The organism is Pseudoduganella violaceinigra DSM 15887 (genome assembly GCF_000425385.1).
Lineage (GTDB): Bacteria > Pseudomonadota > Gammaproteobacteria > Burkholderiales > Burkholderiaceae_D > Rugamonas > Rugamonas violaceinigra.
The window spans coordinates 55,907-167,584 of sequence record NZ_AUDI01000015.1; the positions used below are offsets into that span (position 1 = coordinate 55,907).

113 protein-coding genes, 1 tRNA gene and 1 pseudogene (2 of these 115 only partly in view) are annotated in these 111,678 nt (G+C 64.0%); 64 read left to right on the forward strand and 51 right to left on the reverse strand.

The window, feature by feature from the left end; all coding sequences use genetic code 11:
• On the forward strand, positions 1-1,031 hold the 3' portion of the coding sequence (locus H597_RS0109610) for a CocE/NonD family hydrolase (protein ID WP_028101958.1). It extends 886 nt beyond the left edge of the window; the window shows 1,031 of its 1,917 coding nt (coding positions 887-1,917); the start codon falls outside the window, past its left edge; its stop codon occupies positions 1,029-1,031.
• Positions 1,032-1,037: 6 nt separating this feature from the next.
• On the opposite strand, the gene H597_RS0109615 is transcribed toward H597_RS0109610, so the two are convergent.
• Positions 1,038-1,637 carry a YdeI/OmpD-associated family protein gene (locus H597_RS0109615; protein ID WP_028101959.1) on the reverse strand — a complete coding sequence of 200 codons (600 nt, stop codon included), beginning with the start codon at positions 1,635-1,637 and terminating at the stop codon, positions 1,038-1,040.
• An 87-nt stretch (positions 1,638-1,724) separates the two neighbouring features.
• Between H597_RS0109615 and H597_RS0109620 the strand changes: the two genes are divergently transcribed.
• A complete protein-coding gene (locus H597_RS0109620; RefSeq protein ID WP_028101960.1) occupies positions 1,725-2,561 on the forward strand; it encodes an alpha/beta hydrolase in 837 nt (278 codons plus the stop codon).
• Here H597_RS0109620 and H597_RS0109625 read toward each other — a convergent pair.
• On the reverse strand, positions 2,545-3,381 hold the full coding sequence (locus tag H597_RS0109625) for an alpha/beta hydrolase (protein ID WP_035373713.1): 837 nt from the start codon (positions 3,379-3,381) through the stop codon (positions 2,545-2,547). The genes H597_RS0109620 and H597_RS0109625 overlap by 17 nt on opposite strands.
• Before the next feature lie 10 nt (positions 3,382-3,391).
• On the reverse strand, positions 3,392-4,048 hold the full coding sequence (locus tag H597_RS0109630; RefSeq protein WP_051293654.1) for a TetR/AcrR family transcriptional regulator: 657 nt from the start codon (positions 4,046-4,048) through the stop codon (positions 3,392-3,394).
• Between the two features lie 74 nt (positions 4,049-4,122).
• On the opposite strand from H597_RS0109630, the gene H597_RS0109635 reads away from it, so the two are divergent.
• Positions 4,123-5,724: an acyl-CoA dehydrogenase family protein gene (locus tag H597_RS0109635; RefSeq protein WP_028101963.1), complete on the forward strand. Its 1,602-nt coding sequence runs from the start codon at positions 4,123-4,125 to the stop codon at positions 5,722-5,724.
• Between the two features lie 36 nt (positions 5,725-5,760).
• On the forward strand, positions 5,761-6,006 hold the full coding sequence (locus H597_RS0109640) for a DUF3297 family protein (protein WP_028101964.1): 246 nt from the start codon (positions 5,761-5,763) through the stop codon (positions 6,004-6,006).
• Between the two features lie 141 nt (positions 6,007-6,147).
• Here the strand turns inward: H597_RS0109640 and H597_RS0109645 are convergent, their stop codons facing one another.
• The 3 genes and pseudogenes from H597_RS0109645 to H597_RS35875 form a co-directional block, all read right to left on the reverse strand.
• Positions 6,148-7,434, reverse strand: coding sequence for a glycosyltransferase (locus tag H597_RS0109645; protein ID WP_028101965.1), 1,287 nt, complete (start codon positions 7,432-7,434; stop codon positions 6,148-6,150).
• Positions 7,431-8,063: a GNAT family N-acetyltransferase gene (locus tag H597_RS0109650; protein ID WP_028101966.1), complete on the reverse strand. Its 633-nt coding sequence runs from the start codon at positions 8,061-8,063 to the stop codon at positions 7,431-7,433. The genes H597_RS0109645 and H597_RS0109650 overlap by 4 nt, the downstream gene beginning before the upstream one ends.
• A 365-nt stretch (positions 8,064-8,428) precedes the next feature.
• Positions 8,429-8,995, reverse strand: a pseudogene (locus H597_RS35875) (NUDIX domain-containing protein); the annotation flags it as partial.
• A gap of 188 nt (positions 8,996-9,183) precedes the next feature.
• On the opposite strand from H597_RS35875, the gene H597_RS0109660 reads away from it, so the two are divergent.
• Positions 9,184-9,870 (forward strand): YebB family permuted papain-like enzyme, encoded by a 687-nt coding sequence (locus H597_RS0109660; protein ID WP_083941027.1) that lies wholly within the window; start codon positions 9,184-9,186, stop codon positions 9,868-9,870.
• Between the two features lie 10 nt (positions 9,871-9,880).
• Here H597_RS0109660 and H597_RS0109665 read toward each other — a convergent pair whose 3' ends face one another.
• The gene (locus tag H597_RS0109665) at positions 9,881-10,321 is read right to left on the reverse strand and encodes an Lrp/AsnC family transcriptional regulator (RefSeq protein WP_028101969.1); all 441 of its coding nucleotides are present in this window, start codon (positions 10,319-10,321) and stop codon (positions 9,881-9,883) included.
• 221 nt (positions 10,322-10,542) lie between these two features.
• Between H597_RS0109665 and H597_RS30335 the strand changes: the two genes are divergently transcribed.
• Positions 10,543-11,523: a S41 family peptidase gene (locus tag H597_RS30335; protein ID WP_051293656.1), complete on the forward strand. Its 981-nt coding sequence runs from the start codon at positions 10,543-10,545 to the stop codon at positions 11,521-11,523.
• Positions 11,524-11,674: 151 nt separating this feature from the next.
• Here H597_RS30335 and H597_RS30340 read toward each other — a convergent pair whose 3' ends face one another.
• The 7 genes from H597_RS30340 to H597_RS35680 all read right to left on the reverse strand — a co-directional run bounded on the left by H597_RS30340 (position 11,675) and on the right by H597_RS35680 (position 17,072).
• Positions 11,675-12,418 carry a substrate-binding periplasmic protein gene (locus H597_RS30340; RefSeq protein WP_051293657.1) on the reverse strand — a complete coding sequence of 248 codons (744 nt, stop codon included), beginning with the start codon at positions 12,416-12,418 and terminating at the stop codon, positions 11,675-11,677.
• A gap of 392 nt (positions 12,419-12,810) precedes the next feature.
• Complete coding sequence (locus tag H597_RS36215) at positions 12,811-13,293, reverse strand: RidA family protein (protein WP_371850723.1); 483 nt, start codon at positions 13,291-13,293, stop codon at positions 12,811-12,813.
• Positions 13,294-13,820: 527 nt separating this feature from the next.
• Positions 13,821-14,447, reverse strand: coding sequence for a hypothetical protein (locus H597_RS0109690; protein WP_028101970.1), 627 nt, complete (start codon positions 14,445-14,447; stop codon positions 13,821-13,823).
• Between the two features lie 143 nt (positions 14,448-14,590).
• The gene (locus tag H597_RS0109695; protein ID WP_028101971.1) at positions 14,591-14,977 is read right to left on the reverse strand and encodes a hypothetical protein; all 387 of its coding nucleotides are present in this window, start codon (positions 14,975-14,977) and stop codon (positions 14,591-14,593) included.
• A gap of 333 nt (positions 14,978-15,310) precedes the next feature.
• Entirely contained in the window at positions 15,311-15,805 is a 495-nt protein-coding gene (locus H597_RS0109700) for a hypothetical protein (RefSeq protein ID WP_028101972.1), read from the reverse strand.
• 145 nt (positions 15,806-15,950) lie between these two features.
• Positions 15,951-16,475 (reverse strand): DNA-deoxyinosine glycosylase, encoded by a 525-nt coding sequence (locus H597_RS0109705; protein ID WP_028101973.1) that lies wholly within the window; start codon positions 16,473-16,475, stop codon positions 15,951-15,953.
• A 42-nt stretch (positions 16,476-16,517) separates the two neighbouring features.
• Complete coding sequence (locus H597_RS35680; RefSeq protein ID WP_028101974.1) at positions 16,518-17,072, reverse strand: PEP-CTERM sorting domain-containing protein; 555 nt, start codon at positions 17,070-17,072, stop codon at positions 16,518-16,520.
• Between the two features lie 215 nt (positions 17,073-17,287).
• Here H597_RS35680 and H597_RS0109715 point away from each other — a divergent pair, with 215 nt between their 5' ends.
• The 4 genes from H597_RS0109715 (at position 17,288) to H597_RS35475 (ending at position 19,656) form a co-directional block, all read left to right on the forward strand.
• Positions 17,288-17,725 (forward strand): Mpo1 family 2-hydroxy fatty acid dioxygenase, encoded by a 438-nt coding sequence (locus H597_RS0109715; RefSeq protein ID WP_028101975.1) that lies wholly within the window; start codon positions 17,288-17,290, stop codon positions 17,723-17,725.
• A gap of 60 nt (positions 17,726-17,785) precedes the next feature.
• Positions 17,786-18,727 (forward strand): DMT family transporter, encoded by a 942-nt coding sequence (locus H597_RS0109720; protein ID WP_028101976.1) that lies wholly within the window; start codon positions 17,786-17,788, stop codon positions 18,725-18,727.
• On the forward strand, positions 18,724-19,206 hold the full coding sequence (locus H597_RS0109725; protein ID WP_028101977.1) for a GNAT family N-acetyltransferase: 483 nt from the start codon (positions 18,724-18,726) through the stop codon (positions 19,204-19,206). The genes H597_RS0109720 and H597_RS0109725 overlap by 4 nt, the downstream gene beginning before the upstream one ends.
• A 291-nt stretch (positions 19,207-19,497) precedes the next feature.
• On the forward strand, positions 19,498-19,656 hold the full coding sequence (locus tag H597_RS35475) for a hypothetical protein (RefSeq protein ID WP_169433288.1): 159 nt from the start codon (positions 19,498-19,500) through the stop codon (positions 19,654-19,656).
• Here H597_RS35475 and H597_RS0109735 read toward each other — a convergent pair.
• From H597_RS0109735 to hutU, 7 genes are all read right to left on the reverse strand, one after another.
• Entirely contained in the window at positions 19,610-21,172 is a 1,563-nt protein-coding gene (locus tag H597_RS0109735) for a glycine betaine ABC transporter substrate-binding protein (RefSeq protein ID WP_371850724.1), read from the reverse strand. The two genes, H597_RS35475 and H597_RS0109735, sit on opposite strands and share 47 nt — an antisense overlap.
• 1 nt (position 21,173) lies before the next feature.
• A complete protein-coding gene (hutI, locus tag H597_RS30350; RefSeq protein WP_083941029.1) occupies positions 21,174-22,472 on the reverse strand; it encodes an imidazolonepropionase in 1,299 nt (432 codons plus the stop codon).
• A gap of 3 nt (positions 22,473-22,475) precedes the next feature.
• Positions 22,476-23,060 carry a HutD/Ves family protein gene (locus tag H597_RS0109745; RefSeq protein WP_028101979.1) on the reverse strand — a complete coding sequence of 195 codons (585 nt, stop codon included), beginning with the start codon at positions 23,058-23,060 and terminating at the stop codon, positions 22,476-22,478.
• Positions 23,057-24,424 carry a formimidoylglutamate deiminase gene (locus tag H597_RS0109750; protein WP_028101980.1) on the reverse strand — a complete coding sequence of 456 codons (1,368 nt, stop codon included), beginning with the start codon at positions 24,422-24,424 and terminating at the stop codon, positions 23,057-23,059. The genes H597_RS0109745 and H597_RS0109750 overlap by 4 nt, the downstream gene beginning before the upstream one ends.
• Entirely contained in the window at positions 24,421-25,209 is a 789-nt protein-coding gene (gene hutG / locus H597_RS0109755; RefSeq protein WP_028101981.1) for an N-formylglutamate deformylase, read from the reverse strand. Before hutG ends, H597_RS0109750 begins: the two co-directional genes overlap by 4 nt.
• Before the next feature lie 10 nt (positions 25,210-25,219).
• Positions 25,220-26,764: a histidine ammonia-lyase gene (gene hutH / locus H597_RS0109760; protein ID WP_028101982.1), complete on the reverse strand. Its 1,545-nt coding sequence runs from the start codon at positions 26,762-26,764 to the stop codon at positions 25,220-25,222.
• Between the two features lie 146 nt (positions 26,765-26,910).
• Complete coding sequence (gene hutU, locus H597_RS0109765) at positions 26,911-28,617, reverse strand: urocanate hydratase (protein WP_028101983.1); 1,707 nt, start codon at positions 28,615-28,617, stop codon at positions 26,911-26,913.
• A gap of 338 nt (positions 28,618-28,955) precedes the next feature.
• On the opposite strand from hutU, the gene H597_RS30355 reads away from it, so the two are divergent.
• From H597_RS30355 to H597_RS0109800, 6 genes are read left to right on the forward strand one after another with little or no spacing between them, the layout of a single operon-like run.
• The gene (locus H597_RS30355) at positions 28,956-29,750 is read left to right on the forward strand and encodes a thiamine pyrophosphate-binding protein (RefSeq protein WP_035373717.1); all 795 of its coding nucleotides are present in this window, start codon (positions 28,956-28,958) and stop codon (positions 29,748-29,750) included.
• Entirely contained in the window at positions 29,747-30,631 is an 885-nt protein-coding gene (locus H597_RS0109775; protein ID WP_028101984.1) for a transketolase family protein, read from the forward strand. The genes H597_RS30355 and H597_RS0109775 overlap by 4 nt, the downstream gene beginning before the upstream one ends.
• 4 nt (positions 30,632-30,635) lie before the next feature.
• Positions 30,636-32,600 (forward strand): NAD-dependent epimerase/dehydratase family protein, encoded by a 1,965-nt coding sequence (locus tag H597_RS0109780; protein ID WP_028101985.1) that lies wholly within the window; start codon positions 30,636-30,638, stop codon positions 32,598-32,600.
• Positions 32,597-33,496 (forward strand): class I SAM-dependent methyltransferase, encoded by a 900-nt coding sequence (locus H597_RS0109785; RefSeq protein WP_035373719.1) that lies wholly within the window; start codon positions 32,597-32,599, stop codon positions 33,494-33,496. Before H597_RS0109780 ends, H597_RS0109785 begins: the two co-directional genes overlap by 4 nt.
• Before the next feature lie 11 nt (positions 33,497-33,507).
• Positions 33,508-33,873, forward strand: coding sequence for a DMT family transporter (locus H597_RS30360; protein WP_051293659.1), 366 nt, complete (start codon positions 33,508-33,510; stop codon positions 33,871-33,873).
• Positions 33,870-34,196 (forward strand): DMT family transporter, encoded by a 327-nt coding sequence (locus H597_RS0109800; protein ID WP_028101987.1) that lies wholly within the window; start codon positions 33,870-33,872, stop codon positions 34,194-34,196. Before H597_RS30360 ends, H597_RS0109800 begins: the two co-directional genes overlap by 4 nt.
• Here H597_RS0109800 and H597_RS0109805 read toward each other — a convergent pair whose 3' ends face one another.
• Positions 34,197-35,855: an amidohydrolase gene (locus tag H597_RS0109805; protein ID WP_028101988.1), complete on the reverse strand. Its 1,659-nt coding sequence runs from the start codon at positions 35,853-35,855 to the stop codon at positions 34,197-34,199. It abuts the gene before it with no gap.
• Positions 35,856-35,946: 91 nt separating this feature from the next.
• Between H597_RS0109805 and H597_RS0109810 the strand changes: the two genes are divergently transcribed.
• The 3 genes from H597_RS0109810 (at position 35,947) to H597_RS33195 (ending at position 38,181) form a co-directional block, all read left to right on the forward strand.
• Positions 35,947-36,585 carry a glutathione S-transferase family protein gene (locus H597_RS0109810; protein WP_028101989.1) on the forward strand — a complete coding sequence of 213 codons (639 nt, stop codon included), beginning with the start codon at positions 35,947-35,949 and terminating at the stop codon, positions 36,583-36,585.
• Between the two features lie 65 nt (positions 36,586-36,650).
• The gene (locus tag H597_RS0109815) at positions 36,651-37,022 is read left to right on the forward strand and encodes a BlaI/MecI/CopY family transcriptional regulator (RefSeq protein ID WP_211232028.1); all 372 of its coding nucleotides are present in this window, start codon (positions 36,651-36,653) and stop codon (positions 37,020-37,022) included.
• Positions 37,012-38,181, forward strand: a complete 1,170-nt coding sequence (locus tag H597_RS33195) for a M56 family metallopeptidase (RefSeq protein ID WP_051293660.1) — start codon at positions 37,012-37,014, stop codon at positions 38,179-38,181. The genes H597_RS0109815 and H597_RS33195 overlap by 11 nt, the downstream gene beginning before the upstream one ends.
• Before the next feature lie 164 nt (positions 38,182-38,345).
• Here the strand turns inward: H597_RS33195 and H597_RS0109825 are convergent, their stop codons facing one another.
• Together H597_RS0109825 and ada are read right to left on the reverse strand one after the other, a co-directional pair.
• On the reverse strand, positions 38,346-39,083 hold the full coding sequence (locus H597_RS0109825) for a 2OG-Fe(II) oxygenase (RefSeq protein WP_083941030.1): 738 nt from the start codon (positions 39,081-39,083) through the stop codon (positions 38,346-38,348).
• Positions 39,083-40,159 carry a bifunctional DNA-binding transcriptional regulator/O6-methylguanine-DNA methyltransferase Ada gene (gene ada / locus H597_RS0109830; RefSeq protein ID WP_028101992.1) on the reverse strand — a complete coding sequence of 359 codons (1,077 nt, stop codon included), beginning with the start codon at positions 40,157-40,159 and terminating at the stop codon, positions 39,083-39,085. The genes H597_RS0109825 and ada overlap by 1 nt, the downstream gene beginning before the upstream one ends.
• A gap of 122 nt (positions 40,160-40,281) precedes the next feature.
• Here ada and hutC point away from each other — a divergent pair, with 122 nt between their 5' ends.
• From hutC to H597_RS0109875, 9 genes are all read left to right on the forward strand, one after another.
• Positions 40,282-41,013 (forward strand): histidine utilization transcriptional repressor HutC, encoded by a 732-nt coding sequence (hutC, locus tag H597_RS0109835; RefSeq protein WP_028101993.1) that lies wholly within the window; start codon positions 40,282-40,284, stop codon positions 41,011-41,013.
• Positions 41,014-41,065: 52 nt separating this feature from the next.
• Complete coding sequence (locus H597_RS30370; RefSeq protein WP_154668033.1) at positions 41,066-45,736, forward strand: PAS domain S-box protein; 4,671 nt, start codon at positions 41,066-41,068, stop codon at positions 45,734-45,736.
• On the forward strand, positions 45,729-46,136 hold the full coding sequence (locus H597_RS30375; protein WP_051293662.1) for a response regulator: 408 nt from the start codon (positions 45,729-45,731) through the stop codon (positions 46,134-46,136). The genes H597_RS30370 and H597_RS30375 overlap by 8 nt, the downstream gene beginning before the upstream one ends.
• 174 nt (positions 46,137-46,310) lie before the next feature.
• On the forward strand, positions 46,311-46,637 hold the full coding sequence (gene trxA / locus H597_RS0109850) for a thioredoxin TrxA (RefSeq protein WP_028101994.1): 327 nt from the start codon (positions 46,311-46,313) through the stop codon (positions 46,635-46,637).
• A gap of 135 nt (positions 46,638-46,772) precedes the next feature.
• Positions 46,773-48,035, forward strand: coding sequence for a transcription termination factor Rho (gene rho, locus H597_RS0109855; RefSeq protein ID WP_028101995.1), 1,263 nt, complete (start codon positions 46,773-46,775; stop codon positions 48,033-48,035).
• Between the two features lie 160 nt (positions 48,036-48,195).
• Positions 48,196-48,465: a type B 50S ribosomal protein L31 gene (locus H597_RS0109860; RefSeq protein ID WP_028101996.1), complete on the forward strand. Its 270-nt coding sequence runs from the start codon at positions 48,196-48,198 to the stop codon at positions 48,463-48,465.
• 90 nt (positions 48,466-48,555) lie between these two features.
• A complete protein-coding gene (locus H597_RS0109865) occupies positions 48,556-50,280 on the forward strand; it encodes an ArnT family glycosyltransferase (protein WP_028101997.1) in 1,725 nt (574 codons plus the stop codon).
• A gap of 55 nt (positions 50,281-50,335) precedes the next feature.
• Entirely contained in the window at positions 50,336-51,073 is a 738-nt protein-coding gene (locus H597_RS0109870) for a substrate-binding periplasmic protein (protein WP_028101998.1), read from the forward strand.
• A 182-nt stretch (positions 51,074-51,255) separates the two neighbouring features.
• The gene (locus H597_RS0109875; RefSeq protein WP_028101999.1) at positions 51,256-53,169 is read left to right on the forward strand and encodes an AAA family ATPase; all 1,914 of its coding nucleotides are present in this window, start codon (positions 51,256-51,258) and stop codon (positions 53,167-53,169) included.
• 55 nt (positions 53,170-53,224) lie between these two features.
• Here the strand turns inward: H597_RS0109875 and H597_RS0109880 are convergent, their stop codons facing one another.
• Positions 53,225-53,596 carry a hypothetical protein gene (locus H597_RS0109880; RefSeq protein ID WP_154668034.1) on the reverse strand — a complete coding sequence of 124 codons (372 nt, stop codon included), beginning with the start codon at positions 53,594-53,596 and terminating at the stop codon, positions 53,225-53,227.
• A 561-nt stretch (positions 53,597-54,157) separates the two neighbouring features.
• Here H597_RS0109880 and H597_RS0109885 point away from each other — a divergent pair.
• Positions 54,158-54,242, forward strand: a tRNA-Leu gene (locus tag H597_RS0109885).
• A gap of 130 nt (positions 54,243-54,372) precedes the next feature.
• Complete coding sequence (locus H597_RS0109890) at positions 54,373-55,881, forward strand: hypothetical protein (protein ID WP_028102001.1); 1,509 nt, start codon at positions 54,373-54,375, stop codon at positions 55,879-55,881.
• Here H597_RS0109890 and H597_RS0109895 read toward each other — a convergent pair.
• From H597_RS0109895 to H597_RS0109920, 6 genes are all read right to left on the reverse strand, one after another.
• Complete coding sequence (locus H597_RS0109895; protein ID WP_028102002.1) at positions 55,878-57,791, reverse strand: hypothetical protein; 1,914 nt, start codon at positions 57,789-57,791, stop codon at positions 55,878-55,880. The two genes, H597_RS0109890 and H597_RS0109895, sit on opposite strands and share 4 nt — an antisense overlap.
• A complete protein-coding gene (locus tag H597_RS0109900) occupies positions 57,788-58,219 on the reverse strand; it encodes a GtrA family protein (RefSeq protein ID WP_051293663.1) in 432 nt (143 codons plus the stop codon). The genes H597_RS0109895 and H597_RS0109900 overlap by 4 nt, the downstream gene beginning before the upstream one ends.
• An 11-nt stretch (positions 58,220-58,230) precedes the next feature.
• Positions 58,231-60,213 carry a hypothetical protein gene (locus tag H597_RS0109905; protein ID WP_028102004.1) on the reverse strand — a complete coding sequence of 661 codons (1,983 nt, stop codon included), beginning with the start codon at positions 60,211-60,213 and terminating at the stop codon, positions 58,231-58,233.
• Entirely contained in the window at positions 60,210-61,781 is a 1,572-nt protein-coding gene (locus H597_RS0109910) for an NAD(P)/FAD-dependent oxidoreductase (protein ID WP_028102005.1), read from the reverse strand. The genes H597_RS0109905 and H597_RS0109910 overlap by 4 nt, the downstream gene beginning before the upstream one ends.
• 207 nt (positions 61,782-61,988) lie before the next feature.
• The gene (locus tag H597_RS0109915) at positions 61,989-62,444 is read right to left on the reverse strand and encodes a DUF2214 family protein (RefSeq protein WP_028102006.1); all 456 of its coding nucleotides are present in this window, start codon (positions 62,442-62,444) and stop codon (positions 61,989-61,991) included.
• Positions 62,445-62,455: 11 nt separating this feature from the next.
• Positions 62,456-64,771, reverse strand: coding sequence for an NADP-dependent malic enzyme (locus tag H597_RS0109920; RefSeq protein WP_028102007.1), 2,316 nt, complete (start codon positions 64,769-64,771; stop codon positions 62,456-62,458).
• 355 nt (positions 64,772-65,126) lie between these two features.
• On the opposite strand from H597_RS0109920, the gene H597_RS34755 reads away from it, so the two are divergent.
• From H597_RS34755 to H597_RS33200, 3 genes are read left to right on the forward strand one after another with little or no spacing between them, the layout of a single operon-like run.
• A complete protein-coding gene (locus tag H597_RS34755; RefSeq protein ID WP_154668035.1) occupies positions 65,127-65,297 on the forward strand; it encodes a hypothetical protein in 171 nt (56 codons plus the stop codon).
• A 34-nt stretch (positions 65,298-65,331) separates the two neighbouring features.
• Positions 65,332-66,297 carry a thiamine-phosphate kinase gene (gene thiL / locus H597_RS0109930; protein WP_028102008.1) on the forward strand — a complete coding sequence of 322 codons (966 nt, stop codon included), beginning with the start codon at positions 65,332-65,334 and terminating at the stop codon, positions 66,295-66,297.
• Between the two features lie 4 nt (positions 66,298-66,301).
• Positions 66,302-66,913, forward strand: coding sequence for an RDD family protein (locus H597_RS33200; RefSeq protein WP_051293664.1), 612 nt, complete (start codon positions 66,302-66,304; stop codon positions 66,911-66,913).
• Here H597_RS33200 and H597_RS0109940 read toward each other — a convergent pair.
• Positions 66,846-67,673 (reverse strand): helix-turn-helix domain-containing protein, encoded by an 828-nt coding sequence (locus tag H597_RS0109940; RefSeq protein ID WP_051293688.1) that lies wholly within the window; start codon positions 67,671-67,673, stop codon positions 66,846-66,848. The genes H597_RS33200 and H597_RS0109940 overlap by 68 nt on opposite strands.
• Positions 67,674-67,768: 95 nt before the next feature.
• On the opposite strand from H597_RS0109940, the gene H597_RS0109945 reads away from it, so the two are divergent.
• Positions 67,769-68,155: a DUF3224 domain-containing protein gene (locus H597_RS0109945; RefSeq protein ID WP_028102010.1), complete on the forward strand. Its 387-nt coding sequence runs from the start codon at positions 67,769-67,771 to the stop codon at positions 68,153-68,155.
• A gap of 299 nt (positions 68,156-68,454) precedes the next feature.
• On the opposite strand, the gene H597_RS0109950 is transcribed toward H597_RS0109945, so the two are convergent.
• Genes H597_RS0109950 through H597_RS30385 form a run of 3 tightly spaced genes read right to left on the reverse strand, consistent with a single transcriptional unit; the run spans position 68,455 to position 73,633 of the window.
• Positions 68,455-71,049: an EAL domain-containing protein gene (locus H597_RS0109950; protein ID WP_028102011.1), complete on the reverse strand. Its 2,595-nt coding sequence runs from the start codon at positions 71,047-71,049 to the stop codon at positions 68,455-68,457.
• Entirely contained in the window at positions 71,046-73,073 is a 2,028-nt protein-coding gene (locus tag H597_RS0109955) for a sensor histidine kinase, YfiR-like protein-associated (RefSeq protein WP_028102012.1), read from the reverse strand. The genes H597_RS0109950 and H597_RS0109955 overlap by 4 nt, the downstream gene beginning before the upstream one ends.
• Entirely contained in the window at positions 73,070-73,633 is a 564-nt protein-coding gene (locus H597_RS30385) for a TOL_0243 family YfiR-like periplasmic protein (RefSeq protein WP_161630590.1), read from the reverse strand. Before H597_RS30385 ends, H597_RS0109955 begins: the two co-directional genes overlap by 4 nt.
• 205 nt (positions 73,634-73,838) lie before the next feature.
• On the opposite strand from H597_RS30385, the gene H597_RS0109965 reads away from it, so the two are divergent.
• Complete coding sequence (locus H597_RS0109965; RefSeq protein ID WP_028102013.1) at positions 73,839-74,321, forward strand: CinA family protein; 483 nt, start codon at positions 73,839-73,841, stop codon at positions 74,319-74,321.
• On the opposite strand, the gene H597_RS0109970 is transcribed toward H597_RS0109965, so the two are convergent.
• Positions 74,318-76,282, reverse strand: coding sequence for a 3'-5' exonuclease (locus H597_RS0109970; RefSeq protein WP_035373722.1), 1,965 nt, complete (start codon positions 76,280-76,282; stop codon positions 74,318-74,320). The two genes, H597_RS0109965 and H597_RS0109970, sit on opposite strands and share 4 nt — an antisense overlap.
• A 19-nt stretch (positions 76,283-76,301) precedes the next feature.
• Here H597_RS0109970 and H597_RS30390 point away from each other — a divergent pair, with 19 nt between their 5' ends.
• The 3 genes from H597_RS30390 to H597_RS0109985 are packed head-to-tail and all read left to right on the forward strand — an operon-like array spanning position 76,302 to position 78,400.
• The gene (locus H597_RS30390; protein WP_051293666.1) at positions 76,302-77,222 is read left to right on the forward strand and encodes a metallophosphoesterase family protein; all 921 of its coding nucleotides are present in this window, start codon (positions 76,302-76,304) and stop codon (positions 77,220-77,222) included.
• Between the two features lie 14 nt (positions 77,223-77,236).
• On the forward strand, positions 77,237-77,965 hold the full coding sequence (locus H597_RS0109980; protein WP_028102015.1) for a P-loop NTPase family protein: 729 nt from the start codon (positions 77,237-77,239) through the stop codon (positions 77,963-77,965).
• Between the two features lie 3 nt (positions 77,966-77,968).
• Positions 77,969-78,400, forward strand: coding sequence for a hypothetical protein (locus tag H597_RS0109985; protein ID WP_028102016.1), 432 nt, complete (start codon positions 77,969-77,971; stop codon positions 78,398-78,400).
• 330 nt (positions 78,401-78,730) lie between these two features.
• Here the strand turns inward: H597_RS0109985 and H597_RS0109990 are convergent, their stop codons facing one another.
• Positions 78,731-80,128, reverse strand: coding sequence for a type II toxin-antitoxin system HipA family toxin (locus tag H597_RS0109990; protein WP_035373725.1), 1,398 nt, complete (start codon positions 80,126-80,128; stop codon positions 78,731-78,733).
• The gene (locus tag H597_RS36220) at positions 80,125-80,520 is read right to left on the reverse strand and encodes a helix-turn-helix domain-containing protein (RefSeq protein ID WP_083941034.1); all 396 of its coding nucleotides are present in this window, start codon (positions 80,518-80,520) and stop codon (positions 80,125-80,127) included. The genes H597_RS0109990 and H597_RS36220 overlap by 4 nt, the downstream gene beginning before the upstream one ends.
• Positions 80,521-81,064: 544 nt before the next feature.
• On the opposite strand from H597_RS36220, the gene H597_RS0109995 reads away from it, so the two are divergent.
• Complete coding sequence (locus tag H597_RS0109995; RefSeq protein WP_028102018.1) at positions 81,065-81,382, forward strand: ArsR/SmtB family transcription factor; 318 nt, start codon at positions 81,065-81,067, stop codon at positions 81,380-81,382.
• Positions 81,379-82,428: a cation diffusion facilitator family transporter gene (locus tag H597_RS30395; RefSeq protein WP_083941035.1), complete on the forward strand. Its 1,050-nt coding sequence runs from the start codon at positions 81,379-81,381 to the stop codon at positions 82,426-82,428. The genes H597_RS0109995 and H597_RS30395 overlap by 4 nt, the downstream gene beginning before the upstream one ends.
• A gap of 2 nt (positions 82,429-82,430) precedes the next feature.
• On the opposite strand, the gene H597_RS0110005 is transcribed toward H597_RS30395, so the two are convergent.
• Complete coding sequence (locus H597_RS0110005) at positions 82,431-82,934, reverse strand: FKBP-type peptidyl-prolyl cis-trans isomerase (RefSeq protein ID WP_035373727.1); 504 nt, start codon at positions 82,932-82,934, stop codon at positions 82,431-82,433.
• A gap of 33 nt (positions 82,935-82,967) precedes the next feature.
• Here H597_RS0110005 and thpR point away from each other — a divergent pair, with 33 nt between their 5' ends.
• Positions 82,968-83,501, forward strand: a complete 534-nt coding sequence (thpR, locus tag H597_RS33205; RefSeq protein ID WP_051293667.1) for an RNA 2',3'-cyclic phosphodiesterase — start codon at positions 82,968-82,970, stop codon at positions 83,499-83,501.
• 29 nt (positions 83,502-83,530) lie between these two features.
• On the opposite strand, the gene tcdA is transcribed toward thpR, so the two are convergent.
• Positions 83,531-84,388 carry a tRNA cyclic N6-threonylcarbamoyladenosine(37) synthase TcdA gene (gene tcdA / locus H597_RS0110015; protein WP_028102020.1) on the reverse strand — a complete coding sequence of 286 codons (858 nt, stop codon included), beginning with the start codon at positions 84,386-84,388 and terminating at the stop codon, positions 83,531-83,533.
• A gap of 63 nt (positions 84,389-84,451) precedes the next feature.
• On the opposite strand from tcdA, the gene pdxH reads away from it, so the two are divergent.
• The 7 genes from pdxH to H597_RS0110050 all read left to right on the forward strand — a co-directional run bounded on the left by pdxH (position 84,452) and on the right by H597_RS0110050 (position 89,283).
• The gene (gene pdxH, locus H597_RS0110020) at positions 84,452-85,639 is read left to right on the forward strand and encodes a pyridoxamine 5'-phosphate oxidase (RefSeq protein ID WP_028102021.1); all 1,188 of its coding nucleotides are present in this window, start codon (positions 84,452-84,454) and stop codon (positions 85,637-85,639) included.
• 29 nt (positions 85,640-85,668) lie between these two features.
• Positions 85,669-86,877: a class I SAM-dependent methyltransferase gene (locus tag H597_RS0110025; RefSeq protein WP_028102022.1), complete on the forward strand. Its 1,209-nt coding sequence runs from the start codon at positions 85,669-85,671 to the stop codon at positions 86,875-86,877.
• A 99-nt stretch (positions 86,878-86,976) separates the two neighbouring features.
• Positions 86,977-87,483, forward strand: coding sequence for an endonuclease V (locus H597_RS0110030; RefSeq protein WP_028102023.1), 507 nt, complete (start codon positions 86,977-86,979; stop codon positions 87,481-87,483).
• Between the two features lie 26 nt (positions 87,484-87,509).
• Positions 87,510-87,899, forward strand: a complete 390-nt coding sequence (locus H597_RS0110035) for a cupin domain-containing protein (protein ID WP_035373728.1) — start codon at positions 87,510-87,512, stop codon at positions 87,897-87,899.
• Between the two features lie 10 nt (positions 87,900-87,909).
• Positions 87,910-88,434: a GNAT family N-acetyltransferase gene (locus tag H597_RS0110040; RefSeq protein WP_035373731.1), complete on the forward strand. Its 525-nt coding sequence runs from the start codon at positions 87,910-87,912 to the stop codon at positions 88,432-88,434.
• A 15-nt stretch (positions 88,435-88,449) separates the two neighbouring features.
• The gene (locus H597_RS0110045; RefSeq protein WP_028102026.1) at positions 88,450-88,845 is read left to right on the forward strand and encodes a hypothetical protein; all 396 of its coding nucleotides are present in this window, start codon (positions 88,450-88,452) and stop codon (positions 88,843-88,845) included.
• A gap of 15 nt (positions 88,846-88,860) precedes the next feature.
• Positions 88,861-89,283, forward strand: coding sequence for a hypothetical protein (locus tag H597_RS0110050; RefSeq protein WP_028102027.1), 423 nt, complete (start codon positions 88,861-88,863; stop codon positions 89,281-89,283).
• Positions 89,284-89,704: 421 nt separating this feature from the next.
• On the opposite strand, the gene H597_RS34760 is transcribed toward H597_RS0110050, so the two are convergent.
• Complete coding sequence (locus H597_RS34760) at positions 89,705-89,995, reverse strand: hypothetical protein (RefSeq protein WP_154668037.1); 291 nt, start codon at positions 89,993-89,995, stop codon at positions 89,705-89,707.
• A gap of 296 nt (positions 89,996-90,291) precedes the next feature.
• Between H597_RS34760 and H597_RS0110065 the strand changes: the two genes are divergently transcribed.
• The 7 genes from H597_RS0110065 (at position 90,292) to H597_RS0110100 (ending at position 95,047) form a co-directional block, all read left to right on the forward strand.
• The gene (locus tag H597_RS0110065; RefSeq protein WP_083941036.1) at positions 90,292-90,726 is read left to right on the forward strand and encodes an Hsp70 family protein; all 435 of its coding nucleotides are present in this window, start codon (positions 90,292-90,294) and stop codon (positions 90,724-90,726) included.
• Positions 90,727-90,834: 108 nt separating this feature from the next.
• Entirely contained in the window at positions 90,835-92,163 is a 1,329-nt protein-coding gene (locus H597_RS30410; protein ID WP_035373733.1) for a tetratricopeptide repeat protein, read from the forward strand.
• A 106-nt stretch (positions 92,164-92,269) separates the two neighbouring features.
• Complete coding sequence (locus tag H597_RS0110075) at positions 92,270-92,668, forward strand: hypothetical protein (protein ID WP_028102029.1); 399 nt, start codon at positions 92,270-92,272, stop codon at positions 92,666-92,668.
• Positions 92,669-92,688: 20 nt separating this feature from the next.
• Positions 92,689-93,150 (forward strand): type II toxin-antitoxin system RatA family toxin, encoded by a 462-nt coding sequence (locus H597_RS0110080; protein WP_028102030.1) that lies wholly within the window; start codon positions 92,689-92,691, stop codon positions 93,148-93,150.
• 315 nt (positions 93,151-93,465) lie between these two features.
• The gene (locus H597_RS0110090) at positions 93,466-93,891 is read left to right on the forward strand and encodes a hypothetical protein (protein ID WP_028102032.1); all 426 of its coding nucleotides are present in this window, start codon (positions 93,466-93,468) and stop codon (positions 93,889-93,891) included.
• A gap of 160 nt (positions 93,892-94,051) precedes the next feature.
• Entirely contained in the window at positions 94,052-94,549 is a 498-nt protein-coding gene (locus tag H597_RS0110095) for a YfbM family protein (protein ID WP_028102033.1), read from the forward strand.
• 51 nt (positions 94,550-94,600) lie between these two features.
• Entirely contained in the window at positions 94,601-95,047 is a 447-nt protein-coding gene (locus tag H597_RS0110100) for a VOC family protein (protein WP_028102034.1), read from the forward strand.
• 119 nt (positions 95,048-95,166) lie between these two features.
• On the opposite strand, the gene H597_RS30415 is transcribed toward H597_RS0110100, so the two are convergent.
• The gene (locus H597_RS30415) at positions 95,167-97,935 is read right to left on the reverse strand and encodes a M12 family metallo-peptidase (RefSeq protein WP_083941037.1); all 2,769 of its coding nucleotides are present in this window, start codon (positions 97,933-97,935) and stop codon (positions 95,167-95,169) included.
• 252 nt (positions 97,936-98,187) lie between these two features.
• On the opposite strand from H597_RS30415, the gene H597_RS0110110 reads away from it, so the two are divergent.
• From H597_RS0110110 to H597_RS0110135, 6 genes are all read left to right on the forward strand, one after another.
• Positions 98,188-98,631 carry a tautomerase family protein gene (locus H597_RS0110110; protein WP_229632138.1) on the forward strand — a complete coding sequence of 148 codons (444 nt, stop codon included), beginning with the start codon at positions 98,188-98,190 and terminating at the stop codon, positions 98,629-98,631.
• 22 nt (positions 98,632-98,653) lie between these two features.
• Positions 98,654-99,190 (forward strand): hypothetical protein, encoded by a 537-nt coding sequence (locus H597_RS0110115; RefSeq protein ID WP_028102036.1) that lies wholly within the window; start codon positions 98,654-98,656, stop codon positions 99,188-99,190.
• Positions 99,191-99,208: 18 nt separating this feature from the next.
• On the forward strand, positions 99,209-99,553 hold the full coding sequence (locus H597_RS0110120) for a hypothetical protein (RefSeq protein ID WP_154668038.1): 345 nt from the start codon (positions 99,209-99,211) through the stop codon (positions 99,551-99,553).
• Between the two features lie 91 nt (positions 99,554-99,644).
• Positions 99,645-99,890: a hypothetical protein gene (locus H597_RS34765; protein ID WP_154668039.1), complete on the forward strand. Its 246-nt coding sequence runs from the start codon at positions 99,645-99,647 to the stop codon at positions 99,888-99,890.
• Positions 99,856-100,293, forward strand: a complete 438-nt coding sequence (locus H597_RS34770; protein ID WP_154668040.1) for a hypothetical protein — start codon at positions 99,856-99,858, stop codon at positions 100,291-100,293. Before H597_RS34765 ends, H597_RS34770 begins: the two co-directional genes overlap by 35 nt.
• 159 nt (positions 100,294-100,452) lie before the next feature.
• Positions 100,453-100,860: a cupin domain-containing protein gene (locus H597_RS0110135; protein WP_028102038.1), complete on the forward strand. Its 408-nt coding sequence runs from the start codon at positions 100,453-100,455 to the stop codon at positions 100,858-100,860.
• Here the strand turns inward: H597_RS0110135 and msrA are convergent.
• The gene (msrA, locus tag H597_RS0110140) at positions 100,853-101,377 is read right to left on the reverse strand and encodes a peptide-methionine (S)-S-oxide reductase MsrA (RefSeq protein WP_035373735.1); all 525 of its coding nucleotides are present in this window, start codon (positions 101,375-101,377) and stop codon (positions 100,853-100,855) included. The two genes, H597_RS0110135 and msrA, sit on opposite strands and share 8 nt — an antisense overlap.
• 151 nt (positions 101,378-101,528) lie before the next feature.
• Here msrA and H597_RS0110145 point away from each other — a divergent pair, with 151 nt between their 5' ends.
• The 3 genes from H597_RS0110145 to H597_RS0110155 all read left to right on the forward strand — a co-directional run bounded on the left by H597_RS0110145 (position 101,529) and on the right by H597_RS0110155 (position 103,875).
• A complete protein-coding gene (locus H597_RS0110145; protein WP_028102040.1) occupies positions 101,529-102,035 on the forward strand; it encodes a flavin reductase family protein in 507 nt (168 codons plus the stop codon).
• Between the two features lie 36 nt (positions 102,036-102,071).
• Positions 102,072-103,250 carry an acyl-CoA dehydrogenase gene (locus H597_RS0110150; RefSeq protein ID WP_028102041.1) on the forward strand — a complete coding sequence of 393 codons (1,179 nt, stop codon included), beginning with the start codon at positions 102,072-102,074 and terminating at the stop codon, positions 103,248-103,250.
• 151 nt (positions 103,251-103,401) lie between these two features.
• Positions 103,402-103,875, forward strand: a complete 474-nt coding sequence (locus tag H597_RS0110155) for a group II truncated hemoglobin (RefSeq protein WP_028102042.1) — start codon at positions 103,402-103,404, stop codon at positions 103,873-103,875.
• 59 nt (positions 103,876-103,934) lie between these two features.
• Here the strand turns inward: H597_RS0110155 and H597_RS0110160 are convergent, their stop codons facing one another.
• From H597_RS0110160 to fba, 8 genes are all read right to left on the reverse strand, one after another.
• Positions 103,935-104,615, reverse strand: a complete 681-nt coding sequence (locus H597_RS0110160; RefSeq protein WP_028102043.1) for an OmpW/AlkL family protein — start codon at positions 104,613-104,615, stop codon at positions 103,935-103,937.
• Positions 104,616-104,635: 20 nt separating this feature from the next.
• Positions 104,636-105,997 (reverse strand): SGNH/GDSL hydrolase family protein, encoded by a 1,362-nt coding sequence (locus H597_RS0110165; RefSeq protein WP_028102044.1) that lies wholly within the window; start codon positions 105,995-105,997, stop codon positions 104,636-104,638.
• A gap of 212 nt (positions 105,998-106,209) precedes the next feature.
• A complete protein-coding gene (locus tag H597_RS30425; RefSeq protein WP_051293673.1) occupies positions 106,210-107,751 on the reverse strand; it encodes an alpha/beta hydrolase family protein in 1,542 nt (513 codons plus the stop codon).
• Positions 107,752-107,795: 44 nt separating this feature from the next.
• Complete coding sequence (locus H597_RS0110175) at positions 107,796-108,851, reverse strand: L-threonylcarbamoyladenylate synthase (protein WP_051293674.1); 1,056 nt, start codon at positions 108,849-108,851, stop codon at positions 107,796-107,798.
• On the reverse strand, positions 108,848-110,032 hold the full coding sequence (locus H597_RS0110180; protein WP_028102046.1) for a 5-(carboxyamino)imidazole ribonucleotide synthase: 1,185 nt from the start codon (positions 110,030-110,032) through the stop codon (positions 108,848-108,850). The genes H597_RS0110175 and H597_RS0110180 overlap by 4 nt, the downstream gene beginning before the upstream one ends.
• Before the next feature lie 4 nt (positions 110,033-110,036).
• Positions 110,037-110,531, reverse strand: a complete 495-nt coding sequence (gene purE, locus H597_RS0110185) for a 5-(carboxyamino)imidazole ribonucleotide mutase (protein ID WP_028102047.1) — start codon at positions 110,529-110,531, stop codon at positions 110,037-110,039.
• 3 nt (positions 110,532-110,534) lie between these two features.
• Positions 110,535-111,431, reverse strand: a complete 897-nt coding sequence (locus H597_RS0110190) for a phosphoribosylaminoimidazolesuccinocarboxamide synthase (RefSeq protein WP_028102048.1) — start codon at positions 111,429-111,431, stop codon at positions 110,535-110,537.
• A gap of 119 nt (positions 111,432-111,550) precedes the next feature.
• A protein-coding gene (gene fba / locus H597_RS0110195; RefSeq protein ID WP_028102049.1) for a class II fructose-bisphosphate aldolase crosses the window boundary here: on the reverse strand, positions 111,551-111,678 show its final stretch. The gene runs 937 nt beyond the window's last position; the window shows 128 of its 1,065 coding nt (coding positions 938-1,065); the start codon falls outside the window, past its right edge; the stop codon is at positions 111,551-111,553.

Consider the following 111,678-nt stretch of genomic DNA (forward strand, 5'->3'; position numbering starts at 1 on the left):
CGGTGCTGACCGTGGGCGGCTGGTTCGATTCGGAAGACCCGCAAGGCCCGTTCACCGTCTACAAGGCGATCGGCAGCCAGAACCCGGGCATCTTCAACGGTCTGGTGGTCGGGCCCTGGGTGCACGGCGGCTGGGCCGGCGGCGAGGGCAAACGCCTGGGCCATGTGAAATTCGACAGCAAGACCAGCGAATACTTCAACAAGAAGCTGCTGTTCCCCTTCTTCGAGGAACAGCTGAAAGGGGTGAAGCCGGCGCAGCCGATCGCCGCCGTCAACACCTTCGAAACCGGCACCAACGTCTGGCGCCAGTACAGCGCCTGGCCGCCGCAGCAGGCCCGGGCGAAAATGCTGTACCTGGGCCCGAACGGCACTCTGGTGTGGCAGCAGCCCGCCGCCGCGGACGCCTTCGACGAGTACGTCAGCGATCCGCGCAAGCCGGTGCCCTATATCGGCTACCCGGCCACCGGCGTGCCGCGCGAATACATGGTGTCCGACCAGCGCTTCGCCGCCTCGCGGCCGGACGTGCTGACCTATCAGAGCGACGTGCTGGAGGAGGATGTGACCATCGCCGGTCCGGTGACGCCCAAGCTGTTCGTCTCCACCACCGGCACCGACAGCGACTTCGTGGTCAAGCTGATCGACGTCTATCCGCAGGACTACCCGCAGGACAAGGAGGAAGGCAAGCAGTCCGACACACCGCCGCCTTCGCTGAAGATGGGCGGCTACCAGCAGCTGGTGCGCGGCAATCCCCTGCGCGGCAAGTTCCGCCACTCCTTCGAGAAGCCGGAGCCCTTCGTACCGGGCAAGGTTGAGCCGCTCAGCTACCAGCTGGGCGACGTGCAGCATACCTTCCGCCGCGGCCACCGCATCATGGTGCAGGTGCAAAGTTCTTGGTTCCCGCTGGTCGACCTCAACCCGCAAACCTTCACCAACATCCCCGCCGCCAAGCCGGAAGATTTCGTGAAGGCCACCCAACGCGTCTACCATGCGCCGGGCACGGCATCGGGCCTGCAGCTGATGGTGATGCCTTAAGGCGGCTTAGCAGTTCTCGTATTTCCAGTTCCGCTTCTTGCCTTCGGCAATCCATTCGACCGCCTGGGCCATGCGCTTGTCGCGCGTGGCCGCGGTCTTGGCCTCGGTCAGCCAATCGCAGTAATCGCGCTTGGCGCTGGCTGAGAATTCCTTGAACACGTCATAGGCGGCAGGATTGGCTTCCAGCGCCGCGATGAAGTAATCCGGCACCAGCAGTTCGCGCGGCGCCGTCTTGGGCCGCGCCACCTTCACGCCCGCTTCATTCAGCTTCATGGCCTTCCTGACGTAGGCCGTCAGCACTTTCTTCGGCGGCAAATCCTTGATCGAGGTGATGCGGCCGAACTGGCCCATGGCCTCCTTGCCCTTGTCGTCTTCCGCCGCCAGCAGCAATTCCGCCTTCCAGAAACCGAATGCGCAATGCTGCTTGAAAGCGGCGAAATTGCACATGATGCCGTGATAGTCGAAGTTCGGCATGCTCCACTTGATGGTTTCCTTCACCTCCGGGCAGGCGGCGTGGATCACTTCGCGCAGATGGTTCAGGATGGGCTGGGCGAAGTCGGCCGACTTGGCGATGTAGGCGTCGACGCGCGGATCGGTGGTGGGCATGGATATCCTTTCAACTGTGTTGCCGCAATCTGACATCGGTGCGTTGCTTAACGCAGTTTGCTCAGCATTAGGAGCATACTAAACCTCATGAGCAATTCACGCAAAATGGCGGCCGCCGCCGGCGCCGTGGGCTTTGTCTGGGCCGGAATGACGGCCCTACTCATGGCCGGCCAGCGCAAGCTGCTGTTCAATCCCACCGTCAAGCGCGAGGTGCAAAGTCCGCGCAGCAGCGGCCACCGCACGCGCGCCATCGTGCTGCGCGGCGCCGACGGCACGCGCCTGGCGGGCTGGCTGATGACGCCGCGCGAACCGGGCGTGCGCCCTGCCGTGGTGTATTTCGGCGGGCGTTCGGAAGAAGTGTCCTGGCTGGTGCGCGACGCCGGCAACCTGTTCCCCGGCATGACGGTGCTGACCATGAATTACCGCGGCTACGGCGATTCGCACGGCGAGCCAGGCGAGCACTTACTGGTCGCCGACGCCTGCATGCAGCTGGACTGGCTGTGCAAGCACCACAAGGTCGACCCGACCCGCATCGCGGTGGTCGGACGCAGCCTGGGCTCCGGCGTGGCGGTGCAGGCCGCGCTGCAGCGCCGGGTGCAGGCCACGGTGCTGATCACGCCTTACGATTCCATCCTGGCGCTGGCGCAGCGCAAATTCCCCGCCCTGCCGGTGTCGATGCTGCTGCAGCACCGCTTCGAATCGGTCAAGCATGCCACGCAGCTGGCCGCACCGACTTATGTGCTGCGCGCCGCCAGCGACGATATCGTGCCGCACTCGCATACCAATGAACTGGTCAGCAAGCTGGCCTGCCTGCACCACGACGAGACCATTCCCGACTCGGACCACCTGAACATCCCCTACCTGCCGGCCACGCAGCAGAAGATCGCCAGCTTCCTGCAGGCGCAGTTCACGCAGCCGGCTTGAACACGGCGCGGAATGCACGCATGGCCGCCGGGTGGCCGATCGTCATATGCGTTTCATCGAGCATCGGCAGCATCTGCCAGCGCAAGCCTGCCACCGGCGCGCCCGATAGTGCGCCTTCCAGCTGCCTGGCCAGTTCCGGCTGGCCAGGCTCGCCGCTGGTGGCGATGAACAGCGTCTTGTCGAGGCGCTTGCGGGTACGCAGCGTGCCTGCCGCCGTTTTCAGGATTTCGCGGTCGTTCCACCACAGCGTGGGATCGATGGCGATGTAGGTATCGAACATTTCCGGCGCCTGCAGGAAAGTCTCCAGCACGAACATGCCGGCCAGCGATTCGCCGATCAGGGCGGTCTCGCCGGTGGTGTGGTAGCGTGCTGTCACCAGCGGCATCAGCTCCTCACGGATGAAGCGGCGGAATGCGGCCGAGCCGCCGACCACCGGCGCGATCTTCCGGTCCTCGGCATTCGCGGTCGGCGAGGTCATGTCGCGGCGCCGCTGCGTGTTCTCGATCCCCACCAGCATAAAGGAACGCATGGCCAGGCTGGCGACCGAAACCTGCAGCAGGCCCGCCGTGTGGACAAAGTCTTCCGCCACGCCGCCGTCCAGCATGAAAAGCACCGGCAGCGGCGCGTCGGGCTTGACGTCCCAGGCCCGCGCGGCATAGATGTTGATGCGGCGGGTCTCGCCCAGGATCTTCGATTCCATGGTGAAGGTTTCGCCGATCGCCAGCGGCCCCGGGGGCGACGCCGCCGGCTCAGCCGCGCGGGCCGCGGCGGCCACCAGTGCCCCTGCTGCCAGGCCCAGTACCTGCCTCCTGCTTGCCATGCTCGTCTCCTTAAAAGTCCAGGCAGCCGCGATAGGCACGCGGCGCCACAACGGAAAGATAGCCATGCACCGCCTGCCGCACCAGCGCACGCAGCGCCACGGCATCCGGATGCTCGCTGCGCGCCATCAGCGTTTGCGACACCAGGCTGTAGGCAATCGCATGCGCGGCAAACGCCGCGTCGGCCAGTGCGGCTGCTTCCGGCCAATCCGGCCCGGCGCCCAGCCCTGTCTCCCACAGCGCAACGAACTCCCGATAAAGCTCGCGAAACGCCTGCGGCCGCGAAACCTGGCGCTCCAGATGGAACAGGGCCGCCCACTGTTCGGGTTCCGCCAGCGGTGCGCGCAACTGGGTATCCAGCAGCGCATCGACGCGTTCCGGCAGCGGCAAGGTGGCGGCATCCCGCACCGCCACCGCCAACGCTTCTGCAATCGCCCGCACCCGCTGGCGGATGCAGACCGCAGCCAGTGCCTCCTTGCTGGCGAAGTATTCATAGAAGCTGCCCGCACCGACGCCGGCCAGCGCCAGCACCTGGCGGATCGCCACCTGCGCGTAGCCCTTCTCGACCAGCAGCTGGACGAAAGCCTGCTCGATCGCCTGCGCCGTGGCGCGGGCGCGCGACTGTGTCGGTTTTCGCCGCTTGGCTGCGGCGGGAAGGGGTGCCTGCATGGTCAAAATCCGAACACCGGGGAAAGCGGCGAGCATTACACTTTCTTGCACATTAATCAAGGAGCTGCAGCGCGATGGACAACCTGACCCGTGAATTAACCGGCTATAACCTGTACACCACCGACCTCGCCCTGCGGGAAGGCATCCGCCGCGCCGGCGCCCACGATGAAGAGCTGGAGACCTTCGGCGCCCTGCTCGGCAGCGAGGCGGTCATGCGCATGGCGGAAGAAGCCAACCACTTCAAACCCGAACTGCACACCTTCGACCGCCAGGGCCGCCGTATCGACCGCGTGGAATTCCATCCGTCCTGGCACGGCATGATGCGCCTGGCGCGCGAGCAGGGCATGATCACCCAGCCCTTCTCCGACACGCGCCCCGGCGCCTGGTCCGCCTATGCCGCGGCCTTCTCCATGGCGCACCAGATCGAGTCCGGCAGCCAGTGCCCGCATTCGATGACGCTGGCCTGCGTGCCCGTGTTGCGGCAGGATCCGGAATTGTTCGAGGCGCTGGCGCCCAAGCTGTTCTCGCGCACCTACGATCCGCGCGACATTCCGCTGGAGCAAAAAGACTCCATCCTGGTCGGCATGGGCATGACCGAAAAACAGGGCGGCTCCGACCTGCGCACCAATACCACGCGCGCCGAACCGGTGGCGGACGGCTACCAGTTGACCGGGCACAAATGGTTCTTCTCCGCGCCGATGTGCGATGCCCACCTGGTGCTGGCGCGCACCGATGGGGGCCTGTCCTGCTTCTTCGTGCCGCGCTACCGCCCGGATGGCAGCAAGAACGCGGTGCAGATCCAGCGCCTGAAGGACAAAGTCGGCAACCGCTCCAACGCCAGCAGCGAAGTCGAGTTCCATGGCGCCTGGGGCCGCATGGTCGGCAAGGAGGGGCGGGGCATTCCGACCATTATCGAGATGGCCAATATCACGCGGCTCAATTGCGTGATGGGGGCGGCCAGCCTGATGCGCCAATGCGTGGTGCAGGCGATCCAGCATGCCCGTCAGCGACACGCCTTCGGCAGGCGCCTGGCCGACCAGCCCCTGATGCAGAACGTGCTGGCCGATATGGCGCTGGAAAGCGAGGCGGCCACCCAGCTGATGATGCGCATGACCGAGGCTTTCGAGCAGGGCCACAGCCCGCTGGAACGGGCTTACCAGCGCATCGTCACGCCGGCCGGTAAATTGTGGACCACCAAGCGCTCGATCGAGCTGTCGGCCGAAGCGATGGAAGTGTTCGGCGGCAACGGCTATATGGACGAAGGCCCGATGGGACGCCTGTACCGGGAAACGCCGGTGCTGTCGATCTGGGAAGGCTCGGGCAACGTGATGGCGCTCGACCTGCTGCGCGCCATCGCCCGCGAACCGGAAGCGATGGCGGCCTTGCGCGACGACCTGCGCCAAGGCTGCGCCGGTGACGCCGTGCTGGCGCCGCAGCTTGCCGTGCTCGACGCCCTGCTCGATGGCGCGGCCGCCCCGCAGGAAGCCGTGGCCCGCCGCAGCGCCCAGGCGCTGGTGCTGCTGATCCAGGCGCGCCTGCTGCGCGAGCGCTCCCCGGCCGCGGTAGCCGACGCCTTTATCGCCAGCCGTTTCGACGCCGCCCATGGCCGCATCTTCGGCAGCCTTCCCGCGGGCACCGGCCTTACGGACATCATCGACCGCGCATGGCCGGTTTAGCGGAACGTGGCCGGGCTTCCGGTATAATCTTGCCCCATGAACGATACTACCCGCCCAGAACTCCCGGACCATCTGTCGATCGACCCGCGCAGCCCGCACCACGTAGCTGCCGTGTTCGAGCACGAGATTGGCATCAAATTCAACGACAAAGAGCGCTTTGACGTTGAGGAATACTGCGTCAGCGAAGGCTGGATCAAGGTCCAGCACGCCACGGCCAAAGACCGCCGCGGCCAGCCGATGCTGATCAAGCTGAAAGGCAAGGTAGACGCCTTCTACCGCTGATCGCTCAAAGGGCCGGCTTTCGCCGGCCTTTTTCTTTTCTACAGCGCGGCGGCGCTATCGGTCGCGTCAGCGCCTGTTCCAGCGCCCCGGGTCGACGAGATCGTGGCCGCCCCACGCGCCTGATTGAATGATGCAATTTTATCAATCAATCGCGGCCGGCCCGAAACGCAAGCCGATTTGCCGCACTGCCTGCGCCACACCATTTTCCTGCCGCATCGCCAGCCCGATCTGAAGGGCGCGTTCGCCCATGGCAGGCGAAGCACGCACATGGCGGATCTGTGCGGCCAGCGCCGCGGCCGTGGCATTGCGCCGCCTGGCCGGTTTGCCGGCGATGCCGATGCGCTGCAGTTCGCGTCCCCAGTGTTCCTGTTCGCTGATATTGGCCACCACGATCGAAGGCTTGCCCGCCAGCGAGGCCGATTGCGTCGTTCCCGCACCGCCGTGATGCAGGATCGCCAGGCAATGGGGGAAGATCAGGTGATGCGGCGCCGCCGCGACATACAGGATTTGGCCGTTCGACTGAAAGCCGCACGCTTGCCAGTCATGGCATTGGATGATCGCGCGGCAATTCGCCGTGCGCGCAGTATCGGTCAGCAACCGCAGCGCCTCCGTCTGGCCCTTGATATCCCTCGGCATCCAGCTGCCGAAGGTCATGTAGACCGGCGCTTCGCCGGCCGCAAGGAAGGCCGTCAGCGATGGCGGAAGGTCGCCCTCCAGCTCGCAGTTAGGCCGGTCGAGGAAACCGCAGACCTGGATCGAATCGGGCCAGTCCGGTGCCCGGCCGCAGATCTGGGGGCTGACCGCCACCAGGGCCAGCCGGGGCGAAATCCACACTTCCGAAACAATGTCGCGCACTGGCGGCATGCCGAGCTGGCGGCGCAGGCGGTCCGGATAATGCCTGACCGTGCGGTTCAACAGGGTGCGGGTCAGCCACCACAGCAAGCGGTTTCCGGGCTTGCCGAACATTGCCAGGCCAAGCGGATTGACGTAATCACTCGGGACGCCGGCATGCGTCAACAGGACGCTGACGTAAGGCAGCCCAGCATGTTCCGCCGCGATCTGCAGCGGATGCATAAAGTAATGGCCGACCAGCAGGTCCGATTCTTCGCACAGGCGCTGCGCCGCCGCGAACATCGCGTCTTCGGCCGGCGCAAATGCCAGCCGCAATATCGCCGCCATCTGCTTCATGGGGTCACGGGTGCTGTATGCCGCCTGGCCGACCGCCTGCGCTTGCTCAGCGCTGAAGGTATGCGGCGTCAGGATGGTGATTCTGGCACCGGCCGCGGAACGCACCTTGTCGTAGGTCCCGGCTTCCAGGCTGGTGATCACCAGGTGGACCTGATGGCCGGCGGCCTGCAAGCCATCGGCAAGGGCGAGGAAGGGACGGATGTCGCCGTGGCTGCCCCATGTCAGCATACCGATCTTCATGCGCCGGGCAAGCTCCCCGTCGAATACGCCGAGAGCGTGCGCCAACCCAGCGACTCGTACAGCGCGCGTCCCTGGTCTGTGGCAACCAGCAATTCGGGCTTGGCAACGCCCACCTTCGCCTGGCGCAGGGTCGCCATCACAAGGCGGGCCAGCCCGCGCCGCCGATGTGCCGGCGCGGTGGCAATGCGATCGTAGATGAAGGCGTCATCCGTTTCCGCCGCATAGCCGCCGGCAGCCAGCTCGCCCGATTCGGACGTCACCCGCACGTGGGTCACCCAGCCCGCCTGCGCAACCTCAACGAGGTATGCGGGAGGACAAAGCGGCACTGCAAAGAGTGCATCCGGGCCAGCCATGAAATAGCCGGGTGCATGGATTTGCCAGCCGGCCGGCAACGCTACGCGCAATTGCTCGGGCGCCGCGCACGCCTTGACCAGGTAGCCCGGCAAATCGATGCCGCGCGCCAGCTCGGCCAGATCCGCCGTCACTGCCGGGTAGACCCAACGCTGGACTTCGCCTGCTGCAAAGGTATCCACGCGCAGGCCGCCATGGTCGGCGACCGGCAGCGGCAGGCCGCGTGCGATGGAGCGCGCCTTGAGCCAGGCGGCGACTGGCAGCGACTGGTCCGTCATGCGGCGGGCACCTGCTCGATATCGTGATAAACCAGCAGGCCGCGCGCGCGCGCAACTGCCACCATCGCATCGGCCCCTGCCGACGGACCACCCACGCGCAGCACTGCGTCGCAATGCCCGAGCAGGCGTTCGCAGTGAGGGTGGAAGATTTCGTTGTACACCTCATCCCCTACCATTTTGGAGCCGGCGGCATGCACAACGGGCAGCGCCAGCCACTCGCCCAGCACCGGCGTGTGGCCGCGCTGGTAGAGCGGCAGGACATAAGCTTCCATGGCGGCCACATTGGCAGCCATGCGCGCCGGATCGTCCCCGGTGCCCGAGCGGTATGGCCCGGCGATCAGGATCATCATGCTGCGCGGCGGCAGCAAATGCAGGTGCAGGTACTGCAGCAGCATGACGGTCTTACCGTCCATGATCTCGCCGCTTGCAGTCATTTCCAGCGCCTTGTCGGCATCAAGTTCGATCACTTCAATGTCTTCGCCCTCGTGCTCCAACCCGCCCCCGCTGCCGACCTGCGACGTGGCGTCGTATTCGCCGACGAAGAAGTGCAGGCGCTCAGTGACCGACCCCGGACTCATGAAGACATTGAACACTTGCTGCAGCTTTGCCACCATATGGCCGGTTTCTTCTTCCAGCTCGGCGTGCATGCGCTCCTCCGGATGGGCGTCATCCAGCATGCCTGCGGGGGCCTCGATCAGGAAGCCGTGGTGTTCATTGACGTAAGCGGGAAAGCGGAACTGGCGCGTCAGCAGCACGGTGCGCCGGGCGCGGTTATACAATAGGGCGACAGCGCCGTTACCGCGGTCATACGTTTCCCGCGTCATGGTTTGCCAACGGCCATCGCGGCGCTTCAAATCGAAGGTGGTTTTCTTCAGGACGTACCAATCATCAGACAGCAGTTGCACGTCTTTGATGCGGACATTTTCATGCATGGCTTCCCTCCTAAACCAGCATGATGCCACGGTCCGCGCCGTCTTGCCGCCGCCAGGTTTGCGGGACAAGTATCGCTTATCGATACTCCCCCGCATTCAATCCAACCTTTCCGAGATAAAGCTTCAGTTTGCGCCGCGCCTTGGCCACACTGGCGCGCTGTCATTCCCCATCCAGAAAGGACAAGATCATGCGGTTCATCAAGGCATCGCGAAGCCTCCTCTTCGCACTCATTTCCGGCCTGTGTGCGCAAGGCGCGTTGGCCGAATCCGCGCTACCGGCAATATCGCAGGAAGCGTTGGCTAGCCAGCTCCAAGTGGGCGACCTGGTATTCATCCGGGTGTCGGCGCTGCCCTTCCGCGAAGTGGCGGCAACCACGGGCAGCTGGACCAACCATGTCGGCATCGTCGTTGCGACCGATGGCGGGGAACCTGTCGTTGCCGAAAGTACGTTCCCGCTCTCCAAACGCGGCGGGCTGGCGCGATTCATTGCACGCTCCGAAGACGGTCGCGTCGAAATCAGCCGCCTGAATTCCCCGCTCTCCGCCGAGCAGCAGAATGCGCTCGTGGCGGCGGCCGAAAAACGTATCGGGGTCTTCTACGACACCGGTTTCGACCTGCATTCGCGCCGCCAGTTCTGCTCCCGCTATGTGCACGAAGTCGTGCAGGAAGCAACCGGAGTACAAGTTGGGCAGGTTCAAACCTTCGGAAATATGCTGGCGCAAAACCCGGATACCAAGCTGAACTTCTGGCGCCTCTGGTACTTTGGCCGCATTCCATGGGAACGCGAGACAGTGACACCAGCCAGCGTACTCAAAAGCGCGCAGCTGCACGCAGTATTCGACGGTTACGTTACAGCCGCCACACCCGCCGCCTGAAACGCCTGGTTCAGATCAGCGGCGCGGCAATCTGGCGCGTGCGCAGCATCAGCCGCGTGTTGGTGTCCTGCACGCCGCCACGCGCCCGGAGATTCTCATTGAGCCGCACCAGCGCCTCCTGGTCGGCACAGGCAACCCGCACCATATAGTCGAAGTTGCCGGTCATCAGAATCGCTTCAATCACGCCCGGTATCGTTTGCAGCGTCGCCTCAAACGCGTCCGCGGTCGCGCCGGGCAGCAATTTCACGTCAATGACGGCCTGCAGGGACAAATCGAGCACACGCGGGTCGAGCCGCGCGTGATAGCCGAGGATTGCGCCGGCTGCCTCCAGGCGCCGCATCCGCTCGGCCACCGCATTGGGGGATAGATGGACCCGTTCGGCAAGTTCCTTATAACTGATTCGAGCGTCGCTTCGCAGAATGGCGGCGATTTTCGCATCTATTTGATCCATAACTGAGCTTATCTCTGCAAAGACGCCATATTACACAGAATATCCGCGAAAAAAAATCTTAAAGGATTGATATGATCAACAGTGCGGCGACGATGCCGCATAACAATTTTAATTACCGAAGAAGACACAGAGGAAGTCATATGCCCCGCATGCTTTTCACGCTATTGCTCGCCACTGCCGCACAAGTTGCCGCACAAGAAGGAGCCTCCACAGCCGGGCCCATGGCAGCGCCGGCCCGCCACGCCGTTGTGCGGGAACTGGCGCGGTCGGTTGAGGAGAATTATGTATTTCCGGATGTGGCGAAGAAGGTAGCGGCGCATTTGCGCGAGCGGGATGCGAAAAATGCCTATGCCGGCGCCGATACGGTGTCGACCCTGGCGGAGATGTTGACCGACGATATGCGAACCTCCGGCAAGGATTTGCACTTTAGCGTGCATTTCGATCCCCAGTTCAAACCGGCACCGGCAAACGCGGCCCCTAGCGCCGAAGCGCTCGACCAGCAGCGCCAGGAATCGGAACGGCTTGCGGGCGGAATCTTCCGCGCCGAGCGCCTGCCAGGCAATATCGGCTACCTGGATGTGCGCGGCTTCGAGCCCACGATGTTTTCCGCCGCATCCATCGAGGCGGCCATGACGCTGCTGAAAAATACCGAGGCAATCATCCTGGATTTGCGCAAGAACGGCGGTGGAGAGGGCGAAACCGTTGCTTACCTGATGAGCCACTTTTTCGCCCAGGGCGATCGGCGGCATTTGAATGACATGATCTTCCGTAAGGATCAGCGAAGCGAACAGTATTGGACCAGCACTGCGGTCGGCGTGCACTACACGCGTCCGGTATATGTGCTGACCTCCAAAAGAACCGCCTCCGCGGCCGAAGAATGCGCCTACGATTTCCAGACCCAGAAACGGGCCACCCTGGTCGGTGAAGTCACGGCCGGCGCCGCCAATCCGGGCGACTTCTTCCCGCTAAGCAGCGGCCTGGTCGCCTTCATTTCTACCGGCCAATCCATCAACCCCGTAACGCGCACGAATTGGGAAGGCGTGGGCGTCAAGCCGGACCTGGCCGTGCCGGCAGACCGCGCCCTCGACGTGGCCAACGCCAAAATCCTGCGCGAAGTCATCATTCCAAAGACTGGTGACGAGCGGGCCCGGACGCAACTGGCGGCGGAAGCGGAGCGCCTGGAAAAAGCAAGCGCCTGGTAAACGCCTTAGAGGCTGTTTCAAAATGGGCGTGGCTAGGCGCAGCGACGAAGGCAGTGCGCCTGCACCGCAAGGAGCTGCAACAACGCCATGGCCATTTTGAAACGGCCTCTTAGTCCGGGCCGCCCAGCCCCTCCATAAGAAGGGCACGTTCTTACCTGGATTTGCCCCCGACGTCTTGGTACTTGCGCTGGATCGCGGCGGCGCTACCATCGCGCTGGAGCTCGGCCAGCGCGGCATTGATGGCACTGGTGGTCGCATCGGGAACGCCCTTATTGCATGCGAGGTAGAGCTGGCTCGAGTTGAAAGTGAGGAGGGGGACGATCTTGCCGGTCCAGCCGTTGCGTGCAATTTCCCGGCGCGCGTTCTGCATGCCGGTGGCCCACAGGTCAATACGACCGGCCAGCAGCTTCTTCGGATTGGCCAAGTCCTCTTGCGTCGAATCGACGATGAAACCGCGTGCTTCGAGATAGCTATGGCGTACGTCGCCGTGATAGGTGCCGATGCGCAGGGGGCGCGCGTCTTCAAGGGCAGTCAGCTTGAAGGGAGCATCGGCCATGCCGAAGAAGGTCCAGTCCACCTCGCGCAGCGGTCCTACCCACTTGAACAGGTCCTCGCGATCGGGCGTGCGCCCGGTCGAGAAGACGCAGGTGTCGGGCTTTTGCAGTGCCAACACATAGGCACGCCGCCAGGCCATGATTTCCATGGAATAGGGCAGGCCGGTTTTGGCCATCGCCAGTCGCAGCAGGTCGGGCGAGATGCCGTAGATGCGTTCACCGTCGCGCATGATGTCCGGGGGGGAGTACTCGGTGAGGAGACGCAGATCCCCCGCCAATGCTGCCGCAGGAATCGACAGCACCAGTGCCAGGCCAAGCTTGCGCAGGATATCGGCATCCATCTGACTAGGATGCGAGTCCTGTAACCACATGTCAACCCGCTACCGGCCGGGAACGCAAGTTCCGGCCTAATCCGCCCACGGGGGCGCTTCATGGAAAAAACTCATCGTTCTCATGAAGATGCAACCGTTGAGATGTTTCATAAGAATCCATCGCTTGCCGCCGACTACCTCAACGACGTACTTGCTACTGGCGATGCAGTGGATCTCATGATGGCACTGCGTTATTTAGGCAATGCATTCGAAGGCGTCCAAGAAATCGCACGCAAGGCAGAGGCCAATCCAAACACCATGTACCGCTCCGAACGAGGTAACCCTTCATTGAAAACCTTACGATGCGACAGGCCGCTGCTGGCCGACCTCGGCCGCCTCATCGCTCGCAGACGAGACGTCATCTATTCAGACTTAACTTCTACGGTTGCCTTAACTGTTAGGGGGACCCCATTGCGAAGTGAGCTCACCCCTATGACTGAACGAGCATGGACTCCGGCTGGACCAAAAATTTCTGCGAGAAGGTCTGAGGCACCGTCCAAGACCATTGCGTGATCCTCGAACTCAGGAACAGCATTGATGGAGCCATGAAGTTCAACCACCTGGGCGACTCGATCTAGAGAACCTAGCTTTTCCCTGATGACGGCTATAAGGTCCATGCACGCAGAGCGAGCAAGGGCATATCCTTCAGCGGTTGAATACTCTTTCCCAAGTCGTCCTTTCGACGGGCGACCGTCGATCGGTAGTGGTGCTTTGCCAGAAATAAACAAGAGATTTCCAGACCGAACTGCAGTCGCATAATTACCCGCTGGCGCGCTGACGTGAGGAAGCTCAAGGCCCAGGTCTTTGAATCGCTGTTCTGCACTCATTTTGCTATCCACAGTCATTTATCTTCATAGGGTCAATAAGCTTGCGTTAATGGGCGCGCGCCTGAGCGTCCCAGTTTAGCCGGATTCCGACTGCGGCATCAACGTACTAGCTCAGCAGGCTCCGAAGGCGGTCCGCTGGAGCGTCTCGCTGGGAAAACAATGCTTTCTGAACTTCGTCGTAGAGGATAGCGCCTGGAATCGCTGCTAAGAACTCTTCAACCCCAATGATATGGTTTGTATACTCTAGGCTTTCGTCGTCGCCGAAAACGATCCTAATGCGGCTGATTGGGACTGCATCGGAAAAGACACCACCTACAGTGTCGCTGATGAAATTGGCGTCGGCAAGGACTGATGGTCCATGTTCAACGTGGACAGTAAGAGACCACGGCGTGGTGAAGCGCACGCGCCTGGACCTTCCGGCAGACCTGCCATCTGTGCCCCCTGAACTTTGACAGTCGACGCGGTCGATTCTGGCCGCCGTCCGCATCCGCGACCATCGAACGCTATCGCCATAAGCTTAACCAGCAATAGGTCAAGCGCGCATCCTATGGTGGCCACTTCAACCCTTCCGTCCTGAAGCTCATGGTGGGGCTTCCCTCTTGAAAAAATGTAGCCTGGATGCGCACGAGCTTTGCTGACTTGGTAAATTTGATGAAGCGGCTGCTGTTTAAAATGAATAGAGTTTTGGAGTCGTGATCGTCAGGCTCTGCGGCTGAGAAATCCATGGCCTTACCCTCATCAAAGCGCACGCGCACTGTGCAGCTAGAAACTCCGCAAACGAACTGACCTTTGTCGATTTGCAGATAGACGTCGGCTCGTCCAGGCTTTTGGCGTAAAGTTAGCTTCGGGACATTTTTTCCATTATATGGAAATCCAAAGCTCAGCCAATCATCCGAATCGATGGAGGCAAATCGGATGGACTTGCTTGTCATCGGGTCCACTTCCTGACTGTATCTCCACTTGTCAACTGGGGCGGACGATGTTGGATTAGGTCCAGTAAGTATTTTTATCGCCCGCTCAACATCATCCTCTTGCCGTGCAGCGGCTGCGGCTGCGGCTGAGGGCCGCTGCCTTTCATTCTCAGCACGTAACAAACTCGATGCGGTCAGAAATACCGGCAATCCCACGAAGATCATGATGCCACCCACCGCAATGTTCCTGATAATCCCCATCTCCGTCTCCTTCGTGCATATTCCAAACCGACCTTTCAGGTAAGCAACGATCAAGGTCAGAAGCGATTTATCAAGAAGGGAAAAGCAGAGAACATGGCGTAGTTCTGAATGTTTCAGTCGAGCGCCCCAGCTTCATAACTTGGCTAAAGCGTTAGCATTTCTTCAAGCGCAATGAATGTCAGGTAGGCGCGTTCAGTGCGTGCAGTGCTTACCTCTAGCCACGCCCCAGCCAGCCAAAGGCCATAGCTTCTCGCTTCTTCTGCCGAATTGCTGACCTGATGCCGACTTAGTCGCTCCGCCTCTTTTCGGATGCTGCGGCCTAATTCGAGGCGCAATGCTTCGCTTTCGCTCCTATGCACCTTAATCTTTGCATGTTCGTCGATGAATGATTGTGCAATCCGAACTCGCAAATTCTCATCTGCGGCGGCAACGTTTCGCATCCAGACCTCGATTTCGTCTGCCAGGCGTTCTTCCCTGGCATTGCTAGTCCCGACTGCAAAAGAATTCTTTACTAGAGAAATCAGTCCCATTTCATAGCCTCTGCTTCAGATAGAGGTTAGCCACATTAATCGCCTTAGATTTCCAGCAATGACTGCACCGGTTGCATAAGCACGTGTGGGCGCCACCTGGATTTCTAGTGACAGTGATATCTTGAAACGCGTCAGTTGACGCCTTGCATCTGGCAATCGTGTGCGCTAACTCGGAGTGGCATTTTGTACAGAAAACTGGATGCGCATTCGTTGTCATGGCTAAAATAATGCGCCTCATACGCCAAGCCAGCAATGACGGCCTCATCGTTCGTTGCGCGTATGCCAGAAATCAAAAGCCGCTAGGTGGTGCCCTTTACCTTTTCTCGGCGTCTGCTAACGGCCGGATCTAGACTTTTCAGTTTCATATTGGGCTTCAACGCCACGCCAGCCACAAGCATCGAGTACAGCACCGGCACAAGCCATCACTTCGATCCACGCTGGAGTAATGAGGAGCCTCTCCAGTGAGTCAGGCAACGCCGCAACTCGCTCGTCATAGTAAGCATCAAATTTGGCCAACTGTACGATTTCATCGGCTGAGAACTCACCTAAAAACTTCGTGTCGCTTGGATGATAGAAATCATCGAACCATTGATTGACCAACTCGTTTGCCACGTTGACTGGAGCGGCCAGTTGGTACTCAATCTGATCGCTACTGGAAGCGATCAAGTTCAGCAAGTTGATGATATTGACGCGATGTGGTCCCAAGAGGGCATCGAGGTTTTGCGCCTGAACGACCAGGTCGACGAGGCGCTGAGCCTCCTGAGAGTTCAACTTGTTGTCAGTCCGGGTAACACCAAGGAATCGTTTGAAAAAGGAGAATGCCGACATACCTGTAATGAAATTGTGGCAGACCGCCGGCCCGCTCCTGGCCGATTGTACTCGGTCATCTCGGGCAAATTCCCAGTCCCAGCCGCCACCACGCAATGCGATGGCAAACGACAGCAGACGTCAAAGTACAATCATCTCTTGCCAGCTACATCGCGAGCAAGAGAGCGCGCAAAGTCTGCCAGCGAACGGCCTTTTCTGCATAGCCCAAAGTATATGCCGGGCTACTCGAAGGCAGTTCCTTGATCTGGTAGTTGGCGGCATGCGAACCGAGCACCTTGATCCCCAACTTCGCAGCGGTGCCGCCATTAAAGGCGATTGCCTTGATGTTCGGATGGCGTGCAAGCAAAGCGCACAAGTCATTGTCATTGCGCGCCCTGATTTGGCTGTCCAGACTTCCTGGGCGATGGGCCTCAGCCACCACATCCCACAGTCCCACCCCGTGTTCCAGCAAGGCTTTCAGTCTGGATGAATAGTCGAGCGGAACGAGCTCCACGCCGATTACCTCGGACATCAGAAGCCAGAATTTGTTCTGTGGGTTGCCATAATACTGCTGCAGGACCAGCGACTTTTCGCCCGGTAAGCTTCCCAGCACCAGCAAGCGGGTGCGATGGTCAACTACCGGGTCGAAGCAGCGCTTCCTTGTGGTTTGGCATGAGCTTGAAATGGTCATGCCGGGAATTCTACCAAGCGGGCAGGAGCCCGCTTCTTCCACTTAGGACTTGCGGCGGCGCGCCAGGGCGAAACCGGCCAGGCCCAGACCGAGCAGGGCCAGCGAGGTTGGCTCCGGCACGGCAGTCGCGGCGTTGCGGCTTTCAATGGTGAAAGACACGAAATCGGCGCCGCCGAGGTCAGCGTAGGGGTTGACCATCGAAGTATTCTGCCAGTGCACGTTGAGCACCTTGTCCGCCGAGAACTGCGCCCATTGGGCGGCGCTCAAGGCGATGCTGCCGGACAGGGTGTAATCGTAGTCGGCATAGTTGGTGATCACAGTGGTCGGGCCGCCATTGGTGCTGCTCCAGTGGGCCAGCTTCACGCCATCGATGAAGAAGTCCAGATATTCGTCGAAGCCGGCATAGTTGGTGCCGAAGTCGCCCTTGGCGGTAATCGACAGGACCACACCGCTCTGCGCCTGGTTGCCCAGGTTGAATGCCTGGCTATAGCCTTGTGCGGTGGAGGTGATTGCGGTGGTGTTGCTAGCGAGGACGCCAGCGGAAGCGCTAGTGCTGGCGGCGGCGATCAGGGCGGCGGCAAACAGTTTCTTGGACATCAAGTTACTCCATGGAAATTGTGGATCGATAATACTTTTACCCTGTAAGCAATATCAATGCCAGAACGCACTTTTTGTTTCCAATCACTTAGATTTTCAGTTAGAAACACGGTGTAAAGTTTTCCGACAGTTAGAACCAGGCGGCGATGACCTGGAAGCGTTGTAGAATCGAACGGCAGTGCTATATAAATCATCACAAAACGGAGACCGCAACCATGCCCGATGAGCGCGCCATCGTCACCCTGCTCTCGCAATACAGCGAAAGCCACCTCAATCCCACCAACGAAGCGATCCATTGCGTTTGCGTGCCACTGATCGTATTCAGCCTGCTCGGCCTGATCTGGGCCATCCATCCGCTGCTGGCCGTCGGTGGCGCGGCGGCAGCCATGGTTTATTACTTCAAGCTATCGCGTAATTTCGCGCTGGGCATGCTGCTCATGGCGGGCTTCATGCTGGTGGTATTGCGCGCCCTGCCGCCAGCGGCGGTGCTGCCGCTGAGTATTGTGATCTTCGTGCTGGCCTGGATCGGCCAGTTCATCGGCCATAAGATCGAGGGCAAGAAGCCATCCTTCTTCGACGACCTGCGCTTCCTGCTGATCGGGCCACTCTTCGTGCTGGGCGTGCTGTACCGTCGCTTGAAGCTCGCCTATTGAGCCCTTCCCCGCCGGTCGCAGCCTCCTGCGCTGCAAGTAAGAAACACTTATACTGGCGGGATGCCTTCTTCGATTCTCTTCATTGCCGCCTGCCTGATCTGGGGTTCCACCTTCTTCGCGATCACGCTGCAGCTGGGCGATATCGCACCGGCCGTCTCCATTGTTTATCGTTTTGCCCTGGCCTCGAGCGTGCTGTTCGGCTGGTGCCTGCTGCGCGGCGACAAGCTGCGCCTGTCGTGGAAGGCGCAGCGCTGGACCATTCTGCAGGGCTGCTGCAGCTTTGGACTGAGCTATATCGGCACATATAACGCCGAGCTGTATGTGGTATCGGCACTGGTGGCGGTGCTGTTCGCGCTGATGGTGTTCTGGAATCCGATCCTCAACCGCATCGCCTTCGGCACGCCGCTGACCTGGCGTACCTGGGCGGCGGGCTGCGCCGCGGTGGGCGGCGTGGTCCTGCTGTTCTACCACGCCATCGCCGCCTCCTTGCGCGACGTGATCGGTGGCGGCCAAGGGCACTTCATCCTCGGCCTCGCCCTCGCGCTGGGCGCGACCATCGCCAGTTCGGTCGGCAACACCCTGGTGGTCAAAGTGCGCCAGAGCGAATCGAATGTGCTGCTGACCATGGCCTGGGGCATGCTGTGGGGCACCTTGCTGGTGGCGCTGTGGGCGCTGGCGCGCGGCGATGCCTTTGTCATGCCGTCGACGCTCGCCTATTGGGGCGGCCTGCTATACCTGTCCTTGTTCGGTTCGGTGATTGCGTTTGCCTGCTATTTCACCCTGATCGACCGAATCGGCACGCAAAAAGCGGTGTACATCGGCGTGGTGACGCCTGTTATCTCCGTGCTGTTGAGTATTCGCCTGGAAAATTACCGTCCCGGCTGGATGGAAATCGTGGGCATGGTAGTGTGCCTGGCCAGTGTGGCCTGGGCACTCAGGGCCCCATCGGTGCCCGCCCGCCTTACTCCTGTTGACCTTAAACCTTTACAGAAAGCTTCATGAGCAATTTGCATATCCGCCCTGCCCGTCCGGACGACGTGGCGTCCATCATGGCCATGATTCGTGAACTGGCCGTTTTTGAGAAGCTGGAACACCTGGTGGTGGCGGACGAAGCCATGCTTCACGCAGAACTGTTCGGCGCCAAGCCGGGTGTGGAAGGCATCGTCGGAGAAGAAGCCGGCGAAGTGGTGAGCTATGCCCTGTTCTTCCACAATTTCTCGACTTTCCTGTGCAAAAAGGGACTCTACCTTGAGGATTTGTATGTGAAGCAGAATCGCCGGGGCGCGGGCTATGGGAAGCTGATGCTGGCGGCGCTGGCGAAGATCGCCGTTGAGCGCCAGTGCGGACGCTTCGAATGGTCGGTGCTGGACTGGAATGTGAACGCGATCAAGTTCTATGAGCAGATGGGTGCGGATGTGCTGCCCGACTGGCGTGTGTGCCGTGTGACGGGTCCCGCGCTGCAATCTTTGGCCGGCGTCTGATCATTACCTCATGAACACAGCAGGGCATTGTTTCCATGGCGCCCTCAGTTTCTGCCTGAGCAAAAAAAATCCCTCGCGGCTCGTGTGTGGTCGGGCGAGGGATAGTAAACCCAGGTGTCAGTTGGGAGGGGAGATGAATCGACGATTTCAATATAGTCCCCCTACCTCGACCTTGCCCAGTCACTTACAAATTATTACCGAACAGGCGTTCTTGCTTACATTTGATATAACGCAAAGCATGCCAACAGGAAATTTGCCAAATTGGTGATCCCGTCTTGCTGGAGACTGACGATGTTCAAAGCCCTGTATCGCGCCTATTGGCTTTTCCGGCTGCGCCGCTGCACGCGGCAACTGGAGGTGCTGGCAGCGCAGCGCGCCAATGATGCGCTGGCCGAATTGGTGCTTACGCGCGAAGCCGAGCTGGTGCGCGCGCAGCTGCAGATGCTTTAAATCCCCTTTCCAGCCATTCGAACAAGCCTTGCGTGAGCAGGGCCAGGGCGGCGGCCGGCAGCGCGCCGGCCAGCATCAGGGTGTTGTCGTTCAAAGCCAGGCCGGTCGTGATGCGTTCGCCGTAGCCGCCGGCGCCGATGAAGGCGGCGATGGTGGCAGTGCCGACACTCATCACGGCGGCGGTTTTCACGCCCGCCAGGATCACGGGCGCGGCCAGGGGCAGCTCGATATGCCGCAGGCTTTGCACCGGCCGCAGGCCCAGCGCCTGCGCCGCCTGCTTCAAGCCGGGCGGGACGCCGTTGATCGCGGTGCAGGTGTTCCGAATGACCGGCAGCAGCGCATAGACAAACAGCGCGCACAGGGCCGGCATGGCGCCGATGGTACCGAGCAGGGGAATCAGCATGGCCAGCAGGGCCAGCGAAGGGATGGTTTGCAGGATGCCGGCAATGGCCATCACCGGTTCGCGCAGCTTCGGGCGACATGCGGCGAGAATACCAAGCGGGATGCCGACCAGGCTGGCCAGGGCGACCGAGAGTGCGACCAGCAGAATGTGCTGGCGGGTCAGGCGCCAGAAGTCGCCTGCAAAAAGACGCTGCCAAAGCGTCGGCGCCGAAGCGGTAGGCGCGATGGAATTGGTGGCGGCAGGAGCGATACCGGTAGCCGTCTTTTGCCGCCGCGCCAGCCAGCCGTGCGCAATGTCGGCGAACGACTGCCCGCGCAGTTCGGCGGCGGCGTTCATGGCAATCATGTCCGGCGCGCTGATGCTGCCTTCGAGTGCGCGCAAGGCCTGCCAGGCTGCGGGAAAGCGCTGCGCCGCGTCGAGGCGGTACAGCAGCACCGCGTCGTAGCGCGGGAAGTAGGCCAGATCGTCCTCCAGCACGTGCAGGCCGTATTGGCTAATCTTGGCGTCGGTGGAATAAATGTCGATCACGTCGACCTGCTTTTGCGCCAGGGCCTCGTAGGCGATGCCATGATCAAGACCGCGCGGAACGATGCCGATGCCATAGCGTTGGGCAAGGCCCGGCCAGCCGTCGGCGCGGCCGATGAATTCATGCGACAGCCCGTAGCGCAACTCGCGCCGGGCGGCCAGCTCGCTCAATTTGCTGGCGCCGCCCGCATCGCCGCGCACGGCCAGCGCATAGGTGTTATTGAAGCCCAGCCGCACGGCAACGCCAAGTCCTTGCGCCGCCAGTTCGCGCTGCATCTGCTCCAGCGGGACGGCTTCGGCGTGCTTCAGGATCTCCAGTCCGATGGTGCCGGTATATTCAGGATAGACGTCGATGCTGCCCGACTTCAGGGCTGCCAGCACGATGGCCGTATTGCCCAGCCCCTGCTTGTGCTCCACGCGGGCATGCGGCGCAGCGGCCTGCGCCAGCAGCTCGCCGAGAATGTAGGATTCCGTGAAGCGTTTGGAGCCGACGCGCAGCACGCCGCCGGGCGCGGCGCTCGCAAGCCCTGGCGCGACAACGGCGGCAAAGGCCGCCAGCGCCAAGAATACCGCTATACGGCGCAGCAAGTCAGGCGCCCGCGACGGGTACGCCGACCACGGTGACAGGAAGCGCCGGGGCAAGGGTGGCGTGCAGCGCCGGGATGCCGACCACCGGATCGCGCCAGACGCCGCGGTTGACCACCGCCACGCAAGGGTTGAAGCCGAAGGCGTACGACAGATCCGCCGGGCGGGCGATATGCCACAGCGCGAAATCGGCGCGCTTGCCCACTTCCAGCGTGCCGACTTCGCCGTCCAGCCCCAGGGCGCGGGCGGCATGGATGGTGCAGCCGGCCAGCGCCTCCAGCGGCGTCAGGCGCCACAGCGTGCACACCATATTCATCGCCAGCAGCAGGGACGTCATCGGCGAGGTGCCCGGATTATTGTCGGTGGCAACCGCCATCGGCACGCCGGCCGCGCGCAGTTCGGCCACCGGCGGCGGCGTGGTGTCGCGCAGGAAGTAGTAGGCGCCCGGCAGCAGCACGGCGACCGTACCGGCGGCGGCCATGGCGGCAATGCCTTCGGCCGACAAGTGCTCCAGGTGGTCGGCGGACAGGCCGCCATAGCGCGCCACCAGGGCAGCGCCGCCCTGGTCGGACAGCTGTTCCGCGTGCAGCTTGACCGGCAGGCCGTTCTCGCGCGCGGCGGCGAAGATGCGCTCGGTCTGCGCGGCGCTGAAACCGATGCGCTCGCAGAAGGCGTCCACCGCATCGGCCAGGCCTTCCGAGGCCAGGGTGGGAATCATGCCGATCACCGCGTCGACATAGTCGTCCGCGCGCTCTTTGAATTCGGGCGGCAGCGCATGGGCGCCGAGGAAGGTGGTGCGCACCGAAACCGGCAACAGCTGCGCCACGCGGCGCGCCGCGCGCAGCATCTTGGTTTCGGACTCCAGCGACAGGCCGTAGCCGGACTTGATCTCCAGCGTGGTCACGCCTTCGGCCAGCAGCGCGGCGACGCGCGGCAGCGACTGGCGCAGCAGCTCGTCGACGCTGGCTTCGCGGGTGGCGCGCACGGTCGACATGATGCCGCCGCCGGCGCGGGCGATGTCCTCGTAGGTGGCGCCATTCAGGCGCGCCTCGAATTCATCGCTGCGGTTGCCGGCGTGGACGATATGGGTGTGGCAATCGATCAGGCCCGGCGTCAGCCAGCAGCCGCCGCCGTCGTGCTCCAGCTCCGCGCGGCCCGCCGCGGCGGCGTCCTCGCGGCGCCCGATCCAGGCGATACGGCCGTTGTCGACCGCGATGGCCACGTCGCGCATTTCACCATAGCCCACGCCGGCCATGGTGGCCAGGTGGACGTTCGTGATCAGCAAATCCCACTCTACTGCCATGTTTTACTCTTCGTTTGGAAAGATATCGACAATGAACACGGTGGCGTAGCCCGCTTCCAGCGTCCACACATCATCCTTGTCCAGCACCACGGCATCATAGCGCACCAGCGAGATGCGCTCGCTGGCGCTGGCCAGGTTCAGGCTTTCGCCCTCGGCCAGGAAGACCACGGTGGTCGGGCTGCGCCGCTCCAAGGTGGAGAAGTCGCGCACCGTGCGCCGCTCCAGCTGGTGGTTGCAGATGGAACGGCGCGTCATCACATTGAAATCGGTGGTGGGCGCGCCTTCCACCGTGGCGCTGACGGCGTTCTCGCCCGGGAAGGCGATCACCGGCTCGCGCTCGCTCAATGCAACACGGCGTTCGTTGCCGACATCGAGCACCACGCCGCCGCCCTCGACCAGGGTCAGGGTGCGGTCGATGCCGGGAAAGACGGAAAACGGGCCGCTCTGCGCGATGGTGGCCAGCGACAGGCGCCATTCGAACTCGTCGAACCCCGCGCCCGGCGGCATCACGCACAGCTCCGTGGTGCTGCCGCCGCCGTTTTTCCATGGCGTGGCGTGCAGGCTTGCATATTGGATGATTTGAGTCATGCTCGCAGCTCGCGCAGTTCGGCCAGCGTTTTTTTGAAGCGCGCGGTGATGGCCGGTTGCGCCACGTGCTTCTGGCCGCGCACCACCCAGTGGCCGCCGACCATCACATCCCTGACTAGATTATCATTTCCGCTGAAAACGAAGCATCCCAAAACGTCGGCGGCATCGATTCCATCGAGGTTCGGGTGGTCGTCATCCAACACTATCAGATCGGCGCGCTTGCCGACCGACAGCGCGCCCACCGGACGCCCGGCCGCCTGCGCCCCGCCCTGCAACGCGGCTTGCCAGAGGAAATCCCCTACGCGGCGCTCGGCGCCCGAAACGGCGATATTGCGGCGCTGCTGCAACAGGCGCTGGCCGTATTCCAGCCAGCGCAGCTCCTCGACCGCGCTTTGCGAGACGTGGCTGTCGCTGCCCACGCCGAAGCGGCCGCCCTGCTCCAGGAAGCTTTCAAGCGGGAACAATCCGTCGCCCAGATTGGCCTCGGTGGTCGGGCACAGGCCGGCCACGGCGCCGCTCGCGGCGATGGCGCTGACTTCGTCCGGCGTCAGGTGGGTGGCGTGCACCAGGCACCAGCGCGCGTCGACCGCCAGCTTGTCATACAGGTATTGCACCGGCCGCCGGCCCGAATAATCGAGCGACTGCTGCACTTCGCCCTGCTGCTCGGCGATGTGGATGTGCACCGGGCGCGCCTTGGGCAGGTGGTCCAGCACTTCGCGGATCTGCGCCACCGAGGCCGCGCGCAGCGAATGCGGCGCCACGCCCACTTCCACCTGGGCGTCGCGCAAGGGTTCCAGTTCGCCGATGATCTTCAGCACATCGCGCGCATCGGTGCGGAACCGCGCCTGCTCCGGCTTCAAAGGCTGCTCGCCGAAACCGGCATAGGAGTACAGCACCGGCAGCATGGTGATGCCGATGCCGGCATGGCGCGCGGCGGCGATCACGCGCTGCGCCGTTTCCGATGCCTGCGGATACAGACTGCCGTCCGGCGCCCGCTGCACATAATGAAATTCGCACATCGAGGTGTAGCCGTGGCGCAGGCACTCGGAATACAGCTGGGCCGCGATGGCTTCCATCTGCTCCGGTGTGATGTTGCGCGCAAAGCGGTACATCAGGTCGCGCCAGGTCCAGAAGCTGTCCTTGGCGTCGCCCGCCACCTCGGTCAGGCCGCCCAGGGCGCGCTGGAAGGCGTGCGAGTGCAGGTTGACCATGCCCGGCATGACCAAGCGTGCGCTCGGGATGCCCGACGCCGCCACGGCATCGGCCTGCACGGCGCTGAAGTTGCCGCGCTCGTCCCATTGCAGCAGGACGTCCTTGCGCCAGCCTTCCGGCAGCAGCGCGTGCCGCGCAAACAGGGCCTTCATTGGCGCACCCAATCGGCGGCCGACTGCACCAGCTGGCGCAGCAGGGGCTGAATGTCGGCCGCGAGGTCTTCGCGGTAGCCGAACGGCGCCGTTTCGTCCATATAGGTGGACTGGCACATCTCCAGCTGGATGGCGTGTACGCCCTGCTCCGGCTTGCCGTAGAAGCGCGTGATGTGGCCGCCCTTGAAGCGGCCGTTGACGGCCACGGTATAGCGTTCGTCGCTGCGCGCCACCGCGGCGATGGTATCGCTCATGGCGCGCTCGCAGCTGGCGCCGTCCGCCGTGCCGAAATTCAGGTCGGGCAGCTTGCCCTCGAAGAAGCGCGGCACCACGGAGGCGATCGAGTGGGCATCCCACAGCACCACCTTGCCGTGGAGGGACAGCAAACGGTCCAGTTCCCCGCGCAGCTGGGCGTGGTAGGGCTGCCAGTAGGCGGCCAGGCGCCGCTCGACTTCCGCCTGCGAAGGCTGGCGGCCTTCCAGGTAGAGCGGTTCGCGGTGGAAGGTGTCGAGCGGGCACAGGCCGGTGGTGTCCTGGCCCGGGTACAGGTTGGTGTTTTCCGGCGGGCGGTTCAGGTCGATCACATAGCGCGACCAGCGCGCCGAGAGTGTGGACGCGCCCATCTCTTGCAGGAAGCCGTACAGCCTGGCCAGGTGCCAGTCGGTATCGGCCTTCTCGACGGCGGCCGGCGCCATGCCGGCCGCGATATCGTCCGGGATGTCGGTGCCCACGTGGGGCATCGACACCAGCAAGGGAATACTGCCTGCGTTGAAGCGGTAATCCATATAACCCTCCTTACGGATGCAGGGCGCTGAACAGGGACTTGCAGGTTGCGCTCAGCTCGCCTTTCACCACCATCTGCTTGGCGGCCTCGATGTCCGGCGCGAAGAAGCGGTCGGCGTCGAAGAATGGTACCTTGGAACGCAGCTGGGCGTGTACATGTTCCAGCTGCGCCGAGGTTTTCAGCGGACGGTGGAAGTCGATGCCCTGCGCCGCCGCCAGCAGCTCGATGCCGAGGATGGTGGCGGTATTGTGCGCCATATCGTGCAGGCGGCGCGCCCCGTAGGTGGCCATCGACACGTGGTCTTCCTGGTTGGCCGACGTCGGAATGGTGTCGACCGAGGCCGGATGGGCGATCGACTTGTTCTCCGACGCCAGGGCGGCGGCGGTGACGTGGGCGATCATGAAGCCCGAGTTCACGCCCGGGTCGCGCACCAGGAAAGGCGGCAGGCCGCCGGACAGGGTGGCGTCGATCAGGAGCGAAATGCGGCGCTCGGAAATGGAGCCGATTTCCGCGATCGCCAGCGCCAGGGTGTCGGCGGCAAACGCCACCGGCTCGGCGTGGAAATTGCCGCCCGAAACCACCACCGGGCCGTCGTCGTTCTGGAAGATCAGCGGATTGTCGGTCACGGCATTGGCTTCGATCAAGAGGGTGCGGCCGGCGTTGGCGATGATGTCCCAGCAGGCGCCCATCACTTGCGGCTGGCAGCGCAGGCAGTACGGGTCCTGCACGCGCTCGTCGCCCACCAGGTGCGAGGCGCGGATCGCGCTGCCCGACACCAGTTCGCGGTAGATGCCGGCGGTGGCGATCTGGCCCGGCTGGCCGCGCACGGCGTGGATGCGGGCGTCGAACGGCGAATCGGAACCTTTGGCGGCGTCCAGCGACATGGAACCGGTCACCATGCCGGCTTCCAGCAGGCGCTCGGCCATGAACAGGCCGTGCAGCGCCAGCGCGGTGGAAGCCTGGGTGCCGTTGATCAGGGCCAGGCCTTCTTTCGCGGCCAGCACCACAGGGGCGATGCCGGCGGCTTTCAGCGCCTCGGCCGCTGGCACCAGCTCACCCTTCACGCGCACGTCGCCTACGCCCAGGATGGCCAGGGTCATATGCGACAGCGGCGCCAGGTCGCCGGACGCGCCGACCGAGCCCTTGGCCGGGATGGCGGGCACGATGCCCTTGTTGTACAAGGCGATCAGGGTGTCGATCACCACCGGGCGGATGCCGGAGAAGCCGCGCGACAGGCTGCTGATCTTGGTCAGCATCAGGAGGCGCACCACTTCGTCGGACATCAGTTCGCCCGTGCCCACCGAATGCGACAGGATCAGGTTGCGCTGCAGCTGTTCCAGCTTGTCGTCCGGGATGCGGGTCTTGGCCAGCAGGCCGAAGCCGGTGTTGATGCCGTAGGCGGCGTCGCCTTTGGCAACGATGTCCTGCACGGCTTTGCAGGAGGCGTCGATGGCGGCGTAGGCTTCGCTTGCCAGGGCGATCGGGGTGTGGGCGCTCCAGACGGCGCGCAGGTCGGCCAGGGTCAGTTTGCCGGGGGTAAGGGTCAGTTGGGTCATGTGTTGGTTCTCGTATTCGTTTGCGTTCAACCGGTAAGGCGGTGTCCGATCCGCTGGGTCAGGCACCTCAGTACGCGGCCGTCGCGTAATTTGCAGTGAGGGACGGGCGCTGGACCTGGGGCCAGTTCCCGCCGCTTTACCGGGTTTTACTTGAGCATCGGCAGATTCAGTTTATTCCGCTTGGCGCATGCAATGGCGGCCTCATAGCCGGCGTCCGCGTGGCGCATCACGCCCGAACCGCAGTCATTGACCAGCACGCGCGCCAGACGCTTGGCTGCAGCCTCGGTACCGTCGGCCACGATCACCACGCCGGAGTGCTGCGAATAGCCCATGCCCACGCCGCCGCCGTGGTGCAGCGAGACCCAGGTCGCGCCGCCGGCGGTGTTCAGCATGGCGTTCAGCAGCGGCCAGTCGGAGACCGCGTCGGTGCCGTCGCGCATGCCTTCGGTCTCGCGGTTGGGCGAGGCCACCGAGCCGGTATCGAGGTGATCGCGGCCAATCACGATCGGCGCTTTCAGTTCGCCGTTCTTCACCATTTCATTGAAGGCCAGGCCGGCGATGTGGCGCTCGCCCAGGCCCAGCCAGCAGATGCGCGCCGGCAGGCCCTGGAAGGCGATGCGCTCGCGCGCCATGTCCAGCCAGCGGTGCACGTTGGCATGATGCGGGAACAGTTCCTTGATCTTGGCGTCGGTCTTGTAGATGTCTTCCGGATCGCCCGACAGGGCCACCCAGCGGAACGGGCCGCGCCCTTCGCAGAACTGCGGGCGGATATAGGCCGGCACGAAGCCCGGGAAGTCGAAGGCGTTCTTGACGCCCTTGTCCAGGGCCACCTGGCGGATGTTGTTGCCGTAGTCGACCACCTTGGCGCCCAGCGCCTGGAAGTCCAGCATGGCTTGCACGTGCACGGCGCAGGATGCGGCGGCGGCATCGGTCAGCTTGGCGTGCTGTGCGGCGTCGGCCTGGGCCGCCTTCCACTGCGCCACGCTCCAGCCCTGCGGCAGGTAGCCGTTCACCAGGTCGTGCGCCGAGGTCTGGTCGGTCACCAGGTCCGGCACCAGGCCGCCGGCCTTGGCGCGCTTGACCAGTTCCGGCAGCACGTCGGCCGCGTTGCCCAGCAGGCCGATCGAGATGGCGTCGCCGTTGGCCTTGTGTTGCTCGATCATCGCGAGCGCTTCGTCGATGCTGGCGGCCTGTTTGTCCAGGTAGCGGGTGCGCAGGCGGAAATCGATCGACGATTGCTGGCATTCGATGTTCAGCGACACTGCGCCGGCAAAGGTGGCGGCCAGCGGCTGCGCGCCGCCCATGCCGCCCAGGCCGGCGGTCAGCACCCAGCGCCCTTTCAGGTCGCCGCCGAAGTGCTGGCGGCCCGCTTCGGCGAAGGTTTCATACGTGCCCTGCACGATGCCCTGGGTGCCGATATAGATCCAGGAGCCGGCCGTCATCTGGCCGTACATGAACAGGCCCTGGCGGTCCAGCTCGTTGAAATGCTCCCAGTTGCCCCATTTCGGCACCAGGTTGGAGTTGGCCAGCAGCACGCGCGGCGCGTCTTCGTGGGTTTGGAACACGCCGACCGGCTTGCCGGACTGGATCAGCAGGGTTTCATTGGCTTCCAGCTTTTTCAGCGAGACGAGGATCTGGTCGAAGCATTCCCAGTTGCGGGCCGCGCGGCCGATGCCGCCGTACACCACCAGGTGTTTCGGGTTCTCCGCCACTTCCTTGTCCAGGTTGTTCTGCAGCATGCGGTAGGCCGCCTCGGCGCCCCAGGTCTTGCAGACCATTTCCGGGCCGCGCGGGGCGCGGATGTCGCGGGTGGCGTCGTAGCGGGGATCGTTTTCCAGGTGCTGGGTGCTCATGTCATCTCCTCAAGTTGGTGAGAACGGGCCTGCACCGGCCCGTGCATGCACACAGAATAAGTTGTATAGACAACCAAGTCAAACAGATTTTTCAGGCGCGGGGAAAGTTGGTGTCCGTGATGGCTTTTCTTGAAACTGTGCACGTTTTGGCCGATTGCCAGAGCTGACCCCGGCTTTCATCACGCTACAAACGGGGCAAAATGTATGACGCTCCATCCTCTTCGGATTAGAATGTCATTTTCCCCAAAAGTTGCCGAGATGAAACGCGCCGCAAACGAGCAGAACTTTGCTGGGCGCTTGGCGGTGCCGGGTCGTTTGAATCGAAACCTACTCATATCATGGAAAAGTTCGACCAGGATTTCCGCGCTCTGCTGCGCACCGTGAAACTGCGCTTGCTGCAGCTCCACCGGGATGCCAACTGTGGCCATATCGGCGGCAATTTCTCGTGCATCGACGCCTTGATGACGCTGCACCACCAGGTGTTGGGCGAACACGACCGCTTTGTGCTCTCCAAGGGCCATTCGGCCGGCGCGCTCTACGTCACGCTGTGGAGCCTTGGCAAAGTCTCCGATACGGACCTGGAAAGTTTCGCGCGCGACGATACCTTGTTCCCCGGCCATCCCAGCGGCGCCGGCATTCCCGGCCTGATGTTTTCCACCGGTTCGCTTGGCCATGGCCCGTCGCTGGCGGCCGGCCTGGCGCTGGCGGCGCGCCACAAGGGCCTGGGACAGCAGGTGTATTGCCTGTGCTCGGACGGCGAGTGGCAGGAGGGCAGTTGCTGGGAGGCGCTCAATTTCGCCATCCACCAGCGCCTGGACAACCTCACCATCCTGGTCGACCAGAACGGCTTGCAGGGCTTTGGCAGCACCACCGAGGTCATGTCCTGCGACGACTTGACGCCGCGCTTTGCCGCCTTTGGCGCCGCTGTGCAGCACGTCGACGGCCACGACCCGGACGCGATCCGCGCCGCGCTGGCGGCGCCGGCGGCCGGCGCGCCGCGCGTGATCACGCTCAAGACGGTGAAAGGGCGCGGCCTGCATTTTGAAGGGCTGCTCGAATCGCACTACCTGCCCTTGTCGGCGGCCCATTACGCAAGCGCCCGGCAGGCCATCGAGCAGGAGGGACAGCCATGAGAAAGGCGTTCGCCGATGCCGTGCTGGCGCAATGCAACCGCGAGGACTGGTTTTTCCTGACCGGCGACCTGGGCTTCATGGCCCTGGAAGAAGTGCAGGCCGCCTTCGGTTCACGCTTTGTCAATGCCGGGGTGGCCGAGCAGAATATGGTCGGCGTGGCGGCCGGCCTGGCGCGCGAGGGGCTGCGCGCGATTGTCTACAGCATTGCGCCGTTCTGCTATGCGCGGCCGTTCGAGCAGATCCGCAATGACCTGTGCCTGGGCGGCCTGCCGGTTTGCCTGGTCGGCAATGGCGGCGGTTATGCCTACGGCCATATGGGGCCGACCCACCACGCCCTGGAAGACTGCGCGGCCATGAATGCCCTGGGCGTGCGCGTGCTGGTGCCGGCCTTCGACGACGACCTGCCCGCCCTGCTGGCCCGGCTTGACAAGCCGACCTACCTGCGTCTGGGCTACGACGCCCGGCCGGCCGGCCTCAGCGTGCCGGCCTACGCGCCCTGGCGCGAAGTCCTGCCGGGCAAGGCCGGCGCCATCGCGGCCTTGGGGCCCTTGGCGGGCGTGGCTTGGCAAGCCCTGGCCGGGCTCGACGTCGATGCCCGCCCGGCGGTGTGGGCGGTGTGCGAGTTCGACGCGGCCGCCATCCCGGCGGCCTTCCTGCAGCAGATCGCCGGCCGCCCCCTGTACGTGCTGGAAGAACACGTGGCCCAGGGCGGACTGGGCATGCACCTGGCCTTAGCCCTGGCGGCGCGCGGCCTGGCGGCGGGGCGTTTCGTGCACCGGCCGGCGCTGGGCTACCCGAGCGGGCGCTACGGCTCCCAGGCCTTCCATCGCGCCCAGTGCGGGCTCGATGCGCCATCCATCCGCACTATGCTCACCGATTGAGAACATGAATTTAGAAGACAAGCTTAGGAACCTGGCGGGCCCGGTCCTGGTGCTGGGCGCCAGCGGTTTCATCGGCGCCAACCTGCTGCGCCGCCTGCTGGCGGTGCGCAGCGACGTCACCGGCACGGTATTTTCCGGCGACACCTGGCGCCTGGATGAGGTGCCGTCGGCGCATATCGCCTTCCTCAACCTGCAGGACCCGGTCAGCGTGCGCTCGGTGCTGCACCGCGTGGCGCCCAAGACCATTTTTGACTGCTCCTCGTTCGGCGCCTATTCCTTCGAGCAGGACTACGAGCGCGTGCACGCCACCAACTACCTCAGCTTCATCCGCCTGATGGAGGAAGTCGCGGACATGCAGCTGGCCGCCTTCGTACACGCCGGCAGCTCCTCGGAATACGGCCTGAATGCGACGGCGCCCGCGGAAGACGCGGCGCTGCTGCCCAACAGCCATTACGCGGTAAGCAAGGTCGCCGCCAGTGCCGCCATCGCCTATTTCGGCAAGGTGCGCGGCGTTCCCGTGGCCAACCTGCGCCTGTACGCGGTCTACGGTCCGTACGAAGACAGTTCGCGCCTGATCCCGGCCCTGTGCGAAGCGAGCCTGCGCGGCGCGCTGCCGGTGCTGGCGCGCGCCGAGGTGAGCCGCGACTTCGTGCACGTGGACGACGTGGTGCAAGCCTTTGCCGACGCGGCGCAGAGGATGGGGCCGGAACTGGCCGGCGAATCGATCAACATCGGCAGCGGCCAGCCCACCACGCTGGCGGCGCTGGCCGAGGTCGCGATCCAGACCTTCGGCCTGGCGGCGCAACCGCGTTTCAATCCCGCCGCAGGGCGCGCCTGGGACACCGACAACTGGTATGCCGACGCCGGCAAAGCCCGGCGCCTGCTGGGATGGTCCGCCAAGGTCGATCTGGCCGAGGGCCTGCGGCGCACGCGCGACTGGTGGCGGGGCCACCTGGCGCACGCGGACTTCGGCCGCCTGACCAAGCGCACCCAGTCGCGCCAGGAAAAGAATTCGATCTCCGCCGTGATCGCCTGCTACCGCGACGGCCAGGCCATCCCCATCATGCATGAACGCCTGGTGGCGGTGTGCCAGCGCCTGGGCCTCGATTACGAAATCATATTCGTCAACGACAACTCGCCGGACGATTCGGCCGAGGTGATCCGGGACATCAGCGCGCGCGATCCGCACGTGATCGGCATCACCCATTCGCGCAATTTCGGCTCGCAGGCGGCTTTCCGCAGCGGCATGGGCATTGCCAGCAAGGAGGCCGTGGTCCTGATGGACGGCGACCTGCAGGATCCGCCCGAGCTGATCGAAGCCTTCGTCGAGCGCTGGCGCGCCGGCGCCGACGTGGTCTACGGCCGGCGCGTCAAGCGCGAGATGCCGGTGCTGCTGGAAGCCTGCTACCGCGCCTTCTACCGCCTGTTCGCCATGATGAGCGAAGTGCCGGTGCCGAAGGATGCCGGCGACTTTTCCCTGATCGACCGCAGCGTGGTGTACTGGCTGCTGCAGTGCCAGGAGCGCGACTCCTTCCTGCGCGGGCTGCGCGCCTATGTCGGCTTCCGCCAGGAAGGGGTGGACTACGTGCGCCCCGAGCGCATGTTCGGCGTCAGCACCAACAACTGGATCAAGAATATCGGCTGGGCCAAGAAAGGCATCTTCTCCTTCTCGCGCATGCCGCTGCACCTGCTCACCGCGGCCGGCGGGCTGGCCACCGTGGGCACCGTCGTGCTGGCGATTTTCACGGTGCTGGTGCGCATTTTCGAAGCCGACAGCGTGCCGCGCGGGGTCACCTTCCTGTCGCTGCTGGTGATGTTCTTCGGCTCGGCCACCCTGCTCGGCATCGGCTTGCTGGGCGAGTACATCGGCAAGATCTTCGAGGAGACCAAGGCCCGCCCGGCCTTCATCCGCCGCAGCCTGATCGTGCGCGGCACCATCCGGCCGGCCGACCCGCGGGGGCAGCGATGAGCCAGGAACGCGCCTGCCCGGTCTGCCACAGCCGCAGCTACGCCCGCTTCGCCGACGAACGCATCGATCCGGCCCGGGTCGGGGCCTTGACCTATGCCTCGCGCAAGCCGCCGGAATTCATGTGCCTGCGCCTGGTGCGCTGCCTGGGCTGCGACCTGGTGTACGCCCCCACCCCGCCGGCCGAGGACTTCCTGCAGGCCGCCTACAGCGAGGCCGACTTCGATTCCGGTCCGGAAGCCCTGGCCGCCGCGCACACCTATGCCGCCGCCCTGGGACCCCACGTGCAGGCGCTGGCCGGGCGCAACGCCGCGGTCGATGTGGGCGCCGGCAGCGGCCCGCTGCTGCCCTATCTGCAAGCGCAGGGCTTCGCGCCCGTGATCGGCATCGAGCCGTCGCGGGCGGCGATCGAGGCCGCCCCGCCGGCCACGCGCGCCATGCTGAGGGAAGGCATGTTCTCGGCGGCGCTGCTGGACGGCGAGCAGGTATCGCTGATCACCTCCTTCATGACGCTGGAACACATGCGCGATCCGGGCACCTTCGTCGCCACCGCGCACGGCCTGCTGGAAGCGGGCGGCGCCATCGCGGTGGTGGTGCACGATTGGCGCGCACCGCTGAACCGCCTGCTCGGCCTGCGCTCGCCGATCATCGACGTCGAGCATATGCAGCTGTTCAGCCCGCGCGCCTTGCGCGAGTTGCTGCAGCGGGCCGGCTTCGAGCGCATCGCCCTGCAGCCGATCCGCAATGCCTACCCGCTGCGCTACTGGCTGCGCCTGACGCCGCTGCCGGCCGGCGCCAAAGGCTTGCTGCTGCGCCTGCTGGAGCGGCTCGGCCTGGCCGACCGCCAGGTCGCGCTCAAGGTCGGCAATATGCTGGCGGTCGGCGTCAAGCCGCGCTGACGGGAGGCCGGATGGGCAAGTGGCGCAGCGTGGTTTTCCTGGCGGGCATGATCCTGTGCACCAGCGCCAGCCAGGTCTTGCTCAAGTTCGCCGGACTGCACGCGGCGGCGCAGGGCGGCGCGCTGGCCGGCCTGGCTGCCAACCCCTGGCTGCTGGCGGCGATCGGCGCTTCGGTGGGCGGCATCGGCTGCTGGCTGCTGACCTTGCGCCGCCTGCCACTGTCGGTGGCCTATCCCTGGACCGCCCTGATCTACGTCATCACGCCGCTGGCCGGCGTCTACTTCTTCGCCGAAGCGCTGCATGGGCCGTACGCCATCGGCATCGCCCTGATCCTGGCCGGCGTGCTGCTCACCAGCCGCGGCGTGGCGCCCCGATGAGTCCGCTAGAACTGGGCCTGTGCCTGGCCTCGGTGTGCAGCGGCAGCGTGTCCCAGCTGTGCATGAAGGCGGCCGCGCTGCCGGGCCGGCCGCGGCGCCGGCTGCTGCATCTGGGCGCAGCCGGCGGCCTGCAGCTGGTTTCGTTCGCCCTCGTCACACTGGCGCTGCGCACCCTGCCGATCTCCCAGCTGATCCCCTTCGCCGGCGGCGCTTACCTGCTGGTGCCACTCGGCAGCCGGCACCTGTTCGGCGAACGCCTGCACGCCCGCTTCTGGCTGGGCGCACTGCTGATCGTCAGCGGCATCGTGTTGACCCAGCTCTGACTAGCGGCGGTACACGCGTCTGCCGCCGACCCAGGTTTCCAGCACGCCGATCTTGCCGATGTCTGCGGCCGGCACCTGGAACAAGTCGCGGTCGGTGATGATGAAGTCAGCCCACTTGCCTCGTTCCAGCGTGCCCAGCGCGCGCTCCTGGTGCGCCGCCCAAGCCGCGTCCAGGGTGAAGCAGCGCAGGGCTTCGGTGCGCGTCATGGCCTGCTCCGGGTGCCAGCCGCCGGCCGGCACCTGCCGCATGTCCTGGCGCGTGACGGCGGCATGGATGCCCTGCAGCGGGTTGGGCGACTCAATCGGGAAGTCCGAGCCGCAGGCGATGCGGCTGCCTTGCCTCAGGAAGCTGCGCCAGGCGTAGGCGCCCCGCAGGCGCTGGGCGCCTACGCGCTGCTCCGCCATGTTCTGGTCGGACGTGGCGTGGGTCGGCTGCATCGACGGCACGATGGCCAGCTGCCTGAAGCGCGGGATGTCGGACAGCTGCACCACCTGGGCATGCTCGATGCGGTGGCGCCGGCCGGCCAGCGGATACAGTTTGCCGAGCTGCGCGAAGCTGTCCAGGATCTGCTGGTTGCCGGCGTCGCCGATGGCATGCACATTGACCTGGTAGCCCGCCTTCATGGCCTTTTCCATCCTGGCGCGGATGGCGGCGTCGCTGTGGAACAGCAGGCCGCGCGTGTGCGGCGCGTCGCTGTAGGGCTGGAGCAGGGCGGCGCCGCGGCTGCCCAGGGCGCCGTCCGCGTACAGCTTGACGGCGGCCAGCGCATAGTGGTCGGCGGCATACGAGGCCAGCGGGCCGTTCTGCGACAGCTGCTCGAAGTCGGGGCCGACGTCGCCGATCATGGCGTACACACGGGTGGTCAGCTTGCCCTGGTCGGCGTAGGCGCGGAACAGGCGGTCGGCGCCGGCGTCGATGCCGGCGTCGTGCACGCTGGTCAGGCCGACGCTGGCCAGCATGCCCAGCGCGCCGTCCAGCATGGCGCGCGCTTCGGCCTCGGTCGGCTTGGGCAAGATCGTGTAGACATAGTCCATCGCCGTGTCGACCAGGATGCCGGTGGCGTTGCCGTCGGCATCGCGTTCGATCTTGCCGCCTTGCGGGTCGGGCGTGGCGCGCGTGATGCCGGCCGCTTGCAGCGCCTTGCTATTGACCCAGAGAGCGTGGCCGTCGATGCGCTCCATGGCCGCCGGGCGTTCGCCGACCGCGGCATCCAGCTCGGCCGCATTGGGGAAGCGGCCCAGCTTCCACATTTCCTGGTTCCAGCCCTTGCCGATCACCCATGCGCGTTGCGGGTTGGCCAGGGCGAAGGCGGCCACCGCCTGCTGCGCCGCCGCCAGCGACGCGGGGCTGTACAAGTCGGCGCTGGTGGCCACCGCGCCCAGGCCGAACACGTGGCCGTGGGCGTCGATCAGGCCGGGCAGCACGGTCCTGCCCTGCACGTCGATGCGCTGGAAACCGCGCGCCCTGGCGGCGACCTGGCGCGTGCTGCCGACGGCGACCAGCCGGCCCTGGTCGTCGAAGGCCAGGGCCTGGAAGCGCAGCAGCTTGCCGCCGGCATTGAGCGTGTAGCCGTTGGCGTTCTCGATCATGGTGCCGGCGCTGGCGGCAGCGGCGACGGCCAGCGCGGCGGTGGCCAGCAGGGTGCGGCAAAAGTGCATGGAAGCGGTCCTTTCAAGTTTGAAAGCAAGATCCAGAGTGTAGCCCGGTTCGCGCCCTGCTCCAATGGCGCTTTGCCCACGGAGCCCGACCATGCTGACCCTGTTTGACTACCTGCCGTCCCAGAACGCCTACAAAGTCCGCCTGCTGCTGTCGCACCTCGGCCTGCCCTACCGCACCGAAATGGTCAGCATCTTCGAAGGCGCGGGGCAGCGGCCGGAATACCTGGCGATCAATCCGACCGGCGCGGTGCCGGCGCTGCGGCTGGACGACGGGCGCGTGCTGGCGGAATCGAACGCCATCCTGACTTACCTGGCCAGCGGCACGCCCTACCTGCCGGCCGAGCCGTTCGCGGCGGCCAAGGTGCAGCAATGGCTGTCGTTCGAGCAGGACTACGTGCTGCACATCGCCGCGCTGCGGCACTGGGCGATGACGGGCAAGCTGGCGCGGCGCCCGGCGGCGCTGGTGGCCATGCGCCGCGCCGGCGGCCTGCGCGCGCTGCAGATCCTCGAGCGCGAACTGGCGGCGCGGCCGTTCATCGCCGGCCAGGACTACAGCATTGCCGACATGGCGCTGTTCGCCTACACGCACCGGGCCGATGAAGCGGGCCTGCCGCTGCACGCATTCGCCCAGGTGAGCGCCTGGATCGAACGGGTGCGGGCGCAGCCTGGCTTTCTCGACCAGCACCATCCCTACGCCGTCGACCCGCATTCGGGACGGGAATTGCCGTGACAGCGGGCTTGACTTAATCGTTTACATGCGTAATCATTGACCATCGATTACACGCGTAAATTATTATGGCCATCCAGATCAGCGAAGCCGAAGCCCTCGTCATGGAAGTGCTGTGGCAGCGCCACCCGCAGGGCGCCGACGACATCTGCGCGGCGCTGGCGGCGCAGCAATGGCAGGACGCCACCGTCAAGACCCTGCTCAACCGCCTGCTGAATAAAGGCGCCATCGGCGCCGAAAAGGATGGCCGGCGCTACCTGTACACGCCGCTGCTCAAGCGCGAGCAGTGGCTGGCCGCCGAAAGCAAGGGCTTCCTCGACCGCATGTTCGATGGCAAGGTGGCGCCCCTGGTGGCCCATTTCAGCCGCCACCGCAAGCTGGGTAAAGCCGACATCGCCGAGCTGAAACGCCTGATCGAGGAGCTCGACAATGGCAAGTGAGCCGCTGCTGCGCGCCCTGCTGGCCAGCCTGTGCGCCAGCGCGCTGATGCTGTTGCTGCGCGGCCCGCTGCGCCGATACTTCGGCGCCGGCGCTGCCTATGCCGCCTGGGCCATCGTCCCGGCCAGCATGCTGGCCGCCCTGCTGCCGCGCGCCAGCGCCACGGTGCAGTGGGCCATCAGCGTGCCGGCCGCACCAGGGGCCTGGCAGGCGGTGCAGGCCAGCGCCAGCGACGCCGGCCTGCCATGGAGCGCCTTACTGGCCGGCGCCTGGCTGGCCGGCGCCGGCACGCTGGCCGCGCGCCTCGCCTGGCAGCAGCTGCGCTACCAGCGCCGCCTGCCGCCGCCCGCCGCTGCGCGCGTGCTGCGCAGCGGCGCGGCCGGCAGCGGGCCGGTGCTGCTGGGGCTGTGGCGCCCGCGCCTGATCCTGCCGGCCGGCTTCCGCCGCGACTACGCGCACGCCGAGCGGCGCCTGGTGCTGGCCCATGAACGCATCCACGCCGAACGGGGCGACCTGTGGGCCAATGCCGGCTGCGCGCTGCTGCAATGCCTGGCCTGGTGCAACCCGCTGATCCATCTTGCGGCGGCGCGTTTCCGACTGGACCAGGAACTCGCTTGCGACGCCGCCGTCCTGCGCCGCCATGGCCAGGCCGCCACCTATGCCCGCGCCCTGCTCAAGACACAGCTGTCGGCGCAAGGCATTCCCCTGGCTTGCCAATGGCAGGCCGCCCACCCACTGAAGGAGAGAATCGTGCATTTGAAGTCGACTGTTTCCCCCGCCCGCCGCCGGGCCGGCCAGTTCGCTGCCGGCCTGCTGCTGGCAGCCTGCAGCGTGGCCGCCTGGGCCGCGCATGCCGGCGCCAGCGCCAATACACAATACCTGGTCAAGATGGCCATGGCCGACAGCAGCCCGGCGGTGCGGGTCCAGGCCGGCGTGCCTGCCGAAATCGCGCTGGGCCAAGGCGCCGCCCAGTGGCGCACGCGCCTGGTCGTCACGCCGTTCGAAGGCCAGGTCAGGCTGCAGGCGCAGATCAGCCACGGCGGCAAGCTGGTGGGCGATTACACGCTGACCGGCCCGCTCGAGCAGGACATGCTGGTCGTCGCCAGCGACGGCCAGGAATTCCGCGCCCGGCTGCGGGTGAGCGAACAGGCCGGCGGCTAGGCCGGGCGCGGCTTCCTGCTTGGCTGCGCCGCCCGTCCTCCCGCAACAGGCGCCGCAGCCACGGGTTGAGCCCTTCGTCCATCGATTCGGCACACGGCGCCTGCGCTCCAATATTTCAGGCACTTTGTTTGGGGCATCGGATCGCAATCCCCTTCCCCGCCTCCTCACACTGCATCGTGGAAAATGATGCCCAAGGTATGGCGCTGGCCGGCGCGCAGGCGGCTCACGCCGTGGCGCAGATTCACGCGATAGCTGCCGCGCGCGCCCGCCACGGGCCGCTGGAAGACCGGGAAAATCACGCAATCGCCCTGCTGCAGCGGCACCACTTCCACGCGCGACTGCAGGCGCGGACGCTGCTCGGTCAAGACAAACTCGCCGCCCTCGAAATCCCGTCCCGGGCGCGACAACAGGAAGGCCGCCTGCAAGGGAAACACATGCTCGCCATAGAGGTCCTGGTGCAGGCAGTTGTAATCGCCCACCCCATATTGCAGCAACAAAGGCGTCGGCCGCGTCTGGCCCGCCGCATGGCAGCGCGCGAGGAAATCCGCATGCGCTGCGGGAAAGCGCGGCGCCATGCCCATGGCCGCGTACCAGCGGTTGGCGATGTTCGCCAGCGGTGGATACATTGCACCGCGCAGCTGCGCCACCAGATCCGGCAAAGGATAGCGGAAATACTGGTACTCCCCCCTGCCAAAGCCATGGCGCTGCATGCGCACCCGGCTGCGGTACAGCTCTTGGCGCCCATAGTCTGCCGCCAGCTGCGCGCACGCCTGCGCGGAAAGCACACCGCGCACCCGGGCGCAGCCAAACGCATCGAGGTCGGCGGCGATGCCGCGCCAGTCGCACCGCGCCATGTGCGGCGCCGCCTCCGCCACAGCCGGCGGCGCAAACAGATCGCCCATCATGCCGCCTCGCTGGCCGCCTCGGCCTCGCGCTCGAGCAATGCGGCCTTGCGCTCGACGCCCCAGCGATAGCCGGAGAGCGAACCATCGTTGCGCACCACGCGGTGGCAGGGAATGGCCACGGCGATGGCATTGGCGGCGCAGGCGCCGGCCACGGCCCGGGCGCCGTTGGGGGCGCCGACCCGCTCGGCCAGGGCGGCGTAGCTGAGCGTCTCCCCGGCGGGAATCTCGCGCAAGGCCTGCCACACACGCTGCTGGAACGCCGTGCCGCGCACGTCGAGCGGCAGGTCGAGCCCGATCTGCGGCGCCTCGACGAAGGCGATCACGCGCGCCACCACCTGTTCATACTCGGTTTCCGCTCCGCGCAGCTCGGCCTGCGGGAAGCGGTCCTGCAGGTCCTGCGCCAGGGCCTGCGCATCATCGCCCAGCAGAATGCAGCAGATGCCGCGCGCCGTGCTGGCCACCAGGATCGCGCCCAGCGAGCACTGGGCGATGGCGAACCGGATCACCGCCCCGCGCCCGCCTGCGCGCCAGGCCGACGGCGTCATGCCCAGGGCGCCAGGCGTCGCGGCGTAAAAGCGCCCGCTGGAATTGAAGCCGGCCGCGTAGATCGCCGCCGTCACCGAGGCCTCGCCGGCCAGGCCCTGCTGCATGCGCCGCGCGCGCGCCGCCGCCGCATAGGCCTTGGGCGTGAGCCCGGTCTGGGCCTTGAACACGCGGTGGAAATGGAAGCGGCTCATGCCGCCGGCCGCGGCCAGCGCGTCCAGGTCGGGCGCCGCCTCGGCCGCATCGATCAGGCGGCACACCTGGGCCACCATGGCTGCATGGCGTGCGGCCAGCGGCGGCTGGTCCGGCTTGCAGCGCTTGCAGGGGCGGAAGCCGGCCGCCGCCGCCTCGGCCATGCTGGCGTGGAAGGCCACGTTCTCGCGCCGGGCCGGGCGGGCGCCGCAGGAGGGGCGGCAGAACACGCCGGTGCTGCGCACGGAATAATAAAACTGGCCGTCGGCCGCGCTGTCGCGCGCCTGCACGGCGGCCCAGCGTTCATTGTCGGTCAGGTAAGGCTTCTTGGGGGTCATGGCAGGCTCCAGTCGCTAGTATGCCACCATGCTAGGCAGGACGGCGGCGGCCGGCACTCCGCCGCTTGCTATTGAATTGCCCGGTGCTACAATCGGCCCACCCATACGCCCGGAGCCCAGGATTGGACGAGCCAGCACAACACGACACCCCGATCTTTCAACGCATCAAAGACTTCCTGCTGGCGCAGATCGGCGCCGGCGCCTGGCAGGAGGGCGACGTGATCCCGTCCGAGCAAGCCCTGGTCAAGCAGTTCGGCGTCTCGCGCATGACGGTCAACCGCGCCGTGCGCGAGCTGACCGCGGCCGGCGTGCTGACGCGGCGCCAGGGCGCCGGCACCTATGTGGCGCCGCAAAAATACCAGGCCACCCTGCTGGAAATCAAAAGCATCGCCGACGAGGTGCGGGCGCGCGGCCACGCCCACCGCAGCGCCCTGCAGCTGCTCGAGCGGGCCAAGGCCGGCGAGCTGCTGGGCAAGGCGTTCGACTTGCCGCCCGGCCATGAGCTGTTCCACTCGGTCATCGTGCACTTCGAGAACGGGGTGCCGATCCAGGTCGAGGACCGCTGGGTCAACCCGCTCTGCGCGCCGGCCTATATGGAGCAAGATTTCAGCCACAGCACGCCCAACGAATACCTGATGCGCGCCGCTCCCTTGCAGGCTGCGACCTACAGCATCGAAGCGCTGGTGCCGCCGCGCGAGGTGGCCGACATGCTGGCCATGGACGCGCGCCAGCCCTGCCTGGTGCTGAAACGCCAGACCCAGTCGGCCGGCCGCGTGGCCTCGCTGGCCACCATGTGGCACCCCGGCCATCGCTACCAATTTGGCGGCAGCGTCCCGGCCGGAGCAATGCTATAGTTGTCCGCACGCCGGCGCCCCGCGCCGGCCCGAAAGGGAAGCCTTGCCGTCCGTGAGCCCGACCGCCGCCCTGTCCCCCCGCTCGCCCCCGCGCCTGCGCCGGCGGCGCGCGCTCGTCCGGGCCCTGGTCTGCTGCTGGGCCTGCTGGGCCGCCCTGCCGGCGGCGCAGGCGGCCGACGCCGTGACCCTCCAGCTCAAGTGGCAGCACCAGTTCCAGTTCGCCGGCTATTACGCGGCCCAGGCGCAGGGCTATTACCGCGACGCCGGCCTCGAGGTCACCTTGCGCGAAGCGCTGCCCGGCGAAGACACGCTGCAGGCGGTACTGGACGGCCAGGCGCAGTACGGGGTCGGCAACAACAGCCTGCTGCTGCGGCGCGCCCAGGGCGCGCCCGTGGTGGTGCTGGCGTCGGTGTTCCAGCATTCCTCGGCGGCCCTGGCGCTGCGCCTGGACGGCGCCGGGCGGCGCCCGCCCTGGCGCGAGGCGCGCGTGGCGCTGGCGCCGGACGACGCCGAACTGCGCCTGCTGCTGCTGCGCGAGCGCGTGCCGCTGGCCGCGCTGACTCTGCTGCCGCGCAGCGCCGGCCTGGACGACCTGGTGGCCGGCCGCCTGGACGCGCTCTCGGTCTATAGCAGCGGCGCGCCCTTCGTCCTGCAGCGCACCAACCTGCGCTATGAATTGCTGCAGCCGCGCAGCGCCGGCATCGATTTCTACGGCGACCTGCTGTACACCACCGAGGCCGAGCTGCGCGAGCATCCGGCCCGCGCCCACGCCCTGCGCGCGGCCACCCTGCGCGGCTGGCGCTACGCCCTGGCCCACCCGCAGGAAATCGTCGACCTGCTGCGCGCGCGCTATCCGGAGCGGCGCTCGCGCGAACAGCTGCTGTGGGAGGCGCAGCAGGTGCTGCCCCTGCTGGAACAGCATTTGATCGAACTGGGCTACAGCAACCCGCAGCGCTGGCAAGCCATCGCCGACAGCTATGCCGCGGCCGGCATGCTGCCCAAGGGCTACAAGGTGGACGGCTTCCTGTACCAGGACAGCGGCGCCGCCCCCACCTGGCATCTGGCGCTGGGCGTGGTGCTGGCCCTGCTGGCCGGTGCCGCCCTGTGGCGCCTGCTGCGCGTCACGCGCGCCCTCGCCGGCGCCCAGGCGCGCGCCGGCGAGGCCGAGCGCATGGCCAGTTTCGCCCTGGAAGGGGCCGGCGAAGGAACCTGGGACTGGCAGCCGCAGCGCCCGGCCCTGCAGCTGTCGGCGCGCTACTGCGAAATCCTCGGCTACCCGCCCGGCGCCCTGCACCCGGCCAACCTGGAGCAGTGGCTGGCGCTGGTGCATCCGGACGACCGCGCCCGCGTGGCCGCCGAGATCGCGGCCCTGGACGACCCGGCCGTCGGGCGCACCCCGTTCACCATGGAATGCCGCATGGCCTGCCGCGACGGCAGCTGGCGCTGGGTGCTCGGGCGCGGCATGGTGCTGGCGCGCGACGCGGCCGGGCGGCCGCTGCGCATGGCGGGCACCCTGGGCGATATCTCCGACCGCAGCGCGGCCGAGCTGGCGCGCATGGAGGCCATGCTGGCGGCGCTGCCGGGCGCGCTGCTGGTGGCCGACCGCGGCGGGCGCGTGCGCCAGGCCAACGAGGCGGCCGAGGCCGTGTTCGCCGCCGACGCCGGCAAGCTGGCCGGCGCCTCGATGGAAATCCTGATCCCGGACGCCATGCGCGACACGCCGGGCCGCCCGCGCGAACTGTTCGCGCGCGCCCGCCTGCCGGGCCGGGTGCTCACCGCGCGCCGCCTGGACGGCGCCCACTTCCCGGCCATGGTGCACCTGGCGCCGATCCAGCTGGCCGGCCAGGGCCTGGTGGTGGTCTCGCTGCGCGACATGACCCAGCGCCAGCGCGCCGAGGAAGCGCTGCAGGCATCCTCCGAGCGCTACCGCCTGATCGTGCAGACCGCCGCCGAGGGCATCTGGATGTGCGACGCGGCCGACCAGACCAGCTTCGTCAACCCGACCATGGCGCGCATGCTCGGCTACGAGATCGAGCACATGCTGGGGCGCCCCATGGCCGCCTTCATGGATCCCGAATGCGCCGCCGTGCGCCAGCGCCAGCAGCAGGGGGCGGCCGCCGCCCCGCCCGAGCCGGCCGAGGGCCGCTTCTACCGCCAGGACGGCTCCTCGCTGTGGGCCCTGCTCTCCACCACCACCGTCAACGCCGACAACGGCAGTTATGCCGGCACCCTGACCATGGTCACCGACATCAGCGACCGCCGCCTGGCCGAGCTGGCGCTGCGCCACTCCAACCAGCGCCTGGCCTCGGTCTTCAACGCCGTCACCAATGGCCTGGTGGTGTTCGACGCGGCCGGCAATATCGTCGAATGCAATGCCGCCGCCAGCCGCATGCTGGGGCGCGCCGCCGCGCGCGGCGCCGGCCAGTGGGACGGGGTGCACGAGGACGGCCGCCGTTTCAGCGCGCCCGAGCATCCGGTGGCCCAGGCCTTGGCCGCGGGCCAGCCGGTGCGCGACGTGGTGATGGGCGTGGCGCCCGCCGCCGCGGGCGGCGAGCCCTGCTGGCTCTCGGTCAATGTCGAGCCCCTGCGCGACGAGCACGGCCCGGGCAGCATGGTGGTGGCCAGCCTGACCGACATCTCTTACCGCAAGCGCAGCGAGGATGCGCTGCGCCAGGGCGAGCAGCGGCTGCAGGAAATCATCCAGATGATGCCGATCGGCCTGTTCATCAAGGACAAGGACAGCCATATGATCCTGATGAACCGCGCCAGCGAACAGCAGTTCGGCTACACCTTCGACGAATTGAACAATGGCGACTACGCGCCCTTCCACGCGCCGGAGGACGTGGCCGCTTTCCGCGCCAAGGACCTGGAAGCGTTCGCGGGGCGCAGCCTGATCGACTACGAGGAAACCATCTGGAACCCGGTCCTGAACGCCCAGCGCCAGCTGCGCACCTTCAAGAAGCCGGTGTACGACGCCCATGGCGCGCCGGCCTACCTGATCGGCATGGCCATCGATATCTCGGACAGCAAGGCCAACGAACGCGCGCTGCGCGAACTCAACGAGCACCTGGAAGAGCGCGTGGCGCAGCGCACCGTGCAGCTGGAAGAGGCGCGCCAGCAGGCCGAGGAGGCGTCGGCCGCGAAAGGCCAGTTCCTGGCCAAGATGAGCCACGAGATCCGCACCCCGATGAACGGCGTGATCGGCATGGCCTACCTGGCGCTGAAGACGGACCTGGCGCCGCGCCAGCGCGACTACCTGGAAAAGATCCGCTTCGCCGGCGAGCACCTGCTGCGCATCATCGACGACATCCTCGACATCTCCAAGATCGAGGCCGGCAAGCTGGAAATCGAGGATGTCGACTTCTCGCTCGACCATGTGATCCAGACCCTGACCACGGTGGTGGCGCCGAAAGCGGCCAGCCGCGGCCTGCGCCTGGCGTTCGAGCTCGACCCGGCCCTGCCGCCGGTCTTGCGCGGCGACCCGCTGCGCCTGGGCCAGGTCCTGATCAACTACGTCAACAACGCGATCAAGTTTTCCGAACAGGGCAGCATCGAGGTCTCCGTGCGCCAGCTGCTGGCCGACGACATCGCCTGCCTGCTGCGCTTTGAGGTGCGCGACCATGGCATCGGCCTGTCGGAAGCCGAGCAGGGCAAGCTGTTCCAGGCCTTCCAGCAGGCCGACACGGCCATCACGCGCGAATACGGCGGCACCGGCCTGGGCCTGGCCATCTGCAAGCAGCTGGCCCAGCTGATGGGCGGCGAAGTGGGCGTGCACAGCGCGCCGGGCCAGGGCGCCACCTTCTGGTTCACGGCGCGTCTGGGCGTGTCGCCGCGCGGCGTGCCGGACGTGATCAACGAAGTCAACGCCGCCGCCGCCGCCCTGCTCGACAGCGCACGCAGCACGGCCGCCATGCAAGCCCTGAAGGATGCGCGCATCCTGTTGGTGGAAGACAACACCTTCAACCAGCAAATCGCGCTGGAAATGCTGGAGGAAGCCGGCTCCTCGGTGTGCCTGGCCAACAACGGCGCCGAAGCGCTCGACCTGCTGCACCAGGCCGACTTCGACTGCGTGCTGATGGACGTGCAGATGCCCCTGATGGACGGCCTGGAAGCGACGCGCCGCATCCGCGCCGACCCGGCCCTGGCCACCACGCGCGTGCTGGCCATGACGGCCACCGCCACCAAGGACGACCGCGAGCGCTGCCTGCAGGCGGGCATGGACGACTTCATCGCCAAGCCGATCCAGCCGGCCCTGATGTACCAGAAGATCGCCAGCTGGCTGCCCGAACGCGAAGCGGGCAGCGCCGGCGCCGGCCCGGCGCGCCCGGCCGGGCGCCCCGCCTTCCGTCCCACCCTGGCCGGCGACCCGGCCATCATCGACCTGTCGGTGCTGGCCCAGCTGCTGGGCTACCAGCCGCACAAGATCCGCAAATTCGCCTTCAAGTTCCTGCAAACCACCGAAGCGGGCTTCAGCGAAATGGAAGCGGCGCTGGCGGCCGGCGAACTGCAGAAGGTGCGCGAGCTGGGCCACCGCATCAAGAGCAGCGCGCGCGCCGTGGGCGCGCTCGGCATGGCCGAGCTGTGCGCCGAACTGGAACTGCTGGCCCCGGCCGCCGCCGACGCCGCGGCCGCCGCGCGCCGCCTGCTCGACCGGCTGTGGCCCCTGCTGCACGCGGTGAGCGAGCACATCATGACCAACACCACTTTTGCCGACGATGACTGAGACCCCCTCCACCCCGCTGCGCATCCTCCTGGTCGACGACGACCCCTTCATGCTGAGCATGTTGGCCGACATGCTGGAAGACCTGGGCCAGCTCAATGTGCGCAGCGAAAGCGACGCCCGCCAAGCCTTGCTGGCGCTGCCGCAATTCCGCCCCGACCTGCTGGTGTGCGACCTGTCGATGCCGGAGATGGACGGCATCGAATTCCTGCGCCTGGCCGCCGACAGCCACTTCGGCGGCGCCGTGGCCCTGCTGTCGGGCATGGACGCCGGCATCCGCCAGGCCGCCGACACGCTGGCGCGGGCGCACGGCTTGGCGCTGCTGGGCACGCTGGCCAAACCGGCCACCCCGGCCGCCCTGGCCGAGCTGCTCAGCCAAGCCGCCAGCCACCGTGCGGGCTGAAAGCTGCCCCCGACTTTCAATGCCATACACGCGCCGAAAAAATCGGTTATTATTTGGGCCATTCCCGCCCTGATTCCCTGTTGACTCCCAGTATTGAATTAGTGCAGTTCGTCGCCAGATGGGCGATAACGGCAAGGGGTTTCCCCGGGCGAACTAATCAATTAAGGACAAACAATGAGCGACCTGATCAAACACATTACCGACGCCTCCTTCGACAGCGACGTGCTGAAGGCCGACCGCCCTGTGCTGGTGGACTTCTGGGCCGAATGGTGCGGTCCTTGCAAGAGCATCGCCCCGATCCTGGAAGAAGTGGCCAAGGAATACGATGGCAAGATCACCATCGCCAAGATGGACGTCGACAGCAACCAGCAAGTGCCGGGCAAGTTCGGCATCCGCGGCATCCCGACCCTGATCCTGTTCAAAAATGGCGTGCCGGCGGCACAAAAAGTTGGCGCGATGGCAAAAGGTCAACTCACCTCTTTCATCGACAGCAATATTTGAGGTAAGATAGGCGGTGCTGCGCCCGCAGCCCGCCTGAACGGCAGGGAAAGCGCCCACACCCCTTTCCCTTAACACCAGACCAACGCAGTTCCCTCCCCTACCCTTACTTTCCCGTCACGGGACACTCAAACAGCTATGCACCTTTCTGAACTTAAGGCTATGCACGTTTCAGCTTTGCTGGAAATGGCCATCAGCCTCGATATCGACAATGCGGCCCGCCTGCGCAAGCAGGAACTGATGTTCGCGATCCTGAAAAAGCGCGCCAAGGCCGGCGAACAGATTTTCGGCGACGGCGCCCTGGAAGTGCTGCCGGACGGCTTCGGCTTCCTGCGCTCGCCGGACGCCTCGTACATGGCCTCGACCGACGACATCTACATTTCGCCGTCGCAGATCCGCCGCTTCAACCTGCACACCGGCGATTCGATCGAAGGCGAAGTGCGCACCCCGAAGGATGGCGAGCGCTATTTCGCCCTGGTGAAGGTGGACAAGGTCAACGGCGAATCGCCGGAAGCGTCCAAGCACCGCATCCTGTTTGAGAACCTGACACCGCTGCACCCGACCGTGCCGCTGCGCCTCGAGCGCGACATGGCCGGCACCGAAAACATCACCGGCCGTATCATCGACCTGGTGGCGCCGATCGGCAAAGGCCAGCGCGGCCTGCTGGTGGCGTCGCCGAAGTCCGGTAAATCCGTGATGCTGCAGCATATCGCGCACGCCATCACCACCAACCACCCGGATGTGACCCTGATCGTGCTGCTGATCGACGAACGTCCGGAGGAAGTGACCGAGATGCAGCGCTCCGTGCGCGGAGAAGTGGTGGCCTCGACCTTCGACGAACCGGCCACGCGCCACGTGCAAGTGGCCGAGATGGTGCTGGAAAAAGCCAAGCGCCTGGTCGAAATGAAAAAAGACGTGGTGATCCTGCTCGACTCGATCACCCGCCTGGCGCGCGCCTACAACACCGTGATCCCGGCCTCGGGCAAGGTGCTGACCGGTGGTGTCGACGCCAACGCGCTGCAGCGTCCGAAGCGCTTCTTCGGCGCCGCGCGCAATGTGGAAGAGGGCGGCTCGCTGACCATCGTCGCCACCGCGCTGATCGAAACCGGTTCGCGCATGGACGATGTGATTTACGAAGAATTCAAGGGTACCGGCAATATGGAGGTGCACCTGGAGCGCCGCCTGGCCGAGAAGCGCGTCTATCCGTCGATCAACCTGAACAAGTCCGGCACGCGCCGCGAGGAACTGCTGATCAAGGCCGACCAGCTGCAGAAGATCTGGATCCTGCGCAAGCTCTTGTACTCGATGGACGAGATCGAGGCGATGGAATTCATCCTCGACAAGATGCGCGCCACCAAGAACAACGGTGAGTTCTTCGAGATGATGCGCCGCGGCGGCTAACGGCCGCCCAACCGGTAGCGCGGGGGCCGACCCTGCCCTACCGGTTTTTTTTCGGGTATAATCGCGAGTTCATTTAAACCTGGCAAGTGAGCGGCAATCGGGTCGAGAAGCAAGAAGGACCGACGAAGTGCAGTTTGGCTACCAATATTGAGAGAAAAGCATGAAAGCTGATATCCATCCAAATTACCGCGAAGTCCTGTTCCACGACGTGTCCTGCGACTTCAAGTTCATCACCCGCTCGACCATCCAGACCCGCGACAGCGCGACCCACGAAGGTAAAGAGTACCCACTGGTGAAGATCGAGGTGTCCTCGGAATCGCACCCGTTCTTCACCGGCCAGCACAAGATCGTCGACACCGCCGGTCGCGTGGAAAAGTTCCGCCAGAAGTTCGGCAAAGTCGGTTCCAAGACCGCAGTGGCAAACGGCTAATCCCCGTCGCTTCGAAAAAAAAGGCAGCCGCGGCTGCCTTTTTTGTTGTTTGCCCGTCATACTCCTGCTTTCCAAAGAATTAGCCGACCGATGAAGCCAGTCCGTCTTCCCGCCGCCGCCACCCGTACCCTGCCCCGCTGGGCCTTTTTCGCCCTGGGCTTGCTGTACATCCTGCCGGGCCTGATCGGACGCGAACCGTGGAAGAACGACGACGCCGCCAGCTTCGGCGTGATGTGGACCATGGCGCACGGCGCCTGGCAGGACTGGCTGTGGCCGAATATCGCCGGCCTCTCGGTCACCGACGAGGGCCCGCTGGCCTTCTGGCTGGGGGCGCTGGGGATCAAGCTGTCCGGCTGGGCCCTGGGCGACGTGCTGGGCGCGCGGGTGGCCACCCTGGCCATCTTCCTGCTGGGCGTGATGTCGCTCTGGTACGCCACCTTCAACCTGGGCCGCCGCCCGGAAGCCCAGCCGCTACGCCTGGCCTTCGGCGGCCAGCCCGAGCCCGACGATTTCGGCCGCACCCTGGCCGATGCCGCCGTGCTGATCTACCTGGGCTGCCTGGGCCTGCTGGTCCATAGCCATGAAACCACGGCCGAACCGCTGCAGGCTTCGCTGCTGGCGCTCAGCTTGTACCGCAGCGTGCGCTATATGGAGCTGCCGTCGCTGCGCAATGCCGCCCTCACCGGCCTGGCGCTGGGCCTGCTGACCCTGACGCGCGGCTGGGTGGTCCCGGCCGCCCTGGTGCTGGCCCTGTTCGCCTGCACCCGCTTCCTGGCCATGCCGGCCACCCGGTCGCTGCGCGACCTGGGCTTCGCGGTGGCGCTGGCCGCCGCCGTGACGGCGGTGTGGGCGCTGCCGGCCCTGCTGACCCGACCCTACGGCCAGGCGCCGCTGGCGGCCTGGCTGGCCTGGAACCAGGCCCAGCTCGGCCTGGGCAGCCTGGACGGCGTGCGCACCTTCTTCCGCGTCGGCGTCTGGTTCTTTTGGCCGGCCTGGCCCTTCGCTGCCTGGGCCGTGTGGGCCTGGCGCCGCCAGAGCAACCTGCTGCACATCGTGGTGCCGGCCACCTTTGTCAGCGCCGCCACCCTGCTGGTGCTGCTGAACCCGGCGCCCGACCAGGGCCACCTGCTGATGCTGCTGCCGCCGCTGGCCATCATGGCCGCCTTTGGCCTGCTGACCATGAAACGCGGCGCCATCAACGCCATCGACTGGTTCAGCGTGATGGTGCTGACACTGTGCGCCGCCGTGGTGTGGCTCTTCTACTATGCCCAGCTGACCGGCTGGCCGGCCAAGCCGGCCCACAATGTGCTCAAGCTGATCCCCGGCTTCGCGCCGCAGGTGAACTGGCTGTCGCTGCTGGTGGGCCTGTGCGCCACCGCCGGCTGGTTCGTGCTCGTGCATTGGCGCCTGTCGCGCCGCCCGGCCGTGCTGTGGCGCGCCGTGGTGCTCTCGTCCGGCGGCCTGATCCTGATCTGGATCCTCTTGATGACCCTGTTCCTGCCGAACGTGAACTACAGCAAGAGCTACGCCACCGTCGCGCGCCAGGCCGCCGCCGCCCTGCCGCCCGGCATCGATTGCGTGCAAAGCAATGCCACCCCGGCCCAGCGCGCCTCCTTCGCTTTTTTCGGCGGCATCCCCTTCAACGGGGTCGACAACCGCGACTGCCAGGTCATGCTGTTGCAAGATAGCATCAAGGTCCGCGCCCGCCAGCAACAGCCCGGCCCCGATTGGCAGCTCCTATGGGAAGGCCAGCGCGCCTCCGACCGCAGCGAGCGTTTTCGCCTGTTCCAGCGGCGCCCACCCGCCCGCCACTGATTGCCGGGCCGCCGCCCATGCTATCCTGTAAGGCGACAATCGCACTGGGGCAGGCATGGCAGCGGATGTATGGTTTCTGGCAATCTTGCTGGCCAGCGGCGCCCCGGCGCCGGCGGCCCCGCCCCTCATCATCACCTCCGAACATTCGCCGCCGGCCAGCATGAAGGTCGATGGGCAGGTGGTCGGGCGCGAAGGCGAAAAGATCCGCGAAATGCTGGCCCGCGCCGGCTACGCCTACAGCATCGACGTCCTGCCGTGGAAGCGCGCCTTCACCATGGCCCAGCGCGATCGCTACACCTGCGTCTACTCCACCTCGCGCACGCCCGAGCGCGAAGGGCAATTCAAATGGGTCGGCCCGACCGACGAGGCGGAGTGGATACTGATGGGCCGCGCCGGCCGCCAATACCATGTGCAGACCCTGGAGGACGCGCGCAAGCTGCGCATCGGCACCTATCACGGCGATGCGCGCGACGAATTCCTGCGCGCGCGCGGCTTCGACGTGGACGGCGCGCCCGACAATGCCGCCAACCCGAAGAAGCTCATGCTCGACCGCATCGACCTGTGGGCGGTCGGGGTCCGCAACAACGACCGCAGCGCCCTGGCCCAGTACGCCGCCCCGGAACAGATCGTGCCGGTGCTGACCTTCCACCACGTCAAGGTCTACCTGGCCTGCAACCCCTCCGTGCCCGACGCCATGATCGAACGCATGAATGCCGCCCTCGACAGCATGCGCAAGGATGGCAGTTTCACCAGATTGGAAAAGAAATACGAACAGTGGCAAGCCAATAAATAACTTGTCATTTCTTCCTGTTGCGCAACGAAAGTTTTTTTGATGTGCGGCGGCACAAGGCGGGCCTGGCCCGGTATAGTCCTCCTAAGCGGAAAGTTGCCGTACGGCACATCCGAGAAACGGGCCAGCCGGGGCGTCAGCCACACGGCCATAGGCCCACCAGAAACCCTTGCGTTTTCAGGCCTATGTTCAATCTCTACAAGCTCCAACTCGCCCTCAAGAACCCGCTGGTGCGCATCACCCTGCTGCTGCTGGCCTGCGCCGCCCTCGCCTTCGCCCTCTTGCGCGGCGAAGTGGCGCAGGATGCCGCGCCGGTGCTGCGCTCCCAGAATATCGGCGAAATCACGGCCCTGGTGGCGCAGCGCGACCACCTCGATTACCTGCTGATCGCCCGCCCGCTGGCCGATTCGCCGCGCTACATCTACAAATACAAGCAGGACCCCACCCTGCACGTGGTGGTCGTGCCCAGTACCTCGCACCAGAGCCTGGAGCGCGAAGTCCTGCTGCGCAATAACCTGCCCTACGCCATCGCCCAGGATGACTACCTGGCCGCCCACAAGGACGTGCTGCTGGACGACGGCGGCCAGTGGGGCAGCGTGCAAGCGTTCCTGAAACGCCATGCCTTCGATATTTTCGTCGTGGCCCTGGTACTGTTCGTGCTCAAGTGGGGCGTGCCGGGCATGGCGCCGAACGCCTCCGTGATCCATCCGGAACAGCTGAAAGGCTCGCTGGACGACCTGATCGGCATGGACGACATCAAGCAGGAAGTGCTGCACCTGGAAGACATGCTGCGCAACCGCGAAGTCTACAAGCAGCACAATATCGACAAGCCCTTCAATGTCATGCTGACCGGCCCGGCCGGCACCGGCAAGACCAAGCTGGCCGGCTACCTGGCCAAGCGCCTGGGCTATCCGCTGATCCAGGCTTCCGGTTCGGCACTGGAATCGGGCTATGTGGGCGGCGGTTCGAAAGCCCTGAACGCGCTGTACAAGAAAGCTTGCGCACGCGGCAACTGCATCATCTTCCTGGACGAGGCGCAAGCCCTGTTCATGCCGCGCGGCCGCGGCGAAAAGAAATGGGAAGACGATACGGCGAATACCCTGCTGGGCCTGCTGGACGGCGTGAAGAGCGACCAGGGCCAGGGCGTGATCTGGATCGTGGCCTCCAACTTCGACGACGCCTCGAGCGCGATGGATGAAGCCATGCTGCGCCGCTTCAGCGTGAAGATCAACTTCCGCCTGCCCAACAAGGGCGAGCGGCGCGCCCTGCTCGACTCCTTCCTCAAGCGCAAACGGGAGGGCCTGGTGAACTGGGACAAGATGGACCTGGACCAGGTGGCCGAGATCACCGCCAACCTCAGCCCGGCCCTCCTGGAAACCGTGGTCGACCGCGCGTCCATGATCTCGATCCAGGATAAATGCGTGATCGATACCGAGCTGATGTTCCGCGCCTTCGAGCGCGCCACCATCGGCCTGACCGACCGCGCCACCACGGCCGAGAAGACGCGCCAGCGCGAGCGCATCGCGCTGCACGAGCTGGGCCACTTCTTCATGCAGATCGACCCCTATCTGCGCGCCGGCCTGCCGCTGGCGCAGGTCAAGGAAAAGTCGCACCTGCTGAAAATTTCCACCGAGGCGGTGTCGAAGATGAATGCGCTGGGCTATGTGCTGAGCGCGGGCGACGATATGTCGCTGCGCACGCTGGAGGAAATGGAACGCGACGTGATGCAGCTGTACGGCGGCGTGGCGGCGGAGGAAATGTTCTACGGAGCGCGCGGCATTTCGGTGGGCAGCCAGAACGATATCGAAAAAGCCACCAAGATGCTGAACATGATGGTCAACCGCCTGTCGATGTATTCGCGCTCCAAGCTCGACTACAGCCAGCTGCGCAGCGAGGCGGGCGACGAGCACACCCTGGTGCAGGTGGAAGCCAAGGCCGACGAGCTGTACAGCACCACGCTGGCGGCCATGCGCGACTACCGCGCCGTGATGGAATCGCTCAAGGAGGAATTGATGGAGCGCTATGTGCTCTCCAAGGATGCGATTTTCGCCTTGCTGGAAGAGCGCTTGGAGACGGCGTCGCTGCGCCAGGCGGCATAAACGGGAAGCAGCGTGGCGCAGCGCTGTGCTGCACCACGGCCGCCCGCTTGCGGCCTCAGCGCGAAGCGATCATGCGCACATGCACGCCCGTCATGGCGACTGGCATCGGCAGCTTTTCATAGTTGTCGATCACCACAGTCTCGCCATCGTCCTTGAACTCGATACGGGCGCCGGCGGCGGTGGTGAACACCCCCGGCTGGATCGCATACAGTTCGAAACGCTCGCCGTTTTTCACGCTGGCCCAGAAGCGCTGCAGGCCGCTTTGCGTGAACTTGATACGGTCGCCATTGCTCAGGGAATAGCTGTACGCGAAGTCATTGAATTCGCTCGGCGCCAGCTTGTAGCCGGCGACGGGCGCCTTGATCTGGACGCTAGGATCATCAGGACCGGAAGCATAGGCGCTTCCACCCAAGACAAGTGCTGCCACGGCACTCAACATTATCAGCTTTTTCATCATCATCTCCGATTGTTTGCCTGTTGCCCCGCCGTCAGAAAGTGTGCGGGGTCGGTTCAAAGTTAGCAAAGTGCGTTCGGATGTGCAGTTTCGGGCGACAGACAGCGCGTTCGGAGGGATAGAACGCACGGCGCGCAGACGAACTGCAAGTATCGGTCGGCGGACTTGCCGTCAGGTGCGGCAATGCTGTCCGGGGAGCGCCTGGCCCGTGGTCGGGGGGGCGCTCGGGGCTGGGGCGGATGGGGTGCATCCGCGCCGGCTGTCCAAACCTGGTGCCCGGCGCCGTGGCCGGTGGGCCGGGCGCTGTGGGAGCAAACCGCAAACTGCCGGGTGGACAGCTACAGCTTGTACCGGCCTTGTGCTGGCCGCTGGTTGTCTTTCGACTGTGCTTCATCGTACGCTGGCTTGTTCCTATTGGAAAGCTAGCCGGGCCCTGATTTTTTTCAATTTGGCGGCGCCAGGCCATAGCTTAAATATTCACAGCAGGGTTGCCGCGCAGTGGCAAATCGGTAATAATGCACGTCGCGTTAAGTGGCCCGAGTGGTGAAATTGGTAGACGCAGCGGACTCAAAATCCGCCGCCGCAAGGCGTGCCGGTTCGATTCCGGCCTCGGGCACCACCACTTCTCTCCTAGCGTCCCCCTGCGCCGGCCATACCGGCCGCCACGCTGCCCTGCCGCGGCGCCCCGCCTATTTGACGCCTTCCCAGCGTCGATGCAATACTCGAATATTTTCATTAGTGGAACAAGCATGGGCGACCATCCTGCAACAGCGAATCCCAGCGCGGCGCCAACGCGTCCTCCAGCGGCCGCCGGCCGCGAGCTCGACCGGCTGGAATGGCTGGCGGCCGCCTACTTATTGCTGCCGCTGCTGGTCTTCGTGCTGGGCTGGCTGCGCTGGCCCTATGCACTGCCCATGAGCCTGGCGCTCCTGCCTGCCCTCTACGGCGCATGGCAGCGGCGCCAGCGCGGCGCCGCCCTGCTGGCGCGGCGCGAGTGCCTGGCCGTGGCCGCGCTGACCATTGGCTGGGTCAGCCTAAGCGGCCTGACGCCCGGCTTCTTCCTCAATCCGGACTGGCTGACGCGCATGTCGGTGCTGCGCGACCTGGTGGTGGGCAGCTGGCCGGTCGGCTACAGCCTGCCCGACGGCGAACTGATCCTGCGCTGCCCGCTGGGCTACTATATGGTGCCGGCGCTGGTCGGCAAGCTCAGTTCCCTGGATGGCGCCCGCATCGCCCTGTGGTGCTGGACGGCCCTGGGGACCTCCCTCTTCCTCGCCCTCCTGCTGGGCGCCAACCCGGCGCGCAAGCCCGGCGCCTGGCGCTCGGCCTTGCTGATTGCCGTCTTTTTCAGCGGCATGGACGTCATCGGCTGGCTGGTCTCCAACCCCGAGGGCCTGCACTGGGGCGCCCATATCGAATGGTGGGCCAAGCTGTTCCGGGATGGCAGCCAGATCCAGTACAGCGCGCAGACCACCCAGTTGTTCTGGGTCCCCAACCACGGCCTGCCGGGCTGGCTGCTGGCAGCGATCGCCTGGCGCCATCGCCAGCACGGCGTGGCGGTGGTACCCGCGGCGCTGCTGATGCTGGGGACGGTGTTCTGGGCGCCCCTGGTGGCCGTGGGCGCCGCCCCGCTGCTGCTCTGGTGCGTCTGGCGCGCCCTGGGCTGGCGCCAGTTGGCCCTGCACAGCCTGCGCCTGCCGGTGCTGGCCCTGCTGCCCTGCGGCCTGCTGGTGTTTCGCTACCTGACCATGAGCGTGGCGTCGGTCGATGCCGACCGCAGCGGCGGCAGCGATGGGCTGACGCAAGCCAGCAGCGCCATCGTGTTTTCCCTGCTCGAATGGGGCTTACTGGCGTGGGCGGTCACCGGGCGCGCCGCACGCGCGCCCTTGCTGCTGCTGGCCTTGCTGGAATTGCTGCTGCTGCCCTTCCTGCATTACGGCCCGGCCAACGACCTGGTCATGCGCGCCAGCATTCCCGCCCTGACGCTGCTGATGCTGGCCACCATCGACGCCTGGCAAAGCGCGCGGCCGCTGCGGCGCGCGGCCATCAGCGTCCTGCTGGTCATTGGCAGCGTCACGCCGCTGCTGGAAATGCAGCGCGCCTTCCAGCCCGGGCCACGCTACCTGCATGCACAGGAGAATTTCATCGATGTCAACGGCAGCGCCGTGTGGCATTACCTCAGCCCGGTGACCCGCCCCGACATCCAGGCCGCCTTCAAACCGGCGGCCCCGGTGCCGGGTGCGGCCAAGCAGCCCTAGGGCTGGGCGGCGCCGCGCAGGCGGGCGCAATCGTACAGGTAATAGGAGCGCTGGAATGCCCGGTCGTGGATGCGGGCAACGCTGGCAGCGCCCAGGTCGCGCGCCAGCACCACGAAGTCCAGCTGCGGGTCGCCGCACACGTGGGCCAGGCCGGCCTGGCTAGGCTGCGGCAATTCCGCCATGCGCAGCTTGGCCGTCGTCTCGTCCAGTTCGCGCACCGCATCCTCCACGCCCAGCTCGCGCAAGCGTGCCAAGCGGCGCCCCCCTTCCATCGCCGTGCCGCGATTGAAGGCGGCCCCGGCCAGCTGCGGCGCGGAGACATAGCTTGAGCGCTGCAGCAGGAACCAGCTGGCGCGCACATCGTTTTCCCAGTACACCACCGCCTGCGGCGGGATCAGGGGCCCGAAGCGCGCCTGCGCATCGCGCCGCGCCTGCGCCGACATGGGATGGGCGATATCGGGCGGCGCGATGCGCCACTGCACGGCCACGGCCAGGCTGGCCAGCGCCGCGCCGCAGGCCAGCAGGTAGGGCCGGCGCTGCGCCGCGGCCGTCCAGCGCCACAGCAGGAGGAACAGCGCGACGCCGGCCAGCGCCAGGGTGCCCGTGCGTAGCAGCGTCCAGCCCCAGATATCGGCGGCGCTGCGTTCAATCAGCTGCGGCGCCAGCGCGCCCGCATCGGTCGCCAGCTTCAGCACTTCCGCCAGCCAGACGCTGCCGACGGCCAGCAGCAGCGCCGTCAGCGCGCGGCAGGTGGCGGCGGACAGCGCCAGCGGCGTGGCGCTGCGCACTTGCCAGCACAGGGCCGCCGCCGCCGGGACCGCGAGCGCCGCGCCAATGCTGTTGCGCGTGAGCGTGGCAATGAGCAAGGCCAGCAGCAGCAGCCGCACCACGCCGCCCCGTTGCCAATAGCGGGCCAGCAGCCAGGCCAGACACGGCGCCGCCGCCAGCTGCACCAGCCACAGCGCACGCCAGGGCTGGGCCTGGATCAGCAGCAGGTTGTGGCGCCAGCCGGTGCCCAGCCAGAAGGCCAGCAAGCCCATCCCCGCTGCCAGCGCCAGGCAGGCCAGCAAGCGCGCCGCCCGGCCCGGCGCCAGGCGCGCGCCGGCCAGCACCAGGCTGAAGGCCACGACGGTTCGGCTGAGCCATTGGTCGGCATGCCAGCCGCCCCAGACGACCTGCGGCACCAGCCGGTGTACCTCGGCCAGCCAGACGCTGTCCATGTCCAGCAGGAGGCGGTCGAAGGGGCTGACACCGCCGGCCACGCCCGCGGCCAGGACCGCCGCGCCGAGCGCCATGGCCACGGCAATGCGCCGGGCATATCCGCTGGCGGCCAGATACAGCAGGCCGGCCAGGCCGGCGCCGGCCGCCATCAGCGGGTGCAGCAGGAAGGCCAGGCCGAGCGCCGCCAAGGCCGCCAGCCATGCGCCGCGCAGCAGGCTGGCCAGCGCCAGCATGCTCAGGGCTTCGGCAAAGATGCGCGGGGTCGGGAACGCTTCGCCCAGCGTGAATACGCCGGGCAGCGGGCCGTAGTCGGACGGCAGCAGGACCAGGCAGAACAGGCCCAGCCAGAACGGCAGGCCGCGCAGCAGGCGCGCCAGCAGGTAGGCGGCGGCGGCCAGCCACAGCAGGCTGCCCAGGACGTACAGCAACAGCGCCGCCGCCGGGATGCCCAGCACGGCAATGCAGGCCGCGAACAAGGGGCTGAACAAGGTGAAGGCGTCTTGCGAGCCGTACAGGAAGTACAGGTCGTTCTGGAAATTGCCGGGCAGGAGGCGGCGCAAGGCTTGCACCGCGTAGAGCCGGCTATCGTGCCACAGTCCGGTCCAGGGACGGGTCAGCAGCCAGGCCGCCGCGAGCAGCAGCCACAGCGGGAGGTGACGCCGCTCCCAGGGCTGCGGCCGCGCGCTCATCCGGCCTGGGTCCCGGCCGCGGAGAACAGCAGCGCCTTGCGCGCGCCAAAGTTAAAGAACAGGATCACGGCGGCCGCCACCAGCTTGGCCACCATATAGCTCAGGCCGCAGCCCTCGACCAGCAGGCTGATGGCCAGGCCATTGAGGATCAGGCCGGCAATCCCGACCAGGAAGAAGATGATGAACTCGCGCTGCCATTGCGTCTCGCGGCGGAAGTCGAACACCCAGTTGACCGAGACCAGGTAGTTGCAGACCATGCCCAGCAAATAGGACAGGCTGGCCGCCAGCAGGTAATGCATCCCCGCGAAATGGGCCAGCAGGAACAAGGCCCCGTAATCCACGACAAAGGCCATGCCGCCGACGAACATGTAGCGCAGCAACTGGATCAGGCCATTGGCGCTTGGTGCGCCGAGCAGTTTTTTCAACATGGTTAGCGCTTTCAATGCGATGCCATACCGGCTCGCAGGCGAGCGCAGTCATACAGGAAATAGCTGCGCTCGTAGGCCGGGTCGTCGGCCCTGGCCACCGCGAGCTGAGCGATTTTTTGCGGGAGCACGACGAAGCCGAGCGCGGCATCGGCGCAGACATAGGCCAGGTCGCCGGCGTTGGCCGGCTGCATGCGTGCCAGAACACTGCTGACATCCCGGTAGCGGTGGTTGCCCGTCACCACATCGGGCGAGCCCAGGCGCTCGATACGGTCCAGCCGGCGCATGCCCTCCATGGCATTGCCACGGTTAAAGACCATGCCATAAATCTGCGGCGGCGATGCATAGCTGGCACGCTGCAGGACGAACCAGCTGAAGCGCACGTCGCCCTCCCAGTACACGGTTGCCGACGCCGGGATCAAGGGCAAAAAAGCGGTGCGGATGGCCTGCAAACCCTGCGGCGACGCCTTCATCTGCTCATTGCTGGCGCCAGCCTGGCGCAGCCAGAGCGCGCCCGCCGCCGCCAGCCCCACCACGCCGCCTGCCAGCAGCCAGGCGCCAAGCGTGCGGCGGCCGGCAGCCTGCCAGATGCCCAGCATCAGCGCCATGCCCAGCAAGGCATTGCCGCCCAGGCGCAGCAGGGTCACCGGCCCATGCATCGCGTCGCCGACATCGACGCCATAATTCCAGTACAGGACGTTCAACGGGGTGCTGGCCTGGGCATCCACCTCCGCCACCCAGAGGGAAAGCGAAGCCAGCAGCAGGCCGCAGGCGTAGCCGTACAAGCGGTTTGGCATCGGCGCCGGCGCCGGCAGGCTGGCCTGCCAGCACAGGGCGGCGCAAGCGAGCAGCGTGAGCACGCCGCCATAGCCGTCGCGCGCAAACATGCCCAGCACGCAGGCGGCCAGCACCAGCTGGAACACACGCCCGCGCTGCCAGAACGCGGCAAGCAGGGAGGCCAGGGCGAGCACGGAGGCCAGCTGCACCAGCCATAAGGCGCGCCAGGTCTGAATCTGCAGCAGCAGGACGTTGTGGAAGACCGAGGTCCCGAGCCAGGTGGCCAGCAGGCCCAGGGCGCCCGTCAGCGCAGCGCAATAATAGAAACGGGCGCGCCAGCCCGTGGACAGCCAGGCGGCCGTCAGCACCAGGCTGAAGGCCACGGCGATGTGGCCGGCCATATCCTTGAATTCCCAGCCGTCCCAGGTCACCAGGCGGGTCATGCGGGCGACCCCGGCGTACCACTGCGGGTCCATCGTTTGCCACAAGCGCTGCAGGGGCACTAGATCGAGCGCGGCGCCGGCGCCCACCGCCAGCGCGCCCGCCAGCAGCCAGGGCAAGACGCGGCGCGGGTCTTCGCTGGCCAGGTAGAGCAGACAGAACAATACGGTCGCGAGCGTCATCAAAGGATGGATGAGCAGGGACAGGGGCAACAGCAGCGCCAGCCAGCGCCGCTTGCCGCGCAGCAGGCAGGCGATGGCAAGGATGCCGAGCGCCTCGGCAAAAATGCGCGGCGTCAGGTAAGGTTCGGCCAGCGAGATGGCCTTGATCGGGTCGTAATCACTCGGCAACAGCAGCAGCCAGGCCAGCGCCACCCACAGCATCGGGCCGCGCAGCAGGCCCGCCAGCAAATACCAGGCGCACGCCAGCCACAGCGCGCTGCCCAGGAGGTGCAGCAGTTGCGACCCCGCTTCCAGGCCCAGGGCCTGGATGAAGGCGCTGTACAAGGGACTGAACAGGGTGAATTGGTCCTGCGAGCCGAACATGAAGAACAGGTCGTGCTCGAACGGCCCGGGATTCAGCAGGCGCATGGCTTGTGCCGCATACAGCCGGGTGTCATGCCAGATGCCGGCCCACGGCCGGGCATACAGCCAGACGGCCAGCAAGGCCAGCAGCATCAAGCTCTGGCGCGCGTCCCAACGCGGCGCCAGCGCCAACGGCGGCGCCAGCGGCAGGGGCGCCGCCGGCGCCGCCGGCCGCTGAAGGTGGACTTGCGTCATGCCGCCTTTTTCTCTTCGTGGTACTCGTCGTCGATGTTAACGTCCCACAGCGCGTCTTTCGACACGTCGCCCGAGGCAATCGCTTCCGCCGCCAGTTTGGCGGTCAGCATCGAATGGTCCTGGTTGTTATAGCGGTGCATGCCGTTGCGGCCCACCAGGAACAGGTTGCTGATGGTATCGGTGTAGCGGCGCACCACGTCGAACTGGTCGTAAGTGCCGAAGTAGGCCGGGTAGGCCTTGGGCACGCGCACCACGGTGCCGTCCAGCACCCGTGTGGCGGTCAGCATGCCGATCTTGGCCAGCTCGGCGGCGCCGAACTCAATCAGCGCCTGGTCGTCCATCTGCCACAGGTCGTCGTCTTCGTTGCAGAAGTATTCCAGGCCCATCCACATGGTGTCCTCGTCCTTGACCAGGTGCGGGCTCCAGTTGTTGAAGATCTGCAGGCGGCCGATGCGCACATCCTTTTCCTGGATGTAGATCCAGTTGTCCGGCAGCGCCTGGCCGTCGGTGTTCAGCACGTCGGCCTTGCGCACCAGCAGGCCCACGGTCAGGAAGTCGCGGTACATCAGGCCGTCGGCCACCTTGCGCACCTCGGCCGGCACGTCGTTCATCCCTTTGATCAGTTCGCGCACCGGCATGGTCGACACGGCGTGCGCGCACTCGAGGCGGAACGCCTGGCCCGTGGCGGTATCGCTGCCGCTCACGGCCACCACCTTGCCGTCCCGGGTTTCCACGCCGCTCACGGCCTGGTTGTAGCGGATCTCGCCGCCGGCTTCGGTGATCATGCGCGCCACTTCCTGCCACATCTGGCCGGGGCCGAATTTCGGGTACAGGAATTGTTCGATCAGGCTGGTCTCGGTGTCCTTCTGGGAGACCCCGCCCTTGCGTTTGAAAACTTGCTTGACCGCGTGCCACAGCGCCTTGCTGATATTCAGGCCCTTGATGCGCTGGGCGCCCCAGTCGGCGCTGATCTGGTCGCACGGGATGCCCCACACCTTGTGGGTGTAATCCTTGAAGAAGGTTTCATACAACTCGCGGCCGAAGCGGTTGATCATGAAGTCTTCCAGATTTTTTTCCGGGGTGCGCGGGAACAGCATGATCCAGCCGTAGGTCACCGCCACCTTGGTCAGCCGCCACAAGCCCAGCTTGCTGGCGGTGGAAGCGTTCATCTTGATCGGGTAGTCGAAGAAGCGGCGCAGGAAGAAGATGCGCGACAGGCGCGAGCGCACCAGCATGCGGCGGTCGTCGTCGCTTTCCAGCGCGCTGCCGGCCACCTGCACCGACGTCTTCTTGTTCTGGTAGGTCAGGTCGAGCGAGGCATTGGCCGCCGCGTCGATCGGCAGGATGTCCTGCCACCAGTTCATGACCCAGTCGGACTTGGAAAAGAAGCGGTGGCCGCCCAGGTCCATGCGGTTGCCGTTGTGGCATACCGTGCGCGAAATGCCGCCGACCTCGCTGCTCGCTTCGAGCACGATGGGGCGGATGTTGGTGTTCCGGATCAACTCCAGGGCCGCAGTAAGGCCTGCGGGACCGGCGCCGATGATGACGGCGTTTTGCTGCTGCCCCATGACAACTGTTCCTTCAATCAGATTCAAGTAATAAAAGCCCCTGCCCAATAAACAGGCAAAGGCCATAGAATTTTACCGTGTGGAAATTATAAATGCTACAAGTACGTAGCAAAATGTGGCGGAAGCGTGCCCAACATTGACCAAGTGAAAATAAAACCCCGAGTACTTTTATTTTCCCATCAATATTGCCGCCCCCGGCATGCCGCCTCAGGTGTAGCCGTAGCCGCGCGCCATGGCGGCGGCGGCGATCGGCAGCAGGGCGAAGAGGTGGATTTCGGTCATCAGGGTCTTGCGCACGGCGCGAATCTCGGCGCCGCCCGGCGCGAAGCCGGCATCGGCGGCCTGCGCCTTGCGCCAGCGCAGCAAGGCGCGCGTGGGTTTGATCGACAACAGGCCGACGAGGGCGAACAGCACCACCTTGGTCCAGAACACGTGGTTGTGCAGGTAGAAGGCGGCCCCTTTGGCGCCGAAGAACACGCGCGCGAAGCCGACCGCCAGCAGCGAGGCCGACATGACGCCCAGGGCGATATCGTATTTGGCGGCCAGGCCCACCGCCGGCGGCTGCATGCCGGGCCGCACCAGCACCAGCTGGGCGGTGATGGCGGCGGCGATGCCGAAGGCCAGCAGGTGGTGCAGCGCGGCGAGCAGCAGGTCGACCAGCATGGCCAGCCGTCTTACGCGCGTTCCGACACCGCATCCACCACGCACAGCGCCGTCATGTTGACGATGCGGCGCACGGTGGCCGACGGGGTCAGGATATGCACCGGGGCGGCGCAGCCGAGCAGGATCGGGCCGATCGCGATCCCGTTGCCGGCTGCCGTCTTGACCAGGTTGTAAGCGATATTGGCGGCGTCGATATTCGGCATCACCAGCAGATTGGCGTCCTGCTTGAGCGTGGTGGTCGGCAGCAGCTTATGGCGGAACTTGGTGTCGAGCGCGGTGTCGCCGTGCATTTCGCCGTCCACTTCGAGTTCCGGCGCGCGCTGGCGCACCAGTTCCAGCGCGGCGCGCATCTTCTGCGCCGACTCGCTGTTGGAGGAGCCGAAGTTCGAATGCGACAGCAGGGCCGCGCGCGGCACCAGGCCGAAGCGCTTCATCTCTTCGGCGGCCATGATGGTGATGGCGGCCACTTCGTTGGCGTTCGGGTTCTCGTTGACGTGGGTGTCGACCATGCACAGCTGGCGCTCCGGCAGCACCAGGATGTTCATCGCCGCGTACACGCAGGCGCCCGGGCGCTTGCCCAGCACCTGGTCGATGTAGTGCAGGTGCAGCTGGGTGGTGCCGAAGGTGCCGCAGATCATGCCGTCGGCGTCGCCCTTCTTGATCATCATGGCGCCGATCAGCGAGTGGCGGCGGCGCATTTCCAGCTTGGCGTATTCCTGCGTCACGCCCTTGCGCGCGGTCAGCTCGTAATAGGCCTGCCAGTATTCGCGGTAGCGCTCGTCGAAGTCCGGGTTGATCACGTCGTAGTCGATGCCCTGCTTCAGGCGCAGGCCGAACTTCTGCACGCGCGCGTCCAGCACGGCCGGACGGCCGACCAGGATCGGGCGCGCCAGCTTTTCGTCGACCACCACCTGCACCGCGCGCAGCACGCGCTCTTCTTCACCCTCGGCGTAGACGATGCGCTTCAATTCCGGCGGGGTCTTCTTGGCCACCGAGAACACCGGCTTCATGAAGGTGCCGGAACGGTAGACGAACTGCTGCAGGCTGTCGGCGTAGGCTTCCAGGTCCTTGATCGGGCGCGTCGCCACGCCCGAATCCTGGGCGGCCTTGGCCACGGCCGGCGCGATCTTGGTCAGCAGACGCGGATCGAACGGCATCGGGATCAGGTATTCCGGGCCGAACGCCAGGTTGTCGATGCCGTAGGTGGTGGCGACGATATCCGACTGCTCGGCGTGCGCCAGGTCGGCGATGGCGTGCACCACGGCGATTTCCATTTCGCGCGTGATGGTGCTGGCGCCACTATCCAGGGCGCCGCGGAAGATGTAAGGGAAGCACAGCACGTTGTTGACCTGGTTCGGGTAGTCCGAACGGCCGGTGCAGATGATGGCGTCGCCGCGCACGGCCTTCACGTCTTCCGGCAGGATTTCCGGGTTCGGGTTGGCCAGGGCCAGGATCAGCGGGTTGGGCGCCATGCGCTTGACCATGTCCTGCTTCAGCACGCCGCCCGCGGACAGGCCGAGGAAGATGTCGGCGCCGTCGATGCATTCCGCCAGAGTGCGGTAGGCGGTGTCGCGCGCGAAGCGCTCCTTGTCCGGATCCATCAGCTCGGTGCGGCCCTGGTAGACCACGCCGGCCAGGTCGGTGACCAGGATGTTTTCGATAGGGAAGCCGAGGTCGACGATCAGGTCCAGGCAGGCCAGCGCCGCAGCGCCCGCGCCGGAGACCACCAGTTTGACGTTCTTGATGTCCTTGCCGAGGTATTTCAGGCCGTTCAGGATGGCGGCGCCGACAATGATGGCGGTGCCATGCTGGTCGTCATGGAAGACCGGGATCTTCATCTTCTCGCGCAGCTTGCGCTCGATGTAGAAGCACTCGGGCGCTTTGATGTCTTCCAGGTTGATGCCGCCGAAGGTCGGCTCCAGCGAGGCGATGATGTCGACCAGCTTGTCCGGATCCTGCTCGTTGATTTCGATGTCGAACACGTCGATGCCGGCGAACTTCTTGAACAGCACGCCCTTGCCTTCCATCACCGGCTTGGACGCCAGCGGGCCGATATTGCCCAGGCCCAGCACGGCGGTGCCGTTGGAGATCACGGCCACCAGGTTGCCGCGCGCCGTGTACTTATAGGAGTTGGCCGGGTCGATGACGATTTCTTCGCAGGGCGCAGCCACGCCCGGAGAATAGGCCAGGGCCAGATCGCGCTGGTTGGTCAGTTGCTTGGTGGGGGAAACGCTGATTTTGCCGGGCTTGGGGCACTCGTGGTATTCGAGCGCGGCGGCGCGCAGTTGTTGACGAAGTTCTTCTTTTTTGTCAGATCCCGAATCCATGCTGTACTGCCCCTTCTGTCCTGTGTCCGAAAGCCTTTGATTCTAGCAGATAGAGTGATTGCTCTAACGTAGGTATTTTTACCGATACCGAATATTCATCGGTGTTAATTGCTTTTCAATTAAGAATGCGCTGGTTTTCGCCCGGCTTTTCGCGACCGCAACTCAGTGCCATACGGAAACGCAATTTTCCGCATCTATACACTGTCGCCGCGATGACAATGCTGACTTGCGGCACGAAACCATAAAATCTTGTTGCGCCAAATCGGACTTGCTTGAAATTTTCGTCGCAAACAACTTTACATATAGCATTTTTGTTCCTAGACTGAATTTACTGGCACTTTACGGAGAGAAAACCATGCGCCAAGCACTCTGGCATTCCTGGTCCCGTCTATCCGGCGTCCTATTTCCAGCGAGCGTCGCCGCCCTCATCATCATCCCGCAAGACTCCAGCTACGTCGTGATGCTGGCCATGGCAGCCCTGGCATCGGGCGGCACCTGGGCCTACCTGCGCGATAAGCATGACTAAGGACGAAACCGGGGCGTCGCGCTAAAATGGCGGGATGCTTTCCGAATTCGACCTGATCAAACAGTATTTCCTGCGCCCCGGCGCGGGCCGCGCGACCCTCGGCATCGGCGACGATTGCGCCCTGCTGACCCCGGCTGCCGGGATGCAGAGCGCCATTTCCTCCGACATGCTGGTCGAGGGCCGGCATTTCTTCGCCGGCGAAGACGCCTGCCGCCTTGGCCACAAGAGCCTGGCCGTCAACCTGTCCGACCTGGCCGCCATGGGCGCGCGCCCGGTGGCGTTCACCCTGGCCCTGGCCTTGCCGGCCGCCGAGCGCGCCTGGCTGGAAGGCTTTTCCCGCGGCCTGTTCGCGCTGGCCGATGCGCATGGCTGTGAACTGATCGGCGGCGACACCACCAAGGGGCCGCTGAATATCTGCATCACCGTGTTCGGCGAAGTGGCGCCGGGACGCGCCCTGCGCCGCAGCGCGGCCCGGCCCGGCGACGATGTCTGGGTATCGGGTACGCTGGGCGATGCGCGCCTGGCGCTGGCCGCCTACCTGGGCGAACTGGCGCTGCCGGCCGAGGCGCTGGCCGCCGCCGGCACGCGCCTGCACACGCCGGCGCCGCGCGTGGCGCTGGGCATGCTGCTGGCCGAACGCGGCCTGGCCCATGCCGCCATCGATATCTCCGACGGCCTGGTGGGCGACCTCGGACATATCCTGGCCAAGTCCGGCGTGGGCGCCACGCTCGACGCCGACGCCCTGCCGCCGGGCCCGGTGCTGGCCCGCCAGCCGCAGGCCTTGCGCCGCGCCTTTACCGCCGCCGGCGGCGACGATTACGAAATCTGCTTCACCGCGCCCGTGGCACAGCGCGGCGCCATCAGCGCCGCAGCCGCCGCATGCGCCACCCCCGTCACCCGCATTGGCCGCATCGACGCCGCGGCGGGCTTGCGCTGGACCGACGCCGGCGGTACCCCGCTGGTACTCGAACTGTCCAGCTTCGACCACTTCACCAGCTGAGTCCATGTCATTCCGCGAAAACTTCGAGCGCTTGGAAACGAGCGAACTGCTGGCTTACCTGCGCCTCGACCTGGCAAGCGAGGCCAAGCCTATCCTGCTGCAAGTGCTGGCGGCTCGCGGCGTATCGCCTGCCGCGATCGAGGCAATCCTGGCCGGCGAATTGCTGCGCCTGAGGCAAGTGCGCGCGCTGCAGGAGCGCCGCCTCGCCGGTGTCGGCGCCCGTTTGGCTGCGTTCATGCTCGACCTCACCGCGGCCACCTTGGCGGCCGGCCTTCTGGCGACACGACTGGAGCCGCACTTCAAGGGAGAACATCTGCCCTACCTTGCGGCCCTGTTTTGCGGCTACCTGGTGTTCCGCGATGCGATAGCGGGGCGGGGGCTCGGCAAACGCCTACTGGGGCTGCAGGTCGTGCGCATGCCGGGCGAGCGCCGCATGCGGCTGCACACCTCCTTGCTGCGCAACCTGCCCCAACTGCTGTTTTTCCTGCCGGACGCGCTATGCATTGCCGGCGAGAGCCGCAGGCGGCTGGGCGACCGGCTGGCCCGCACTATGGTGCTGCGGGTAGCGGCAGCTGGCGCAGATACTCCCCCGGCGGCTTGCCCACCAGGGCAGTGAATTCCCTGACGAAGTGGGCCTGGTCGTAATACCCCAGGTCCAAGGCCAGGCGCGCCAGCGCCGGCGCAGCGCCGGCCTGCAACTGGGCCACGGCCTCGTGCATGCGATAGCGCTTGATGACCCATTTCGGCCCCACGCCGACGTATTGCTGGAACAAGCGCTGCAGTGCTCGCTTGTTCATGCCCGCCTGCCCGGCCAGCGCCTCCACCGTCAGCACGGCCGGATCGCTGGCGATGGCCGCCACCAGTGCGGCCGCCCGCCCGGCGTGCGCATCTTCCGGCGGCCGCCGCGCCAGCAGGAACGCCTGCGCCGCCGCGGCCATCGCGGCGGGCGCGGCGCAGGCGCGCACCTGCCGCACCAACTCGGCTCCCGCTCGGCCGAACACCTGCGCCAATGCCACACGCCGGTCGGCGATACCGGCGACGGCGTGGCCGAGGAAAGGCCGGAAGCCGCCCGGCCGGAATTTGATGCCGAAGGCAAAGCCCTGGCCCGCCAGCTGCTTGGTGTAGCGCGCCGTGTGCACGCCATACACGCCGTCGGTGTCATGTTCGATCACCAGGTGCACGTTCGGATGGGGCAGCGTTTCCTGCTGCTGCGGCGGGTGTCCCTGCATATCCCAAGCGACGAACCAGTAGTGCTCGACCAGTCCGGCCAAGTCAGCGCAGGGCGCCAGCCGCTCATGGCGGAACGCGCCAGCCGCGAACTGCGGCACCAGGACGCCGCGCGGCTCCGTTTCGATTTGTCGCGTTTTTCCAATCATCAGGGCCGGCAATCTACCATACTGGCTGCATGAAAACACTGATCCCATTACTATTCGCATTTGCCGCCGCGGCGGCCAACGCAGGAGACCCGGCAATGCAAATCGAAGGCACGTTCGACGTCAAGCTCACCCCGCAGTCAGCAGCCGAAGGCCAGACCTGGGGCCGTCAGACCATCACCAAGACTTTTCATGGCGCGCTCGAGGGCAGCAGCCGCGGCGAAATGCTGGCCGCCGGTACCGCCGTCAAAGGCTCCGCCGGCTATGTCGCGCTGGAGCAGGTCAGCGCCACGCTGGAAGGCCGCCACGGCACGTTTTTCCTGCAGCACTTCGGCCTGATGGACAAGGGCGCGCCGACGCTGACCGTCAGCGTCATCCCCGACTCCGCCACCGGCGAGCTGGCCGGCCTGCAAGGCACGATGAGCATCGACATCAGCGGCGGCCAGCACCGCTATACCTTCAACTACAAGCTGCCGCCGCGCTGATTCACCTCAACCACCATCGTCCCTGCCGCGCCTATGCTTGCGGGGGCCGACCTGCGAACACGATTTAGGCAGGGCGTCCACCCGCGAAGTGATGTCACGAAGGCGTCACAACAGGCGACTATTATTCTGCCTGTCTCCACATTCATACCAACTCCCGTGAATGTTTTTCAGCCGCCCCTTCCTAGACGGGCGGCATTTTTTTTGAGAGCCAGGGTCGGGCGTGGCTTCTCGATGCGCTTTTCGCTTCGCGCAGCGCGGCGTTTTGTCCGATTGCCAGAGCTGCCCCGGCTTGTTGATTGCTAGCCGGTGAGGGCTGTGTGGTCTTCGCCGGGCTCGCCGGCGCGGCGGCCGCTGCCATGCATCAGCCAGTAGTGGTGGAAGGCCAGGCGGATGTTGTCGCGCAGCTGGGTGTCGTCCCAGGGCTTGGTGTAGAAACGGTAGATGGCGCCGCGGTTGATCGAATCCAGCACCGCTTCCAGCCCGGTGTAGCCGGACAGGATGATGCGGATGGTGTCGGGGTACATCTCCTTGACCTTGGCCAGAAATTCGGTGCCGCTCAGCATCGGCATGCGCTGGTCGCAGACGATCACCTGCACCGGGTACAGCGCCAGCAGGTCGAAGCCTTCGGCCGGCGATACCGCGGTCAGGATGCGGTAGCCGTCGCGCCGGAACAGGCGGTGCAGCGAGGACAGCACGTTGACGTCGTCGTCCACCAGCAGCAGCGTTTGCGGCGGTTCGGCCGCCACGTTCGGGTCGGGCGGCAGGCTCTTGCCCGATTCGGCCAGGGCGCCCATTTCCGCCGCCGCCAGGGGACGGCTGAAGAAGTAGCCCTGGATTTCGTCGCAGCGGTTGCGGCGCAGGTATTCCAGCTGCGGCCGCGTCTCCACGCCTTCCGCCACCACGCGCAGCTTGAGGCTGTGCGCCATGCTGATGATGGCCAGCGCAATCGCGGCGTCGTTGGGATTGGTGGTGATGTCGCGCACGAAGGCGATGTCGATCTTCAGCTTGTCGATCGGGAAGCGCTGCAGGTAGGCCAGCGAGGAGTAGCCGGTGCCGAAGTCGTCGATCGCCACCTTGATGCCCAGTTCTTTCAGCGTACGCAGCACCTCGATGGTGCGCTCGGCATTCGACATCAGGGCCGTTTCCGTCAATTCCAGTTCCAGCAGCTCGGGCGGCACCTGGTGCCGTTCCAGCGCTTGCCTGACGTCTTTCTCCAGGTCGCCCTCGACGAACTGGCGGCTGGACACATTGACCGCCACGTGCACCCCGCCGACCGGCGTGTGCAGCCAGGCCGCGATCTGGCGGCAGGCGGCCTCGATGATCCAGCTGCCCACGCGCACGATCAGCCCCGTGTCTTCCAGGACGCCGACAAATTCCGCCGGATACACCAGGCCGTAGCCCGGGCGGTTCCAGCGCAGCAGCGCTTCGGCCCCGCTGATGCGGCCGGTGGTCAGGTTGACCTTGGGCTGGTAGTGCAGTTCCAGTTCGCTGTTTTCCAGCGCGCGGCGCAGGGCCATCTCCAGGTCCAGCCGCGCCAGCACCTGCACGTTCATGCCCGCCGTGAAGAAGCGGTAGCCGTCGCCGCCGGCCTCCTTGGCGCGCTGCATGGCGGTGTTGGCGTACTTGACCAGGGTTTCCGGGTCGTTGGCGTCGTCCGGGTACATGGCGATGCCGATGGAGGCGGACAACGTGGCCTGGTGCTCATCCAGTTCGAACGGGTTGCGCAGGGCTTCGCGCACTTCATTCGCCACCAGCACGGCATCCTGCTGGTCGCGCGTCATGGTCAGGATCAGCGCGAATTCGTCGCCGCCCAGCCGCCCCACCGTGTCGCGCAGGCGCACGCACTGCACCAGGCGGTTGCTGAACTCGTGCAGCAGGCGGTCGCCCATGGCCGCGCCCATCGAGTCGTTGACCTTGCGGAAGCGGTCCAGTCCGATGAACAGCACGACGATGCGCCATTCCTTGTCCTGCGCCAGTTCGATCGATTCGGCCAGGGTCTCGAAGAACAGGGTGCGGTTGGGCAGGCCGGTCAGGCGGTCGTAATGCGCCATGTGGCGCAGCCTTTCTTCCGCCAGGCGCCGTTCGGTGATGTCGCGCGCCACGCAGATCAGGGTGCGGTGCGCCGTTTCGCCCTCGCCCTGCAGCTGCCAGTAGACTTCCACCGGCACCGCCGTGCCGTCGCTGCGCAGCAATTCCGCCTCCGCCAGCTCCGGTGCCCGGTGCGCTTCCGCGGCGGCATTGCCGGCTTGCGCCGCCTGTGCCGCCAGGGCGTCGCGCCCGCCCAGGCCGAGGCGCGCCGGCTCCAGCGCCAGCAGCTGCAGGCGCCTATGGCCCAGCATGCGGCAGGCCCCTTCGTTGACGTCCACCAGCGTCAGCGTATCGGTGTCGATCAGGAAGATGGCGTCGGCGGTGGCATCCATCGCGCTGCGAAAGCGCTGCAGGTCGGCGGTGCGGGCGCGCACGGTCTGCTCCAGCACCTCGTTGTAGTCGCGCGCCTGCTTGTGCAGCAGGCGCACTTCCAGCATATTGTAGATGCGCGTCAGCACCTCGACCGGGTCGAACGGCTTGCTGACGAAATCGCGCGCCCCGGCATCCAGGGCCGACAGTTTCTGGTCCGGCTGCGCCGTCACCACCAGCACCGGCAGGTATTCCGGTTCCAGCGGTTTCAGCGCCTCCATCACATCGAAGCCGCTCATGCCGGGCATGTGCAGGTCGAGGATGATCAGGTCGTAGCGGTGCTCTTCATGCCAGGGCGCCACCACGCGCGGGTCGGTGGTCGAGCTGACCTGGGCATAGCCGCTGGTCTGCAGCAGGTATTCCAGCAGCTGCACATTGACCGGCTGGTCGTCGACAATCAGGATATTGGCGTTCAGGATATCGTCGCGGCTGATCACTGGGAGGTACTCCCCTCTTCCTCCCTGCGCTGCAGAAAGGCCATGGTGCTGTTGATCGCTTCCGTGAATTCGTCGATGTTGATCGGTTTGATCAGGTAGCGGAAGAAGCCGGCCGCCAGGCCTTTTTCCACGTCGCGCGGCATGGCGTTGGCGGTTAGGGCGATGACGGGAATATGCGCCGTGAGCGGGTCGTTGGTCAACACCTTGACGGCGTCGATGCCGTTCACGCCGGGCAGGTTGATGTCCATCAGGATGATGTCCGGCCGGTGGGCGCGCGCCAGCTCGATGCCCAGGTGGCCGTCCGGCGCCGAAATCAGCCTCAGGTCGGGGCGGAAGCTGATGATTTCCTCCACCAGTTTCAGGTTGGCCGGATTGTCTTCCACGTACAGTACGGTGGCCGGTTCGCCCGCCGCATGGCGCGGGTGCTCGGCCGGGCGCTCGGCGTTCATGTCGACGCGCGACGGGGTCGGGTCAGTGGACAGCAATTCGATCCAGAACATGCTGCCCACGCCCTGGCTGCTGGTGACGCCAATGGTGCCGCCCATCAGTTCCACCAGGCGCTTGGTCACCACCAGGCCGATGCCGGTGCCCTCTTCCGTGCCGCTCTCCTGCCCCAGCCGGTTGAAGGGCTGGAACAGCAGCTTGACCTGCTCCGGCCGCAGGCCCATGCCGGTGTCCTGCACCGAGATACGCACCATGCCGGCGCCGCTCGGGCTGCAATCGACTACCACCGCGCCGCCGTCGCGGTTGTATTTGATGGCATTCGACAGCAGGTTAAGCAGGACCTGCTTCAGGCGCGTGCGGTCGGCCATGACATTGGCCAGGCAGCCGTCCGGGAACAGCAGGCGGATACCGCGCCCCGTCGCCAGCGGCGCCACCATGGTTTCGCATTCCCGCAACATCTCGTTGACCGCCACCGGCTCCAGCGACAGCGCCACCGCGCCCGACTCAATCTTGGCCAGGTCGAGGATTTCATTGATCAGGGTCAGCAGGTGGCGCCCCGACTTCAGGATATGGTTGGCGAATTCGCGTTTCTGCTCCAGGGTCGACGGCAGTTTTTCGGAGGTCAGGATTTGCGCAAAGCCGAGGATGGCGTTCAGCGGCGTGCGCAGCTCGTGGCTCATGGACGACAGGAAGGCCGACTTGGCCTGGTTGGCGCTCTTGGCCTCCTGCATCGCCATGGCCAGCTCACTGTTGGCCTGCTCCAGCTGCAAAGTGCGTTCATGCACGCGTTCTTCCAGCTCCTCGTTCAGGCGCATGACCTCCTGCTGCGCTCGGCTGCGCTGCTCCGCCTCGCGCGCAATTTCGCTGTTCGAGGTCTCCAGCGCGCGCGTGCGGCTTTCGATTTCGCTCAGCATCTTGTTGAAGGAATCGGCCAGCTCGGCCACCTCGTCGTTGCTGGTGCCGAGCGCGCGCCGCGAGTAGTCGCCCGTGGCCACCACTTCGCGCGCCACATCGGCGATCGCCAGCACCGGCTGCGTGACCACCTTGTTCAAGGGCCGCATCAGCAGGTAGGCGATGCCCATGGCCAGGAAGGCGGCAACGATGGCGATCATCACATAGTCGCCGAAGCGGCCCAGGATTTCATAGTCCGACTGCAGGTAGACAGTGCCGAGCTGCTCGCCGTTGTCGCGGATGCGCCGGAACAGCATCATCTTGCCGCCCTCGAAGGCCACGCCCTCGGCCTGCGGCGCCTGCGGTATCTTGGTATCCTGGCCCGGCGCGACATAGGTGGCGAACAACTGGCCGCGCGCATTGTAGATCGCGCCGGCATTGACTTTCGGGCGCAGGCGCAGCAGGGCCAGGTTTTCCTTGGCCAGGCGGGCGTCGTCGAAGGTCAGGGCCGGCGCGCTCATATGCCCCAGCAGCTCGGCCTGGGTGGTCATGTCGGCACCGAGCGACTGGTGGTAGGCGCGCAGGTCATAGGCGATGATGGTGCCGAGCGAGACCACCAGGGAGACCAGCGTCACCAGCATGACCACGCCCAGCAGCTTTTGCGGCAGGGAGCGGCGGCGCGTGCTCATCCCGCCACCTGCTGCACGCGGAAGGCGGCCGACAGCATGCGCGCACTGATCTTCAGGCGCGCCACGGCGGCATGCTTGAGCGAGACTTCGAAGCGCAGCCTTTCGTCGGCAATGAGGAAGTTGATCATGCTGCCCAGACCGTAGGTCTCGTCGGCGTCGGTCACGGTCAGCACCGGCTGGCCGCGGCTGGCGGCCAGCAGCTCCTGCGCGTGGGCTTTGTCCAGCGACGAAATGAACAGCATATGGATGCCGGCCAGGCTGTCGCCGCGCTTGATGCGCCGCACCTGCAAGGGTCGGCCATTGGCGCTGTGGCCCGCCACTGTCTGCTCCAGCTGTTCGGCCAGCGCGTCGGCGCCGGCGACACCGATCACCACCGGGCTGTCGGGACGGGCGAAACTGCCTTCCGGCCATTCGACGAAACCGGCAAATTTGTACAGGTAGGCGGCTTTCACCTGCCGCTCCAGCGCGGCGTTGGACTGGGCATGGGCGAACAGCGGCCAGAGCGCGGCCAGCAGCAGCGCCACCCAGAAAGCCGGACTTCGTCCTTGGAGAGTCCTCACCGCCATGCCTCGCGAACAGGGGATTGGAGGCATTCTATCGCTGAGCACTGATCTGCGGCGCAAATATTGATTTACCGCACAGCAGCAGCCTTCCCCGGCTTGCATCTTAGTCGTGATGTCACATTATTGCGCTGCAGCGTGGCCAAGCGGCACAGCGGCGCGCTAGAATGGGGTCAACCGCGTTTGTTTGCTAAAGGAGCCACAAGTGAGTACCGATATCAACGAATTGGCCACCCAGGTGGGGCAGGCCCTGCAAGACAAAGGCTTGCTGTTGGCAACCGCGGAATCGTGCACCGGCGGCGGCATCTCGACGGCGATCACGGAAATTGCCGGCTCCACCGGCTGGTTCGACTGCGGCTTCGTCTGTTACTCGAATGCCTCCAAGACCGAGATGCTGGACGTGCCGGCCGCCTTGATGGCCCAGTTCGGCTCCGTCAGCGAAGAAGTGGCGGCCGCCATGACGCAGGGCGCGCTCGGCTCGAGCAATGCCCATGTGGCCATTTCGGTGACCGGCATTGCCGGCCCGACCGGCGCCGTACCGGGCAAGCCGGTCGGCACCGTCTGCTTCGGCTGGGCCAATGCCGACACGGTGCACACGGAACGCCTGGTGTTCGCGGGCGACCGGCATGCGGTGCGCACCCAGACCATCGAGCACGCGCTCAAAGGCCTGCTACGCTTCATTAATTAATGGAGCAGGCGGCTGCGGCGCTCCGCCGCAGCTGGTTCGAACAGGGTCAGTCCGGCGATGGCGCGGCTGATCGCCACATACAGGTAGCGCCGTTCCTCGGCAAATTCCTCGCCGTTGCGCGTGGCGCGCGGGAACTGGCCCTCTTCCATATACGGCAGCAGCACCTGCTGCCATTCGCGGCCCTTGGCCGACTGTACGGTTGCCAGCGCCAGCGCCTTGCCGGCGCCGCGCCCCCCCGGCTTGCCGCGCGTGGCAACCTGGCGGCGCCGCAATTCCTCGAGGAAGGCCGGGGCCATGGCATCGCCCTGGCGCTGCGCAAAGTCGATGAAGGCGCCCAGGGTGCGCAGCACGGAGTCGGCGCGGGCGCGGTTGACGAAGGTGCGGCGGGTCGCGGCAGGCAGGTCCAGGCCCGTGCTGGCCAATTCCAGCAATTGCGCCGCGCTGGCGGTCGCGGCCTGCGCCTTCATCTGCGCCAGCACATCGGCCAGGCGCTGCTTCCAGCGCCGCGTGGGACCGCTGTCATAGTGCTGCTCGGCGCACAGCAGTCCACTGAACATGAATTCCAGCGTTTCCGGGTCGCGCACCACGGCGTCCTTCTGCTGCTGGTAAGCGTCGCCGGAGCCGTACATGGCATGGCTGGCCTCATAGTCGCGGCGGTCGCCGGAGACGGCGAAATAGGTCTGCAGGCCGTCCACCATCAGCTCGCAGCTTTCCTTATCGGCCTTCAGCGTGCTGTAGTCGCCGCAGGCCACGTGCAGCAGCGCGCGCAGGGCCATGATCTCCGGGCGCTTGAGGTAAGAAGCGAAGCCGTCGCAGTGGTAGGGCAGACCGGCATCGAGCAGTGCGTTTTCGATTTCCACGCTCTGGTCGACTTCGCGCAGGATGATGGCGAGATCCGTGCCCAGCGCCAGCTCCTTCGCCTTTTCGACGACGGCGCGGGCGCAGGCTTGCGGGTCGGCCTGGTCGTACTCGATGTGGCGCACTTCCGAATAGGTGTCCGGATGCGACTCGAAGCCGCATTTGGGCAGCGCCCGCTCCAGCAGTTTTTTCAGCGACACGCCGCAGCGGCGCGATTGCGACAGCGGCAGGCGTTCCGCATCCGGGAAGGCCAGCTCGAAGCCGCCACCCGAGAAGCGCGGATCGGCGCCGCGTTCGGCATTGATGACCTGGTGGCGGTCGCCCACCACCACCAGCCGCGCATTGCGGCGGAACAGCTGCAGCAGCTCGAATTCGGCGGCGTTCACGTCGTGCCATTCGTCGACCAGCAGCAGGTCGGCCTGCGGCATATCGTGCACCGCTTCGGGGAAGCGGCGCAGGATGGCGACCAGGTCGGTGGCGTAATCGACTGGGGCCTGCCACAAGATATGCCCGGCCTGGGGCTGGCGGCGGCGCTCGAACTCGTGGAAGATTTCCACGATCTCGCGGTCTTCCAGCTGGAATTCGTTGCACAGCTCATCGAAGGTGAAGTCATCGAAGACTTCATCCTCGAAGCGCAGCGTGGCCAGGGTGGCCTTCATCTGGGCCAGCAGCTGCAGCATCGTTTCCACGCGCTGGGTGCTGCGCTCGAAATCGAAATCGAATTCCGTGTAGCGCCCCTCATGGCGCTGCCACACCGTGTTGGCGGCGGCCACCAGCATGGGGCGCATCTGTTCCAGGCTGGACCAGCGCTCCGGCAAATCCAGCCAATTGCCATGCTCGGCGATACGGGTCAGCTGGGAGCGGGCCAGCGCCTCCACCGTCAGCACCTGCACCTTGCGCGCGGGGCATTCCAGCACCAGCTTCTCGTAGAAGCGCTGGCGCGCCCCTTCGGAAAAGCACAGTCCCAGCACGACGCCCGGTTCCTGTGCCGCCAGCATGGACAGCGTGGTAGTCTTGCCTGTCCCTGCGCGCGCCTCGATCATCAAGGTCTGGGCGCGGGACTTCAGGATCGCTTCCTGCTCGCTGGATGGTGAAACTCGCATGCCTGTTCGAATGGTGCCAATGAAAAGACGCATTCTACCTTGGCTGGCCGCAGCGCCCGCCCTCGCCGCCCAGGCCGCGGCCCTGGCCGAAGGCGCGCCCGCCGCCGCCCGGCCGCTGGTGGTGTATGCAGCGGGCGACATTGCCGATTGCCGCTACAGCCGCGCCGCCGACTCCGGCGCCGCCGCCACCGCCGCCCTCATCGCAAAAGGCGACCCGCACGCCCTGATTCTTTCCCTGGGCGACCATACCTACCCGAACGGCACGCCGGCCGAATTCCGCGACTGCTATGCGCCCACCTGGGGCCAGTTCAGGGAGCGCACCCGGCCCGCGCCCGGCAACCACGAATACGGCAGCGGCAGGGCCGACGGCTACTTCGACTATTTCGGCGAACTGGCCGGTCCGCGCGGCCGCGGCTATTACAGTTTCGACAAGAGCGGCTGGCACTTCATCTCCCTGAACAGCGACCTCGATGCCGCCAGCCACCAGCGCCAGCTGGTGTGGCTGAAAGACGACCTGGCCGCCAGCAAGACGCGCTGCGCCCTCGCCTACTGGCACGCGCCCATGTATAGTTCAGGCGGACATGTCCCGACCACCAGGATGCAGGACGTCTGGCGCGTCCTGCACGAAGCGGGCGTCGAACTGGTGCTGTCCGGGCATGACCACGACTACGAACGCCTGGCGCCGATGGATGCCGACGGCCGGCCGGACCCCATGCGCGGGGTGCGGCAATTCGTGGTCGGCACCGGCGGCGCCTTCCTCACGCCCTTCCTCTGGATTAACAGCCAGAGCGAAGCACGCTTCAACTGGCGCACCGGCGTGCTGAAACTGGTACTGAAAGAAAGCGGCTACGAATGGGAGTTTCTGGCGGTCGCACCAAAGACCGAACCGGAGCACCCGCAGCAGGAGGCGCGCGACAGCGGCGCGGCCAACTGCCACTGACAACAGGAGCATGAATGCAAAACACGGTTCACTTCGTCCTGCAGGGCAAGGGCGGCATCGGCAAGACCTATGTATCGACCATCCTCGCGCAATGGCTGCAAGGCAAGAGCGAGACCCCGCTGCGCTGCTATGACACCGACCAGGAAAACACCACCTTCTCGCGCTACAAGGCGCTGGACGTGAAGCACGTGCCCGTAATGACCGAAGCGCGCACCATCGACCCGAAGCGCTTCGACGCGCTGATGATCGACCTCCTGGAAAAAGACGGCAACTGCGTGATCGACAACGGCGCCAACACCTTCTCGCCGCTGATGGCCTACCTGATTGAGAACGACTGCTTCAACCTGCTGGAGGAATCGGGGCGCAAGGTCTACATCCACACCATCGTGGGCGGCGGCGACACCCTGCACGACACGGCCATGGGCTTCGTCACCACCGCCAAATCGACCCAGGTGCCGCTGGTGCTGTGGGAGAACGAGCACTTCGGGCTGCTGCAATCGGCGTCCGGCAAATCCTTCCTCGAATCGCAGACCTACTCCGACAACGCGCAGCGGGTGCGCGGCCGGGTGGTGCTCAGCGAGCGCAATGCCGACACCTTCGGCGCCGATGTGAAGAAGATGAACACCGGCCGCCTGACGGTGGAGGAAGTGAAGGCCAGCGATAAATTCAATGTAATGGAAAAGCAGCGCATCAAGGTCGTGTTCCGCGACCTGTTCGAACAACTCGACCTGGTAAACTGGTAAAACATGGCCCTCGACCCGCACAAGCTGCGCCTGCACGTGTTTGAAAAGACCGGCATCAAGGTCGATGTCGACGATCCGATTTTTGCGCTGGTGGCGCTGAATGAAGCCGTGCTGGAAGAAGCGGTCGAACGCCATCTGGCGCGGCTGGAAGGCGTCCACGTCCCGGCAGCGGCGCACAGCACCACCCCGTCCGCCGCCTATATCCCGCCGCCGGGCGCCCGCCCCATCCCCACCTCGCACGAACCGTTCTCGCGGCGCGAGCTGCGCCTGCTGGCCGCTGCCGCCGGCGTGGCGGTCCTGACCGCGGCCCTGGTCCTGCTCGGCCAGGCCATCGTCAGCAAGCCCGCCGGCATTCCCCCCGCCAAGCTCGAGCGCGCCCTGCAAACCCTGGACGCCAAGACCCGCGCCGCCTTCGAAGCCGAACTCGCGAAATAAAAGTCGGGGTCAGGTCTGGCAATCGGACAAAACGCTACGTTGCGGGTGCCCATCATGGAAGTTAGGCTCACGGATGCCTGCATGAAAATCAAGCACTTATGGCGTGTGAGTGCTTTGAAATTGAAACCAATTTCGTCAAAGCAACGCTAACAATTGGAATCCTAAGGTGGATACCCGATACAAGACTAGTTTGGCGTGCTGGAAACTAAGCAAGCGTACGTTGAAGTGCTGACGTCAACATCCAAGCCGAAGGCTACGGGCCACTCTTCCAGCTGGTCCTCTACTAAAGCGGTGGGTTCTCACAACGACTTCCTTCGATTGCGATTTTCATCATGAGGATAGGTCTAGTTCCGCGGGCTTGCCTTGTCGCCTAATAAGGGATGCAACTAATGGATGCGCGTGGAAGTGTGTGAGCAAACGTTCTTTTTGTGTCTCAGTGAGCAAGGAACTCGCAATCAAGTCCGGCCATCGAAGAACTGCGTTCTTCACAGTATCGCGGATGACCTTTGCTGCCGGCTTCTCAGGAATTTGGAGCTCCTCGCAAAACTTCCGAATAACGGCCGGTCCAATCCCTGGTTTTGCGGCCTTACTTTGCTGTGCATCTTTTACAGACATCTTAGGTTTTACTGCAAGTTCAGGCGGCAGAATGTGCAACGCATGGCCCATGCGCTTGTTGTAGGCAGCATAAGCAACGATGTCGTATGCTGGCGGCAGTTCTGGAGTATGCCCGTCTGGATAGTAAATGCCGATGTTCTTAAGATGCATATCTGGATTGCCCAGCATTTCATTCACCACCATGCGTCGGAGTAGTTCATGTACCGCCGGCTCGCCCAAAGTAGGGAATTCCATAAGAACGCTGGCCACCTCCAAGTAGCTTGCGCCCATATATTTGTTTTCGGGCATTACGCCAAGTACTTGGCAAAAATCTTCGCAATGAACTCGCCCATCCGGGCTACGGTCATAACGAATTACTGCGAGAAAGTTAGTTTTCCTGCTCACGTCTCCAAGGTCGTATCCATGTTCCACCGCTAGCATTTCAAGCGGCTCAAGATGTGCCTCTGTGACATTTACGCCTGCGGCTCCAGCGAGCCGTAAAGACAGCTCTTCCACTTCAGGTAGAAGCGCTTGTCCGACGACCGGAAGTTTTGCAATGATATGGGTATCCTGCATCTTGGTGCGGCCAACATATCGCCCACCTTCGAGGATTACTCCAACTTTTGGTTGAACCCCTGACAGGGAAACACCATCGTCTAATGGCTCAGCAGTTACGGACATCTCGAGGGAGTCCGCATCTTGCGTTACATAATGCGCGAGCTCGTCGCGAGTCAGAGTAAGTGGTAGCGCAAAAAGATTTCCTGGGAGGTCGCGACCACATGCAGCGAGCATGTCGAAATGGTCCTTAGGGTCACACCCTCGCTTTTCTGCGACATGGTCTCGGAAAACACCCTCGGGAAGGAGGTTTTGGAAAAATGCGGGTAACAGCCATCCATTCGCTGGGCTGTACATTCCATTAAAGAGTGTGGAACGGATTTCTGCCCACAATGCTTTTTGTGCTGCCGGGTCTTCTGCCAACATGGAGAGCGACATGACTGGTGCATCGACTATTGCGGCGAACGCGTCGTCCGCCACAAGGCGGTTGACGACTTGCGATTCGCCAATCAGATATTGGAACAAGACTCCGGCACGCTGTTGCGTCCCAATATAGATACCCAAGGCCTTAACATTCATTTCTTTTCCCTGGTAAATCGCAACCGACGGCGAGGGGGGGCGTTCTGGTCTTCTGCTACCTTTGCCTCTAATCGCTCGCGAGCAAGCTGAACTCGCGTCTTAACCGCAGGTGGGGAAGGAGCAAATCCCTGTTCGCTTGAGAGCCCCGTTGCTGCTCCCTTCGGAACAATTACAAGCTCGTATCCTAGACGGTCCAGAATGGACATCAAAGTAGTGATTTTGTAGTCTCGGGCGCCGTTCAGCACTCCCGTGAGTGTCCGACGTGAAATACCGGCATGCTCACCCAACGATTGTTGCGTTAGGCCCATTGAGCCAAGGCGTATCCGTAGAAAATCAGCGATTTCTTGCAAAGTTCTCATGCGCAATAAAGTATGTTTACATTGATTTATCATACTTTAGTGCCCAAAAAACATCAACACAATGAGCATCAAAGTATGATTAACTCCAAAAATCATACTTTAGCGCTCAAATCTTTGCGAAATTGGTAGCCGGCGCCCTCAAGAGAGAGCTAGACCAGCAGACGATGATGAATACCAAATTTCCTACTTTGCTGCTCACAAGGGCAGCACAATATGAATTGCATGGACCCACAAAATAAGGGGGAAGCCTTGCTTGGTCTTCGCATGAGGCGCGCGCCAAGTGCCGAACCTTCAACCCCTGTCAATCAGTTTCGGCTAGTCTTCCTCGCGCCCCCCCCAGATTGCCTGGGCTTTGGGTTGTGCATCATCAAAAAGATTCGGACCTGTATGCCCGCTTTCATCGACAAAGAAATACATCGCGTCAAAGGTTTCAGTGAAACTTTAGTGAACTGTTTGCCCAACTTCTACGATGGGCAGCGTGAAGCGAAAAGCTCATCAAGAAGCCAGACCTGATCCCGACTTTCATGCTAACATATGAATATCTATTCACTTGTTTACTGACGCGATCTGAACTGCAATGGCCATCTATTCCGATAACGACGCTTCCGTCGCTGAGCTGGCGGACTTGTTCCATTTGCTGGGGGATCAGACTCGGCTGCGTATCGTGCTGGCTTGCCTCGAGCAGCCGATCGCAGTCAGCGATATCGCCGCCGCGCTCCAGCTGAGCTCATCGTTAGTGAGCCACCACTTACGCCTGCTGCGCGGCGCCCGCATCGTCAAGTCCGAGCGCCAGGGCAAGCAAGTCTTTTATTCCACCGCTGATGCCCACATCAGCGGTGTCCTGCGCGATATGCTGGAGCACATCGCCGAACCATCCAACGGGAACGAGCAATGAGCGCCCATCATCATCACGGACACGGCCACGATCACGGCCATCACCACCATCATGGCGAGGTCGGCCATGGCCGCGCCTTCGCCATTGCGATCACCTTGAATGCGGTATTCGTCGGTATCGAGTTCTTCTACGGCTTCCTGGCCAATTCAACGGCGCTGATGGCCGATGCGGGCCATAACCTGTCGGATGTGCTGAGCCTGATGCTGGCCTGGGGCGCGGCGATCCTGGCCAAGCGCGAACCGTCCGGCCGTTACACTTATGGTCTGCGCAGCAGTTCCATCCTGGCGGCGCTGTTTAACGGCATGCTGCTGATGGCCGCCACCGGCGCCATCGCCTGGGGCGCGGTCGAGCAGCTGATGAAGCCGCACCCGGTGCAGGGCCTGACGGTGTCCATCGTGGCCGGGATCGGCATCGCCGTGAATGGCATCTCGGCCTGGCTGTTCATGCGCGGCAGCAAGGATGACTTGAATATCCGCGGCGCCTACCTGCACCTGGCGGCCGACGCGGCCATTTCGCTGGGCGTGCTGCTTGCCGGCCTGCTGGTGATGTACACCGGCTGGGCATGGCTGGACCCGGCGGTTTCCCTGGTAATCGTCGTGCTGATCATGAAGAGCACCTGGTCGCTGCTGCGCGAGGCGCTGGACATGACGCTGGGCGCGGTGCCGGGCAATGTGGATGCGAACGCAGTGGAGCAGTTCCTGCTGTCACGTCCGGGCGTGACGGGCGTGCACGACCTGCATATCTGGTCCATGAGCACGACGGATGTGGCGCTGACCTGCCACTTGGTGATGCCGGGCGGCTATCCGGGCGATGCAGCGATTGATGAAATTGCGCGCGGCTTGAAGGAGCAATACGGCATCAACCACACGACGCTGCAGACCGAACAGGGAACGACCCAGCACGAATGCAGCCTGCACGGGCCTGGCCATGCGCATGGCAGCGACGAGGAGCAGGGGCACGGCGACGATCACGATCATGGCCACGCCTGCACGCACGATCACGATCACAAGCATGGCCACGGTCACGACCATGGCCATGCCCACTAGGCTTATTTGACGTCCATCATTTCCACGTCGAAGATCAGGGGCGAGTTGGCGGGAATACCAGGCATGGCGCGGTTGCCGTAAGCCAATTCTGCAGGGATGATCAGGGTGCGCTTGCCACCCACTTTCATGCCCACGATGCCCTGGTCCCAGCCCTTGATCACTTTGCCGGTGCCCAGCTTGAAGTCCAGCGGTTCACCGCGCGGCAGCGAGCTGTCGAACTGGCGGCCGCGCTGGTTCTTGGCCAGCGGGCGGTACAGCCAGCCGGTGTAATGCATGAAGACGGTCGCGCCGACATTGGCTTCGGCGCCTTTGCCGATCTTGGTGTCGGTGACGATCAGTTGCTCGGCGGCCGGGCCTGGCTGGGCCGAGCCCGGCACGACCGGCGCCGTTTCTGCCTGGGCCGGTGCGGCTGGATTTGCAGGAGTAGCTTCTTGGGTTGGCTGCTGTGCCTGCGCCAGGCCGGCGGCAGCGCACAGGATTGCGATCAGGATCGAAGTGCGTTTCATGTATAGTCTTTACGAGGTGTTAAGGCGGCTGCCATGATAGCAAAGGAACCTGCCCACAAACTGTTTTTTGCACTGTGGCCGGACGAGGAAGCCCGGCAGGCTTTGGTGCGTTTGCAACAACCGGTGCGCGGCCGGCTGATTCCACCGGAAAAGCTGCACCTGACCATGGCATTCCTCGGCCAGCAGCCGGCTGCGGCGCTGCCTGCCTTGCTGGAGATCCTGCATGCGTCTTCGGTGCCGCCCATGGAGCTTGCGCTTGATTGCTACGGCTACTTCAAACGCCCGCAAATTGCCTGGGCCGGGATGCGCGTCGCGCCGCCGGCCTTGCTGGCGGCCCAGGCGGAATTGATGCAGCGGCTGGAAGCTGCCGGTTTCAGCGCGGCGACGCATGGGGAGTTCAAGCCGCATGTGACGCTGGCGCGCGAGGCGAAACAGGCGCCGGGCGCATTCTCCGGCGCGCCGGTGCTATGGAGGGTGGCGGGGTTGGCCCTGCTTGAGTCGATGGCGGATGGGCGGTACGTGGCGCTCGCTACCACCGGTCAACCTGTGTCAGGCACGAGTGCCTGATACGTGCCCACAGCGGCCGCGATCCAGTGTCAGACACTTGTGTCTGACACTGCCTTGCCGGTTTCAACCTGGTCAGCCAGCTTCCGCAACAAATGCCCCGCCGCCACCATGCCAAACGTGGCCGTCACCACCATCGCCGAACCGAAGCCCGCGCAATTGATACCGGTCACGCCCGGCTTGACCGCCTTCTCGTCGCCGTCGACGGTGCACACCTCCCCCGTCTCGGGAAACTTCAATGGCTCCATCGAAAACACGGCATCCACCCCCAGCTTGTTCTTGGAGTTTGGCGGATAGTTGTACTGGCTGCGCAAGCGGCGGCGCACCTTTTTCAGCAGCGGCTCCTGTTCGGTCTTGGACAGGTCGCGCACTTCGATGCGGGTCGGGTCGGTCTGGCCGCCCGCGCTGCCGATCACGATCAACGGTATCTGCTTGCTGCGGCAATAGTGGATCAGCGCCGTCTTCGACTGGGCCGCATCGATGGCGTCCACCACGTAGTCGAAGTGGTGCGCGCCCACCATCTCATCCAGGTTGTCCGGCGTGATGAAATCCTCCACCTGCACCACCTGGCAGAAGGGATTGATCTGGGCAATGCGCTCGGCCAGCGCCGAAATCTTGGCCATGCCGATGGTGCCGGACAAAGCCTGGATCTGGCGGTTGATATTCGACTCGGCCACGTTATCGAGGTCGATCAGGGTCAGCTTGCCGATGGCCGAACGCGCCAGCGCCTCGACAATCCAGGAACCTACGCCGCCCACGCCGATCACGCACACATGTGCGCCACGGAAACGGGCCAGGGCCTTTTCGCCGTACAGGCGGGCAATGCCGCCGAAGCGGCGGTCAAAATCGATATCGTCCAGAACTGGATCAAGTATTTGCGGGGAATTCATCCCGTTATTTTAGCTGAGCCGGGCTACAATGTTTTCTCTTGCTAAGTTCACCAGACCCGCACCATGAGCAATTCCTTGATCGATACCGCCCCCGGCTATGACCAGCCGATCGCCGTCCTGAAACACTGCCACGACAAGATCCGCAAGCAATTGCAAACCTTGCAAAACCTGCTGCAGCACCTGTCCCAGCACGGCGCCGACGCCGCCGCCCAGCAGGCAGCCCAGGCCGTCCAGAAGTACTTCAACAAGGCGGCCCACCTGCACCATGCGGACGAGGAAAACGATCTGTTCCCACTGCTGAGCGCTACGGCCCAGGGCGAAGACGCCGCCCTGCTCGGCCAGCTGGGTCCGCAGATCCTGGCACAGCACCGGCAGATGGATCTCGACTGGGATGTATTGAATTTTCAACTTGATAAGATTGCCAACGGTTCGAGCTCAGCCTTGAACGCAGCCGACGTAGAACGCTTCGTGCAAACTTATACCGCGCATATGGAAACCGAAGAGGCGCATATCGCGCCCATGGCCAAACGCATTCTCAGTCCGGCCCAGATGACGATCCTGGGCGAGGCCATGCAACAGCGCCGCGGCATCCTGCCGGCGGCCATCGCCGGCGGTATCGCCCTGGCGGATCTGCGCATGGACTACGGCCGCGCCAGCCTGTCGGAAAGCGACACCCTGGCCAACCCTGTCGCGCAGTTTAGCAAGTGGTTCAACGAAGCCATGAAGGCGCAGGTGAACGAGCCCAACGCGATGAGCGTGGCCACCGTCGGCAACAACGGCCGCCCAAGTTCGCGCATCGTCCTGATCAAGCAGTACGACGAGCGCGGTTTCACCTGGTACACCAACTACCAAAGCCAGAAAGGCCAGCAGCTGGCGGAAAATGCGCACGCGGCAATCCTGTTCTTCTGGCCCGAGCTCGAGCGCCAGGTGCGGATCGAAGGCCGCGTCGAAAAGACTTCAGCTGAAGAGAGCGACAAATATTTCTACAGCCGCCCGGTAAAGAGCCAGCTGGCGGCGATCGCTTCCCAGCAGAGCCGTCCCATCGGTAGCCGCGAGGCGATGGAAGCGGGCTATGCCGCCGTCGAAGCGGCCAGCGGCGAACAGCCGCAACGTCCCGAGCACTGGGGCGGCTACCGCCTGGTGCCGGACCGCGTCGAGTTCTGGCAAGGGCGCGCCTCGCGCTTTCACGACAGGATAGTCTATGAACTGCAGGCGGACGGCAGCTGGAGCAAGAAGCGCATCCAGCCCTGATCCGCCCTCCACGGGGAAGGGGCAGGCGCATGTTCGTACAGAACCGCATCAACAGCTGGATCAGCAGCATTGCCCCGCACGTTGCCCTGCCCCTGCGGATAGAGCTGTGGAATGGCCGCAGCTTCGACTTCTCGCAGGAAGCGCCGCGCGTGACGATCCGCATTCCCAGCCCGTCCGCGGCGCGCTACCTGCTCAAGCCCTCGCTCGCCAGCCTCGGCACCGCCTATGTGGAAGGCGCCATCGAAGTGACTGGCCGCGCGGTCGACATGATCAAGGTGGTCAACGCACTCGCGCGCAGTTCGCTCAAAGATAACGGAAGTCTGGCGCGCATTGCGCGCACCTTCCACCACAACCGCCAGGGCGATGCGGAAGCGATCCGCTACCATTACGACGTTTCCAACGAGTTTTACCAGCAGTTCCTCGATCCGAACATGGTGTATTCCTGCGCCTATTTCGAAAACGGGGACGAGGACCTGGCCTCCGCGCAAATCAAGAAGATCGACCATATTCTGGCCAAGATCCAGCTACAACCAGGGCATACGCTGCTCGATATTGGCTGCGGCTGGGGCGCCCTGGTGATCCGCGCGGCGCAGAAGTATGGCGTGCACTGTGTCGGCGTCACGCTGAGCGAAAACCAGCATACGCTGGCGCGGGAACGCGTACGCGCCGCCGGGCTATCCAGTCTGGTGGAAATTCGTTTGCAGGACTATCGCGATGTGCGCGGCACGTTCGACCGCATTACCAGCGTCGGCATGTTTGAACATGTCGGGCTAAAACATCTTGTGGAGTACTTCGGGATTATCAACAGGCTGCTGGCGGCGGACGGCCTGGCAATGAACCACGGGATTACGTCCACCGATCCGGATAACGGCGAAACGCCCTACGGCGGCGGCGAGTTCATTGAAAAGTACGTCTTCCCGCATGGTGAGCTGGCCCATATCGGCCAGGTGCTGCATGCCATGCAGAAGGGCAGGCTGGAAGCCTACGACGTGGAAAACCTGCGCCGCCACTACGCCCGCACCTGCACTATCTGGACCGAGAATTTTGAAGCGCATGAAGAGAAGGTGCGCGAACTCGCAGGCGACAAGCGCTTCCGTATCTGGCACGTCTACCTCGCCGGCTGCGCCTACGCCTTCGACCAGGACTGGATCAGCCTATACCAGATCGTATGCGGCAAGGCAGGGCGCCATCCCTCTGCCCTGCCCTGGTCGCGCCGGTACATGTATCGCCCAAGTTAGCGGAAATGCTATATTGCGATAAGCACTGAAATATCGAATTCCGCATGACCTCATTTATCCCCACCCGCAATCCTTCCGCCCCTTACCCGGCTCAATGGCATGCTGCTCGCCGTTGACGTGCAATACCGCGACGACCGAGGATTCGTTGCAGGCGTCCTTTTTGAATCCTGGCTCTCGGACAGCCCCGCACGAACTGTCTCTGCGTGCGTCGACGGCATTGGCGAGTACGTCCCAGGAGAATTCTACAAACGGGAACTCCCATGCATTCTTGAACTACTGGGCACGGTGGACGAGCAAATCGACTGTATCATCATCGACGGCTTCGTCTACCTCGACGGCAACGAGCGGCCCGGTTTAGGCAAGTACCTCTTCGACGCCTTGCAGGGCAAGCATCCCGTCGTCGGCGTCGCCAAGACTTCTTTTGCCGGAATCGGGGAGCAGTACGGGGTATTGCGTGGCGATAGCCAGCGGCCTCTTTACGTCACCACCGAAGGGTGCGACCTTGGAGAAGCCCAACGCAATATCGCAGCCATGCACGGAAAGCATCGCGTCCCTACCCTGCTGAAACTGGTCGACCAGCGTTGCCGCAGCGACGCCAGTCTGTGAATAGCGCCCCTGAGGAGTAGATCGGAATGATCGAGAAGAAATCGCTGGCCGACATCCTCGGCCGCCTCGCCTATCTGCCAAACCGGACGCCCGGCATGGCGTTCGACGGCGTCGCCGACCTGGCCTTCGCGGAGGTGGCGCCATACCGCGATGGTGCGATTTCCGTAGGCTACTATTCCGGCAGCAGCGAATGGGAACGGCATCCTGGCGGCGACGAAATCGTGATGGCGCTGGAAGGCAGCACCACGGTGATCGTGCTGGTGGAGGGCGAACAGCGGCGCATTGCTTTAGGGACTGGCGAGCTCCTGGTAGTGCCGCAGAACCACTGGCACCGTTTCGAGAACTCCGACCATCTCAAGATTCTCGGCGTCACCCCGCAACCTTCGGACCATAGCCTTGAACTCCCCATCGCCTGAGGCGCACACCGTGCACTTTCTTCCGCTGTCGATTGCGCACGCAGCGCAATATCGCGCGCTGATGCTGCACAGCTACGAACACGAACCCGCGGCATTCACCGCAACGCCAGAAGAGCGGGCGGCCCTGCCTCTGTCCTGGTGGGAGCAGCGCATTTCCGATCCCCGCCAGAACAGCATTGTGTTCGGTGCAATTGCAAACGGCCACTTGGTCGGCAGCGTCGGACTGGAATTTTCAATCCGGCCCAAAACCAGCCACAAGGCCCACCTGATCGGCATGTACCTGCTGGACGAATGGCGCGGAAAGAAAATCGGCAGCAAGTTGCTCGGCGCCGCCCTCGCCTACGCCCGTCGCAGGCCGGGCGTTGAAATCATCACACTGACGGTCACCGAACATAACGACGCCGCCCTCGCCCTTTATCATGCGGCGGGTTTCCGCAGCTTCGGAGTGGAGCCGATGGCGATACGGGTCGGAGATGGCTATAAGGCCAAGGTGCATATGTGGCTTCATTTGAGCAGCGAATACGCTGCACGCTGAATCGAAGGATAAGCGATGAGTGGTTTGAATATTTCGTGCGGCGATTTTCGGGCAGATGAAAAATCCGGCTCGCCGCTTGAGCGGGTGCTTCGCGACCTTCCTGGTTTAACGGACGAAATTCGGCAGGAGATCCTTGCCGGCTTCGACGCAGGGGAATACACGCAGGTCGCGCCTGCCATCGCTATCGGGATTATTCCCCAACTGCGAGCCTACCGCGAATCGCTGGTGTCGGAGATCGGCCATAGCGACCATTTACGCGAGATGGCTCGCGAGGAGAATGCAGGCGCCTGCTCGGTAAAACTGAAATGGGGCGAAGGGCGCGGGTGGCGACTATATTGCGCTGTGAATCTGCTGGCGGCCTGTGAGCATGCTGCGGTGACGCATGAACCTGTACTCGTCTCGCTTGACTGATGCTCCAGCCTTAATATGACACATATTGAAATACTCGATGGAAGCGATGCCTTACCGTTCCAGATCCCTGCCGGACGCGGGAATCATGCTGGCGTTCCGGCCAGCGTGTCAAAACTTGTTGCGGAGGCCAAGCCGTCGCAGCTGGTAGCATGGAAAGACAGCATTTCGAATACGATCGGTTTCGCCAGAAATACCAGGACAATTGTGATCGATGCCGGCAGCGTAGACGGTCTTGCGATCTGCTTTATGCGTAAGGCGAAAGGCACAGGCTTCGTGTCTCTGGAGGCAAAGCTTCAGGACATTCCAACTCCGCTTCTCCTGTTCGAGATTGGTCAATTCGATGCACCAGGACTGCAATGGCTTAGTGAAAGAGCCGGTCAGTTTGAGAAAATGTTCGGCGTGCCCGTCAAGATTGAAGACTATGGCTACGACTGCTAAGCATATGAAGCACTATCTATTACTCAGCCTGGCCTTGCTATTTTCGACGTCGGCTTATCCGGAAAATTCTTATTTCTCTCCGCACTGGGAAGGAAGCTGTCAATTTCCTGATGATCACCTGAAGGTCATATTCGAATCTGCGAGTGGCGACGCAACCAACGACGACATGTCCATTCAGTTGGTACCTTGACTACCATTCGGGATGGGAAGAACTTCCGCGTTCTGATGAACCAGAAGCGCTACATGGACGCGCAGAGCGGAGATTTCGCAGCTGAGGACTGGATGATGCTCAAGGAAAGAAACAAGCGGCTTGAATACGGGTGGGAGACAAAGCGCAAATAACTCCAGGCCTATCGATTGAGAAATCCTTCAATCATGGACACTGGCCGGATCGACGAACCGCAAATCGCGGCCTGCATTTTCATTCAAATTCACCTGACACCCAATGCCCTTCACACCCTTTCATTTTGGCCCCGGCGCGGCCCTTCACGCCGTAGCTCCAAAACACGTAAGCTTCCTGGCGTTCTGCGCTGCGAACGTGCTCGTTGATGTCGAGCCTTTGTACTACATCGTTACGGACCAGTATCCACTTCATCGATTCTTCCATACGTATGTCGGCGCCTCGCTGATGGTCGCCGCAATTGTCGCCCTCTTTCTTTTCGCGCGTTGGGTCAACGGTCAATTCAAGCTGCCCAACTTCTTGCGGTGGCAACAGCTGTCCATTCGCGCTATAGCGGCAGGCGCCGCATTAGGGTGCTACACGCACATTGTGCTGGATAGCGTCATGCACGCAGATATTCGGCCATTTGCTCCGTTCAGCAGCAGCAACGGTCTATATCTGTGGATCGGTATAAATGAGTTGCACTGGTGGTGCCTTGCTGCGGGGATCGTTGGTACCGCTTTGCTCGGACTCAGGCGCCTGCTTCGGTGTATGGCATCAAATATTAAAACCTGACATAACCTCCAACGTAGAAGAATGACCAGCCCATCACTGCGGGAGAAAATTCTATGCATCGACTTCTCTTCGCGCTTCTAATCGCAAGTTCTGGACCTGCGTTCTCGGCTCCAAGCATCGTTGAAAAACCCACGCCGGCTGCATCGAGTAGCGGTGCATTGTTGGAGGACATAGGGATAGAAACGCTCGGCGGCGTACTTACCCCATTACTGGCACGCGGCTGCAAGCTTCCATGCGCGTCTACGAAAGTCTTTTCTAATGCCGACGATGGTCAAACGGAGATAAAGCTGTTTTTGTACCGAGGAACCGCCAAATTGGCGAAGGATGGCCACCGGCTCGGCGCATACGTCATATCGGGAATCCCCGCGGTGGCGCGCGGTCGCGCCCAGGTCGCCATTACATTCGCAGTCGATGCAGATCAAATCACTCTTTCCGCTTTCGACAAAAAAACAGATCTCGCCCTGGAGATAAGGCACAGTGAAAATTGAATCCGGAGTTAGGCGGAAAATGCCGCATCAGATGGATTGAGATTCACATTTACAAAGATATAGGGCTGATGGCATGATCAGCGAAATTCATAATCACACGCCAGTGCAATGCAATCATTATCTAAGAAATTGATCACTGCTGCCGCAGCCTTGATGGTCTCCTGCGCTACTTCAGCCGCCCCTGTTCAAACATGTGATGTCGAGACAGGCAGAAAACTGCAACGTGACGGTGATTACGTGGCCGCAGCCGCCTGCTTCGACCAGGGTGCAGCGCAGGGAATGGCCGAATCTGCACTACTGCTTGGCAGTCTTCGCTTAGATGGCCTGGGCATCGCGCAGGACTCAGTCAAAGCGCAGGCGCTGTTCGAGCAGGCGGCGGAAAAAGGTCTCGCACCTGCGATGTACAACCTGGGGGTCATGAAAGAACGAGGTTTGATCGATAAGCCAGACTATGCCGCGGCGGCGCAGTATTACCGCCAAGCTGCAGATCTCGGAATGGCCGCTGCACAACTGAATCTCGCGATTCTGTACTTGAATGGGAAAGGCGTCCCTAAAGACTACGAAAAGGCGGAGCGCCTCCTGATTCCTCCTGCAGATCAGGACGATCAGGCGGCTCAATTCAATCTTGGATTACTGTATTTTTATGGATTCAAGGCAGAATCGAAGATCGGCCAGGCGTCAGTCTGGCTTGAACGCGCCGCCATGAATGGGCATCGCCGCGCGCCCCAGATGCTCGCAATCATCTACGCAGAAGGCCGCGGCGTTAAGCCCGACATGAAGCAGGCATATACTTGGTTCCTGATTTCAAACTATGCCGGCAATCCGGAGGCAAAAGTCCCGCTCGCCAGCCTGGAGTCGAGCTTAAGCGCAACGGAACGCGAAGAAGCGCGCAAAAATATGGAATCTTTCCTTATCCGGCAAAAGGCACACATCGCACTCAGCGCTAGCGCTCCAGCCGCTACCGAAGCAGCAGTCCACTCGCGTTGCGCGGTATTAGTAAAGAAAATAGCCGCACCGACCCGGTCAGGTGCGGACGGTGAAACTGCATTCAAGAACGTGATTGACCAGTCCAATCAATCCCTTTCGGGAATACTGGCAGAGAAGCTGAAGAGCTACCGCATCTTGACCCTGGAAATCGCCCCTGCGGACAATCTGCGTGCAATGGAACTGGCTAACCGCGCAATGAGCAACAACAACTGCAGCAAGTCGATCGAGGTCACAAATGAGTTTGGTGGCAGCGGCGAAAGCGGCTATCTGCAGTTCAACTTAAATGTCTACAAGAGCCCGGTCGTCGATCAGCCGCATGAAGATGTCATCCACACGAAAGTCTATCGTACCAGTATGCGAGACGCATTCAAGCTGGACGTCCGGTCGGTCGCCGATGTATTCATCAAGGACTTGGAAACTGCAGGCATCCTGAATGGGATCCTGCGCTGATCGCGGCCACAGTGGTCTACCGTCCTGGATTTGCCTGAACACCGCTGTTTGCGGAAAACCGATTAAATTATCTATTGACCAGCCTCGCTGCGTAAAGGAGATACAAGTGTCTGTTGCCTACTACATTGTCCTTGATAACGACGAACCGGACTTCGAGACGTTCGTGAATGGCAAAGCCGTCGCTCACGCCGCCGACGAAATTGACCAACTGTGCGACCAGCATGGCTTGCAGCGCCTGGATTCGTTCATGGGCCAGTCGATGGACGAATTCGCGGACATGCTCGATGAGGATATAGAACTTCCGGAGGGCGAAGACGGCGAAGCAAAATGGTTTAAGCCAAGCGATGGCATTTCCCTCATTGATGCTATAGCTTCGGCGATCAGGAAGCAGCCGGATTCTGTTCCATCCGCCGACGCCGTGCTCGAAGATTTGGCTGAATACAAAGAGGTGCTGCAACAGGCGCGCGACATCAACGCCAAATGGCATCTCGCGCTCGACATTTGATGTCTCGGCGTTAGAAGTTCATGGCAGTCATTGAACGGCGCGTTTCAATCAACGCCCCGGCCGATCTTGTATATCGCGTGTCGCAGGACTATTCGGTCCGTTACGAATGGGATCCTTTTCCGGAAAATATTTCCGTTGTTTCCGGCGATCCGGATGTCCTTGCAATCGGAACCCGCGTCCATGTTAAATCAAGACTCGGCATGAACATGCTGGTTGAGTTTGTGCAGCTGATGCCGCCGACACGTGCGGCGGTGACGATGGTCCAGGGACCGTGGTTCCTCGCCAAGTTTGCAGGCTCCTGGATCTTTGAAAGCGATGTTTCCGGCACACGCACGGAAGCGCGCTTTCGTTACATGATCGCCGCAAAGCCAGCGCCATTGCACCTGATAATCGAACCACTAGCTTTGCTCTACTTTTCGCGGGTCGTTTCGCGCCGCCTTGCGGGGCTTAAGGCTTACTGCGAAAAACGATTTCCGACTTGATGCCCCACACCCCGCAAAGAAGTCGCTCAATGAGCTGCGCCTTTCCTGCAAATCAAATGATGCACATGCTTCCCTTGTTTATCCTCGGCGGCTTGACTGCCCTGGCCTTTTCTCCACGCAACCTACGAAAGACCAGATACGTTCGCACAACAAAGGCTGTCGAGATGCTGACACAGGCAATGGGCCTTATCCTACTTGCGGGATTCATTTGTTCCATACTGTTTTCGACTCTGATTGGCTTTCCTGAATAGCTAATTACTTGACTGCACGGACGCGCCGCTCCTTCCGGCACGTACAAAGTACGACCACACACTCATGCCATTCCTCTATGCATCAGCCGAATATATCCGCCCCTGGAAGCTGGCATCGCTCGCCGCGGGTATAGCTTTACTCATCGCCGGTTCGATCTACACACCGGCGCCCGACTGGGATATCCCGATCAGTTTCATTATGGCGCTCTTGACCTACTTGACCGCGCCATGCAGCCTGAGGGTGCTCTTGGAACGAAGGTGGCGGCAATTTCCAGCCGCGGCTTTTACCACCTGGCTTTCGGTAGACGGTTGCTATGCTGCTTACTGGTACTTCAAGGATCCTGCGGCGCTGGAGCTGATGCGATCCGTCAACGCCCCAGCATCGCTCGCGCTCTACGGCATCTGCGGCGTGATATGGCTATATCGCGGCTCATTGAAAGACTTCGTGCGGGAGTTGCGCAGAGCTATCAATTCGTCAAAGGCTCCTTAACTGATCACGACATCGCCAGACACGCAGCAAGGTTGCCGACTCCGGAACGAGATCAATTGCGGTTAACTTTGGCACGTTAAACTGCATCTGCAATTTGCAAGGAATGCTAGCGGCCAATGAAAGCGCATCACAAAAAACTTAACTTCTGGAGTACATAAATATGGGCATGATCGGTTGTTTCGCTTCTCTTCCCGAGGAAACCCTTGTGCGTCTGCAGGGCGACGAGGATTCCGTTGAAGACTTCCTTTATCCAGATGATGGCGAAAGCGACCCCGAGAACTTTGTCGACATAGACAAAGCGTGGCACGGCATTCATTATTTGTTGACAGGGACGGCGGACGGAGGCTCGCCACCACTTAGCTTGGCCATCATTGGCGGCGACGAGTTCGGGCCAGATATGGGATACGGTCCAGCAAGATTTCTGACCGCAGCTCAAGTGGCAAGCATTACAGACGCCCTCGAGGGGCTTTCAGCGGAATCGCTGAGTGCCAGATTTGATCCTCAAGACATGGGCCGCCAACAGATTTACCCTGACTCAATCTGGGTCCGCGATGGCGCAGTTGGACTTGAATATCTGCTGGAATATTTTGAAGTGCTGCGGACCTTCTATCGCGATGCCGCCTCTCGCGGCGATGCGGTCATCCAGTGGCTCTCCTGACGGCACCTAGACGCCGCTGGTGAGCTTCCACCGTAGACCAAGGAGAGGTCAATGTCAGTCAAACGGATGGACAACGTCGGCATCGTGGTGGAAGACCTGGATGCCGCCATTGAGTTCTTTACCGAGCTTGGCCTCGATCTCGAGGGGCGCGCGCCGGTTGAAGGCCACTGGGCGGATGGCGTCACCGGCCTCAAAAGCATGCGCGTCGAGATTGCCATGATGCGTACTCCGGATGGCCACAGCAGGATCGAGTTGTCCCGCTTCCTCGCGCCTCCAGTGGCCGCCGATCACCGCGGCGATCCCGTGAACTCCCTAGGCTACTTGCGCGTCATGTTTGCGGTAGAGGATATCGACGACACGCTCGCCCGCCTGATCAAACGCGGGGCGACGCTGGTGGGCGAAGTGGCCCAGTATGAAAACATCTATCGGCTCTGCTACATCCGGGGTCCCGAAGGAATTCTGATCGGGCTAGCCCAGCAGATCGGGCTGGGGAGCTGAAAAAGCCGCCAGCACAGCGGGGCGCTCACTGGAGCGCCTACCTCTAACGCGGCATGCGATAAACCGGTGAAGATGGCTACGTCCCGCGCGCGGGACGCCCACGAATCCAGCCAGTACCGCTAGTTGATGGTGAAGTTGGCGTTCGATACGTCGAAGAAGATATTCCCGATTGCCTCAACCTTAATGCGCGCCGCGGTGGTCGACACGGCAGGTAAAGTCACCATTTTGCTGCCGTTGTTAGGGGTGCTGGCCGCCAACACATATGGGAAGGTTTGCCCGCCATCCGTCGAAAGGCTGATTTTCACATTCGCGGTACTCACCGGCGAAGCGGCGGTATTGGCGACATTCCAGGTCACGTTCGTCTGAGCACCTCGGCCCAGCGTCACCGCCGTATTCGGCGCGGTCACCAGGAACGGTCCGGCACCAGCTGCCAGCACCAGGCGGGTTGCAGCGCTGCCCGCCCCGCCATGTCCATCGCGCGCGGTCAGGCGGAAGTTCAAGCTAGCCGGCTTGGCATTCACCTTGGTGTAGCCCGTATAGCTTGCCGTTGGCAGGAACTCCGAATAGCAGGCGATGTCGGACACGCTCGGCGGCGATGCAGGCGTTGGGCAGGAACCCGTCTCCGCGTTGGTGTTGTTGGCGAGGATTTGCGCCATGTCGGGGAAGCTGCGGGTCGGACTCGTCGTCACCATATTCTCGCCCGGCGAGCCATAGATCAAGGCATCGCTGTCGCTGACCAGGGCCTGCAGTCCGAATTGGCGGAATAGCGGACCGTTCGATTTGCTGTTGCTCATGAGCGCCGTGCCGCTGGATGCGGCGCGATCGTTTTGCTCCCACAAGTAAGTCATCGGCTCGCCCTCGGCATTGCTCGCGCTTCCGGTTAGTACAAAGGGCGTGCGGACTGGAATGGTGTAGGTCGGCGTCACCGTCACTGCCGGCGTGCTGTTGCCTGTTGCGCTCACAACGCCCCGCTTGCGCGTCGATCCGCCGGCAACGATTTCGCCCACCGAACCGCTGCAGCCGCCTGTACAGTTCGACATCTGCAGTACGCCTGCCTGGACACCGGCCAGCGCACCGCCGAAAGTGGCGGTAAATCCGGCGTCGCTGACCGAGCTCACGGACACCGTCGCACTCGCCGGCCAGCCTGGAATCGCCTGGATCGCAGACTTGATGCCCGTGGCCGAGTAATTCGATCCACGAATGATCGGCGCGGATGCGTTGCCGTTATAGCTCAAGGTGAATTGCTGGCCGTTGCTGGAAAAGCCACGCAGCACGCCCAGTTGCACCGACGAGAGGTTGGACTCCGTACCGGAAGTGTAGGCCGTGATCTCATCGAAGCTGCGCTGCGACCAGTAGGCGTCGCTGTGCCGCTGCAGGTCGTCGGTTCCGCAGATGCCGGCATATGCCATGATGGACGAACCGCTGCCCGGCTCCACCGACGTTCCCGCATTGCGATTGCCGCCCGCGCAGCTGCCGCTGGTACCGTTGAAAGTATGGTTGCCGGCAAACTGGTGGCCCATTTCATGCGCGACGTAGTCCACCGCGTAAAAGTCGCCCACCGGAGTCGGGATGCCGGTGCAGCCCTGCGCTTTATAGTTCCCGCCGACGACGCCGAGGCTGGCGATACCGCCGCCATTGAGGCCCAGCGCGATATGGCCGACGTCGAAATTGCCGGCACCGGCGAGTAGGCCGATTACCGTGCGATTCTGGTTCAGCGTAGCGCCGCTGCAGCCCGATGCCTGGGACGCGGTATAGCAGGCGTTGGCGCCGCATGGGCCGTTGGCGCCGGTCATCTGGGCGTCGGTATCGAGGTTGAGGGCATCGTTGTTGCCGATCAGGACAAGACGGATCGACGTCTCGTCTTCATATACCTGCGTAACCCGGTTGATCAGGCTGACCTTGGCCGCCGTGACATTGGCGCCGCCGCCAAAGTAATTGGCGTAGGAGGGATCGCTCAGCAAGGCAAGCCGATAGGTGCGCAACTGCGTTCCTGTTGCCGCAGCGGGACTGATATCGCCGGCGACCACCTGGTACGAAGAAGCCGCAGTCTTGTTGCCGTCCGATGCGGTGATGGCGTAGGCGCCCGTGCTGCGCGTTGGGTCGGCGGCAAACGTCGCCGATACCACGCCGTCCTGGTTCGCCGACACGACCATGCTGTGCACCGGGCCGAATTCCGCCCCTTCATTCTGCACGGTGAGGGAGACAGAAGCCCCGGGAGCAAAGCCAGCGCCGCGTACTTCCACTTCTTCGCCGGCATGGTAAAAGCTACGGGGCAGTACGATTTGCGGCGCGTCGATACTCCCCTCCTTGAAGGCGCCGTGGCGGTTCGGCAGGTCGCGCGAGTGGTAGCTGGTATAGATGCTGTCGTCCAGATGCGCGGCGGGATCGACGTACCAGGCGCCGTTCGGCGAGCGTACCGATGCGTGCAAACCGATCGGCGTGATGTCCATGCGCAGGGTGGCGGAAGGATCATCAATGCCGCGACCGGCGTATGTCCTGATTTCCGGATGCCGGGCAGCGAGACCTTCCTCCATGACGGGCGAATTCACGACCGTGAAGCGCTGATAACCGCCCAGCGGATGCGGCAGCGAGATGATGGTGCCGCTCTGTTTCGCCGACAGCGATCGCTCGTGCGGTGCGCTTGCCAGCATCTGCGCCATCGCTGCACGGTCCAGGGTTGCCGCATGGTAGCGCCGCGGCAGCGCTGCCGCGGCGGCGTTCTTGCCATGCACGCGCTGCACATCGGCCTCGCCTGCGTCGCGCCAGTGGGCGCCGCTTGCCTGGACCGGAATTTCCGGCTTGCCTTTTCCTTCTGCCGCCAGGGAGTTCAGTGCGCTGAGGATCAGTGCACTTGCAAGCGCAAGCTTCAAGGGGGTATGCGTAGTCATTCCGTGCCTTTTTGTAATGGGTGATTGAAGGTCGAAACTGTGCAACTACTGCAATGGAAGAGTATTTAGGAATTGATGAGCTAGCTCAAGAAAAGTTCGATCGGAGCGTCGCCAGAAGCAGACAGCTTTCCGTGCTGTAACTGATTTGATCAGTTTGATGAGTAAGTGGCCCACCGCAAGCGCCGTGCTACCATTTGCAAAAAGTAAATCTGGGCTTATTGCAAGTCCTGACAAAGCAGGTCGCCAGGCGACTTGACAAAAAAGGCTCATGGAACCATCCAACAATATTCGACACGCAACATGCCAAGCGTCTTGATTGAAGTGCGGCGGCAATATACGCAAGAGCAGGAGGTTGCGCTGATGGATGCCGTTCATCAGGCCTTGCGCGACGCCTTCAAAATCCTTCCGGGCGACAGGAATGTTCGCCTGCTCGTACATGAACCGCATCGATTTGCCTGTCCGCCTGACCGGGAGCGGCCGGAGTTCTATACGCACGTGAGCATCGACGCATTTGCGGGACGCTCACTCGATGCCAAGCGAAATCTCTACAAAGCAATCGTGGATTACCTCGAGCCTTTCGGCATTCCAAGGAACCATGTGAAAATCCTGCTCAGGGAGATCTCCAGTGAAAACTGGGGTATCCGCGGCGGCCAGGCGGGATGCGATGTCGCGCTTGGGTTCAAGGTCGATGTCTGACCCCGCAAAGCAGCCAGTCCACATGCATAAGCTTTCACATCTTGCCGGAAATGAGTGGGCTGAACACTCATTTGAACCAGTCTTCGCTCTTGAAGCGAATCGCATCACGGGCGCAGTACCCGCGGGGTCTATCACCGTTTTTGAGAACCTTGTTTCAGGTTTGACCGAACCGGTTATCCTGCTTTATATCCTCCATACGCCGCGCGGCGAAGGAGATGCCGGACGCTATCAGAGTCCCGAACTGACAACCGCTGCCTTTCGCGCCTTCTTAAGCAAGTACCGAGCATTCCTCACCGGTGATGCGCGTTTTGATATTTGGGCCTACTCGCCGCACGAACGCGCCACGGTAGTCTGGGATAGGCACAACCAGTTTTTTGCATATGGCCCCATCCAACAATATGTTTCGCAGTTGATGGCGCTCGGCTTTAAAGAAGATACGATTCCATCGCTTGGTCCGCACCAGCACCACTATCGGCCAGAACTTGATCCATTAGCCAAAGCATTGCTGGACGAATTCCCATGGTCCTACTCACCGCTCCGCCCCGAGGACGAACAATGAACCAGCAAGGAGGACTTTATGCCATTCCTTTGCGGTCCTAAGAACTCGCGCTATACGTACACTGGAACGCCTTGCCCCCATCTGGACTTGGCACTGCGTTCAGATGCTCGAACATTGGGGGATGCAATTCGCGAGTACGAAACGCATTTCAACGTCCAGGTAACGCCGATGCTCGAAGCCTTCGATGGTGACCTGGAAAATTCTGGAAAATATTTTGAGTTTACCGATTTAAGCACCGGCGGAGCCCGGCAAGCAGTCGACATACATGTCGTTCGCAACAACGAGGAGATTTGTCCGAAGCAGGAGCTCTCCTTCGTTTTGTTCGCGGACGATGTGGTCGAACTTGGCGATCTGGCATGCTGACCTGGCAGCAGGAACAAGGTAGCGCGTGCGAGCACCTGGCCCATTGCGAGTATCATCCCACACACAAAATTTCGAACACCACTTTCACTCAATGAATAACGACAAACTCGCCGTCTTGTTCTTTGCAACTGCCCTGACTTTCGCCACGCTGACTGTTGCAACGTTATCGCTCGATTCGCTCATGGCGTGGATGGACATGCAGTCCCCGCAAACCCAGGTGGCCATCCGCATGTTGCTGCCTGCCGCTACCATCGTTTCCATCTGCCTGGGAGCCGTGGCTCGCAAATTCTCAGGCGGCAATCATGGTAAAGCCTCGCGTTCCCGCACCACACGCTGAGTTCGAATTACTGACGAAGCACGATCTTCACGATCTGGCGGATCGCCTGCTGGTGCAGGAAGCGGAAGCGATTGAGCAATGCGTACAGTTTGTCCTGGCGGAGACGCGCGGCCATTGGCACGGACGCGCGCGAGCCATGATGTGCCGCCGGCTGAAGCACTGTGCGCTCGGCCGCACGCATCGAACCCTGTTGGTGGCGACGATCACAGACCGCCTGGCCACAGGCATGTTTTCAGAGCAGTTCAAAGACCAATTGCGCCTGGCCATGCACCTGGATTTTGAACAAACTGCCGTGGCCTGCCGCAACATCACCGCCTGCCCTCGCAAGCTGTACATCCGGCGCTATGCCGAATGGGTGTTGATGCCGGAACGGCTGCAGTTTTTCGGACCCCGCGCACAATGACCGAACAGGCAGTTGAAAAGGCTGGCGCCGATGAGGGGAAAGGCGCAAGATGCCCAAGTTCGCACCCGCTACTTCGCAATACACGCTTCAGCGCAGCAGCAGCGCATTGGAAATTTCCGGCGCTTCGACGAGCGCTGCACTCGATGAGGAGAGCAAACCATGCTGAAACCGATCGGACCGTTCCAGGCTGTCGATACCTATCTCCACCTTGGGCCTGAAGGATCTGCCGTCCCGCTCGAGGTCAACGCTTCCTTTTGGGATGACCTGACATCCGGCGCCTTTGCGCACCTGGGCCCGGGCCGGCTGGTGTCGACTTACGATTTCAACGAAGATTGGGGCGGCTGGGAGCGGCATCCCGCCGGCGAAGAAGTGGTGCTCCTGCTCACCGGCGCGCTGGAATTTGTGCTGGAAACGGAAGCCGGCCCGCGCAAGGTCGAACTGAAGCAGCCCGGCCAATTCCTGCTGGTCCCGCGCGGCACCTGGCACACGGCCAACGTCGCGCAGCATGCCAGGGTTCTGTTCATCACGCCCGGCGAGGGCACCGAACACCGCCCGCGGGCTACCTGATCTTCCCGGCGTAAATCTTGCGGAACTTGGCCACTTTGGGCGCCACCACAAAGGCGCAATAGCCCTGCAGCGGATGCTGGGCGAAGTAATTCTGGTGGTAGTCCTCGGCCTTGTAGAACGGTGTGGCCGGCGCCAGCTCCGTGACGATGGGCGCGTCCCACACATGGGCCATTTCGGCGATCACATGCCGCGCCGTCGCTTCCTGTTCGGGCGTCTGGTAGAAGATCACGGAACGGTATTGGGTGCCCACATCGTTCCCTTGGCGGTTCAGGGTGGTCGGATCGTGGATGGTAAAGAAGATTTCCAGCAAGTCGCGGTAGCTGACCTGAGCCGGGTCGAACTCCATCCGCACCACCTCGGCATGGCCGGTTTCGCCGGTGCAGACCTGTTCATAGGTCGGGTTGGGCTGCGCGCCCCCCATATAGCCGGATTCGATCTTGCTTACGCCGCGCACTTCCAGATAAACGGCCTCGGTGCACCAGAAGCATCCACCGCCCAGGATTGCCACTTCAGACATATCGCCCTCCTCACGTACCGGAAGTATTACTGTAGCGCAAATCGGCAGTCACTGCTCAAAAAGTGCCGCCTTAGCTAAAATCCCCGTCGCTTTCGCCAAAGGTTAGACTATCGTTCTTTGGCATAATCTCTTTGAAACAAACAGGTCCCGCATGAATACCAGTTCCCCACGCGCCACCGAGCGCGAATTCGACAGTGCGCATTTTCGCCAGGCACTGTCGCAATTTGCCACAGGTGTGACCGTGATTACCACGCGGCTCGCAGATGGCAGTTTCCGTGGCTTGACGGCCAGCTCCTTCAATTCCGTCTCGCTGGATCCGCCCTTGGTGCTGTGGAGCCTGGGTTCCGGCGCCAACAGCATGCCCATTTTCAGCGGTAACTCGCACTATGTGATCAATGTGCTGAGCGCCGACCAGGCCCACCTGGCGAAGCTGTTTTCGACCCGCACGGAAGACCCGTTCGGCACGGTCGAATTCGAGCTGTCGCGCACCGGCCAGCCGATCCTGAAGGGTTGCACGGCGTGGTTTGAATGCCACAACCGTAGCCGCTATCCGGAGGGCGACCACGTGATTTTCGTGGGCGAGGTCGAGCATTGCGAGTTTGCGGGGAATGCACCGCTGGTATTCCACAGCGGACAGTTCCGTGACCTGTTGAAATGATTGATTTTTTATAAACACAGAGAGACAGGAAGCATAATGAGCAAAGCCGCATTCCACTGGGACGATCCCCTGCTGCTGAACGACCAGCTGACCGACGACGAGCGCATGGTGCGCGACGCCGCCGCGGCGTATTGCCAGGACAAGCTGGCGCCGCGCATCCTGGAAGCCTTCCGCCACGAGCAGATGGACACCTCCATCTTCCGCGAAATGGGCGAGCTGGGCCTGCTGGGCCCGACCATCCCGGAACAATACGGCGGCCCGGGCCTGAACTATGTGGCTTACGGCCTGATCGCGCGCGAAGTGGAGCGCGTCGATTCCGGCTACCGCTCGATGATGTCGGTGCAATCGTCCCTGGTGATGGTGCCGATCTATGAATTCGGCACCGAAGCCCAAAAGCAGAAATACCTGCCAAAGCTGGCCACCGGCGAATGGATCGGCTGCTTCGGCCTGACCGAGCCGAATCACGGCTCCGACCCTGGTTCGATGATCACCCGCGCCAAGAAGGTGCCAGGCGGCTACTCGCTGACCGGCTCCAAGATGTGGATCACCAACTCGCCGGTTGCCGACGTGTTCGTGGTCTGGGCCAAGGACGATGAAGGCGCGATCCGCGGCTTCGTGCTGGAAAAGGGCATGAAAGGCCTGTCCGCCCCGGCGATTCACGGCAAGTTCGGCCTGCGCGCGTCGATCACCGGCGAAATCGTGATGGATGAAGTGTTCTGCCCGGAAGAAAACGCCTTCCCGGACGTACGCGGCCTGAAAGGCCCGTTCACCTGCCTGAATTCGGCCCGCTACGGCATCGCCTGGGGCGCGCTGGGCGCGGCGGAATCCTGCTGGCATACCGCCCGCCAGTACACCCTGGACCGCCAGCAGTTCGGCCGTCCGCTGGCGGCCAACCAGCTGGTGCAGAAGAAGCTGGCCGACATGCAGACCGAAATCACGCTCGGCCTGCAAGGCTGCCTGCGCCTGGGCCGCATGAAGGATGAAGGCACGGCGGCTGTCGAAATCACCTCGATCATGAAGCGCAACTCCTGCGGCAAGTCGCTGGACATCGCCCGCGTGGCGCGCGACATGCTGGGCGGCAACGGCATCTCCGACGAGTTCGGCATCATCCGCCACATGGTGAACCTGGAAGTGGTCAACACCTACGAAGGCACGCACGACATCCACGCCCTGATCCTGGGCCGCGCGATGACCGGCATCCAAGCCTTCCAATAAAGCACGATTTGTCCACCTCGGGGTCAGGAAGCGAGGTGGACACAAAATTCCTTCCTGCAAAAAATGTCCACCCGGCTTCCTGACCCCGCGGTGGACTTTTTTTTCGTGCTAGCATGTTTGCCGATCCCTCTACCTTCTGCGGAGCGACAGCATGCCTCAAGATCGCGTTCCAACTTTGTACGAATGGCTTGGCGGTAGCGCAGCGCTGAACCGGCTGACCACCCGCTTCTACCAGCTCGTCAAGGCCGACACTCTGCTCGGACCTGTCTTTGCCCATATGGGCGAGCGCCATCCGGCGCATGTCGCGGCCTTCCTGGGCGAGGTTTTGGGCGGTCCGGCCGCTTATTCCGAGGCGCACGGCGGCCATGCGCAGATGATCCGCCAGCATTTGAACCGCCACCTGTCGCAGGAACAGCGCCGGCGCTGGGTCGCCCTGCTGCTGGAAACTGCCGATGAACTGGATATGCCGGACGATCCCGAATTCCGCTCGGCCCTGGTGGGCTACCTGGAATGGGGTTCGCGCCTGGCGGTCATCAATTCCCAGCCCGGCGCCACGGTGGAAGCCGAACAGCCCATGCCCAAATGGGGTTGGGGCGAGGTCAAGGGGCCGTACACCGGAGGCTGAAGCCGCTGCCCGCAGCGCAAAAAAAAGCCGCCTTGCGGCGGCTTGGGTCGGGCAATCGCTTAGAAGCGGTAACCGATCGCCAGGCTGACGGCCAGCGGGTCCAGCTTGATGTCCAGCGTCTGGCCGGTCGAGAAGTGGGCCCGGGTCTTGAGCTTGGTCTTGACCACGTTCATGTCGGCGTAATAGCGGTCGCTGATCTTGACCGTACCGCCGATGACCGCGCTGACAGCATGCTTGGCATCCAGCGAGTAGGTCGATGGCGTGCCGCCGGCGTTCAGCACAGCGGTCAACTGGGCGGAACCGGTTTCCTTGCGGAAGTAAGCATAGCTGTAGCCGATACCGACGTAGGGACGCACCGCCGCGGTCGATTCGAACAGGCGGTATTGCAGGAACAGCGTCGGTGGCAACGCTTCGGCCGTCGCCAGCTTGCCGGTGCCCTCGATCGAGCCGGCGCCGTACAGGGTGTGCTTGTACGGTGCGCCCAGCATCAGCTCGGTGCTCACGTTATCGGTGATCATGTAGCCGACGCTGAAGATCGGCTTGGTGTCCGAGCCGACTTCGGCCTTGATGCCCGGCTTGGACGGCGCGGTGACGTCGCCCGAGGTGACGTTCGGCGAGATGCGGTTGAAACCGATCTTGCCCAGCCATTCACCTTTGGCTTGCGCGTGGGCGCCCGATGCGGCGCCCAGCGCGGCAACGACGGCCAGCAGCTTGACAGTGTTATTGATTCGTTTGGTCATTGTGTCTCCAGTTCTTTTTATTACAGCCAGCCCTTGGCCACCATTTTTTCCGATACCAGGCGTGCCAGCAGCAGGTGCAGGAACGGGGTCGGGTGGACGGTGTCGGCGTAAGCGTAATGGCTCACGTCACCCGGCTTCAGGTTGTTGATGGTGCAGGCCAGGGAGCTCTCCAGCGGATTCTTGGCCGGGCTCAGGTCGCAGGCCGTGTCCGTGACGTTGGTCAGACCGTATGGCGCCGGATTGGTGGCCTGGTCATGGCTGGAGCTGTAAACGTCCACCAGCAGGATCTTCGGATCATTCGCCAGGCCGGCGGCCAGGGTGTCGTTGAAGGCCTTCACGATGGCGCTGATCAGGGCGCGGGTGGCGTCCGAGGCCGACAGGCCGGACGGGGTGTTGGCGATGTCCGGCATATTGTTCACGACCACATAGTTGGCGCCGTTCGCCACGATCTGGGTCTTCACCATTGCCACCAGCTCCGAGCCTGCCTGGGCGATGGCTTTGACCATGACCGGGCCTTGCGCGGCAGCGTAGTCGTCGCCGGCCTTGATGCCGGCGGCGGTGGCGTCCGCCTTGGCTTTCGCAGCCATGGGGCCGAACACGGCTGGCGAAGCGGCGGCGGTATTGCCGGCCAGGACGGCAGCGTTTACTGCGGCGGTCACGATGCTGGTGCTGTCGCTGCCGGCGCGCGCGGCCTCGGTGGCGATGGCCAGGCCGATCGATTGCGCGGCTGTGGCGGGATTGGTCGCCCCTGCGGCCAGCTGGGTGGCCAGGCTGGTGGCGAAGGCGGTGCTGCCGGCGGCGTTCGCCACGGCGGCCAACTGGCCGAGGGCAATCAGCACGTCGTTGTTGCCGCCCATGACGTAGACGACTTCATCGCCCTTGAACTTGCCGCCCATGATCCCCAGGTGGTTCTTGACCTGGGTGACCAGCGGCACCGTCAGGCCGCCCAGCGCGCTGCCGGTGGCCTTGTTGCCTGGGCCGACGGGATTGGTCACACGGGCGCCGCCCTGTGCGTAGCCGTAGCAGCCGGCCTTGGTCTGCACTGGCACGCTGAAGCCCTTGCTGGCATCGCCATCTAGGCCGGTCATGGCCGGGCATGGCGCCGGCAGGCCGGCTTGGGTCGCCATCAGCTCGGTCCAGTTCTTGCCGGTCAGGGCCGGGTTCGCTTTCGAGTTGTCGCCATTGATGGTATAGGTGCCGCCGCCGATGGCCGCCAGGGCGCCGACGCGGTAAGTGCCCACGTCCGACAGGCTGTCGCCGAAGGTGACCTGGGCAGAGAATTTGACTTTCGGGGTTTGTTCGCCAGGACGTGGGTCGCCGCTGCCGCAACCGGCAATAACTGCCGCTGCCATGACAGTCATGGCAAGTTTGATATGACGCATCTTGTCTCCAGAGGGGTGGTTTTTATTTGATTTCGCGAACGGCCGTGCTATTCGCTGCCCAAATAATATGCCAGTGATCGTAACATTGTAATAAGGGGTATTTGATAAAAAACGCCCAACCATGCGCGATCCCGGCGCGCGACTGTAGCAGTGTAGCGTCAGCAATGCAAATTTATCGCCCGCCAGCGTTGGCTGTTTGGCAAATTTCGCCGTTAATGCGCGGCCAAGGCATCGTGCGCCATCAGTGCATTGAAGTAGCTGCGGGCAGCCAGCAGGCAGGGGGCGCCTGCCAGGCGCGCGTGATAGCTTTCCATCAACAGTTCAGCCGCGTCGCGGCCCGTTTTGGCGGCCTCTTCCTGTGCCCTTTTCTGCGCCTCGCCGCGGATCAGGACAAAGCTGCGGCGGGCCTCGCTGAAAGCGTCCTGGGCGCCCTGCTCTTCCAGGTCGACCACGGTGGGCGGCGCGCCATGCCGGGTGAAGTAGTCGGCCGCCGCCGTGGCATTGAAGAAGGGCACGGACGGGTCCTTGCTGCCGCCGCACAGCAGCAAGGGACTTTGCGGGACGTAGTTGCGCAAGTCGTTCTTCAGCATCCATTTGCGCAGGTTGTTGGCGGGCGTGCAGGCGTCGCCATCGCAGGGATGCTGCGCCAGGTCCTGCAGGTAAGCTTCGCGGAAGCTGCTGCGCACCAGATGCGGGTCGCTGAAATAGGCCGCGGCGCCGTCGCCCTGCGGCTGCGAGTCCAGCGCGAAGACGGCGCGCTTGGGCAGCTTGCCTTGCTTCACCAGTTCGTTGCGCGTCATCGTCGATGGGAACAGGGTCTCGATGCCGCTGGCGTACGGCATCTCGTACAACTCTTCCGGCTTGCCGTAAATCGCCGCGCCGGCACGCTGGGCGGAGGTGGCGATCAGCGGCAAATAGATCGTGATGCCGGCATTCGGCTGGCCACTGAATACCGTATCGGAAAAGCGCGCCATGGCGTACGGGCCGGACAGGCCGGCGGCGGCGGTGACCTTGAATTCGCCCCCCAACTGCATGGCGCGCTGGGTGGCGAGCGTGACGTGCCCGCCCTGCGAGTAGCCGGCCAGGAACAGCTGCGGGCCGGGCTGCGCCTTGAGCTGGGCCATGGCGGCGCGGGCGGCACGCAGGGCGTCGGTCATATCGGCCGCCTGCTGTTCCGCGTTCAGGTAAGGATGGTAGGGCAGCGAGGAGCCCTCATAACCGGCGTAATTGGGCGCCACCACGATATAGCCCTGCGCCGTGAACAGGGCCGCCACCAGCTTCGCTTCGCCGCGCAGGCGGGCCATATTGTGGTCCTTGGCGGTCGAAGTGCCGTGGGCATACAGCAGCACCGGGCGCGGGCCCTGGCAGGCCGGATCCTCGCCCGATGGCAGGATCAGCGCCGTGCTGGCGTCGGTCGCTTCGCCGCCGCCGCCGATGGTGCTGTAGCGCAGGCTGTAGGTGGTGATGGTGCAGCGCGGCGTGCCGGCGACGGCGGCCAGCGCACTGCCGGCTTTCGCCAGCACTTCGGCCAGCATGGCCGGTTCAATACGTTTGGAAGTGCTGAAGGCGCCCGTTTCGATGCGCGACAAGGTGGGGCCTGCGAGCAGCGTGCCGCGTTCATGGGCCGCAAGCAACCCCCGGGCATCGGCGGAGGTTTCGGCGCCGGCGGCAGGCGGTGCGCCGGGCAGCAACAGCGCGGCGGCCGTGGCGATGCGGGCCACGCGTCGTGCGAACTGCGCCGTGTTGCCGGACATGGCTGCCTCCTCGCTTGCGCAGGAGGCAGACAGTCCTTCTGCGGTTACGCCTTCAGGAAACGCTCAAGAATGCCGCTCGAACCGAAGGCGGCGCGGCGCAGGCGGTCGTTCACGCCCAGCCAGGCATCGTCGCTCGGCGGTGCTTCGACGAGGATCAATTCAACCTGCTCCTGGTCCATCGCGCGCAACGCGGCATACACACCGTAAGCATACCCCTTTGGCTCGGCCGGAAGCGCCACATTTGCTTGCGTTAGCGCAAACGCCGAGTAGTGGATCAGCGCGGCATGACGCCCGCGCAGCGTGAGTTGCGCAAGGGTTTTTTCGATGTCGCCAGTCGGCAACAGTGCCACGGGCGCCTTGGGCGCGTAATGCGACTCCAGCGTGCCGGACGCGCGCGGCGCGGCCTGGTCGGGCTGGCGCGGCATGATGCCGATCACGTCGGCGATCTGCTGCGCGCTGATGTGGCCGGGGCGCAGCAGCACCGGGCCGTGCGTGGCCAGGCGCGACATGTCAAGGATGGTCGATTCGATGCCGACCTGGCTCGATCCGCCGTCCAGCACGCAGTCGATCACATTGCCCGGCCCCACTTCGTCGTGGAATTCATCGCGCACGTGCTGCGCGGTGGTCGGGCTGACGTTGCCGAACTTGTTGGCCGATGGCGCCGCCACGCCGCCCTTGCCGCCTTTGAAAGCTTGCAGCAACTGCATGGCGACCGGATGCGAGGGGCAGCGGATGCCGACCGTATCCTGGCCGCCGGAGACGGCGTCGGGGATGTGGGCATTGCGCTTCAGGATCAGGGTCAGCGGGCCGGGCCAGAAATGGCTGGCCAGCGCGCGCGCCTGCTGCGGCACTTCGGTGGTCCAGTAATCGAGGTCGGCGCCGGGGGCGACGTGCACGATCACTGGATGGTCCTGCGGGCGGCCTTTGGCGGCGTAAATTTTGGCCACGGCAGCCGGGTTTTCCGCATCCGCACCGAGGCCGTACACGGTCTCGGTGGGAAAAGCGACCAGCGCGCCGGCCTCCAGCGCCGCCGCGGCGGCGGCGATGTCGGCTGGCGCGGCCGTGGCTGCGGCCAAGGCGCGGGAAGCGGCGTCGCTCATGGCTCGATGCCCAGGATGGCGCAGGCGGCGTTGAGGTGCTGCTGCGCTTCCGCCAGCGTCGGCGCGACGAAGGTCAGGTGGCCCATCTTGCGGGCACGGCGCGGTTCTTCCTTGCCGTACAGGTGCAGGTTGGCGCCCGGCAGCGCCAGCACCTTGTCCCACGCCGGTTCGCGCACCCGGGTTTCATCTGCGCCCTCGCCTTCATACCAGATGTCGCCCAGGATGTTCAGCATCACGGCCGGCGAATGCTGGCGCACATCGCCCAGCGGCAGGCCGGCCATGGCGCGCACCTGCTGCGCGAACTGGCTGGTGACGCAGGCGTCGATGGTGTAGTGGCCGCTGTTGTGCGGACGCGGCGCCATCTCGTTGACCACCAGCGAGCCGTCGGCCAGCACGAAGAACTCGATGCACAGCACGCCGACATAACCCAGCTCGGCGACGATGGTCTGCGCCGCCGCCTGCGCCTTGCGCGCGCAATCAGCGGTGATGTTCGGACCCGGCACGGTGGTGGTGAACAGGATGCCGTCGCGGTGCACGTTTTCGGCGATCGGGTAGACCACCGAAGCGCCGTCTGCGGCACGGGCGGTCAGCACCGATACTTCATAGGCCAGCGGCAGCATCTTCTCCAGCAGGCAGGTGACCTGGCCCATACCGTCGAACGCCGCGCGCACCTCGTCGCGCGACTTCACGCGCACCTGGCCCTTGCCGTCGTAGCCCATGCGCACCGTCTTCAGGATGCCCGGCAGCAGGTCGTCGCTGATGGCGTCGATATCCGCCTGCGCAGCGATCACCTTGTGCGGCGCCGGCAGCACGCCGGATTTGGCGGCGCTGGCGACGAAGAAGCTCTTCTCCGCGATACGGTCCTGCGCCACGGACACGCCGTGCGCATTGGGCGCCACGAAGACCGATTGCGCGAGGCGCGACAGGCTGTCGGCCGGCACGTTCTCGAACTCGGTGGTGACGGCCACGCATTGCGCGGCCAGGGCATCGAGGCCGGCGGCATCGCTGTAGCCGGCATTGATCAGGCGGTTCGCCGCCTGCCCCGCGGGGCAATCGGCGGACGGCTCCAGCACGGCCACGTTGTAGCCCATGCTCTGCGCGGCGTGCGCGAACATGCGGCCAAGCTGGCCGCCGCCCATCACACCCAGCCACGCCGGAGGATTTTTCACATCATTACTCATACTCTTACAGCGGCAAAGTCATGGCCTTGGCGGCCGCGGTTTGCGAAGCGCGGAACGCTTCCAGCTTAGCAGCCAGCGCATCGTCGGTGGTGGCGATGATCGCCACGGCGGTCAGGGCCGCGTTGGCGGCACCCGCCTCGCCGATGGCGAAGGTCGATACCGGCACGCCCTTGGGCATCTGCACGATCGACAGCAGCGAGTCTTCGCCGCGCAGGTACTTGGACGGCACCGGCACGCCCAGCACCGGCACGATGGTCTTGGCGGCCACCATGCCCGGCAGGTGGGCCGCGCCGCCGGCGCCGGCGATGATGGCGCGCAGGCCGCGCGCGCGGGCGCTCTCGGCGTAGGCGAACATTTCGTCCGGCATGCGGTGGGCGGAGATCACCTGCGCTTCATGCGGCACGCCGAACTGCTTCAGCATGTCGACGGCGTTCTTCATCACGTCCCAGTCGGAGGACGACCCCATGATGATGCCGACCAGTGGTTTATTCTCGGACATGGCTTATACCTTCAGCTTCTGGCCGGTCAGGCGCTCGATGGCTTCGAAATACTTGGCCTGGGTCTTCTCGATCACTTCCGCCGGCAGGGCCGGCGCCGGTGGCGACTTGTTCCAGTCCTTCAGGGTTTCCAGGTAGTCGCGCACGAACTGCTTGTCGTAGGACGGCGGCGAGATGCCTGGACGGTAGGAGTCGGCCGGCCAGAAGCGGGAAGAGTCGGCGGTCAGCACTTCATCCATCAGGTGCAGCACGCCATTGTCGTCCAGGCCGAATTCGAACTTGGTGTCGGCGATGATGATGCCCTTGGTCGCCGCGTAGTCGGCGGCAGTGGTGTACAGCTTGATCGCCACGTCGCGGATCTTGGCGGCCAGTTCGGCGCCGATACGCTGCTCCATGTCTTCGAAGCTGATGTTTTCGTCGTGTTCGCCCAGGTCAGCCTTGGCGGCCGGGGTGAAGATCGGCTGCGGCAGCTTGTCCGCCTGCTGCAGGCCTTGCGGCAGCGTGATGCCGCAGATCGCGCCGGTGGACTGGTAGTCCTTCCAGCCGGAGCCGATGATGTAGCCGCGTACCACCGCTTCCACCAGGATCGGCTTCAGGCGCTTCGCCACCACTGCGCGGCCTTTGACCTGCTCCACTTCGTCCTGCGCCACCACCGATTCCGGGGTGACGCCGGTCAAATGGTTGGGAACGATGTGGCCCAGTTTCTCGAACCAGAAATCGGACATCTGGTTCAGGACCATGCCTTTGCCGGGGATCGGTTCGTTCATCACGACGTCGAAGGCGGACAGGCGATCGGTGGTGACGATCAGGATCTTGTCGGTGCCGACTGCGTAGTTGTCGCGCACTTTACCGTGGCCCAGCAGGGGGAGGGATTTGATGGAGGATTTGTACAGGCTGTTCATGGCGGGGGTACTTTGAGAATTGAAAACCGGTAAACCTGGGTCAAACCCAAGGGTCTGACCCGACCGGCGGCAGTCGCGTATGCGGGTCAGACCCTTGGGTCCGACCCTGCCTTACCGGTTTACTTAACGATCTGGGCCAGCTCGCCGGCCTTGTAACGCTCAGCCATCTTCTCCAGCGGAATCGGCTTGATCAGCGACGCGCGGCCTTCGCAGCCGAACGACAGGAAGCGTGCCTTCACCACTTCTT

Bases quoted from the DNA above. Each gene is read 5' to 3' on its own strand.
- H597_RS0109615 (WP_028101959.1), bottom strand. From the start codon at position 1,637: ATGCCCACCACCGATCCGCGCGTCGACGCCTACATCGCCAAGTCGGCC.
- H597_RS0109620 (WP_028101960.1), top strand. From the start codon at position 1,725: ATGAGCAATTCACGCAAAATGGCGGCCGCCGCCGGCGCCGTGGGCTTT.
- H597_RS0109625 (WP_035373713.1), bottom strand. From the start codon at position 3,381: ATGGCAAGCAGGAGGCAGGTACTGGGCCTGGCAGCAGGGGCACTGGTG.
- H597_RS0109630 (WP_051293654.1), bottom strand. From the start codon at position 4,048: ATGCAGGCACCCCTTCCCGCCGCAGCCAAGCGGCGAAAACCGACACAG.
- H597_RS0109635 (WP_028101963.1), top strand. From the start codon at position 4,123: ATGGACAACCTGACCCGTGAATTAACCGGCTATAACCTGTACACCACC.
- H597_RS0109640 (WP_028101964.1), top strand. From the start codon at position 5,761: ATGAACGATACTACCCGCCCAGAACTCCCGGACCATCTGTCGATCGAC.
- H597_RS0109645 (WP_028101965.1), bottom strand. From the start codon at position 7,434: ATGAAGATCGGTATGCTGACATGGGGCAGCCACGGCGACATCCGTCCC.
- H597_RS0109650 (WP_028101966.1), bottom strand. From the start codon at position 8,063: ATGACGGACCAGTCGCTGCCAGTCGCCGCCTGGCTCAAGGCGCGCTCC.
- H597_RS0109660 (WP_083941027.1), top strand. From the start codon at position 9,184: ATGCGGTTCATCAAGGCATCGCGAAGCCTCCTCTTCGCACTCATTTCC.
- H597_RS0109665 (WP_028101969.1), bottom strand. From the start codon at position 10,321: ATGGATCAAATAGATGCGAAAATCGCCGCCATTCTGCGAAGCGACGCT.
- H597_RS30335 (WP_051293656.1), top strand. From the start codon at position 10,543: ATGGCAGCGCCGGCCCGCCACGCCGTTGTGCGGGAACTGGCGCGGTCG.
- H597_RS30340 (WP_051293657.1), bottom strand. From the start codon at position 12,418: ATGGATGCCGATATCCTGCGCAAGCTTGGCCTGGCACTGGTGCTGTCG.
- H597_RS36215 (WP_371850723.1), bottom strand. From the start codon at position 13,293: ATGACTGTGGATAGCAAAATGAGTGCAGAACAGCGATTCAAAGACCTG.
- H597_RS0109690 (WP_028101970.1), bottom strand. From the start codon at position 14,447: ATGGGGATTATCAGGAACATTGCGGTGGGTGGCATCATGATCTTCGTG.
- H597_RS0109695 (WP_028101971.1), bottom strand. From the start codon at position 14,977: ATGGGACTGATTTCTCTAGTAAAGAATTCTTTTGCAGTCGGGACTAGC.
- H597_RS0109700 (WP_028101972.1), bottom strand. From the start codon at position 15,805: ATGTCGGCATTCTCCTTTTTCAAACGATTCCTTGGTGTTACCCGGACT.
- H597_RS0109705 (WP_028101973.1), bottom strand. From the start codon at position 16,475: ATGACCATTTCAAGCTCATGCCAAACCACAAGGAAGCGCTGCTTCGAC.
- H597_RS35680 (WP_028101974.1), bottom strand. From the start codon at position 17,072: ATGTCCAAGAAACTGTTTGCCGCCGCCCTGATCGCCGCCGCCAGCACT.
- H597_RS0109715 (WP_028101975.1), top strand. From the start codon at position 17,288: ATGCCCGATGAGCGCGCCATCGTCACCCTGCTCTCGCAATACAGCGAA.
- H597_RS0109720 (WP_028101976.1), top strand. From the start codon at position 17,786: ATGCCTTCTTCGATTCTCTTCATTGCCGCCTGCCTGATCTGGGGTTCC.
- H597_RS0109725 (WP_028101977.1), top strand. From the start codon at position 18,724: ATGAGCAATTTGCATATCCGCCCTGCCCGTCCGGACGACGTGGCGTCC.
- H597_RS35475 (WP_169433288.1), top strand. From the start codon at position 19,498: ATGTTCAAAGCCCTGTATCGCGCCTATTGGCTTTTCCGGCTGCGCCGC.
- hutI (WP_083941029.1), bottom strand. From the start codon at position 22,472: ATGGCAGTAGAGTGGGATTTGCTGATCACGAACGTCCACCTGGCCACC.
- H597_RS0109745 (WP_028101979.1), bottom strand. From the start codon at position 23,060: ATGACTCAAATCATCCAATATGCAAGCCTGCACGCCACGCCATGGAAA.
- H597_RS0109750 (WP_028101980.1), bottom strand. From the start codon at position 24,424: ATGAAGGCCCTGTTTGCGCGGCACGCGCTGCTGCCGGAAGGCTGGCGC.
- hutG (WP_028101981.1), bottom strand. From the start codon at position 25,209: ATGGATTACCGCTTCAACGCAGGCAGTATTCCCTTGCTGGTGTCGATG.
- hutH (WP_028101982.1), bottom strand. From the start codon at position 26,764: ATGACCCAACTGACCCTTACCCCCGGCAAACTGACCCTGGCCGACCTG.
- hutU (WP_028101983.1), bottom strand. From the start codon at position 28,617: ATGAGCACCCAGCACCTGGAAAACGATCCCCGCTACGACGCCACCCGC.
- H597_RS30355 (WP_035373717.1), top strand. From the start codon at position 28,956: ATGGAAAAGTTCGACCAGGATTTCCGCGCTCTGCTGCGCACCGTGAAA.
- H597_RS0109775 (WP_028101984.1), top strand. From the start codon at position 29,747: ATGAGAAAGGCGTTCGCCGATGCCGTGCTGGCGCAATGCAACCGCGAG.
- H597_RS0109780 (WP_028101985.1), top strand. From the start codon at position 30,636: ATGAATTTAGAAGACAAGCTTAGGAACCTGGCGGGCCCGGTCCTGGTG.
- H597_RS0109785 (WP_035373719.1), top strand. From the start codon at position 32,597: ATGAGCCAGGAACGCGCCTGCCCGGTCTGCCACAGCCGCAGCTACGCC.
- H597_RS30360 (WP_051293659.1), top strand. From the start codon at position 33,508: ATGGGCAAGTGGCGCAGCGTGGTTTTCCTGGCGGGCATGATCCTGTGC.
- H597_RS0109800 (WP_028101987.1), top strand. From the start codon at position 33,870: ATGAGTCCGCTAGAACTGGGCCTGTGCCTGGCCTCGGTGTGCAGCGGC.
- H597_RS0109805 (WP_028101988.1), bottom strand. From the start codon at position 35,855: ATGCACTTTTGCCGCACCCTGCTGGCCACCGCCGCGCTGGCCGTCGCC.
- H597_RS0109810 (WP_028101989.1), top strand. From the start codon at position 35,947: ATGCTGACCCTGTTTGACTACCTGCCGTCCCAGAACGCCTACAAAGTC.
- H597_RS0109815 (WP_211232028.1), top strand. From the start codon at position 36,651: ATGGCCATCCAGATCAGCGAAGCCGAAGCCCTCGTCATGGAAGTGCTG.
- H597_RS33195 (WP_051293660.1), top strand. From the start codon at position 37,012: ATGGCAAGTGAGCCGCTGCTGCGCGCCCTGCTGGCCAGCCTGTGCGCC.
- H597_RS0109825 (WP_083941030.1), bottom strand. From the start codon at position 39,083: ATGGGCGATCTGTTTGCGCCGCCGGCTGTGGCGGAGGCGGCGCCGCAC.
- ada (WP_028101992.1), bottom strand. From the start codon at position 40,159: ATGACCCCCAAGAAGCCTTACCTGACCGACAATGAACGCTGGGCCGCC.
- H597_RS30375 (WP_051293662.1), top strand. From the start codon at position 45,729: ATGACTGAGACCCCCTCCACCCCGCTGCGCATCCTCCTGGTCGACGAC.
- trxA (WP_028101994.1), top strand. From the start codon at position 46,311: ATGAGCGACCTGATCAAACACATTACCGACGCCTCCTTCGACAGCGAC.
- rho (WP_028101995.1), top strand. From the start codon at position 46,773: ATGCACCTTTCTGAACTTAAGGCTATGCACGTTTCAGCTTTGCTGGAA.
- H597_RS0109860 (WP_028101996.1), top strand. From the start codon at position 48,196: ATGAAAGCTGATATCCATCCAAATTACCGCGAAGTCCTGTTCCACGAC.
- H597_RS0109865 (WP_028101997.1), top strand. From the start codon at position 48,556: ATGAAGCCAGTCCGTCTTCCCGCCGCCGCCACCCGTACCCTGCCCCGC.
- H597_RS0109870 (WP_028101998.1), top strand. From the start codon at position 50,336: ATGGCAGCGGATGTATGGTTTCTGGCAATCTTGCTGGCCAGCGGCGCC.
- H597_RS0109875 (WP_028101999.1), top strand. From the start codon at position 51,256: ATGTTCAATCTCTACAAGCTCCAACTCGCCCTCAAGAACCCGCTGGTG.
- H597_RS0109890 (WP_028102001.1), top strand. From the start codon at position 54,373: ATGGGCGACCATCCTGCAACAGCGAATCCCAGCGCGGCGCCAACGCGT.
- H597_RS0109895 (WP_028102002.1), bottom strand. From the start codon at position 57,791: ATGAGCGCGCGGCCGCAGCCCTGGGAGCGGCGTCACCTCCCGCTGTGG.
- H597_RS0109900 (WP_051293663.1), bottom strand. From the start codon at position 58,219: ATGTTGAAAAAACTGCTCGGCGCACCAAGCGCCAATGGCCTGATCCAG.
- H597_RS0109905 (WP_028102004.1), bottom strand. From the start codon at position 60,213: ATGACGCAAGTCCACCTTCAGCGGCCGGCGGCGCCGGCGGCGCCCCTG.
- H597_RS0109910 (WP_028102005.1), bottom strand. From the start codon at position 61,781: ATGGGGCAGCAGCAAAACGCCGTCATCATCGGCGCCGGTCCCGCAGGC.
- H597_RS0109915 (WP_028102006.1), bottom strand. From the start codon at position 62,444: ATGCTGGTCGACCTGCTGCTCGCCGCGCTGCACCACCTGCTGGCCTTC.
- H597_RS0109920 (WP_028102007.1), bottom strand. From the start codon at position 64,771: ATGGATTCGGGATCTGACAAAAAAGAAGAACTTCGTCAACAACTGCGC.
- H597_RS34755 (WP_154668035.1), top strand. From the start codon at position 65,127: ATGCGCCAAGCACTCTGGCATTCCTGGTCCCGTCTATCCGGCGTCCTA.
- thiL (WP_028102008.1), top strand. From the start codon at position 65,332: ATGCTTTCCGAATTCGACCTGATCAAACAGTATTTCCTGCGCCCCGGC.
- H597_RS33200 (WP_051293664.1), top strand. From the start codon at position 66,302: ATGTCATTCCGCGAAAACTTCGAGCGCTTGGAAACGAGCGAACTGCTG.
- H597_RS0109940 (WP_051293688.1), bottom strand. From the start codon at position 67,673: ATGATTGGAAAAACGCGACAAATCGAAACGGAGCCGCGCGGCGTCCTG.
- H597_RS0109945 (WP_028102010.1), top strand. From the start codon at position 67,769: ATGCAAATCGAAGGCACGTTCGACGTCAAGCTCACCCCGCAGTCAGCA.
- H597_RS0109955 (WP_028102012.1), bottom strand. From the start codon at position 73,073: ATGAGCACGCGCCGCCGCTCCCTGCCGCAAAAGCTGCTGGGCGTGGTC.
- H597_RS0109970 (WP_035373722.1), bottom strand. From the start codon at position 76,282: ATGCGAGTTTCACCATCCAGCGAGCAGGAAGCGATCCTGAAGTCCCGC.
- H597_RS30390 (WP_051293666.1), top strand. From the start codon at position 76,302: ATGAAAAGACGCATTCTACCTTGGCTGGCCGCAGCGCCCGCCCTCGCC.
- H597_RS0109980 (WP_028102015.1), top strand. From the start codon at position 77,237: ATGCAAAACACGGTTCACTTCGTCCTGCAGGGCAAGGGCGGCATCGGC.
- H597_RS0109985 (WP_028102016.1), top strand. From the start codon at position 77,969: ATGGCCCTCGACCCGCACAAGCTGCGCCTGCACGTGTTTGAAAAGACC.
- H597_RS0109990 (WP_035373725.1), bottom strand. From the start codon at position 80,128: ATGAATGTTAAGGCCTTGGGTATCTATATTGGGACGCAACAGCGTGCC.
- H597_RS36220 (WP_083941034.1), bottom strand. From the start codon at position 80,520: ATGATAAATCAATGTAAACATACTTTATTGCGCATGAGAACTTTGCAA.
- H597_RS0109995 (WP_028102018.1), top strand. From the start codon at position 81,065: ATGGCCATCTATTCCGATAACGACGCTTCCGTCGCTGAGCTGGCGGAC.
- H597_RS30395 (WP_083941035.1), top strand. From the start codon at position 81,379: ATGAGCGCCCATCATCATCACGGACACGGCCACGATCACGGCCATCAC.
- H597_RS0110005 (WP_035373727.1), bottom strand. From the start codon at position 82,934: ATGAAACGCACTTCGATCCTGATCGCAATCCTGTGCGCTGCCGCCGGC.
- thpR (WP_051293667.1), top strand. From the start codon at position 82,968: ATGATAGCAAAGGAACCTGCCCACAAACTGTTTTTTGCACTGTGGCCG.
- tcdA (WP_028102020.1), bottom strand. From the start codon at position 84,388: ATGAATTCCCCGCAAATACTTGATCCAGTTCTGGACGATATCGATTTT.
- pdxH (WP_028102021.1), top strand. From the start codon at position 84,452: ATGAGCAATTCCTTGATCGATACCGCCCCCGGCTATGACCAGCCGATC.
- H597_RS0110025 (WP_028102022.1), top strand. From the start codon at position 85,669: ATGTTCGTACAGAACCGCATCAACAGCTGGATCAGCAGCATTGCCCCG.
- H597_RS0110030 (WP_028102023.1), top strand. From the start codon at position 86,977: ATGCTGCTCGCCGTTGACGTGCAATACCGCGACGACCGAGGATTCGTT.
- H597_RS0110035 (WP_035373728.1), top strand. From the start codon at position 87,510: ATGATCGAGAAGAAATCGCTGGCCGACATCCTCGGCCGCCTCGCCTAT.
- H597_RS0110045 (WP_028102026.1), top strand. From the start codon at position 88,450: ATGAGTGGTTTGAATATTTCGTGCGGCGATTTTCGGGCAGATGAAAAA.
- H597_RS0110050 (WP_028102027.1), top strand. From the start codon at position 88,861: ATGACACATATTGAAATACTCGATGGAAGCGATGCCTTACCGTTCCAG.
- H597_RS0110065 (WP_083941036.1), top strand. From the start codon at position 90,292: ATGCATCGACTTCTCTTCGCGCTTCTAATCGCAAGTTCTGGACCTGCG.
- H597_RS30410 (WP_035373733.1), top strand. From the start codon at position 90,835: ATGCAATCATTATCTAAGAAATTGATCACTGCTGCCGCAGCCTTGATG.
- H597_RS0110080 (WP_028102030.1), top strand. From the start codon at position 92,689: ATGGCAGTCATTGAACGGCGCGTTTCAATCAACGCCCCGGCCGATCTT.
- H597_RS0110090 (WP_028102032.1), top strand. From the start codon at position 93,466: ATGCCATTCCTCTATGCATCAGCCGAATATATCCGCCCCTGGAAGCTG.
- H597_RS0110095 (WP_028102033.1), top strand. From the start codon at position 94,052: ATGGGCATGATCGGTTGTTTCGCTTCTCTTCCCGAGGAAACCCTTGTG.
- H597_RS0110100 (WP_028102034.1), top strand. From the start codon at position 94,601: ATGTCAGTCAAACGGATGGACAACGTCGGCATCGTGGTGGAAGACCTG.
- H597_RS30415 (WP_083941037.1), bottom strand. From the start codon at position 97,935: ATGACTACGCATACCCCCTTGAAGCTTGCGCTTGCAAGTGCACTGATC.
- H597_RS0110115 (WP_028102036.1), top strand. From the start codon at position 98,654: ATGCATAAGCTTTCACATCTTGCCGGAAATGAGTGGGCTGAACACTCA.
- H597_RS0110120 (WP_154668038.1), top strand. From the start codon at position 99,209: ATGCCATTCCTTTGCGGTCCTAAGAACTCGCGCTATACGTACACTGGA.
- H597_RS34765 (WP_154668039.1), top strand. From the start codon at position 99,645: ATGAATAACGACAAACTCGCCGTCTTGTTCTTTGCAACTGCCCTGACT.
- H597_RS34770 (WP_154668040.1), top strand. From the start codon at position 99,856: ATGGTAAAGCCTCGCGTTCCCGCACCACACGCTGAGTTCGAATTACTG.
- H597_RS0110135 (WP_028102038.1), top strand. From the start codon at position 100,453: ATGCTGAAACCGATCGGACCGTTCCAGGCTGTCGATACCTATCTCCAC.
- msrA (WP_035373735.1), bottom strand. From the start codon at position 101,377: ATGTCTGAAGTGGCAATCCTGGGCGGTGGATGCTTCTGGTGCACCGAG.
- H597_RS0110145 (WP_028102040.1), top strand. From the start codon at position 101,529: ATGAATACCAGTTCCCCACGCGCCACCGAGCGCGAATTCGACAGTGCG.
- H597_RS0110150 (WP_028102041.1), top strand. From the start codon at position 102,072: ATGAGCAAAGCCGCATTCCACTGGGACGATCCCCTGCTGCTGAACGAC.
- H597_RS0110155 (WP_028102042.1), top strand. From the start codon at position 103,402: ATGCCTCAAGATCGCGTTCCAACTTTGTACGAATGGCTTGGCGGTAGC.
- H597_RS0110160 (WP_028102043.1), bottom strand. From the start codon at position 104,615: ATGACCAAACGAATCAATAACACTGTCAAGCTGCTGGCCGTCGTTGCC.
- H597_RS0110165 (WP_028102044.1), bottom strand. From the start codon at position 105,997: ATGCGTCATATCAAACTTGCCATGACTGTCATGGCAGCGGCAGTTATT.
- H597_RS30425 (WP_051293673.1), bottom strand. From the start codon at position 107,751: ATGTCCGGCAACACGGCGCAGTTCGCACGACGCGTGGCCCGCATCGCC.
- H597_RS0110175 (WP_051293674.1), bottom strand. From the start codon at position 108,851: ATGAGCGACGCCGCTTCCCGCGCCTTGGCCGCAGCCACGGCCGCGCCA.
- H597_RS0110180 (WP_028102046.1), bottom strand. From the start codon at position 110,032: ATGAGTAATGATGTGAAAAATCCTCCGGCGTGGCTGGGTGTGATGGGC.
- purE (WP_028102047.1), bottom strand. From the start codon at position 110,531: ATGTCCGAGAATAAACCACTGGTCGGCATCATCATGGGGTCGTCCTCC.
- H597_RS0110190 (WP_028102048.1), bottom strand. From the start codon at position 111,431: ATGAACAGCCTGTACAAATCCTCCATCAAATCCCTCCCCCTGCTGGGC.